Annotated in this window: 111 protein-coding genes and 3 tRNA genes (2 of these 114 cut by a window edge); 65 read left to right on the forward strand and 49 right to left on the reverse strand. The window is 69.7% G+C overall.

The features are described from left to right. Window positions 1-510 carry the 3' portion of a prephenate dehydrogenase gene (locus E1288_RS00290; RefSeq protein ID WP_132479106.1) on the forward strand. Its footprint begins 456 nt before the window's first position, so only the last 510 of its 966 coding nucleotides appear in the window; the start codon falls outside the window, past its left edge; the stop codon is at window positions 508-510. A 444-nt stretch (window positions 511-954) separates the two neighbouring features. Here E1288_RS00290 and E1288_RS00300 read toward each other — a convergent pair whose 3' ends face one another. Further along, the gene (locus E1288_RS00300; RefSeq protein ID WP_132479110.1) at window positions 955-1,149 is read right to left on the reverse strand and encodes an antitoxin; all 195 of its coding nucleotides are present in this window, start codon (window positions 1,147-1,149) and stop codon (window positions 955-957) included. A 264-nt stretch (window positions 1,150-1,413) separates the two neighbouring features. On the opposite strand from E1288_RS00300, the gene E1288_RS00305 reads away from it, so the two are divergent. From E1288_RS00305 to E1288_RS00315, 3 genes are all read left to right on the forward strand, one after another. Continuing rightward, entirely contained in the window at window positions 1,414-2,106 is a 693-nt protein-coding gene (locus tag E1288_RS00305) for a TetR/AcrR family transcriptional regulator (protein ID WP_132479112.1), read from the forward strand. Between the two features lie 34 nt (window positions 2,107-2,140). Beyond that, a complete protein-coding gene (locus E1288_RS00310; RefSeq protein WP_132479114.1) occupies window positions 2,141-3,322 on the forward strand; it encodes a cytochrome P450 in 1,182 nt (393 codons plus the stop codon). Window positions 3,323-3,404: 82 nt separating this feature from the next. Continuing rightward, window positions 3,405-3,875, forward strand: coding sequence for a YbaK/EbsC family protein (locus tag E1288_RS00315; protein WP_132479116.1), 471 nt, complete (start codon window positions 3,405-3,407; stop codon window positions 3,873-3,875). Window positions 3,876-3,919: 44 nt separating this feature from the next. On the opposite strand, the gene E1288_RS00320 is transcribed toward E1288_RS00315, so the two are convergent. Continuing rightward, a complete protein-coding gene (locus E1288_RS00320; RefSeq protein WP_132479118.1) occupies window positions 3,920-4,705 on the reverse strand; it encodes an SDR family NAD(P)-dependent oxidoreductase in 786 nt (261 codons plus the stop codon). Between the two features lie 45 nt (window positions 4,706-4,750). Then, window positions 4,751-5,764 carry a GlxA family transcriptional regulator gene (locus tag E1288_RS00325; protein ID WP_132479120.1) on the reverse strand — a complete coding sequence of 338 codons (1,014 nt, stop codon included), beginning with the start codon at window positions 5,762-5,764 and terminating at the stop codon, window positions 4,751-4,753. A gap of 43 nt (window positions 5,765-5,807) precedes the next feature. Here E1288_RS00325 and E1288_RS00330 point away from each other — a divergent pair, with 43 nt between their 5' ends. Beyond that, window positions 5,808-7,073, forward strand: coding sequence for an MFS transporter (locus tag E1288_RS00330; protein WP_132479122.1), 1,266 nt, complete (start codon window positions 5,808-5,810; stop codon window positions 7,071-7,073). On the opposite strand, the gene E1288_RS00335 is transcribed toward E1288_RS00330, so the two are convergent. Beyond that, window positions 7,042-7,656 (reverse strand): SRPBCC family protein, encoded by a 615-nt coding sequence (locus E1288_RS00335; protein WP_132479124.1) that lies wholly within the window; start codon window positions 7,654-7,656, stop codon window positions 7,042-7,044. The genes E1288_RS00330 and E1288_RS00335 overlap by 32 nt on opposite strands. A 127-nt stretch (window positions 7,657-7,783) precedes the next feature. Between E1288_RS00335 and E1288_RS00340 the strand changes: the two genes are divergently transcribed. Continuing rightward, window positions 7,784-8,872 (forward strand): hypothetical protein, encoded by a 1,089-nt coding sequence (locus tag E1288_RS00340; protein WP_132479126.1) that lies wholly within the window; start codon window positions 7,784-7,786, stop codon window positions 8,870-8,872. A 14-nt stretch (window positions 8,873-8,886) separates the two neighbouring features. On the opposite strand, the gene fxsT is transcribed toward E1288_RS00340, so the two are convergent. Continuing rightward, a complete protein-coding gene (gene fxsT / locus E1288_RS00345) occupies window positions 8,887-11,682 on the reverse strand; it encodes an FxSxx-COOH system tetratricopeptide repeat protein (RefSeq protein ID WP_328592431.1) in 2,796 nt (931 codons plus the stop codon). Window positions 11,683-11,751: 69 nt separating this feature from the next. Between fxsT and E1288_RS00350 the strand changes: the two genes are divergently transcribed. Next, entirely contained in the window at window positions 11,752-12,366 is a 615-nt protein-coding gene (locus E1288_RS00350) for a DUF1707 SHOCT-like domain-containing protein (protein WP_132479129.1), read from the forward strand. A 251-nt stretch (window positions 12,367-12,617) separates the two neighbouring features. On the opposite strand, the gene E1288_RS00355 is transcribed toward E1288_RS00350, so the two are convergent. From E1288_RS00355 to E1288_RS00370, 4 genes are all read right to left on the reverse strand, one after another. Continuing rightward, window positions 12,618-13,742, reverse strand: a complete 1,125-nt coding sequence (locus E1288_RS00355; RefSeq protein ID WP_132479131.1) for a hypothetical protein — start codon at window positions 13,740-13,742, stop codon at window positions 12,618-12,620. Window positions 13,743-13,817: 75 nt separating this feature from the next. Beyond that, window positions 13,818-14,219 carry a hypothetical protein gene (locus E1288_RS00360; protein ID WP_132479132.1) on the reverse strand — a complete coding sequence of 134 codons (402 nt, stop codon included), beginning with the start codon at window positions 14,217-14,219 and terminating at the stop codon, window positions 13,818-13,820. Between the two features lie 84 nt (window positions 14,220-14,303). After that, window positions 14,304-14,651, reverse strand: coding sequence for a thioredoxin (gene trxA, locus E1288_RS00365; protein WP_132479134.1), 348 nt, complete (start codon window positions 14,649-14,651; stop codon window positions 14,304-14,306). Beyond that, a complete protein-coding gene (locus E1288_RS00370) occupies window positions 14,651-15,067 on the reverse strand; it encodes a MerR family transcriptional regulator (protein WP_132479135.1) in 417 nt (138 codons plus the stop codon). The genes trxA and E1288_RS00370 overlap by 1 nt, the downstream gene beginning before the upstream one ends. 383 nt (window positions 15,068-15,450) lie before the next feature. Between E1288_RS00370 and E1288_RS00380 the strand changes: the two genes are divergently transcribed. The 5 genes from E1288_RS00380 to E1288_RS00400 all read left to right on the forward strand — a co-directional run bounded on the left by E1288_RS00380 (window position 15,451) and on the right by E1288_RS00400 (window position 19,263). Then, window positions 15,451-15,819: an ArsR/SmtB family transcription factor gene (locus E1288_RS00380; RefSeq protein WP_132479137.1), complete on the forward strand. Its 369-nt coding sequence runs from the start codon at window positions 15,451-15,453 to the stop codon at window positions 15,817-15,819. After that, window positions 15,816-16,298: an SRPBCC family protein gene (locus tag E1288_RS00385; protein ID WP_132479138.1), complete on the forward strand. Its 483-nt coding sequence runs from the start codon at window positions 15,816-15,818 to the stop codon at window positions 16,296-16,298. The genes E1288_RS00380 and E1288_RS00385 overlap by 4 nt, the downstream gene beginning before the upstream one ends. Window position 16,299: 1 nt before the next feature. After that, entirely contained in the window at window positions 16,300-16,890 is a 591-nt protein-coding gene (locus tag E1288_RS00390) for a TIGR03086 family metal-binding protein (RefSeq protein WP_132479140.1), read from the forward strand. A 106-nt stretch (window positions 16,891-16,996) separates the two neighbouring features. Beyond that, a complete protein-coding gene (locus E1288_RS00395; RefSeq protein WP_132479141.1) occupies window positions 16,997-18,508 on the forward strand; it encodes an MFS transporter in 1,512 nt (503 codons plus the stop codon). Between the two features lie 473 nt (window positions 18,509-18,981). Beyond that, complete coding sequence (locus tag E1288_RS00400) at window positions 18,982-19,263, forward strand: hypothetical protein (RefSeq protein ID WP_132479143.1); 282 nt, start codon at window positions 18,982-18,984, stop codon at window positions 19,261-19,263. A 438-nt stretch (window positions 19,264-19,701) separates the two neighbouring features. On the opposite strand, the gene E1288_RS00405 is transcribed toward E1288_RS00400, so the two are convergent. Further along, the gene (locus tag E1288_RS00405) at window positions 19,702-19,908 is read right to left on the reverse strand and encodes a MerR family DNA-binding transcriptional regulator (RefSeq protein WP_207954096.1); all 207 of its coding nucleotides are present in this window, start codon (window positions 19,906-19,908) and stop codon (window positions 19,702-19,704) included. A 98-nt stretch (window positions 19,909-20,006) separates the two neighbouring features. Between E1288_RS00405 and E1288_RS00410 the strand changes: the two genes are divergently transcribed. Further along, window positions 20,007-20,198 carry a hypothetical protein gene (locus E1288_RS00410; protein ID WP_132479145.1) on the forward strand — a complete coding sequence of 64 codons (192 nt, stop codon included), beginning with the start codon at window positions 20,007-20,009 and terminating at the stop codon, window positions 20,196-20,198. A 317-nt stretch (window positions 20,199-20,515) separates the two neighbouring features. Continuing rightward, a complete protein-coding gene (locus tag E1288_RS00415) occupies window positions 20,516-21,028 on the forward strand; it encodes a hypothetical protein (protein WP_207954097.1) in 513 nt (170 codons plus the stop codon). A 63-nt stretch (window positions 21,029-21,091) separates the two neighbouring features. On the opposite strand, the gene E1288_RS00420 is transcribed toward E1288_RS00415, so the two are convergent. Together E1288_RS00420 and E1288_RS00425 are read right to left on the reverse strand one after the other, a co-directional pair. Continuing rightward, complete coding sequence (locus tag E1288_RS00420; RefSeq protein WP_132479146.1) at window positions 21,092-21,853, reverse strand: glycosyltransferase family protein; 762 nt, start codon at window positions 21,851-21,853, stop codon at window positions 21,092-21,094. 3 nt (window positions 21,854-21,856) lie between these two features. Continuing rightward, a complete protein-coding gene (locus tag E1288_RS00425) occupies window positions 21,857-22,669 on the reverse strand; it encodes a GntR family transcriptional regulator (RefSeq protein ID WP_132479148.1) in 813 nt (270 codons plus the stop codon). A 126-nt stretch (window positions 22,670-22,795) separates the two neighbouring features. Here E1288_RS00425 and E1288_RS00430 point away from each other — a divergent pair, with 126 nt between their 5' ends. The 12 genes from E1288_RS00430 (at window position 22,796) to E1288_RS00485 (ending at window position 31,188) form a co-directional block, all read left to right on the forward strand. Beyond that, window positions 22,796-23,158, forward strand: coding sequence for a hypothetical protein (locus E1288_RS00430; protein WP_132479149.1), 363 nt, complete (start codon window positions 22,796-22,798; stop codon window positions 23,156-23,158). A gap of 751 nt (window positions 23,159-23,909) precedes the next feature. Beyond that, entirely contained in the window at window positions 23,910-24,101 is a 192-nt protein-coding gene (locus E1288_RS00435) for a hypothetical protein (protein WP_132479151.1), read from the forward strand. Window positions 24,102-24,147: 46 nt separating this feature from the next. Beyond that, entirely contained in the window at window positions 24,148-24,402 is a 255-nt protein-coding gene (locus E1288_RS00440) for a hypothetical protein (protein WP_132479152.1), read from the forward strand. Beyond that, the gene (locus E1288_RS00445; RefSeq protein WP_132479154.1) at window positions 24,402-24,581 is read left to right on the forward strand and encodes a hypothetical protein; all 180 of its coding nucleotides are present in this window, start codon (window positions 24,402-24,404) and stop codon (window positions 24,579-24,581) included. The genes E1288_RS00440 and E1288_RS00445 overlap by 1 nt, the downstream gene beginning before the upstream one ends. An 86-nt stretch (window positions 24,582-24,667) precedes the next feature. Beyond that, the gene (locus E1288_RS00450) at window positions 24,668-26,164 is read left to right on the forward strand and encodes an FtsK/SpoIIIE domain-containing protein (RefSeq protein ID WP_132479155.1); all 1,497 of its coding nucleotides are present in this window, start codon (window positions 24,668-24,670) and stop codon (window positions 26,162-26,164) included. An 80-nt stretch (window positions 26,165-26,244) separates the two neighbouring features. Beyond that, the gene (locus E1288_RS00455; RefSeq protein ID WP_132479157.1) at window positions 26,245-26,817 is read left to right on the forward strand and encodes a GGDEF domain-containing protein; all 573 of its coding nucleotides are present in this window, start codon (window positions 26,245-26,247) and stop codon (window positions 26,815-26,817) included. 21 nt (window positions 26,818-26,838) lie between these two features. Continuing rightward, entirely contained in the window at window positions 26,839-27,090 is a 252-nt protein-coding gene (locus tag E1288_RS00460; RefSeq protein WP_132479158.1) for a hypothetical protein, read from the forward strand. Next, on the forward strand, window positions 27,090-27,278 hold the full coding sequence (locus tag E1288_RS00465) for a hypothetical protein (protein WP_132479160.1): 189 nt from the start codon (window positions 27,090-27,092) through the stop codon (window positions 27,276-27,278). The genes E1288_RS00460 and E1288_RS00465 overlap by 1 nt, the downstream gene beginning before the upstream one ends. A 12-nt stretch (window positions 27,279-27,290) precedes the next feature. Further along, window positions 27,291-28,217, forward strand: a complete 927-nt coding sequence (locus tag E1288_RS00470; RefSeq protein ID WP_132479162.1) for a hypothetical protein — start codon at window positions 27,291-27,293, stop codon at window positions 28,215-28,217. A 153-nt stretch (window positions 28,218-28,370) separates the two neighbouring features. Beyond that, the gene (locus E1288_RS00475; RefSeq protein ID WP_235883239.1) at window positions 28,371-29,816 is read left to right on the forward strand and encodes a replication initiator; all 1,446 of its coding nucleotides are present in this window, start codon (window positions 28,371-28,373) and stop codon (window positions 29,814-29,816) included. 2 nt (window positions 29,817-29,818) lie between these two features. Further along, the gene (locus tag E1288_RS00480; protein WP_132479165.1) at window positions 29,819-29,998 is read left to right on the forward strand and encodes a helix-turn-helix transcriptional regulator; all 180 of its coding nucleotides are present in this window, start codon (window positions 29,819-29,821) and stop codon (window positions 29,996-29,998) included. Next, on the forward strand, window positions 29,998-31,188 hold the full coding sequence (locus tag E1288_RS00485; RefSeq protein WP_132479167.1) for a tyrosine-type recombinase/integrase: 1,191 nt from the start codon (window positions 29,998-30,000) through the stop codon (window positions 31,186-31,188). Before E1288_RS00480 ends, E1288_RS00485 begins: the two co-directional genes overlap by 1 nt. 124 nt (window positions 31,189-31,312) lie before the next feature. Here E1288_RS00485 and E1288_RS00490 read toward each other — a convergent pair. From E1288_RS00490 to E1288_RS00505, 4 genes are all read right to left on the reverse strand, one after another. Then, window positions 31,313-31,385 (reverse strand) — tRNA-Arg (locus tag E1288_RS00490). A gap of 42 nt (window positions 31,386-31,427) precedes the next feature. After that, a tRNA-Ser gene (locus E1288_RS00495) sits at window positions 31,428-31,517 on the reverse strand. Window positions 31,518-31,597: 80 nt separating this feature from the next. Further along, a complete protein-coding gene (locus E1288_RS00500; RefSeq protein WP_132479168.1) occupies window positions 31,598-33,592 on the reverse strand; it encodes an acetoacetate--CoA ligase in 1,995 nt (664 codons plus the stop codon). Window positions 33,593-33,683: 91 nt separating this feature from the next. After that, window positions 33,684-34,385, reverse strand: a complete 702-nt coding sequence (locus tag E1288_RS00505) for a dienelactone hydrolase family protein (RefSeq protein WP_132479170.1) — start codon at window positions 34,383-34,385, stop codon at window positions 33,684-33,686. 263 nt (window positions 34,386-34,648) lie between these two features. Here E1288_RS00505 and hisC point away from each other — a divergent pair, with 263 nt between their 5' ends. Further along, on the forward strand, window positions 34,649-35,710 hold the full coding sequence (hisC, locus tag E1288_RS00510; protein ID WP_132479171.1) for a histidinol-phosphate transaminase: 1,062 nt from the start codon (window positions 34,649-34,651) through the stop codon (window positions 35,708-35,710). Between the two features lie 231 nt (window positions 35,711-35,941). Here hisC and E1288_RS00515 read toward each other — a convergent pair whose 3' ends face one another. The 3 genes from E1288_RS00515 to E1288_RS00525 all read right to left on the reverse strand — a co-directional run bounded on the left by E1288_RS00515 (window position 35,942) and on the right by E1288_RS00525 (window position 38,136). Beyond that, window positions 35,942-36,424, reverse strand: a complete 483-nt coding sequence (locus E1288_RS00515; protein WP_132479173.1) for a hypothetical protein — start codon at window positions 36,422-36,424, stop codon at window positions 35,942-35,944. Between the two features lie 50 nt (window positions 36,425-36,474). Further along, entirely contained in the window at window positions 36,475-37,269 is a 795-nt protein-coding gene (locus E1288_RS00520) for a L,D-transpeptidase (protein WP_207954098.1), read from the reverse strand. A 330-nt stretch (window positions 37,270-37,599) separates the two neighbouring features. Further along, on the reverse strand, window positions 37,600-38,136 hold the full coding sequence (locus tag E1288_RS00525) for a DUF4352 domain-containing protein (RefSeq protein ID WP_165967918.1): 537 nt from the start codon (window positions 38,134-38,136) through the stop codon (window positions 37,600-37,602). A 568-nt stretch (window positions 38,137-38,704) separates the two neighbouring features. Here E1288_RS00525 and E1288_RS00530 point away from each other — a divergent pair. Beyond that, the gene (locus tag E1288_RS00530) at window positions 38,705-38,890 is read left to right on the forward strand and encodes a DUF397 domain-containing protein (RefSeq protein ID WP_207954099.1); all 186 of its coding nucleotides are present in this window, start codon (window positions 38,705-38,707) and stop codon (window positions 38,888-38,890) included. An 80-nt stretch (window positions 38,891-38,970) separates the two neighbouring features. Here the strand turns inward: E1288_RS00530 and E1288_RS00535 are convergent, their stop codons facing one another. The 3 genes from E1288_RS00535 to E1288_RS00545 are packed head-to-tail and all read right to left on the reverse strand — an operon-like array spanning window position 38,971 to window position 41,196. Beyond that, window positions 38,971-39,741 carry an ABC transporter permease gene (locus E1288_RS00535; RefSeq protein ID WP_132479177.1) on the reverse strand — a complete coding sequence of 257 codons (771 nt, stop codon included), beginning with the start codon at window positions 39,739-39,741 and terminating at the stop codon, window positions 38,971-38,973. Further along, window positions 39,738-40,721 carry an ABC transporter ATP-binding protein gene (locus E1288_RS00540; protein ID WP_132479179.1) on the reverse strand — a complete coding sequence of 328 codons (984 nt, stop codon included), beginning with the start codon at window positions 40,719-40,721 and terminating at the stop codon, window positions 39,738-39,740. The genes E1288_RS00535 and E1288_RS00540 overlap by 4 nt, the downstream gene beginning before the upstream one ends. Continuing rightward, entirely contained in the window at window positions 40,705-41,196 is a 492-nt protein-coding gene (locus E1288_RS00545; RefSeq protein ID WP_235883240.1) for a MarR family winged helix-turn-helix transcriptional regulator, read from the reverse strand. Before E1288_RS00545 ends, E1288_RS00540 begins: the two co-directional genes overlap by 17 nt. Window positions 41,197-41,286: 90 nt before the next feature. Here E1288_RS00545 and E1288_RS00550 point away from each other — a divergent pair, with 90 nt between their 5' ends. From E1288_RS00550 to E1288_RS00560, 3 genes are all read left to right on the forward strand, one after another. After that, entirely contained in the window at window positions 41,287-41,754 is a 468-nt protein-coding gene (locus E1288_RS00550; RefSeq protein ID WP_132479529.1) for a MarR family winged helix-turn-helix transcriptional regulator, read from the forward strand. Between the two features lie 49 nt (window positions 41,755-41,803). Then, window positions 41,804-41,888: transfer RNA gene (locus tag E1288_RS00555), tRNA-Ser, on the forward strand. Between the two features lie 146 nt (window positions 41,889-42,034). Beyond that, complete coding sequence (locus tag E1288_RS00560) at window positions 42,035-42,361, forward strand: hypothetical protein (RefSeq protein ID WP_132479180.1); 327 nt, start codon at window positions 42,035-42,037, stop codon at window positions 42,359-42,361. Between the two features lie 24 nt (window positions 42,362-42,385). On the opposite strand, the gene E1288_RS00565 is transcribed toward E1288_RS00560, so the two are convergent. Continuing rightward, the gene (locus E1288_RS00565) at window positions 42,386-42,730 is read right to left on the reverse strand and encodes a hypothetical protein (protein ID WP_132479182.1); all 345 of its coding nucleotides are present in this window, start codon (window positions 42,728-42,730) and stop codon (window positions 42,386-42,388) included. Window positions 42,731-42,942: 212 nt separating this feature from the next. On the opposite strand from E1288_RS00565, the gene E1288_RS00570 reads away from it, so the two are divergent. Together E1288_RS00570 and E1288_RS00575 are read left to right on the forward strand one after the other, a co-directional pair. After that, window positions 42,943-43,827, forward strand: coding sequence for a dihydrodipicolinate synthase family protein (locus E1288_RS00570; protein ID WP_132479184.1), 885 nt, complete (start codon window positions 42,943-42,945; stop codon window positions 43,825-43,827). A 123-nt stretch (window positions 43,828-43,950) separates the two neighbouring features. Further along, complete coding sequence (locus E1288_RS00575) at window positions 43,951-44,487, forward strand: DUF4352 domain-containing protein (protein ID WP_132479185.1); 537 nt, start codon at window positions 43,951-43,953, stop codon at window positions 44,485-44,487. Window positions 44,488-44,548: 61 nt separating this feature from the next. On the opposite strand, the gene E1288_RS00580 is transcribed toward E1288_RS00575, so the two are convergent. The 4 genes from E1288_RS00580 to E1288_RS00595 form a co-directional block, all read right to left on the reverse strand. Then, window positions 44,549-45,082 (reverse strand): NADPH-dependent FMN reductase, encoded by a 534-nt coding sequence (locus E1288_RS00580; RefSeq protein ID WP_235883241.1) that lies wholly within the window; start codon window positions 45,080-45,082, stop codon window positions 44,549-44,551. Window positions 45,083-45,412: 330 nt separating this feature from the next. Next, the gene (locus E1288_RS00585; protein WP_132479188.1) at window positions 45,413-46,486 is read right to left on the reverse strand and encodes an alpha/beta hydrolase family protein; all 1,074 of its coding nucleotides are present in this window, start codon (window positions 46,484-46,486) and stop codon (window positions 45,413-45,415) included. A 63-nt stretch (window positions 46,487-46,549) separates the two neighbouring features. Further along, a complete protein-coding gene (locus E1288_RS00590) occupies window positions 46,550-47,710 on the reverse strand; it encodes an endonuclease/exonuclease/phosphatase family protein (protein WP_408012722.1) in 1,161 nt (386 codons plus the stop codon). 183 nt (window positions 47,711-47,893) lie between these two features. Then, window positions 47,894-49,405 (reverse strand): M28 family metallopeptidase, encoded by a 1,512-nt coding sequence (locus E1288_RS00595; RefSeq protein WP_132479191.1) that lies wholly within the window; start codon window positions 49,403-49,405, stop codon window positions 47,894-47,896. Window positions 49,406-49,591: 186 nt separating this feature from the next. On the opposite strand from E1288_RS00595, the gene E1288_RS00600 reads away from it, so the two are divergent. Continuing rightward, window positions 49,592-50,569: an NAD(P)H-quinone oxidoreductase gene (locus tag E1288_RS00600; RefSeq protein WP_132479193.1), complete on the forward strand. Its 978-nt coding sequence runs from the start codon at window positions 49,592-49,594 to the stop codon at window positions 50,567-50,569. Window positions 50,570-50,770: 201 nt separating this feature from the next. Here E1288_RS00600 and E1288_RS00605 read toward each other — a convergent pair whose 3' ends face one another. Continuing rightward, on the reverse strand, window positions 50,771-51,970 hold the full coding sequence (locus E1288_RS00605; protein WP_132479195.1) for a cysteine desulfurase-like protein: 1,200 nt from the start codon (window positions 51,968-51,970) through the stop codon (window positions 50,771-50,773). Window positions 51,971-52,331: 361 nt separating this feature from the next. On the opposite strand from E1288_RS00605, the gene E1288_RS00610 reads away from it, so the two are divergent. From E1288_RS00610 to E1288_RS00630, 5 genes are all read left to right on the forward strand, one after another. Continuing rightward, a complete protein-coding gene (locus E1288_RS00610) occupies window positions 52,332-52,862 on the forward strand; it encodes a bacterial proteasome activator family protein (RefSeq protein WP_132479196.1) in 531 nt (176 codons plus the stop codon). Between the two features lie 100 nt (window positions 52,863-52,962). Beyond that, window positions 52,963-53,823 (forward strand): galactan export ABC transporter permease subunit Wzm/RfbD, encoded by an 861-nt coding sequence (gene wzm, locus E1288_RS00615; protein ID WP_132479198.1) that lies wholly within the window; start codon window positions 52,963-52,965, stop codon window positions 53,821-53,823. 17 nt (window positions 53,824-53,840) lie between these two features. Continuing rightward, window positions 53,841-54,659 (forward strand): galactan export ABC transporter ATP-binding subunit Wzt/RfbE, encoded by an 819-nt coding sequence (gene wzt / locus E1288_RS00620; RefSeq protein ID WP_132479199.1) that lies wholly within the window; start codon window positions 53,841-53,843, stop codon window positions 54,657-54,659. Continuing rightward, a complete protein-coding gene (glfT1, locus tag E1288_RS00625; protein ID WP_132479201.1) occupies window positions 54,656-55,570 on the forward strand; it encodes a galactofuranosyltransferase GlfT1 in 915 nt (304 codons plus the stop codon). The genes wzt and glfT1 overlap by 4 nt, the downstream gene beginning before the upstream one ends. A gap of 170 nt (window positions 55,571-55,740) precedes the next feature. Then, on the forward strand, window positions 55,741-59,043 hold the full coding sequence (locus tag E1288_RS00630) for an arabinosyltransferase domain-containing protein (RefSeq protein ID WP_132479203.1): 3,303 nt from the start codon (window positions 55,741-55,743) through the stop codon (window positions 59,041-59,043). Window positions 59,044-59,149: 106 nt separating this feature from the next. On the opposite strand, the gene E1288_RS00635 is transcribed toward E1288_RS00630, so the two are convergent. Continuing rightward, complete coding sequence (locus tag E1288_RS00635; RefSeq protein WP_132479204.1) at window positions 59,150-59,683, reverse strand: LppP/LprE family lipoprotein; 534 nt, start codon at window positions 59,681-59,683, stop codon at window positions 59,150-59,152. A 261-nt stretch (window positions 59,684-59,944) separates the two neighbouring features. Between E1288_RS00635 and E1288_RS00640 the strand changes: the two genes are divergently transcribed. Further along, window positions 59,945-60,205: a hypothetical protein gene (locus E1288_RS00640; RefSeq protein WP_132479206.1), complete on the forward strand. Its 261-nt coding sequence runs from the start codon at window positions 59,945-59,947 to the stop codon at window positions 60,203-60,205. Between the two features lie 184 nt (window positions 60,206-60,389). Here E1288_RS00640 and E1288_RS00645 read toward each other — a convergent pair whose 3' ends face one another. After that, on the reverse strand, window positions 60,390-60,827 hold the full coding sequence (locus E1288_RS00645; RefSeq protein WP_132479208.1) for a GtrA family protein: 438 nt from the start codon (window positions 60,825-60,827) through the stop codon (window positions 60,390-60,392). 184 nt (window positions 60,828-61,011) lie between these two features. On the opposite strand from E1288_RS00645, the gene E1288_RS00650 reads away from it, so the two are divergent. The 5 genes from E1288_RS00650 to E1288_RS00670 all read left to right on the forward strand — a co-directional run bounded on the left by E1288_RS00650 (window position 61,012) and on the right by E1288_RS00670 (window position 67,216). Then, window positions 61,012-62,376 (forward strand): FAD-binding oxidoreductase, encoded by a 1,365-nt coding sequence (locus E1288_RS00650; RefSeq protein WP_132479209.1) that lies wholly within the window; start codon window positions 61,012-61,014, stop codon window positions 62,374-62,376. Beyond that, a complete protein-coding gene (locus E1288_RS00655) occupies window positions 62,376-63,737 on the forward strand; it encodes an FAD-binding oxidoreductase (protein ID WP_132479211.1) in 1,362 nt (453 codons plus the stop codon). The genes E1288_RS00650 and E1288_RS00655 overlap by 1 nt, the downstream gene beginning before the upstream one ends. After that, entirely contained in the window at window positions 63,734-64,495 is a 762-nt protein-coding gene (locus E1288_RS00660; protein WP_132479212.1) for a decaprenylphospho-beta-D-erythro-pentofuranosid-2-ulose 2-reductase, read from the forward strand. Before E1288_RS00655 ends, E1288_RS00660 begins: the two co-directional genes overlap by 4 nt. A gap of 271 nt (window positions 64,496-64,766) precedes the next feature. Beyond that, complete coding sequence (locus E1288_RS00665; RefSeq protein WP_132479214.1) at window positions 64,767-65,597, forward strand: hypothetical protein; 831 nt, start codon at window positions 64,767-64,769, stop codon at window positions 65,595-65,597. Window positions 65,598-65,914: 317 nt separating this feature from the next. After that, entirely contained in the window at window positions 65,915-67,216 is a 1,302-nt protein-coding gene (locus tag E1288_RS00670) for a hypothetical protein (protein ID WP_207954101.1), read from the forward strand. A gap of 199 nt (window positions 67,217-67,415) precedes the next feature. On the opposite strand, the gene E1288_RS00675 is transcribed toward E1288_RS00670, so the two are convergent. Continuing rightward, on the reverse strand, window positions 67,416-68,891 hold the full coding sequence (locus tag E1288_RS00675; protein WP_235883242.1) for a hypothetical protein: 1,476 nt from the start codon (window positions 68,889-68,891) through the stop codon (window positions 67,416-67,418). A gap of 187 nt (window positions 68,892-69,078) precedes the next feature. On the opposite strand from E1288_RS00675, the gene E1288_RS00680 reads away from it, so the two are divergent. From E1288_RS00680 to E1288_RS00695, 4 genes are all read left to right on the forward strand, one after another. Next, window positions 69,079-72,252, forward strand: a complete 3,174-nt coding sequence (locus tag E1288_RS00680) for an arabinosyltransferase domain-containing protein (protein ID WP_132479215.1) — start codon at window positions 69,079-69,081, stop codon at window positions 72,250-72,252. Window positions 72,253-72,676: 424 nt separating this feature from the next. Further along, the gene (locus E1288_RS00685; RefSeq protein ID WP_132479217.1) at window positions 72,677-73,690 is read left to right on the forward strand and encodes a glycosyltransferase family 2 protein; all 1,014 of its coding nucleotides are present in this window, start codon (window positions 72,677-72,679) and stop codon (window positions 73,688-73,690) included. Then, window positions 73,677-74,084, forward strand: a complete 408-nt coding sequence (locus E1288_RS00690) for a GtrA family protein (RefSeq protein ID WP_132479219.1) — start codon at window positions 73,677-73,679, stop codon at window positions 74,082-74,084. Before E1288_RS00685 ends, E1288_RS00690 begins: the two co-directional genes overlap by 14 nt. Next, window positions 74,081-75,349, forward strand: a complete 1,269-nt coding sequence (locus E1288_RS00695) for an NAD(P)/FAD-dependent oxidoreductase (RefSeq protein ID WP_132479221.1) — start codon at window positions 74,081-74,083, stop codon at window positions 75,347-75,349. Before E1288_RS00690 ends, E1288_RS00695 begins: the two co-directional genes overlap by 4 nt. A gap of 138 nt (window positions 75,350-75,487) precedes the next feature. Here the strand turns inward: E1288_RS00695 and E1288_RS00700 are convergent, their stop codons facing one another. The 6 genes from E1288_RS00700 to glf all read right to left on the reverse strand — a co-directional run bounded on the left by E1288_RS00700 (window position 75,488) and on the right by glf (window position 82,826). After that, window positions 75,488-77,074, reverse strand: a complete 1,587-nt coding sequence (locus E1288_RS00700; protein ID WP_132479223.1) for an alkaline phosphatase D family protein — start codon at window positions 77,072-77,074, stop codon at window positions 75,488-75,490. 83 nt (window positions 77,075-77,157) lie between these two features. After that, complete coding sequence (locus E1288_RS00705; protein ID WP_235883244.1) at window positions 77,158-77,706, reverse strand: Uma2 family endonuclease; 549 nt, start codon at window positions 77,704-77,706, stop codon at window positions 77,158-77,160. Between the two features lie 152 nt (window positions 77,707-77,858). Continuing rightward, window positions 77,859-79,085 carry a decaprenyl-phosphate phosphoribosyltransferase gene (locus E1288_RS00710; RefSeq protein WP_408012730.1) on the reverse strand — a complete coding sequence of 409 codons (1,227 nt, stop codon included), beginning with the start codon at window positions 79,083-79,085 and terminating at the stop codon, window positions 77,859-77,861. Further along, complete coding sequence (locus tag E1288_RS00715; protein ID WP_397527406.1) at window positions 79,078-79,650, reverse strand: phosphatase PAP2 family protein; 573 nt, start codon at window positions 79,648-79,650, stop codon at window positions 79,078-79,080. Before E1288_RS00715 ends, E1288_RS00710 begins: the two co-directional genes overlap by 8 nt. Before the next feature lie 22 nt (window positions 79,651-79,672). After that, on the reverse strand, window positions 79,673-81,634 hold the full coding sequence (locus E1288_RS00720) for a glycosyltransferase (protein ID WP_132479227.1): 1,962 nt from the start codon (window positions 81,632-81,634) through the stop codon (window positions 79,673-79,675). A gap of 1 nt (window position 81,635) precedes the next feature. Next, complete coding sequence (gene glf, locus E1288_RS00725; protein ID WP_132479229.1) at window positions 81,636-82,826, reverse strand: UDP-galactopyranose mutase; 1,191 nt, start codon at window positions 82,824-82,826, stop codon at window positions 81,636-81,638. Window positions 82,827-83,110: 284 nt separating this feature from the next. Here glf and E1288_RS00730 point away from each other — a divergent pair, with 284 nt between their 5' ends. Both E1288_RS00730 and E1288_RS00735 read left to right on the forward strand, forming a co-directional pair. Continuing rightward, entirely contained in the window at window positions 83,111-84,352 is a 1,242-nt protein-coding gene (locus tag E1288_RS00730) for a glycosyltransferase 87 family protein (protein WP_207954102.1), read from the forward strand. Window positions 84,353-84,574: 222 nt separating this feature from the next. Next, a complete protein-coding gene (locus tag E1288_RS00735; protein ID WP_132479231.1) occupies window positions 84,575-85,618 on the forward strand; it encodes a peptidoglycan recognition protein family protein in 1,044 nt (347 codons plus the stop codon). 10 nt (window positions 85,619-85,628) lie between these two features. Here E1288_RS00735 and E1288_RS00740 read toward each other — a convergent pair whose 3' ends face one another. Beyond that, window positions 85,629-86,279, reverse strand: coding sequence for a TetR/AcrR family transcriptional regulator (locus tag E1288_RS00740; RefSeq protein ID WP_132479233.1), 651 nt, complete (start codon window positions 86,277-86,279; stop codon window positions 85,629-85,631). A gap of 101 nt (window positions 86,280-86,380) precedes the next feature. On the opposite strand from E1288_RS00740, the gene E1288_RS00745 reads away from it, so the two are divergent. Together E1288_RS00745 and E1288_RS00750 are read left to right on the forward strand one after the other, a co-directional pair. Next, window positions 86,381-87,568, forward strand: a complete 1,188-nt coding sequence (locus E1288_RS00745) for a cytochrome P450 (protein WP_132479235.1) — start codon at window positions 86,381-86,383, stop codon at window positions 87,566-87,568. Between the two features lie 13 nt (window positions 87,569-87,581). Beyond that, a complete protein-coding gene (locus E1288_RS00750; protein WP_132479237.1) occupies window positions 87,582-87,773 on the forward strand; it encodes a ferredoxin in 192 nt (63 codons plus the stop codon). Between the two features lie 27 nt (window positions 87,774-87,800). Here the strand turns inward: E1288_RS00750 and E1288_RS00755 are convergent, their stop codons facing one another. Further along, window positions 87,801-88,616 (reverse strand): HAD family hydrolase, encoded by an 816-nt coding sequence (locus E1288_RS00755; protein WP_132479239.1) that lies wholly within the window; start codon window positions 88,614-88,616, stop codon window positions 87,801-87,803. Window positions 88,617-88,742: 126 nt separating this feature from the next. Between E1288_RS00755 and E1288_RS00760 the strand changes: the two genes are divergently transcribed. Next, complete coding sequence (locus E1288_RS00760; RefSeq protein ID WP_132479241.1) at window positions 88,743-89,615, forward strand: LLM class flavin-dependent oxidoreductase; 873 nt, start codon at window positions 88,743-88,745, stop codon at window positions 89,613-89,615. A gap of 103 nt (window positions 89,616-89,718) precedes the next feature. On the opposite strand, the gene E1288_RS00765 is transcribed toward E1288_RS00760, so the two are convergent. Beyond that, window positions 89,719-90,309, reverse strand: coding sequence for a helix-turn-helix domain-containing protein (locus E1288_RS00765; RefSeq protein ID WP_132479243.1), 591 nt, complete (start codon window positions 90,307-90,309; stop codon window positions 89,719-89,721). A 96-nt stretch (window positions 90,310-90,405) separates the two neighbouring features. On the opposite strand from E1288_RS00765, the gene E1288_RS00770 reads away from it, so the two are divergent. Continuing rightward, window positions 90,406-91,041 (forward strand): endonuclease, encoded by a 636-nt coding sequence (locus tag E1288_RS00770; protein ID WP_132479245.1) that lies wholly within the window; start codon window positions 90,406-90,408, stop codon window positions 91,039-91,041. A 100-nt stretch (window positions 91,042-91,141) separates the two neighbouring features. Here the strand turns inward: E1288_RS00770 and serS are convergent, their stop codons facing one another. The 3 genes from serS to E1288_RS00785 all read right to left on the reverse strand — a co-directional run bounded on the left by serS (window position 91,142) and on the right by E1288_RS00785 (window position 94,482). Then, entirely contained in the window at window positions 91,142-92,404 is a 1,263-nt protein-coding gene (gene serS, locus E1288_RS00775) for a serine--tRNA ligase (RefSeq protein ID WP_132479247.1), read from the reverse strand. Window positions 92,405-92,631: 227 nt separating this feature from the next. Then, complete coding sequence (locus E1288_RS00780; protein WP_132479249.1) at window positions 92,632-93,801, reverse strand: glutathionylspermidine synthase family protein; 1,170 nt, start codon at window positions 93,799-93,801, stop codon at window positions 92,632-92,634. Between the two features lie 3 nt (window positions 93,802-93,804). Further along, entirely contained in the window at window positions 93,805-94,482 is a 678-nt protein-coding gene (locus E1288_RS00785) for a hypothetical protein (protein ID WP_235883245.1), read from the reverse strand. A 138-nt stretch (window positions 94,483-94,620) separates the two neighbouring features. Between E1288_RS00785 and E1288_RS00790 the strand changes: the two genes are divergently transcribed. Then, window positions 94,621-95,622, forward strand: a complete 1,002-nt coding sequence (locus tag E1288_RS00790) for a septum formation family protein (RefSeq protein ID WP_132479253.1) — start codon at window positions 94,621-94,623, stop codon at window positions 95,620-95,622. 25 nt (window positions 95,623-95,647) lie between these two features. Then, window positions 95,648-95,998: a metallopeptidase family protein gene (locus E1288_RS00795; protein ID WP_132479255.1), complete on the forward strand. Its 351-nt coding sequence runs from the start codon at window positions 95,648-95,650 to the stop codon at window positions 95,996-95,998. Window positions 95,999-96,094: 96 nt separating this feature from the next. Here E1288_RS00795 and E1288_RS00800 read toward each other — a convergent pair whose 3' ends face one another. Both E1288_RS00800 and pheA read right to left on the reverse strand, forming a co-directional pair. Then, window positions 96,095-96,742 carry a histidine phosphatase family protein gene (locus E1288_RS00800; protein ID WP_132479257.1) on the reverse strand — a complete coding sequence of 216 codons (648 nt, stop codon included), beginning with the start codon at window positions 96,740-96,742 and terminating at the stop codon, window positions 96,095-96,097. Beyond that, window positions 96,739-97,662 carry a prephenate dehydratase gene (gene pheA, locus E1288_RS00805; RefSeq protein WP_132479259.1) on the reverse strand — a complete coding sequence of 308 codons (924 nt, stop codon included), beginning with the start codon at window positions 97,660-97,662 and terminating at the stop codon, window positions 96,739-96,741. Before pheA ends, E1288_RS00800 begins: the two co-directional genes overlap by 4 nt. A gap of 217 nt (window positions 97,663-97,879) precedes the next feature. Here pheA and E1288_RS00810 point away from each other — a divergent pair, with 217 nt between their 5' ends. The 5 genes from E1288_RS00810 (at window position 97,880) to E1288_RS00830 (ending at window position 102,137) form a co-directional block, all read left to right on the forward strand. Beyond that, window positions 97,880-98,491 carry a macro domain-containing protein gene (locus E1288_RS00810; protein WP_132479261.1) on the forward strand — a complete coding sequence of 204 codons (612 nt, stop codon included), beginning with the start codon at window positions 97,880-97,882 and terminating at the stop codon, window positions 98,489-98,491. Between the two features lie 104 nt (window positions 98,492-98,595). After that, on the forward strand, window positions 98,596-99,108 hold the full coding sequence (locus E1288_RS00815; RefSeq protein WP_132479263.1) for a DoxX family protein: 513 nt from the start codon (window positions 98,596-98,598) through the stop codon (window positions 99,106-99,108). A 70-nt stretch (window positions 99,109-99,178) separates the two neighbouring features. Beyond that, entirely contained in the window at window positions 99,179-99,820 is a 642-nt protein-coding gene (locus E1288_RS00820; protein WP_165967919.1) for a response regulator, read from the forward strand. Between the two features lie 50 nt (window positions 99,821-99,870). Then, window positions 99,871-100,629: an AraC family transcriptional regulator gene (locus tag E1288_RS46670; RefSeq protein WP_165967920.1), complete on the forward strand. Its 759-nt coding sequence runs from the start codon at window positions 99,871-99,873 to the stop codon at window positions 100,627-100,629. A gap of 86 nt (window positions 100,630-100,715) precedes the next feature. Then, window positions 100,716-102,137, forward strand: a complete 1,422-nt coding sequence (locus tag E1288_RS00830) for an L-lactate permease (RefSeq protein WP_132479269.1) — start codon at window positions 100,716-100,718, stop codon at window positions 102,135-102,137. A gap of 158 nt (window positions 102,138-102,295) precedes the next feature. Here E1288_RS00830 and E1288_RS00835 read toward each other — a convergent pair whose 3' ends face one another. The 4 genes from E1288_RS00835 to E1288_RS00850 all read right to left on the reverse strand — a co-directional run bounded on the left by E1288_RS00835 (window position 102,296) and on the right by E1288_RS00850 (window position 110,058). Next, window positions 102,296-103,453, reverse strand: coding sequence for a GAF domain-containing sensor histidine kinase (locus tag E1288_RS00835; RefSeq protein ID WP_132479271.1), 1,158 nt, complete (start codon window positions 103,451-103,453; stop codon window positions 102,296-102,298). Window positions 103,454-103,986: 533 nt separating this feature from the next. Next, window positions 103,987-107,427 carry a thiol reductant ABC exporter subunit CydD gene (gene cydD, locus E1288_RS00840; RefSeq protein WP_132479273.1) on the reverse strand — a complete coding sequence of 1,147 codons (3,441 nt, stop codon included), beginning with the start codon at window positions 107,425-107,427 and terminating at the stop codon, window positions 103,987-103,989. A gap of 96 nt (window positions 107,428-107,523) precedes the next feature. After that, window positions 107,524-108,537 carry a cytochrome d ubiquinol oxidase subunit II gene (cydB, locus tag E1288_RS00845; RefSeq protein WP_132479275.1) on the reverse strand — a complete coding sequence of 338 codons (1,014 nt, stop codon included), beginning with the start codon at window positions 108,535-108,537 and terminating at the stop codon, window positions 107,524-107,526. A gap of 15 nt (window positions 108,538-108,552) precedes the next feature. Further along, complete coding sequence (locus E1288_RS00850; protein ID WP_132479277.1) at window positions 108,553-110,058, reverse strand: cytochrome ubiquinol oxidase subunit I; 1,506 nt, start codon at window positions 110,056-110,058, stop codon at window positions 108,553-108,555. A gap of 219 nt (window positions 110,059-110,277) precedes the next feature. On the opposite strand from E1288_RS00850, the gene E1288_RS00855 reads away from it, so the two are divergent. The 3 genes in view from E1288_RS00855 to E1288_RS00865 are tightly spaced (at most 3 nt apart) and all read left to right on the forward strand, a layout consistent with a single transcriptional unit that may run on beyond the window. After that, window positions 110,278-110,817, forward strand: a complete 540-nt coding sequence (locus E1288_RS00855) for an RNA polymerase sigma factor (RefSeq protein ID WP_132479279.1) — start codon at window positions 110,278-110,280, stop codon at window positions 110,815-110,817. Further along, window positions 110,814-111,617: a hypothetical protein gene (locus tag E1288_RS00860; protein WP_132479281.1), complete on the forward strand. Its 804-nt coding sequence runs from the start codon at window positions 110,814-110,816 to the stop codon at window positions 111,615-111,617. The genes E1288_RS00855 and E1288_RS00860 overlap by 4 nt, the downstream gene beginning before the upstream one ends. Before the next feature lie 3 nt (window positions 111,618-111,620). Next, window positions 111,621-112,248, forward strand: partial view of an ABC transporter ATP-binding protein gene (locus tag E1288_RS00865; RefSeq protein ID WP_132479283.1) — the 5' portion only. It continues 98 nt past the right edge of the window; 628 of the gene's 726 nt are visible here — the first part of the coding sequence; it begins with the start codon at window positions 111,621-111,623; its stop codon lies off the right edge, out of view.

The raw sequence follows: 112,248 nt of genomic DNA on the forward strand, positions 1-112,248 counted from the left end.
CGCGAGGCTGCCCGGCTCGCGCTCGACTGCGGCGCGCAGGTGGTGCCGACGTCGGCGGCCTCGCACGACTTCGCGGTCGCGCGCATCTCGCACCTGCCGCACGTGTTCGCGGCGGTGCTCGCGGCGGTCGGAGCCGACGGCGGACCGCTGGCGCTGTCGCTGGCGGCCGGCTCGTTCCGCGACGGCACCCGGGTCGCGGGCAGCGAGCCGGAGCTGGTGCGGGCGATGACGGAAGGCAACCGGATCGCACTGCTCGACGCCGTGGACGACGCCCTCGGCAGGCTCGGCGCGGCCCGCGGCTCCCTCGCCTCCACCGGAGGCCTGAAGTCCACAGTGGACGCAGGTTACGATGCGCGCCGAACGCTCGACGAACTCGCGATCAACGAGCGAGTACGAGCAACGGTCCAACTCAACGGCACGGCCCTGGAGCGCCTGCGAGAGCTCGGCGAGCGCGGCAGCCGAGTCGTGGCCCTCACGGAGACAGCCGCCGAGGTAGAGATCCCGGTGTGACGCCTCGAAGCCGCGCCCCGATCGTCGCGCTCCCGGCGTCGTGCGTCCGCAATTTCAATGGAAATCAGAGCTCTGATTTCCATTGAAATTGCGGCACTCATCCACAGCATCCGGCGTGTCGTGGCCCGACATACCGACGGGTGTGGACAACCACCCGACGGTTTCAATTGAAACTGTCGATCGACTTCGGGCCGTTCGCCCGGGTGCCGGCGGATCTTCTGGGTCGAGTGGCGCGTTCTCCCGAGGGCCGGCCGCACCGGCCAGGAGCAACCCCGGGGTCCGGGCCGATCTCCTGGGGGGTCCGGGCCGATCTCCTGAGGCCGGACACGAAGAGAGGCCGCCCTGTGCGTTGGGCGGCCTCTCCATGATCCGCTCCGACCACTGCGAGCGGGATGGCCCTCACCTCTTCCCACTCTGCAGCTTGGGTCGGGCGGCGATGTTCCGTTAGCGCTGTTCGCCGGGGCCCTGGTCGTCGCCGCCGAGGAACTCCTTGCCCTTCTCGACGGCGTTGTCGATCTGGTCCTCGTGACCGAACTTCTCCTTCGCCGCTTCGGCCGCCTTGTCCAAGCCCTGCTCGATCTTGTCGCCGTGTTCCTTGCCGAGATCTTGCAGGCGGTCCTTGAACTCTCCGAATCCCATGGTGCTCCCTTCGGGGCGGCCGGAAAAGCCCTTTCGGCTGCGTGCTGCCCGCCGAACCTAAGCCCACCGGGGCTCCGGCGCGCGCCGGAGCTCGCCCGGCGGAGGCGCTGGTTGGTGCTTCCGGGTGATGCGTCAAGACCGCGCCAAAGCAGGCCCGGAAGCCATTGCCCGATCTTCCCCGCGAGGTCTATCGTGACCCCATGACCGGTTGACCAGATTTCAAATCTGGTCAACAGATCGAGCCTCGAAGGCAGGAGACGCCCCATGACGCAGCCCACCGAACGTGCCGACCGCATCCTCGACGCGGCCGGGGAACTGATGATTCGGCTGGGCTACCGGAAGGTGACCATCGAGGACATCGCCAGGCAGGCAGGCATTGGCAAGGGCACCGTCTACCTGCACTGGCGCACCAAGGAGCAGCTGTTCGAGTCGCTGTTCCTGCGCGAATCCGCGGACCTGACGGCCGAGCTCATCGACCGCGTGCGCCGCGATCCCGAAGAGGTCCGGCCGCACCGGTTCATGCAGACCTCGTTCCTGGCCACCCAGCGCAGACCGCTGATGCGGGCGCTGGCGACCGGGGACGTGGAACTGCTCGGCAACCTCAAGCGGAGCGATGCGCAGAGCCGCGGCCAGGAGTTCACCGACCGCTACGTCGAGCTGATCACCAAGTACGGCCTGGTCCGCGACGACGTGCCGCACCTCGTCTTCTCGCTGTACGCCACGGTCACCGGGTTCTTCCTGCTGGACAACATCAACCCGGACCTGGCGGCACTGGACGACCAGGCCAAGGCGGAGGCGCTGGCGCAGACCGTCCACCGCGCCTTCGAACCCGACGACGCACCCGACCGCTCCTCGCTGACCGCGGCGGCGGCGGAGATCAGCGCGCTCTTCGACGAGATCAACGCGAACTACCGGAAGTGGATCTACACCTCCGGGATAACCAGCGAGCGCGCCTGACCGGCGGCGCTCGTCCATCAGGAAGGGGCAACACATGACGACCCTCGCCGACACCTGGGGGATCAACGAAGCGCAGTTCTGGCTGCGCGGCGTCCGACCGGAGCAGCCGGTCGAACATGATTCGGCGGCCGGGATCTGGAACGTCTACGGATACCCCGAAATCCTGCAAGCCCTCAGCGACCCCGCCACCTTCTCGTCCGACACCCGGCGGCTGGTGCCCGAGCTGGCCGGGAACGACGAGGGCAACCTCGTCCAGATGGACCCGCCGGAGCACCACAAGCTCCGCAAGCTGGTCAGCCACGCCTTCACGCCCAAGGTCGTCGCCGACCTGGAGCCGCGGATCGCCGCGCTGACCAACGAGCTCCTCGACGCCGTGTCAGACCGGACCGAGCTGGTCCGGGACCTGGCCTACCCGCTGCCGGTCATCGTGATCGCGGAGCTGCTGGGCGTGCCGAGCAGCGACCGGGGCCTGTTCAAGAAGTGGGTCGACGCGATGTTCGCCAGCTCCAACAAGTTCTCCCTCAAGGAGCGTTCGAAGGAGCAGGAGGAGTCCATGGCGAAGGCCATGGAGCAGGTCCAGGAGCTGTCCGAGTACCTGCTCGGACACGTGCAGGAGCGGCGGCGCACGCCCCGCGAAGACCTGCTGGGCAAGCTCGTCGCGGCCGAGGTGGACGGCGTGCAGCTCACCGACACCGAGGTGGTCAACTTCGGGATGGTGCTGCTGATCGCCGGGCACATCACCACGACGATGCTGCTGGGCAACACCGTGCTGTGCCTGGACGCGCACCCCGACCAGCTCGCGGCGGTGCGGGCGGACCGGTCGCTGGTGCCCTCCGCGATCGAGGAGTCGTTGCGCTACTTCAGCCCGTTCGCGGCGGTCTCCCGGGCGACCAACCGGGAGGTCGAGCTCGGCGGCACGGTGATCCCGGCCGACCAGCTGCTGCTGCTGTGGATCGCGGCCGCCAACCGCGACCCCCGGCAGTTCACCGACCCGGACGCCTTCGACGTCCGCCGGGACCCGAACCCGCAGATCGGTTTCGGCCGCGGCATCCACTTCTGCCTGGGCGCGCCGCTGGCCCGCCTGGAGGGCCGGGTCGCGCTGAACATCATGCTCGACCGGTTCCCGAACCTGCGCACCGATCCGGTCGGGGGCCCGGAATTCCTGCCCAGCCCCAACATGACCGGCGTCAGCAAGCTCCCGCTGCTGCTGGGCTGACGGAGGTCCGGGCCCGCGCGTCGGCACCCGTCCGGGCAAAACGACTTGTTCCGGCCGGGCGGACTGGGGAATTCTGCGCGGCATGAGCAATGCCACCGACACCTTCACCGGCTGCCTGCGCGATCTCGGCGTCGCGGGTTCCGTCGTCGAGTTCGAAGCGGAGCTGCCGACCGCGGCGGCGGCCGCGGAGCGGCTGGGCTGCGAGCTCGGCGCGATCGCGAACAGCCTGATCTTCACCGCCGACGACGAGCCGCTGCTGATCATCGCCAGCGGCGCGCACCGGGTGGACACCAAGCACGTCGCGCGGCTGCTCGGGGTGCGCAAGATCCGCCGCGCGACCCCGGAGTTCGTGCTGGAGGTGACCGGGCAGCCGGTCGGCGGCGTCGGCCCGGTCGGGCACCCGCGGCCGATCCGGACCGTGGTGGACCGGATGCTGGCCGGCTTCCCGGAGGTGTGGGCGGGGGCGGGCGCGAAACACGCGATGTTCCCGACGTCGTTCGATGAGCTGGTGCGGATCACCGACGGCCTGGCCGCCGAGGTCGAGAAGGCCTGAGAGTTGCCGATCGGGGCCCCGCGACGCAAGGCGAGCCCGGCGGATCAGACGTTGGGCTCGAAGCGGCCGTCGATCGCCGTCCAGCCGCCCTCCACCAGCTGGAGGCTGCCCGTGACGTACGACGCGGCGTCCGAGGCCAGGTACACCACGGCTCCGGCGATCTCGTCGGCGTTGGCCCACCGCTTCAGCGCGGTCTTCTCCGCGTACGCGCCGTACCAGGTCTGGTCGGACTTGATCTGCTCGGTCAGCGGCGTCTCGAACGGGCCGGGCGCGATCGCGTTGACCCGCACGCCCTTCGGCCCCAGCTCCGCGGCCAGCGCGCGGGAGAGCTGCACGACGCCCGCCTTGGTCGCGGCGTAGATGCCCTGGCCCGGTTCGACCACCTCGGCGCGGAAGCTGGCGAAGGTGATGATGCTGCCGCGGCCGCGCTCCGCCATCCGCGCGCCGAAGTCCCGCACCAGCCGGTAGGTGCCCTTCAAGTTGACGTCCACGACGCGGTCGAACTCCTCGTCGACGGTGTCGAGCAGGCGCTTGCGGACGTTGATGCCGGGCGTCACGACGAGCACGTCGGCGTCCGCCTCGGCCTCCGCGAGCCGCTGGATCTGCGCGCCGTCGCGCACGTCGAGCTCGCGCCGGCTCGCCTCGTGACCGAGGCTCTTGATCGCCTCCACGGTCCCCTCGGCGCCATCCGGATCCACGTCCGCGACGATCACCTGCGCGCCGAACTCGGCCAGCGCCACCGCGCTGGACCGGCCGAGGCCGCTGCCACCGCCGACGACGACCGCCTTGCGCCCGTCGAGCCGGAAGAGGTTGGCGAGCCGATTCGTCATGGTGTTCCTCCCGCGAGGTGGACCGGTGGTCTGACCATCAGATCCTCAACCAGGCGGGAGGACGGCGGCAAGGGTTCCCCGGAAGGTGCCGCGGTAGGCGCTGGGTGACACGCCGAGCGTCGCCTGCAGGTGCTGCCGGAGCGAGGCCGCGGTGCCGAAGCCCGCGTCCGCCGCGATCCGGTCGACGGACAGATCGGTCTCCTCCAGCAGCTGCCGGGCGCGCTCGATGCGCTGCTGGGTGAGCCACTGCAGCGGCGAGACCCCGACCTCGTCGCGGAAGCGGCGGGTGAACGTCCGCACGCTCATCGACTCCCGCGCGGCCAGCTCGCGCAACGTCAGCGGAAGGTCCAGGTGTTCCAGCGCCCACGCCCGGGCCTGCGCGGTCGAGGCGGACTGCGGTTCGGGCATCGGCCGCCGGATGTACTGGGCCTGGCCGCCGTCGCGGTGCGGCGGCACCACGGTCGTCCGCGCCACCTCATTGGCGACCGCCGCGCCGTGGTCGCACCGGATCATGTGCAGGCACAGGTCGATCCCGGACGCCTCGCCCGCCGAGGTCAGCACGTCGCCGTCGTCGGTGTAGAGGACGTCGGGATCCAGCCGGACCGCCGGGTAGAGCCGCCGGAACTGGTCGCAGGACCGCCAGTGCGTCGTCGCCCGGCGACCGTCGAGCAGCCCGGCCGCGGCCAGCACGAACACCCCGGTGCAGATCGATGCGATGCGGGTACCCGGCCGGATCAGCGCGAACGCCGCGGCGAGCTCCGCGCCGAGCCGGCCTTCGGTCTCGGTCTCGTCGAGCTCGTGCGTCGCCGGGACGATCACGGTGTCCGCCTCGGCCAGCGCTTCGGGGCCGTGCGCGACGTGGATCGGGAAGTCCGCGTCGGTGCGCACCATCCCGGGGACGAGTGCGCAGGTCACGACCTCGTACAGGGGTTCTCCGGCGGGCGAGAGGGCCCGCCCGAACAGTTGGTGCACCAGGCCCAGCTCCATCGGCATCACGCCGTGGCGGACCAGCACCGCTACGCGACCGGTCATGGCCCGATTCTTGCACATGTTGGCCATCAGGCCACTCGTTTCGCGGCGGGCGGCGGCGCAGGGTCGGGGCATGACGATCGAAACAGCCACCCGGACGGGCATCCACCGCGCGTGGTGGGTCGCCGCGGTGACCGCGCTGGTGGTCATCGGCGCGGGCGCCTGCGCCACCACCGCCGGTCTGCTCATCACCCCGCTGCACCACGAATTCGGCTGGTCGCGCGCCGCCATCGGCGTCGCGGTCTCGGTGAACATGGCGCTCTACGGGCTGACCGCGCCGTTCTCCGCGGCGTTGATGGACCGCTTCGGCATCCGCCGGGTGGCCGTCGCCGCGCTGCTGCTGATCGCCGCCGGCGCCGGGCTGACCACGGTCGTTTCCGATTCCTGGCAGCTGGTCGTGGGATGGGGGCTGCTCGTCGGCGTCGGGTGCGGTGCGCTGGCGATGGCGTTCGCCGCGACCGTGACGCACCGCTGGTTCGTGGCCCGGCGCGGCCTGGTGACCGGCCTGCTGACCGCGGCCAGCGTCTTCGGTCAGTTCGCGTTCCTGCCGGTGATGTCCTGGGTCATCGACCACTTCGCGTGGCGCTCGGCGACCGTGGGCCTCGCGCTGATCGCGCTGGCCACGGCACCGCTGGCGTGGTCGGTGCTGCGCGACCACCCCGCCGATCTCGGCCTGCGCCCCTACGGCGCAACGGTTTTCGAGGCGCAGCCGGAGCCGGAGCCGGGCGCGGCCCGGCGCGCGGTGCGACTGCTGTTCGACGCGGCGCGGACCGGCCCGTTCTGGTTGCTGGCTGGCACTTTCGCGATCTGCGGGGCGTCCACCAACGGGATCATGTGGACCCACTTCGCCCCTGCCGCGCACGACCACGGCATGCCGTCCACGATGGCGGCCTCGCTGCTCGCGGTCATCGGCGTGGTGAACGTGGCCGGCACGATCGGTTCCGGCTGGCTCACCGACCGGTTCAGCCCGCAACTGCTCCTGGCCGCCTACTACGTGCTGCGCGGCCTCTCCCTGCTGGCGCTGCCCGCGCTGTTCGGGCCGACCGTGCAGCCGGCCATGATCGGCTTCGCCGTTCTGTTCGGGCTGCTCGACGTCGCCACCGTTCCGCCGACGATCGCCCTGTGCCGCCAGGTCTTCGGGGCGGGCGGAGCGATCGTCTTCGGCTGGGTGAGCGCTGCGCACCAGGTGGGCGCCGGGCTGATCGCCTACTTCGGCGCCGTGGCGCGGGACCTGCTCGGTTCCTACGACGCGGTCTGGATCGGGGCCGCCGCGCTGTGCGCCGCGGCCGCGCTGATGGCGGTCGCGATCAGGCGGTCGTCTGGTCCAGATCGGGCGTGAACCGGGCGCTCGCCGCGGCCACTCCGTCGGCGATCTGGTCGCCGTCGGCCGTGCCGGAATCCGCGGTCGCGGCGGCCCACGCCTTGATGACCTGCCGGGAGAACTCCTGCACCGCAGCGGAGTTCTCCCACCCCGGCACGTGCTCGCCCCGGAGGTACCGGTCCAGGCCGAGCAGGTCGACGTCCCAACCCGGGCCGACGAACAGTGCGCCCGCGCCGCTGCTGATCGGCTCCATCGGGACCGAATGCATCATCTCGAGCCCGGTGCCGTCGTCGGTCTCGGCGAGCCGCAGCTCCAGAACACTGTCGCCGAACGTGATCTTCACCAGGCGCGGCGCCGCGCAGCGCAGGATCTGGCCGCCGGCGTTTCCCTCGAACTGGTAGCGGCCGCCTTCCCGGAGTTCGCCGGTGATCGGCAGGAACCAGCGCCGCAACCGGTCCGGTTCGGTGAGGGCGCGCCAGAGTTCCTCGATCGGGGCGGCGTAGTTGCGGCGCAGCAGCACGCTGACCTGCGCGCCACCGACGACCGAGTGCTGGCTGACCACGCGCTGCACGGAGGTGACCTGCCTGGTGATGTCGAACATGTGGTGCCTCCCAGTCCGGACTCCCGCGGGCCATCATCCGGCCTCGAACCGCGGTCCGCTCGCTCCCGACTCGACCGGGTCGCCCGTCCCCCCACACCGGCAGGCGGGTGCCGCTTAGGATGTGATCATGAGTGCTCAGGAGGCGGAATTACGCCTTTTCACGGGCGATGCGAGCGCGTCGGAGCTTGGCGTGTCGGCGAAAGTCCGCTACGAGCACGCCGAAGAGCACGGCTTCCCGAACGAAGAAGACGCCTTCCGCCAGGCGGGCACGGCCGCCTACCGCGCCGCTCCCCTGCTGCGACTCATCGGCGCACGCGGATCGCGCAAGCTGATCACGGGCCGAGTGCGCATCGCGGTGCGGCCGGACGCGCCGCCGTCGGTCACGATCCTGGTGACGGCGCTGTGGTCGGAGCGCGACCGCTGGACGCAGGTGCAGGACGTGCGGTCGCAGCTGGACGACGCGTTGGGCGCTTCGCTGGCCGAGCCTGCGCATCCGGTGCACGGCGACGCGCAGGACGTGGCCGCCATCCTCGCCAAGGCGGTGGCCGAGTCCTCGCACAACGAGGTCACGAAGGTCCGCGCGCTGCGCTACGAGCTGGAACGACGCCTCGCCGACCAGCTGGCCAACCGCAAGCAGGAGCCGATGCGGCGGCTGCTGGCGGAGGTCATCGAGCTGTCGATCGCGTTCAACCGCGCCCGGGACGAGGCGCGCGCGGCGATCCGCGACGACCTCTGGCGACGCGACGAATCGGCGCACCGGCACGGCGAGACCACCGAGCCACCGGGCCCGGAAACCCCGGTCCCGGACCGGATGCACTACAACGCGATCCGGCACTGCCGTTCGATGAGCAGCCTGCTGGAGGAGGAAACCGCGCGCCTGCACTCGTTGCAGGACAGCATGTCGACGATCTCGGTAGCGCAGGACGCCGAAGCGCAGCAGAACTTCAACCTGTTCGCAGCCGCGGCGGCCGCGGGGCTGGGGCTACCGGCGCTGATCCTGTCGTTCTACGGAGCCCAGACGTACCTGCCGCTCACGTCGTTCGACCGCGCGGCGCGGGCGCTGCTCCCGGTCGGCCTGACTGCGCTGGTGGCGGTGATGATCGTGCTCCGCCAGATGCCGTGGCGGGCGCGATTCCGTCATTACGCAGGAGGTTTCACGCTCGTCGTGTCCGTCCTCGCCGTGCTGTGGGTGGCGGGAGCGGTTGCTCCCCGCTGATCGCTGGACGGTGCTCAACGCCGCTTCGCAGGCCGAGACTTGGCTTGCAGAATGGGTCTCAGGTGTTCCACGGTCTGACGCATTTGGTACGAATTCTCGCCGAAATTTCGCCGGTATCCTGCCATTACGGTATCGGCCACGCGGCGAGCCCGAGCAACCTTGCCCACCCGATAAAGTGCGATTGCCAGCCATGAGTAAGTCCGCATCACATCTGGATGATCAAAACCAAAGATCGCCCGTTGCCGCTCATGCACGTCAGCCAACAACGGCCGGGCCTGCGGACTTCGATTCGCTCTGATCAAGGCCACGCCCAAGTTAGCTTCAGCAAGCAACGCGTCAGGATGGCTCTCACCCAACACTCGGCGATACCTCTGCCACGCCTCCCGCCACAACCGGCAAGCCTCTTCGAAGTCACCAAGCTCCTCACACACATACGCAGAGTTAGCCATCAAATCCAAGACGTCCGGGTGTTCTTCACCGAGCATCTCTCGGCTCTTCTCCCAAGCTTCTTCACACAGTTCACGAGCACGCAAGACCTCGCCAGTACTGGCCAGGGCCCTCGCTAAGCTGTTCATCGCCCGCAGGACATACGGATGATCATCACCCAATACATGCCGGTACTTGCCCCATGCCGTCTCGTGCAGCTCACGCGCGCGTAGTTCCTCATCACTACTGTTCAAAACGTTTGCCAAGTTCGTCATCGCGTACAGTGTTTCCGGGTGATCTTCGCCCAGAAGATACCGTCGCTTCTCCCACACGGCCTCTTGCGCTTCGCAGGCCAATGCGTATTGGCCCAGTTTGCCAAGGATCACAGCGAGGTCGTTCCAGGAGCGCAGCGTTCCGACGTGGTTGTCGCCAAAATTCTCCTGCCACCTGGGCAAGGTGTCCTCGATCAGTGCATGGGCCTCGTGGTACTCCCCTAGCTGGAAATGACTGTGGGCGACCTCATTCGCAGCCGTCAGTGTGTGGACGTCATCCGGGCCGATGCGGTCACGCCACCGCTCATAGAGGCGGCGCACGAACGGCATGGCCGACGTGACGTCCCCACGCCGCAACAGGTACAACGCGGCATCGCAAGCAAGAGAGCGCAACCGTTCGTTCTCGGTGGTCGCCGGGTCCACCTCGACCAGGTGCGGCAGCAACCGCGCCCATTCCGGCCACGCAGCCGGATCTTCCGTGCTTCCCGGAACGACCCCGGCGAGCAGGGCTTCCGCGCTGGTGTGCAACGCATTCCGCCGGTCGACGGACAGCTGGTCGCGGATGACCGACCGCACCAGGCGGTGGAGGCGGATGGTCGCGTTGCCGACGCGGGCCAGCCCGATGCGGCCAATCCGTGCGACCAGCTTGCCGAACGCGAGCGGATCCCCGGCGACCTTCGCCAGCTCGTCCGGCAACGCCTCGGGTTTGCTCAGCCAACCGGTCGGAATCGGCTCCGGCGCGAACATCGCGCACACCTGTAGCAACGCGACCGCAGCGGGCTCGTCCGCCGCCAGCCGCTCCATCGACACTCGCACCGCAGCCGCCAGCGAGGTCGGGTAGGAACTCGGCGGCTTCTCGTTGAGCACGTCGTTCGTGCGGCTCTCCAGCAGCCGGAGGTACTCCGGCACTGACAGGCCGGTTTCCGCCAGCGTGCCGCCTGCCTGCGCCAACGCGAGCGGCAGGTCGCCGAGCTCGTCAGCGAGCCGGTCGGCTTCGGCGTCCGCGAGGGCGGGTTGGCGGGAGCGCAGCAACGCGATCGACTCCTGCCGCTGGAACTCCTGCACCTCGGTGCGCGTCCCGATCTCGTTCCAGGCCGGGTTCCGCGAGGTGATCAGCACGTGCCCGGCGGCCCCGGAAAGCCAGGGCCGCACGGCGTCCGGGTCCTCGGCGTTGTCGAAGACGAGCAACCAGCGGGAGTTCTCCCGGAAGTACTTGCGGACCGCGAGTTCCGCCGCGGTGTGGTCGGTGTTCGTGCCGACCAGGCCCGCCGCGACGGCCAGCGCCGCGAACTGCTCGCTGATCAGGCCGGTCCGCTCGGAGTCGATCCACCACACCAGGTCGTACCCGGCGGCGAAGCCGTGCGCGTACTCGATCGCCAGCTGCGTCTTGCCGACGCCGCCGATCCCGTGCAGGACCTGCGTGTTCTTGCAGGAGAGCAACCGCTCCCGCAGCGGCACCAGCACGCCGTCCCGGCCGGTGAAGTCCGAGTTCCGCCCGGGCACGTTCCACACCGCCGGCGGGCTTCCCGGAACCCGCGGCCTGGACCCGGCCTCCTGACCGCGGGCCTGCGCGCTGGGCGGGAACTCCGGCCGCCCGTCCGGGCGCTTCGGGCCGCGAGCCGCGTCCAGCAACGCCTTGCGGGCCTGGTCCTCGTCCAGCCCGAAGAGCTTCTGCGCGATCAGCGGGCGCAGCAGCTGCGGCGGCTCGCACTCCTCCACCACCAGCGGCAACAGCCTGGGGCGCTGCTGCTCGTCGTGCACGAAGGCGCTGGCCCACTCGTCGGTCGTGTAGCGCTGCGGTTCGAAGTAAGCGGGCGAGAACAGGGCCACGACTCGTTCGGCGCCGTCGAGCGCGGCGGCCATCTTCGTGACGAAGTTGTCCCCCGCGGCCCAGTCCCAGGTGTCGAGCTCGACGGTGTAGCCGGCGTCGTGCAGGTGCCAGGCCACCCATTCCGCCCACGCCCGGTCCCGGCCCGCGTGGCTGATGAAGAAGTCCACCCCAGGTAACCCCCAGCTGCCCGGTCGAAAACTGCGAAACGCGCCGGAACGAGATGCCGAACCAGCAGGGTACCGCGCCGTGATCGCCGGACGCCCCGGAGCAGCGATGTCCACATTGGACTCGCACGTCAAAATGTCCGGTATTCGGACGTGGCGGAACCGCCCGAGCTCTAGACTGCTGGCATGAGCAGCACAGACGGGGGCGACGACCGATCCCTCCGCGCTTCGGACGACGAACGCGCCGAGACCGCGCAGCAACTCACCGAGGCGGTGGGGGCCGGACGACTGACCCTGGCCGAGTTCACCGACCGCGTCGACGCCGCCTACCAGGCCGTCACGCGGGGCGAGCTCGCCGAGCTGGTGACGGATCTACCCGCCGCGCCGTCGAACCTGCCCGCCGAACCCGCCGACGAGACCAAGCGCCGGTGGAAGATCGCGATCATGGGCGGCTCCGACTACAAGGGCCGCTGGCAGGTGCCCCGCAAGTCCGGCTACTTCGCGCTGATGGGCGGCTCCACGATCGACCTGCGCGAGGCGACGCTGCCCGGTCAGGAGATCGAGATCGTGCTCGTGTCGATCATGGGCGGCAGCGACGTGATCGTGCCGCGCGGGGTGCGCGTGGTGGTCGACTCAACGGACTTCATGGGCGGCAACACGGTCAAGGTCGACGAGGACGCGGAGATGCCGAACGCCCCGGTCATCCGCATCCGCACCTACTCGTTCATGGGCGGCAACGACATCAAGCACCCCAAGCCCAAGAAGAACTGGCTGGCCCACTTGCGTCGCGATCCACAGTAGACACCGGGTCGGACCTGGCCAAGCGGTCGTTTCAGGAAGCCTTCGGAGCCCCATGCCGAAGGCCCCGAGTGCCTGGTACCGGTGGCGATTTCGCGCGAAATCACCACCCTGCCCTCGTGCGGAGTGGCGATTTCGCGCGAAATCGGCAGCCCCCACGTCCCACTCGTGCCCGCACATGAAGAGGTTCCCACCAGGTCGAACCGCCCCTCGGGGTCGTCGCCCACCCGAACTCGCAAGTTCCCGGCGAAGGATTAGCGCAGATCGCGTTCTGGGGATCCGAGAGCGGGGCGCAGCATGTCGAGTAGCGCTGCGGAGGTCTCCTGGGGCGACTGGCCCGTGGTGTCGAGGACCATCCGGGGTTCCCCGGAACTTCGCAGCCGCTCCGCCTCCGCCGCCGCTCGGACCGCCACCCGGTTCTGCACTTCCGGCGGCACGCCCCGGAGTTCGTCGCCCGCGAGCAGCGCCGACTCGCCATCGGCCCGACGTCGGATGCGGTCTTCCAGCGCAGCGGCGTCGGCGTCCAACCGGACGACGGTGACGAGTTCCTCCGCCAAGGCGCCCATGAGGTCCGCGCCCGGCTCGCGGGTCACGAGGATCAGCGACTGCGCCCCGGCCTGCCGGTAGCCGCGCCACAGCGCCGCGAGATTGGCCGCCTGGAGAACGGGATCCGGCCCGGGGTGGACGAATCCGAGCTGGTCGAGGTCGATGTACGCGGTCGGCGCGCCGCTCTCCCAGAGGTCGCGCAGCACGCTCCACGCGGCGGTCGACTTGCCCACCGCGGTCGCGCCCGTCACGACGACCACCGGCATCGGCGGCAACCCGTCGCCCGCGGAGGCCAGCGGCTGCACCGGACCGGGCCGGACGACGCAATGCCCCATCAGGGCATCGACGGTGTCGTCGGGGCGATGGCCGGTCGTGTCCAGCGGGGTGCCGATCGCCGCGCGGTCGATCCGGTCGACCACCTCGAACAGCTCCCCCAGCATGTCCGCCGGCGAGCCGCGCCCGAGGAACCGGCTGCGCAGTTCCTCCCGGTCGCAATGCAGCCGCACGAGCGCGAGATCGATGTGGGCCGCCTCGGCGCTACCGGCGAAGAACGGTTCTACGCCCAGCTCCGGATCCACGACGCCGGACACGATCACCTGCTGCACGCCGCGCTGCCGCAACACTGCGATCACCCGCAGCAGGTTGGCGGCCTTGATCTCATGGCTCGCCGCGCCCCCGCCGGGTGGTGGCCCGATCAGGCCGAGCTGATCGATGTCGACGTACGCGACGCTGCCGCCCTGCCCGGAGATGCGCGTGAACAGCCCCCAGCCGGACGTCGACTTCCCCGCTCCAGGCGCACCTGTCACCCAGAGCACCGGAATCTTGCTCCCCATACCAAGTGAGCTTAGGAACCCCGGTCAACTGAAATTCCCCGAACGAAGCCAGGAACCACGAGGCGCGGAACGAGATCACCCGCCGATCGCGACGCCGACGACGAACAGGACCAGCATCCCCGCGGCGGTGCCGAAGACCAGGAGCCGCTGCTTCGCGCTCCATTCGCCCACCGGTGCGCCGTCGACCGCCTGAGCAGCCCTGTCCCGCCGCCCCTGGGCCAGGCTCCGCGGCACCAGGACGACCAGCGGCACGGCCAGCACCGCGGTCAGGACCGGCCAGCCGACCATCGCGACCAGCCAGAACCGCATGCCGTTGGCGAAACCACTCGCGTCGCTGTCCGGGGCGGCGACGACCAGGACCGCGGCCAGCGACAGCAGCGGGGCGAGGATCGCGGCGAGGCCGCACCCCACCACGACTTCCCGGCGCTGCACCTCGGTGACGTATCCATCGGGCGTCGGTTCGGACTCCGCCTGCATGGGCCAACCCTCCGTCCGGCTCGTGCCTCCTTTGCAGTAGACGCACAAGCGCGGACGAGGTTGTTTCCGAAGCTCCGGACTCGCTCAGCGGAGCAGGGCCGCGTCCAGTTCCGCCAGCAGTTGCGCCTTCGGCCGGGCGCCGACGACCGCGTGCACGGGCCGGCCGTCGCGGAAGAGCATCAGCGTCGGCAGGGACATGACCTGGTATTCCCTTGCGACGAGCGGGTTCTCGTCGGTGTTGACCTTGCGGATGGTCAGCGAGTCGGCGCGTTCGCGCGCGATCTCGTCGAGGACCGGCGCGATCATGTGGCAGGGCGGGCACCACTTCGCCCAGAAGTCCACCAGGACGGGCTTGTCGTGCCGGAGGACGTCCCGTTCGAAGGTTTCGTCCGTGACCGCGGAAACCGCGCCGGGAAGGCTGGTGGCCGGCATCAGTGCTCCTCTGATTCGTTCGCTCCATCGGCGTTCCGGTCGGCGACGCCGCACGTCCCGGGGTGCCTCGCCAGCGCCGTGCCGAGCTTGCGGAGCAGGCTCGTCCGCACCGCGTTGAGCTGTTCGAGGCAGGCATCGACCTCCGCAAGCTTCCGCTGGTAGACGTCGATCGAATCGGCGCACGAGTCCCCCGTCTCGTTGCCCGCGCGCAGGCATTCGACGAACGGCCTGGTGTCGTCGAGGCTGAACCCGACGGCTTGCAGCGCCCGGATCTCGTTGACGAGCCGGGCGTCGTCCTCGCCGTACTCCCGGTAGCCGTTCGCCGAGCGCCGCGCTTCGAGCAGGCCCTGCGCCTCGTAGAACCGCAGCGCACGCGTCGTCGTTCCAACACGTCTGGCCAGCTCACCGATCCGCATGGGATCGAAGTTAAACCTTCCCCTCAGCGTCAAGGCAACGCTCCGATCCCGCGTCCCCGGCCTTCCGGCCGCGCCGAGCGGCCGGAAAGCAAGAATCCCCCGGCAAGAGGGGGTTTCTGCTGTCTCGACCAGCCACGCGCCCGACCCGAACCAGGCGCGCCCGTCAGCGGTAGTCGTTCTCGTTGAGCGGGATCACCCACGCGCGGCGCTCGCAGATCTTGCCGTCGCGCATGCGGAACACCTCGGCCATCGACATGCGCACCTCCCCACCCGCAGTGCGCTTCGCCGTGCCGTTGAAAGGAACGAGCTTCCTCAACCGCCCGGTTGACAACGGCGAGAAGGTGGCCTAGCTTGATATTCAACCGATTAGTTGAGGAAGACTGGTGAACGAGAGCACGGAGCGGCTCAACCGGGCGTTCGCGGCACTGGCCGACCCGACCCGGCGCGAACTGGTGGCCCGGCTGGCCGGCGCGGACGCGACCGTGGGCGAGCTGGCCGAGCCTTACGACATGAGCCTCCAGGCGATCTCCAAGCACGTGAAGGTGCTCGAGGAGGCCGGCCTGGTGACCCGCAGCAAGGACGCCCAACGCCGACCGGTCCACCTGGATGCGGAGGTGTTCGACCTGATGTCGAAGTGGATCGAGCGCTATCGCAGGGAGGCCGAGGAGCGCTACCAGCGCCTCGACGCCCTGCTGGGCCGGATGGCCGACGAAGAGAACCAGAAACCGAATCGCACGGAGGACGCATCATGACCAAGCACGAGACCCAGATCCTGGCGGACGAGAAGGTTCCGACGATCGAGATCCTCCGGGAGTTCGACGCGGCGCCCGAGCAGGTGTACCGCGCCCACGTCGATCCCGAGCTCTACGCGCAATGGATCGGTCCGCGTTCGCTGACCACGAGGATCATCCGGTGGGACGCTCGCACCGGCGGCTCGTGGGCCTTCGCCAACGATCGCGGCGGCGAGGAGGTCGCCTCCTTCTACGGCAGCTTCCACGAGGTGCGGCCGAACGAGCGGATCGTGTGGACCTTCACCTACGAAGGCCTGCCCGACGGGGTCGCGCTGGAGACGCTGACCTTCGAGGAACTCGAGGGCGGGCGCACGCGGCTGCGGACGCTGAGCGTGGTGCAGGACTTCGAGACCCGCGACGGCATCCTGTCCAGCGGCATGGACGTCGGGGTCAACGAGGGCTACGACAAGCTCGACGAGCTGCTCGCGAAGAACGCCTGAGATGACGACCGCACCCCGAGGCCCGGCCCAGCAGCACGCGTACGACGCCGGCCGGTTCACCGAGCTGGTCGAGTCCGCCTCGGCCGCCGACTGGGCGCGGCCCAGCCCGGTCGCGGAGTGGACGGCCCTCGACATCGTGAAGCACCTGGTCGAGTGGTCCCGCGGCTTCCTGGCGGGAGCCGGGATCGAGCTCCCGCCCCTGGACGTCGAGGCCGACCCGGTCGCCGCCTGGAAGCAGCACGTCGCCGACATCCAGGCGATCCTCAACGATCCCGCCGGGCGGGTGCTCAGCAACCCGCACATCGGCGACGAACCGGTGGACGAGGCGATCGACCGGTTCTACACCGCAGACGTCTGGATGCACACCTGGGATCTCGCCAAGGCTCTCGGTCGCGAGCCCGCCCTGGGCCAGGAGCGTTGCCGCGTCGCGCTGGCGGCCATGAAGCCCGTGGAGCAGATGCTGCGCGACAGCGGGCAGTTCGGGGCCGCTGTGCCCATCGCCGACGGGGCCTCCGCGCAGGACGAGCTGATGGCCTTCATCGGCCGCGATCCGGCCTGGCCGTCCACCGGTCGAACCGTCGCGAACGACTAGCTCGCTCCCGTTGACATATACCCCCTAGAGGTATATAAATCCTCCCGGCATGAATACCCCCTCGGGGTATGCAGCGGTGACTGCGGTCGCCCGGGAGGAGACGGACATGGGACTGTTCGCGATTCGCGACTACCGGCGGCTGTTCAGCGCTCAAGTCATCGCGCTGTTCGGCACCGGCCTGGCCACCGTCGCGCTGGGCCTGCTCGCGTACGAGCTCGCAGGCCCGCGGGCCGGCGCGGTTCTCGCCACCGCGCTGACGATCAAGATGGTCGCGTACGTGGTCGTCGCACCTCTAGCGGCCGCGTACGTCGACCGGCTGCCCAGGCGTTGGTTCCTCACGCTCCTCGACGTGGTGCGCGCTCTGGTGGTGATCGCGCTGCCGTTCGTCACCGAGGTGTGGCACATCTACGTCCTGATCGGGGTCCTCCAGACCGCGTCAGCGGCGTTCACGCCGACGTTCCAGGCGGTCATCCCCGACATCGTGACCGAGGAGGCCGACTACACCCGCGCGCTGTCCGCATCGCAGGTGGCCTCCACCATGGAGAGCCTGCTGAGCCCTGTGCTCGCGGCGGTGGCGCTCACCTTCATGTCGTTCAACCTGCTGTTCCTCGGCACCTCCGCCGGGTTCGCCGTGTCCGCGCTGCTGGTCCTGTCCACGCGCATCCCCAACGCGCGCCCCAGCTCGCACGCGAACGCCTGGGACCGGGCCGTGGCGGGGATCCGCACCTTCGCGGCCACCCCGAGCCTGCGCGGCGTCATGGCGCTGAACCTCGTGGTCGCCGCCGCCGGCTCCATCGTGGTCGTCAACACCGTGAACTACGTCCGCGACGTCCTCGGCGGAACCCAATCCGACGTGGCCTGGATGCTCGCCGCGTCCGGAACGGGGACGCTGCTGGTAGCCCTCGTCCTCCCGCGCGTCCTGGACCGGGTGGCGGACCGGTTCGTGATGCTGATCGGTGCCGCGGTGCTGGTGCTCGCGGTCGGCGCGGCGGTCACGACATCCGCGGCGAGCGTCGCCGCAGCACTGCCGACCGGGGTGATCTGGGTGGCGATCGGCGGCGGGATGGCGCTGATCATCACGCCGACCGGGCGGGTGCTCCGCCGGGCGGTCGATCCCACCGGAATTCCCGAGGTCTTCGCCGCCCAGTTCTCGCTGTCCCACCTGGCCTGGCTGGTGACCTACCCCATCGCCGGATGGGTCGCCACGCAAGCGGGCTTCACGATCACCTGGACCGTGCTGGCGGGCCTGGCGGTAATCGGAGCCATCACGGCACTGGCGGCCTGGCCGCGCAACGAGAAGGCCGAAGCCGAAGAGCGTGCGGCAGTGGCGGTCACGCAGCACGGCGAGACAGTTGAAGCCGAAGGGCGTGCGGCAGTGGGTGTGCCGCGCGACGAGACAGTTGAGACCGGAGGACGTACGGCAGTGGGTGTGCCGCGCGACGAGACAGTTGAGACCGGAGGACGTACGGCAGTGGCGGTCCAGCCGCGCATCCGGAAGGCCGAGGCCCAAGCCCACGTCGCGGTGGCGGTCGCGACCGAGGTCGCCACCCGGGAAGCCGCAGAAGCCGCGGAGGGCACGCTCGCGGCATCCCAGTGCGCCTGCGTCCGCACCATCTGAGGCCGCCGGCCAACACCGCGTAGAACTCCGTTGAGGACGAGCACTTCTCGCCCACCGGTCAGCCGGGAGCGAGAAGTGCTCGTCCATCGGTTTGCGCACAACACGAGTGATCGGGCTGCCGAACCGAACGGCATTCATCCCGCCCGGGCGCACATCGATGAACGACTGAGAGAGGCATCACACCACGCGCGCCGAAAAGACCCGAGACAGCAAGAAGCCCCCTGCAAGAGGGGGCTCCTAGCTGTCTCGACCAGACGTGCGCCCGAAGGGATTCGAACCCCTAACCTTCTGATCCCGTTTCCAAGGTCGTCAACGCTTTGCGTTGTTTGCCAACACCTTTGGTTACCAGCACAAACACAGCTTGCTGCTTTCACCTTGCCTGCCAACGTTTACCGTGGTTTGCGGTTGATTCTTGGCAATTGATTGGCAACCTCTGCCCCACTCCCGCCCCCGCAACGGTACCTTGAATCCTCGTGGAGATCGGTGATCTTGCGGCATGGTTCGCTGTGGCGGTGTCGGCGTCGGCAATGACTGTGGCCGTCTGGCAGGCGCGCATAAGCAGGCGTCAGGCTCGGTCAACCAGCGAGCAAGCCGCGGCGGCACTTAACCAGGCAGTTGAAGCCAAGCGCCAGGCGGACATCAGTGAACAGCTTCTCGAGGTCACCAGGGCACAGCTCTCGGTCATGAGGGATCAGGTGGAGCTAGGAGAGATCGACACGATGCTCAAGCTGCGGGAGCGGAACGAGAACTCCTAAGATCCGTACCCGCTCCGCATTTCCGGGCCACAAGCAGGCACCCCGTTCGGCGGGCGACCGCTCGGCATCCCGCTGGAGTGGCAAGGCGACCAGCTCGGCGACGTGCCCAGCACCGTATCTCAATGGCTCGCCCAGCCGACCAGATGCAGTCGGGACATTTGCGGTCTAAACGCTCTACTTCTGCGGTTCCTGCGGGGCCGCCTGCCTTCCGCTCGCGCCCGGACGACGCCGCCGCCCCTTCCGCTCGCGCCCGGCCGCCGGCCGCCGGAGCGGACCGAAGGGAGCATCCGGCGGTCCGGCTTGGCCGGGCTCGCATACAGCGGGTCTGCGGCCTCGGCCGGGCTCGCATACAGTAGGCAGGCGGCCCCGCAGGGGCCGCCCTTGATGAAGTAGAGAAAGTTTAGACACACGTGGACTGAGGCCACAGGTCGTGCCGAGCTAGTCACGCTCCTGACGACGCGCCTTGGCAAGTTCGCGCATCTCGGCAACGACATCCTCATACCGCCACCGGTATTGACCACCAGGCGTCACTAGGGCGGGCGTAATCAAGCCCTCCTTGGCGTAGTGCGAGATCGTTCGCCGCGCCAGGCCTAGCTTCTTGGCCAGCTCGGTACTCGAAATCAGCGGCGACGCATCCTCGGTCACCAGCTCATCGTCAATGCCCCGAACGGTTGCCGCTGCCTTGCTTGCCTCGATATGCAGGTCTTACCCTGATTGCCTACTTTGCCTTGTTGGAGGTGGGCATGGCATCCGATATGCGGCTTGCAGTGCTGGCGCGTTCGACTCAGTGGGAACTTGACGAGGCGGCGTTCGAGCTGGGTGGAGGCCGGTATACGCGAGAGCAGCGCCACGAGCTTGCCGACCGGCTGACCGCTCTTGCTTCAGAGCTCCGCGCCGATGCGGACGAGCCGCTGATCATCGATGCGACGGATTGAGCATGACGGATAGCGAAGCGTGGAGGTTCGCTGTCGGCGGGTGGACGTACCTCTGGCCACGCGGTCGGCTAGTTCAGGTCTTCGATTCCGTGGCTTATGCCCGGCGACTCGCTGGCCAGACCGTCGACGCTCGGCCGTTCAAGGCAGAGTTCGTTCCAGGCGGCGGTTTCGAGTCCATCGAGGCCTTCGAGGACTGGTGCCGCAAGGACCGGTACCGCCGATAGAGAACCGGCGCTGCCTGGCTTCGATCAACCCGAGCCGATCCTTTGGAGTTTGAGCGAGCAGACCCGGCGCCGTCCGGTGCAGAATGCCGGTTGATGGCAGACACAGACGATCTCGGCCAACGCGGCGGTCATGCCGATGGTCACCACCATGCGTTGGACCATCCAGCGGAGCGCCACCGATGGCCTGATGGCGTGGACGCGGCCACCGTCGATGCCGCTAGCAAGGTGACCGAAGCGCTGGAAACTGTCGAGCGGGCACGCGGCCACCTCTACGATTGGCACCAGCTGATCGGCTCAGCCAACGATAAGCTCAACGCGGCCGTGCAGGCCCTACGCAGCACCGGTCACCCCGAGCTCGCCGGCGCCATCGAACGCGACCTTGTAGGCCGAAACGTGCTTCCCGGACGCTGGACGTTCCAAGCAATCGAGGAGTTTGACGAGGGCTATTACGAAGCCTTTCGCAGTCACGAGAACCAGGTTCGCCATGCGTTGCTCGGCGGTCGACGGCATGTGTACGAGGCTGCGATGAAGGAGGCCGCGCGTAGCGTTGACGAGTCCGGCGCACCCTTGCCGTGGCATGCGGCAACGCCAGAGTCAGGAACCTGACCCATAACGATCGGCGCTGCCTGGTTGTAGCCAAGCAGCGCCGTCGTCTTACATCGCCTTCAGCTAGTTCATCTCGGTGTTGCTCGCTGTCCAGCGCCATCCGAGTTCGTGGAGTGCGTCGGCGCGGGAGAGGATCGCTGCGTTCCTCAAGTGGCCCTCGTCGGGCCGGTAGTCGGCAGGCTGAGCCGTGGTCGCTCCGGGCCACTTGCGGTAGTGCAGTCCGGGATCGGGCAGCATCATGCCGGGCGCGACGGCTTCGACTGCCAGCATCAGCGCTACGTCTTCGTCGGCGAACAGTGCCGGCCACCCGCCAAGAGCGCGGACCAACGCGGTATAGGTGCACATCGTCGTACCGACAACCTGAAGGTGACCGGCTGCCTGGCCTTCGTAGAGCACACCGGGTGGTAGCGGTCCCGGCTCCGGGTCGCATGGGCCAGGCAGTAGCGAGCCGTCCGGCATGAGATCGAGAGTCGGGGACACGCACCAGCCGAATTCCGGGGAACCCGTCAGTGCTTTGACGTCCTGGGCGAGTGCCCCCGCAGGAAGGATGTCGTCGGCGTCGAGCGTGCGCATGAGTTCGCCCTCGGCGCGATTCAGACCGATCGTGCGTGCCATCGAGGCCCGGCCGTGCTGACTGGCGCCGGGCGAGATGCGCGGGTCTTTGGGTAGGAGATCGTCAAGGAGGCCGGTTTGGCCGTCCTCCTGAACAATCCACTGCCAGTCCCACCCGTCCGGAAGTTCCTGCGAGGCAAGGGATTCATAGGTGTCGAACAGGTGTTGATGCTTGCCGCGTACCACAGCCGTCACGATCGAGATCTTGTGCATGCGTCACCACCTGTCCAGGCGCTCGACGTAGCACACCTCGGTCCGATCGGCGGGGTAGACAGCTTCGGAGAGCTCGACTACTCGCCCCTCGATGTCGATGGACTTCGAGCGGCCGTGAAGCAGCGGAACGCCTTCGTCCATCCCCCATTGCTGGCGTTCAATGGTCGTCGGGGCGACAGCCCAAAGAGTCGTTTCGAAGCGGTCCAGTTCAATACCGACGGTGTACAGCTGGTGCTGGTGTCCGCCGGGCCAGGGCTCGTTCTTCTCGTCGAGAAGCGCAGGGTTCGACTCGATCAGAGCACGCGGGATGTAGCTGACAGACCATGACGTGTAGGTGCCGCTGCGCTTGTCGACCATCGAGTACTCACGCCTGATCAGGGACGATCCGACGTCGATGCCGAACTCAAGCGCAAGTTCCTCGGCTGCCTCGATCTCGGTGTACTTGGCCGAGAACGTCACGCTGTCGACGCTTTCGCCTGTCGTCATCTCAAGAGCACCGTTCGCTGCCCGCACTTCTTCGGGCTCGCGAACAAGGTTCTTCATCGCTTGACCCATTTCGGCCGGCAACTTGATGCGCTTGGGCTGCTGCCGCACTTGAGATTGCCGCCCTCGGCCCCCGGCCGTGATGAGCCCTTCTTCGCGCAGGACGCCAAACGCCGCGTTCGCGGTCGCCCTTGCGACGTCCCATTCGTCCATGATGGCGCTGAGGCTCGGCAGGCTGTCGCCAGGCTTGAGCTCGCCCGCCTGGATGGCGGCTCGCAGGTGGTCGGCTATCCGGTCGCGCATGGGGACAAAACCGCTGGTCTGACTGGTCATGGAGACATCCTCCCACATAGATTTCCAGTTTTCTAGACATCTAGCTTGACTCAGCCAGGTGACCGTGCATATGATCAGCAACGTAAGCAGATTGCTAGACAACTGGAAATCTAGACGGAGACGAACATGGCGCTGATGAACATCCCGGTGAACATGCAGGGTTACAAGCTGATGATCACGGAGGCCCCGGCGATGAAGATGAAGGAGAACGAGAAGACGGGCGAGATGGAGCCCGTGACGGATCGCAAGACCGGGGCGCAGCAGTTCGTGGTGTCGTTGTTCGCGAAGAAGCGGCCGCAGCCGGGGGAGTTCGCGGGGAAGGGCGAGGAGATCAAGGTGACCCTGACCGTCGACCCCGGCGAGGGCTTCGAGGAGGGCACCTACGTTCAGCTGGTGGATGCGACGACGAGCCCGTGGCAGAACGAGAAGAACGGCCGGTACTCGTCGGGGATCTCGTTCAAGGCCGACGGCCTGACCCCCCTCGGCTGACATGCTGCAACAGCACATGCCGTGGTGGCCTGATCCACTGCCCGATGATTGCCCTGATCACTGGGGGCCGGACTGCGAGATCTGCGAGGGCGACGGCTGGGTGTTCAGTTCCGCCGTCGAGTTCGCCCCCAATCCATACGAAAGCGATTCTGACTAAATTCGCTTGAGCCATTCGGCTAGTTGTTCTTTGAGAATTACATAGTGGGCCGAGCTATGCCTTCTTTCGGCGCGAATTCGCGTCGGGGAGGCCATATTGACCCCCGGCTTGTGCCGCACATTGATGCGCCGGGGGTCTTTATGACCTTCAGGATGAAAAGGGAAGGTGGCGATGGTGATCGAACGCGAGGCGAATCCTGGCGAGTTGTGTACGTGCGGCCGCGATGCGGTGACGGTGTACAGCTTCTCCGGTCGCGGCGAGATGGGCTGGTGTGGTTTGAGTTCGGCGTTGCCGCCGGTTGTGCCGTGCCGGTTCTGCGGTTCGGACGAGGCTCACCGGACCGCGTGGGGTGATCTGGAGAAGTGTCCTCGGTACCAGCTGGTTCCGGCTGGGGAAATGGAGAAGTGATGTCGCTGAAGTACTGCCCGGCCTGTGATTGCGACAAATGGCTTTACTCGCACTCGCGGGACGCGCACTGCAGGAAGTTCGCGAAGAAGTTCGTGGTCAGGCTCGGGAGCTGATGATGTTCGGATCTTGCGGTTGTGGTTTTCACGGTTCGGGATGCATCGCAGTGATGGGGGAAGGTGGGATTAAGTGAGGATCAACGCGAACACGGGTGCTGCGGAGTTCGGCGGCCGGTCCAGCAAGCGCCGGAAGCGGTGGTCGCAGCCCGGTTCGGCCAGGCCCCAGGGCGAGACGCCGGGCGTGGTCAACCTGAACTTCGGCCAGGTGGAGACGCGCGTGGTGATCCAGGGCGACATCCACGGGGACCTGAACTTCTCGTAGCCCGAAAGCGGGCACGAAACGACTACCGAGAAAGGGGAATTGGTTCGTGAATGCGAATTTGCCGGTCGGGATGCAGCGGAACACGCCTGCGGTGGCCCGGTTGAAGAAGCTCGGGGAGACGCTCGACCAGTTGTACAAGGAATTGATCCGGGTCGAGTTCTTGGAAGATGACATCATGCAGAAGAAGGATTTCGAGGAGGCCGTGGATTTGGCTGAGGCGGCTTGTTCTGCGGTGTTCGGGGTTCGGGATGCGGTCGCCAAGAGGGGCGGCCCGAATGTGGCGAAGGGATACCAGAAGTAATGGCCAAGGGCGATGAGGTACACGCGACGGTCCGGCGCATCGACGCGACGATGCTGACGCTGGTGAAGATCATGAAGAAGTTCGGTGTCCCGAAGGGGATGGGGACCTCGCTGAACAAGATGCGGGGTTCGGTGGGCGACTTGGTCGCGAAGTTGGAGATGACCCAGCGCCGGAACTGATACCGGCTCGACTCGGCACGGGGGCGTTGATCTCTGCGGAGAATCAGCGCCCCCTTTTCTTCTGCTCGTAGAAAGGTAAGGCGGCAATGCGGGACACGCGAGTGGACACGGAAAGGACCCCGGTTCGGGCGGCGGCACGGTTCGTCGCGCGGCATCCGCGTTCGGTGGGCTCGGCGGTGGTGCTGGACGTCGCGGTGCTGTGGGTGGGGTATCAGACCGTGCTCATGGCGGCCGGGATTGCCGTGGTGGCCGGCGCTTCCTGGCGGCTGCTGGACCGGCCGACCTTCGATCGGTTCGCCGGTCGGCTGCTGCGGGCGTGGTGGAGACGGTGGTGGTCCTACCGGCGGCAGTGGCTTCGGATCATGACCGCCTGCAACCTGACCACCATCGATCACAAGGGAAACACCCTGACACCGCGTGTGACCTGGGTGAAGAGCACGTTCGCCTGGGACACGGTGACCGTTCGGATGGCCAAGGGCCAGGAACCGGAGGACTTCGAGAAAGTGATCAATCGGCTAGCGAATTCGTTCAAGACTCGGGCGGCCAACGTGCGGCAGCTCAAGCCCGGAAAGGTCGCGCTGGACTTCCAGCGGCGGGAACCGTTCGATGACATGTTCGTGCCCCTGCCGCCGCTGGCGGAGTCGGTCGAGGCGGTGAATCTGCGGCGGCTGGTGATCGGCCGGGACGAATACGGCAGGGATTTCACCGTTGACCTGCTGGGCCGGGACCTGCACATCCTTCTGGGTGGAGCGACCGGGGCGGGGAAGGGCTCGTTCATGTGGGCGCTTCTGCGCGCTCTGGCCCCGTTGATCCGGGACGGCTTGGTGCGGCTGTGGGTGATCGACCCCAAGGGCGGCATGGAGTTCGGCATCGGCGAGGAGATGTTCCACGAGTTCGCCGAAAGCGACAAGGCGGGGCAGAAGCTGATCAGGAAGTACACCAGCGTTCTCGACGCCCGGAAGCTGGAGCTCGGGCGCCAGGGCGTGCGGACGTTCACGCCGTCGCTAGAAACGCCGCTGGAGTTGCTGATCTGCGATGAACTCGCCGCGATGACCGCCTACGCGGACAAGGCGATCCGGGCTCCCTTCGAGCTGGATCTGAGCAAGGCGCTCACCCAGTACCGGGCGGTGGGTGGCCGGACCGTTGGCGCGTCGCAGGAGCCGACCAAGGACGTCATCCCGATGCGGGGGTTGTTCCCGACGAAGATCGCGTTGCGGCTGGATTCCGCGTCGTATGTGGACATGTGCCTCGGTGAGGGCATGCGCGATATGGGCGCGTTCGCCGACAAGATCCCCGAGTACCTCGCGGGCGTCGCCTACGTGAAGAAAGACGGCCGCCGGGAACCCCTGCGAGTCCGTGCCGCCTACACCACCGACGACGACATCACCGAGCTCGTGCGGTTCTGCACCGACCGGGGCGCAACAGTCACCCCGATCCGCCGCGAAGCCGACGACGAACACGTCGGGCAGACCGAAGAGGACATCTACAGCACCGACTTCGAAAAGCTCGAAGTCGACGACGAGACCGACGAGGTCGACGAGACCGACTACTACGAAGGCGACGAGGACGAAGAGATCGCCTGACCAATCCCCCTGTTCATGCGGCCCGCCCGGCACCGGCGAAGTGACCCGGGCGGGCCTACCCCTGCAGAGAGGCAGGACCCATGTTGGCAAATTTCGCGTTGGGTGTCACCAGCGCTACCACCGTGGCCGCCGGAACGTGTGCCTACCGGCTGTTCCGGCAGACCCGCACCGACCCGCTGACCGGGCTGGGCAACCGGGCCGCGCTGGTGGCCGCGTTCAACCGCGCTCGCCGGTTCAGCCGGGGCCAGCTCGCTGTAGCGCTGGGCGACATGAACGGCTTCAAAGCGTTCAACGACACCCACGGCCACCGCTTCGGAGACCGGGTGCTGATCGAGGTCGGCGCGGTGCTGAAGCACATGGCGTTCCGCGGTGAGGTCCCGGTCCGGCTGCACGGCGACGAGTTCGCGGTCCTCATCCCGTGGGTGGTCAGCGCCGACGACGCCGAACGCCGCACCCGGGAATTCCAGGCGGCCGTGTCCACCATCGACGAGATCGACGGACAGCCGGTGGAGGTGTCCATGGCGCTCGGAGTGATGACCGCCCCAGCCGACACCGCCCAGCTCTCCGCGCTCCTGGGCTCGGCGGATGACCGCATGTACGGCGACAAGCACACCACCAAACACCACACCGACCGCGTCGGCGTGGTGGCCTGACCATCCAGAGAGGACAGGGCAATGGGACTGGGCAAGGACTACTTCTACGACTGCTTGGGACCCGAGTTGTTCGAGATCAACCCCCGGCGACGCGGGGTGGAGATCACGATCACCGAGATTTCCCAGGGCGGTCAGAAGCGCTCGGTGATGCTCACCAGCACGGCTTTCCGGCGACTGATCGCCGAGGGATACGACATCTTGCAGGAAGTCGACGCGCTGCGAGACGAAGCGATGAAGCTGCGGGGATCCGCGCTCAAGAAGGGGAATCAGTGATGCAGAACATTCATGTGGAGCTCACGGGCAAGGGCGTGGTGACGCTCCTTTTCACCGTGGCACTCGTGCTCGGGGTCTTGGCGCTGGTGTGGCTGCTGGCCTCTCCGGCGTGGGCGATCGGGATCGGTGCCGGCCTCGTGCTGCTCGTGCGGGGCGTGTTCTGGCTGTTCAAGCCCCACAGCGAGTAGAAGAGGTGAACGATGGGCCTGCTGCGTCGCAAGCACAAGCAGGACGCCCCGGGTAAGACGGGGAAGACACGGCGGGTCCGCAAGCTCGGGCACCGGATCTCCGAAGCGCGGGAACTACGGGGCCTGGTGCGAGACCCCGACCTACGGGCCGTCGAGATGGAGCGCCAGACCCGGCGCACGCTGATCGGTCTGTGGTTCTTCCTCTCGCTGGGTCTGGTGTTCACCACCGCCGGTGTCCAAAAGTTCCTGGCCGGTGATGCACCCCGGACGGATCCGCTGTGGTGGGCCGCCTGGACGGTGGAACCGATGTTCGCGGGCCTGTTGATCACGGTCCTGAACTTCGAGGCCATCGTGTTGTCCTACGGCCGCGAGCCGGAGCACGAATGGTGGTACCGGCTGAAGAAAGTGCTGCTGGCGTCGACCCTGGCCATGAACGTCATCCCGCAGATCACGCCGCTACTGCGGTTGCAGTGGGAGAAGTTCAACCTGGGCTCGGCGGCGGTGCACGTGATCATCCCCGTCATCGTCTACGGCATCGCCGAGATCATCCCCGTCATCCAGGCCAAACGACGCGAGATCATGCTCCTGATCTACGACACCGCCGACCAGGCCCCGGCCGACGACGACGGCCCGGAACCCGAGCCGGAAAGGCCGGCCGAACCAGCCCCGGCACCGACTCCGGTAGCGGTCCCCGAGCCAGCTCCCGAACCGGCTCCGAGTCCAGCTCCGAGTCCGGCTTCGGTGATGCCTGCGATCCGGCGAGCTCCACGGCTCCCGGCACCGATCGTCCACACGCTCCAGGACGCCCGTTCCCGGGCCCTGGCGGAAGGGCGGGAGTTCACCGCCGCCGACGTGCAGCGGGTCGCGAAACTGCCCGCTGAGATCGCCGAACAGGTCGCGGCCGATTTCGCCACCCACAACGGACACGCCTTCGCCTGAAAACCGTTGCGGGACAACTGAATACCGATACAGCACAACCACGCTCGGCGGGCATGACCACGCGGGGCGATAGGGCCTGGTGGTCATGCCCGCCGGGCTCCATCCCCCGGAGGTCACCACATGGTGCTGCCCGCTCTTCCGAATGTCGACCGCATGAAGCGGCGCATCCAATCCCCCGACTACCGCGACTGGCGGCGCAAGGTCGAAGACGTCTACGGCTGCCTGCACCCGGTCCGCCTGTCCGGGCTGTGGCAGATCACCGACAAGACCACCGGCCAGGTCCTCACCCGCTCCGATGGCCGTCCGGCCGAGACCAGCGGGCACATCCTGTCCCCGTGCGGCAACCGCCGCGAATCGGTCTGCCCGGCCTGCTCCGACCGCTACGCCGCCGACGCCTTCCAGCTCATGCGCGCGGGCCTGTCCGGTGGCTCCAAGGGCGTGCCTGTGACGGTGTCCGACAAGCCGCGTCTGTTCGTCACCCTCACGGCCCCGAGCTTCGGGCCGGTGCACAACCGCCGCCCCAACAACGGCAAGGCCCTGCCGTGCCGCTGCGGCCGCTACCACCACGAACACGACCCCCTGATCGGACAGCCCGTCGACCCCAGCACCTACGACTACACCGGGCACGTCCTGTGGCAGGCCCACTCCGGGAAGCTGTGGAACCGCTTCACTCAGAAGCTTCGTCGGTACCTCGCCCGCGCGGCCGGGCTCACCGACCGGAACTTCAAGGACCACGCCCGGCTGAGCTACGCCAAGGTCGCCGAGTTCCAGCGACGGGGGATCATCCACTTCCACGCCGTGATCCGCCTCGACGGCCCAGACGGCGCGGTCGACACCACCCCGGCATGGGGCACCGTTGAGCTCCTGGCCGACGCCGTGCGGGCCGCTCACGCCGACACCACGGTCGACTCGCCGGAGCTCGATGACGGCCAGGTGCTCACCTTCGCGTGGGGTGATCAGGTCGACGTCCGCCCGATCCGCCCGGCCGACGCGCGCCGGTTCGAAGACGAGCACGGCACGATCAGTGATGACCGGATCTCTTCCTACGTGGCGAAGTACGCCACCAAGGGCACTGGGAAGTCCGAAGCCGCTGACCGGCCGATCCGCTCCCGCACGCAGATCGAGTACCTGCGCACGACCGAGCACCACAAACAGATCATGCGCACCGCGTGGGACCTCGGCGCCCCGGTGGCCTGCCCGGACTGCCACCCCGACGGCGAGCACCAGGCCGGCGGATGCGCCTGCGCCACGATCGACCACTGCGCCCGCTGCGACAACGGCGGCTTGATCCCCGGGCCGTTCGATGAGCTCAACCTCCGGCGCTGGACCCACATGCTCGCCTTCCGGGGGCACTTCCTCTCGAAGTCGCGGGCCTACTCGACCACGTTCAAGCAGCTCCGCGAGGACCGGCAGATCTGGCGCTTTGAGCAGAACCTCGCCGAACTCGGTGTCGACGCCGATTCCGTGGCCGTGGTCAACCACTGGGACATGACCAGCGTCGGCCACCGCACCGCCGAGGAACGCGAGCTCGCCGCCGCCATCGCCGAACGCACCCGCCAAGCACGCAAGCAGAAGTACGCCAACGAAAGGACGGATTGACCATGAGCAAGCTGTGGGGAATCGACGACGTCTCCAACTATCTCGGTGTCCCGGTCGGCACCCTGTACCAGTGGCGCTCTCGGGGCTACGGCCCGGTCGGCCGAAAGATCGGCAAGTACGTCCGGTTCAAGCCTGACGACGTCGAGCGCTGGTTCGACGCTCAGACTGAGGGGGTGGCCTGATGGCAGGTCGGCTCCCGCTGCCGCTGGGTGGCATGGGTGAGATCTCGGTGAAGAAGGTCGGCAAGTCGTGGGCGGCTCGCGCCTGGTACCGGCGTGAGGACGGCACGTACGCCGATGTTCGCCGCCGGGGCAGGACCAAGGAACTGGCCAGGCAGGCGGTCCGGGACGCGGTCAAGAACCTGGCTCCGACGGTGTCCGCTGGTGCGGAAGTGACGGCGATGTCGTTGTTTGACGACGTCGCGCAGCTGTGGCTGAGCCAGTTCCGGACCGATGCCGAGGACGGGATCTTCTCGTTGGCGTCGTTGGACACCTACAGCGACGCCTACCGCAATCACGTCAAGCCCGCGCTGGGTCGCCTGCGGCTGTTCGAGGTGAAGACGTCGGTGGTCAACAAGCTGTGCCAGGCGAAGCTGAAGGCGCATAGCGTGAGTCTCGCCAAGCACGTCAAGGCCGTGGTCAGCCACATCATGATCTTCGCTATCAACGCGGAGGCGGTGGAGACGAACCCGGTCAAGGGGATCGCTCCGCTGACCGAGCGGCGAGCGAAGACCAAGCGCAAGAAGCCGCGGTCTCTGACCCGGGAGAACGTGCTCGATCTGCTCGCGAAGCTGGACACCGACGAGGAGGCCCAGCGCCGGGACCTGCCTGACCTGGTGCGGTTCTTCATCGCCACCGGTGAGCGGTCCGGGGAAGCGCTCGGAGCCCGATGGGAGGATTTCGATCCCAAGGGCAAGAAGCTCCGCATGAGCGGCAACATCTTCCAGGCTCGCGGCAAGGGGACGGTCCGCAACGATGGCAAGTCCGAGACCGCGAAGCGTGACATCCCGTTGGCAGACTGGTGCGTGCAGATGCTCACGGAACGCCGCGCTGGGCTTGGCGCCGTCGCCCCGGACAGGCCGATCTTCACCAACACGAAGGGCGGCTACCTCAACGCCGCCAACGTGATCAACCGGACCTGGGTGCCGTTCCGCACGCGAGCCGGATACGAGTGGGTGACCTTCCACACACTCCGCAAGACGTTCGCCACCCTACTCGAAGAGGCCGGGCTGACCGCGCGTCAGGTGGCGGACCTGCTGGGGCACTCGCACGTGTCGATGACGCAGGACACCTACTTCGGCCGGGGGCAGGAGTCCCGCGCCGGAGCCGAGGCCCTGGCATTCCTGGACGACCCCGAGGAGCCCGCCTCGTAGTCGAGGAAAGTTGGCAATTTATCGGCAACCTGGCCCCCGGGCGGCACGCGGCGGCCCAGCCATTCGACCCCTGAAAAACAAGAAACCCCCAGTTCAGGGGGTTTCTTGCTGTCTCGACCAGACGTGCGCCCGAAGGGATTCGAACCCCTAACCTTCTGATCCGTAGTCAGATGCTCTATCCGTTGAGCTACGGGCGCGTCTTCAGTTTTGTGATCTCCACCTGACGGTGGAGGCCACAGCGGAGGCTCCGGGATTTGAACCCGGGAGGGGGCGTAACCCCCAACCGCATTAGCAGTGCGGCGCCATAGACCAGACTAGGCGAAGCCTCCCGGTAACCCTCGCGGCCACCGGAGAAAAGATTACACACCCCTCCGAACGGCCGAAACAGGGGGGTCGGTTTTTCCGTCCGTCACCCGTTCAGGTCGGCACTGAGCTGCACGAACGGGTCCAGGGACGCCGGGTTCTGCAGGGCGTCGCGGCTGACCGCCCGCTCCGGCGGCGTGCCGGCGAGGATCTTCTTCACCGGAACCTCCAGCTTCTTGCCGTTGAGGGTGCGCGGCACCTCGTCGACGACGATGAACCGGTTCGGCACGTGTCGCGGCGAGAGCTCCGCGCGCAGCGCCGCCTTGAGCCGCGGCTTGACCTCGCCCAGCTCGGCGCGCTCGGCCAGCACCAGGAAGCACAGCAGCTCCCCCTCGGCCTCCCCTACACCCGAGGTGTCGATCACCAGCGAGTCGACGATCTCCTCGAAGCCCTCCACCACCCGGTAGAACTCCGCGGTGCCCATCCGGACGCCGCCGCGGTTGAGGGTCGAGTCGCTGCGGCCGTAGATCACGAAGGTGCCGCGGTCGGTGAGCCGCACCCAGTCGCCGTGCCGCCACACCCCTGGGAACACGTCGAAGTACGCCTCGCGCAGCCGGGAGCCATCCGGGTCGTTCCAGAAGAACACCGGCATCGTCGGCATCGGCTTGGTCAGCACCAGCTCGCCGACCTCGTCGTGCAGCTCCCGGCCGTGCTCGTCGTAGGAGGCGACCGCCGCGCCGAGCAGCGCGCAGGAGATCTCGCCCAGCCACACCGGCACATCCGGCGCGGCGCCCACGAACGCGGTGCACAGGTCGGTGCCGCCGGAGACGCTGGCGATCTGCACGTCCTCGCCGACCGCGTCGGCCACCCAGCGGAAGCCGTCGGTGGTCAGCGGCGCCCCGGTCGAGCCGACCGTGCGCAGCGCGGACAGGTCGAAGGCGTCCCCCGGGCGCAGGCCGCGCTTCAGGCAGCTCTGGATGAACGGCGCCGACGTGCCGAAGTAGTCCACCCGGTGCCGGGCCGCCAGTTCCCACAGCGCCGACAGCGACGGGTAGCCCGGGCTGCCGTCGTACAGCACCAGGGTCGCGCCGTTCAGCAGGCCGCCGACCAGGAAGTTCCACATCATCCAGCCGGTCGTGGTAAACCAGAAGAACCGGTCGCCCGGGCCGAGGTCGCAGTGCAGGCCGATGGCCTTGAGGTGCTCCAGCACCATGCCGCCGTGGCCGTGCACGATGCCCTTCGGCAGGCCGGTGGTGCCCGAGGAGTACAGCACCCACAGCGGGTGGTCGAACGGCACCGGGTCGAACTCCAGCGGCGCGCCGCGGTGCCGCGCGAGCAGGTCGTCCCAGCCGATGGCGCCTGGTAGTCCGGCCGCCTCGCCGAGGTAGTCGACCAGCACCGTGTCGACCAGTCCCGGCATCGCCTCGCGCAGTCGATCCACAGTGGATCGAATATCGAAAGTCCTTCCGCCGTAGCAATATCCGTCGACCCCGATCAGCACCTTGGGCTCGATCTGCACGAAGCGGTCCGCGATCGCCCGCGCGCCGAAGTCCGGCGAGCACGACGACCAGGTCGCGCCGAGGCTCGCCGCGGCGAGGAAGGCCACCAGCGTCTCGGGGCAGTTCGGCGCCAACGCCACGACGCGGTCGCCGGCCTGCACGCCCAGCTCCGCGAGGCCCGCCCGCGCGGCGGCCACCCGTGCCCTCAGCTCGCCGTAGGTGATCTCCTCGCCGCGGCCGTCCTCGCGGGCGAAGATCACCGCCAGGTCGTCGTCCGCCTTGCCCGCGCCGTCGCGGAGAGCGTGCTCGGCGTAGTTCAGGGTGGCGCCGGGGAACCACTGCGCGCCGGGCATGACCTCGGCGACCAGGACCTGCTCGGCGCGGTCGTGGAAGCGGACGTCGAAGAACTCCGCCACCGCCGACCAGAAGGCGGTCAGATCCGACACCGACCACTGCCACAGCGCCCGGTAGTCGGCCAGGTCGATGCCGCGTTCGGTGTGCAACCACTCGCGGAACGCGGTCATCCGGCTCGCGGCCACGCGTTCCGGGCTGGGCCGCCACAACAGCTCGGGAACCTGCTCGGGATCGGTGCTCGGTGCCATGGCCTTTCATAACCCACCGAGGCCGGGTTCAGCCAGCCGTCGACGCCGCTGAGCTGCCGGTTCGCACCGGCAGCCCCAGGCGTCACCAGCGTCACCGCAGGTGGAGGTCCAGCCAGTTGCGGGCCCGGCGCCACGCCTCCGCCGCCGCTTCCGCGTCGCGGTCGAAGCGGTGCCCGGCGCCCTCGTAGCGGACCACGTCGCTCACCGCCGGCGCGGCATCGGTGACCTCGCGGAGCTTCTCGACCTCGCCGGCCTCGATCTCGTCGTTGTCGCCGTACAGGCCCAGCCACGGACAGGAAAGCTCGCCGGCGATCTCCACCAGCGGCGGCAGCCCGGCCGACAGCGGTTCGAGGATGCCGTGCCCGCCAACGCTCACCGCAGCACCCACGGTGCGGCTGGCCGCCACCACCAGCGCCGCCGAACCGCCGATGTCGAACCCGATGACGCCCTGCCGGTCGGCCGGCACGCCGCGGTCGGAGAGCCAGAGGAACGACGCGTCGGTGTCGGCCAAGATCGTGTCACCGGAGAGGCGTTGCACCTGGTCAAGCACGTGTTCGTCCGGGTGGTGGTCGTGGAACTCGTCGGTGCCGTCGCGGTGGTAGAGGTGCGGCACGACGGTGAGCCAGCCTTCCTCGGCGAGGGCGCTGCTCAACCGGCGCACCCGCTCCGTGACACCACGGGCCTCGTGCAGGACGACGAGCCCGCCGCGTACCACGGTGTCCGGTTCAGCGATGGTGAGCCGGAGTTGCGTGCCGTCGGTGAGCGCAAGCGTCTCGGTCCGGGTTTGGGTCATGCCGTGCAGGTAATCACGCCGAAGTGAACATGAGTCAACGACTTCAACCGGTCGGACGAGTGAATTCAACGGATGGTCACCAATATGAGGCACCCGATTGGGCCATCCGCAGCACACCCCCATCCGTGAACCTCGTCACGCGCACAACTTGCACAGTCCCCAGCGCTCATCGGCCACTCCCGCTGCACAAAATGACCCGTGCCGCCAAATCCTCGCTCAGGAGCGTTAACGTCCAGGTGACCGACCTGAGCTAGGAGTCGTAAATGACCGTGCGCACTCGTGCCGACCTCGACAAGTTGCCCGCTTATGTCGCGGGTCGCACCATCCCCGGCTCGATCAAGCTCGCCAGCAACGAGGTTTCCGAGGGCCCGCTGCCCAGCGCGGTGGCGGCGATCAACCAGGCCGCCGGCGAGGTGCACCGCTACCCGGACATGGGCGTCGGGCTGCTGACCGAAGCGCTGGCCGCGCGGTTCGACGTGGATCCGGAGCGGATCGCCGTCGGCTGCGGTTCCGTCGCGCTGTGCGAGCAGCTGGTGCAGGCCACCTGCACCGCCGAGGACGAGGTCATCTTCCCGTGGCGGTCGTTCGAGGCCTACCCGATCATCACGCACGTCGTGGGCGCCAAGCAGGTGCGGGTGCCGCTGACCGCCGGGCACGCGCTGGACCTGGAGGCGATGCTCGCCGCGATCACCCCGGCCACCCGGCTGATGTTCGTGTGCACGCCGAACAACCCGACCGGCACGCTGCTGCGGCGGGCCGAGCTGGAGGCGTTCCTGGACCGGGTGCCATCGGACGTGCTGGTGGTGCTCGACGAGGCGTACTTCGAGTTCGTCAGCGACCCGGACGGCCCGGACGGCGTCGAGATCGCGAAGCAGCGCGAGAACGTCGCGTCGATGCGGACCTTCTCCAAGGCCTACGGCCTCGCCGGGCTGCGCGTCGGCTACACCGTCGCGCCGCCGGAGGTCGCGGCCGCGCTGCGGAAGGTGTCCATCCCGTTCAGCGTCAACGCGCTCGCCCAGGTCGCGGCGATCGCTTCGCTGGAGGCGCAGGACGAGCTGCGGAAGCGGTGCGCGAACGTGATCGCCGAGCGGGAGAGGGTGCACCGCGAGCTGGTGGCCATCGGTTACGAGGTGCCCGAAACGCAGGCGAACTTCGTGTGGCTGCCGCTGGGCGAGCGCACCACCGAGTTCAACGAGCACTGCCTGGAGAACCGGGTCGTGGTCCGCGCCTTCGTCGGGGAGGGTGCGCGGGTCACCATCGGTCAGCCGGAGGAGAACGACGCGTTCCTGGCCGCGGCCCGCTCGTTCGGCCGGATCGGCGGCTGACCGGAACTTCCCGGTACGGCTGGAAGAACAGCGGTGGTGCCCGACGAAGAGAGGGGGAGTACTTCGTCGGGCACCACCACCGGGGGTGTGATCGTTTGAGCCGAAACGACCACGTGGAGTGCGTAGTGATCTACGCAGCACCGGAATCTAGTGCTGATCAACCGGAACGGGCCAGCCGACGACTTAGGCATGTACCCATTCGAGTGAAATAAACCAATCGGTCGGATGATCTCAGCCCGTAACGGCGTGGTGCCCGCGGACGGCGACGGGGGTCGGTGCGGTCGGCAGGGGCTTGGCCGTCGGCACCCTCTCGATCGGCCGCGGGGTCGACCCGCCGGGGTCGCAGCCGAGTCCGCCACCGGGGCCACCGGGGTTGCGGACGCCAGGAGAGCCGTTCCCGCCGGGCCCGCCGGGAACGCCCGGCGGGCAGGGCTCAGGGGTGGGGGTGTGCGGCTTCGGCTGCTCGGGGACGGTCGGGTGGTCCACGATCGGCGCGTTGACGCAGTCGTTGGCCTGCGGCGACAGGATCGGCACCACGGCGCCGAGCACCGCGATGTTGTTGCCGCACAGCTGGATCGGCAGCACGCTCAGGTTGTTGTCGTTGCCGATGTTGATGCCGTCGTTGTCGGCGCTGTCCGCGAAGGCCGGCGCGGTGCCGGCCAGGATCCCGGTGCCGGCGGCGAAAATCCCGGCGAGGCAAGCCGTCTTGCGCATACTTCGCACTTCCTTTTCTGTCGTACTTCGGGGGATTCCACCCGCGGCGATCACCGCAGGTGGACGATGGTGCCCAACGGCAGGGTCATGAGCAGCCGAAGCGCGTCGTCGGGGACCCGGACGCATCCATCGCTGCCGGCCTGGCCGAACACCGAGGGGTCGGGCCAGCCGTGCAGCGCGACGGTTCCGGGGCCACCGCCGTAGGTGCTGAAGGTTTCCGAGTGGGTGCCGAGCGGCAGGATGATCGGGCTGAACCGGGTCACCGTCTCCTCGATCGCCGCCATGATGAAGGTCCGGCCGCGCGGCGTCTGGGTGTTCGGCGCGCCGACGCCGACGATCCACTCCCCGACCGGCGCGCCGTCCTTGCGGACCACGAGCCGCCGCGCGTCGATGTCGACGTCCACGACGTAGGGCGACCGCGCCCGCTCGACCTCGCCGCCGGTGCGCACCCAGCCGACCGAACCGTTGGGCCGAGACGGGAGCAGGACCTGCAGCCACGGCCCGCGTTCCGCGATCACCGGCACCCAGGTGGGGTTTTCCAGCTGCGTCGCGGGGAGCTTGGCGAACACGGGACCGCCGGGCGCGGTGTGCACGGCGACGTCCTGCTTGACGCGCAGCACGACGCCCTCGGTTTCCGCGTTCGGCGCGGGATCCTGCGGCGCCTTGGGGAAATCGGCGAAGGTCGTCGCGGCCGCCTCCATGCCGAGGTCGGCCCGCGCCATCGCGGTGGCCGGCTCGATCGGCGACGCGCCGGAGCAACCGGCGAGGCCGAGGCAGAGCGCGCCGAGCGTGGCCGCCGTGGCGACGCGTGCGCGGCGTCTGGTACTTGTTGTGCGCAGCCTCATGATCAGCTCCTGGCCCGTTGGCGTACCTGTTGTCGGCAGCGTCCGGCGATGGCCGGGAAGCCTGCGGCAGCAACCTGATCCGAGAGATCAAGTGCCGCCGGGACGCTAACGTGAGCACCGGGAGCGCCGACGCGGGCTGACAGGTGTCCGATCACCGGCGCGCATAGCCTGATCAGTACAAACGGGCCAGCGCGATCATCAGGTGCGGAGCGTTACTGAAACCAGATCGCACGATCGTGTCCGGTTTTTACCTCTACTGAGCGACAAAAAGGCCGGGTTGTCCGCGTCGAGGGGCGACTCGGACAACCCGGCCCAGGGGGCCTCGCGGCGTCACTTCCAGGTGGCGAGCATGCCCAGCGGCTTGCTGTCGACGTCGGTCGGCGAGTACTCGACCTTCAGGCCGGTGGCGTCTGCCGGCACGTCGTAGATGATCTGGCCGGTCTCGGCCTTGCCCTTGTCGGTGAGCAGCTTGATGAACGAACCGGAGATCTCCATCGAGGCGATGGCCGGCTCGTACCGGTTGCCGTTGGCGTCGACGAGGACGAACTCGTCCTCGCTGACGTTGCCCGCGACGCCCTTGGCCAGTTCCGCCGACGCGTCGATGACGACGTACTTGCCCTTCTCCGGCTCGAAGTCCGCCTTGCCGGTGAAGTCGGTCGGCGCACCGATGGTCAGCTTCAGCTGGGTGCCCTTGTCGGTGGAAACCGTGGCCGCCTGCCCGAAGGAAACGCTCTGCGGACCAGTGGATTCGGACTCGCCGCCGCTCTCGGTGCTGCTGCTCGACGAGGAGGACTTGGTGTCCCCTCCGTCGGACGTGCTCGGCTTCGAACCGATACCGCAACCGGACAGGGTGATCAACAGCGCCACGGATAACGGCGCAATCAGCCTCTTCAATTTTCCTCGCTAGCACGAAAAGTACTTCAGGCCTACTCCAACGCGCGGAACCTTCCCACAAGCACCCAGACGGAACAATCGGAATGACAAATGTCCTATAGGACACTTGGGCTGAACTCCGGATCCGTTGCCCGGAGCGCCCCGAAAGCACCGCCATGACCAGGGTCTACGCCGCCGAGTCCGGCCACCACGGGCCGGGCGATATCGATCCCCGTATCTGAACTGTGGCCTACCTCATGCGACTGTCGTGAGTGCGCAACCAAGCCAGAACCCGCTTTACCACTCACGACCACACCTGGGGCGCGGTCGAAGGCATCGAGCCGGATTCGGATGGCTGCAGGACGCACCGCTCCACGACATCGGCCACGGCGCTCCCGACGACCCGCCAGCCGTCTATCCGGAGTACGCCGGTGGCGGTTCGCGGGTGGAGAATGTGAGCGACGTTAAACAATTTCGCGGACATGTTCGCCGAGATCGCTGGATCGGCGCTCAGCGCCGAGAAGCCGGCCGAACTGATCCGCGCACAGGCGAAGGCATGGGGATGAACAACCTGAAGTGGCGCAAGAGCAGGGGAAGCGGCACGAACAACTGCGTCGAGTTGGCCATCGGCGAGTCAGCGACGCACATCCGCGACACCAAGGACCGCGACGGCGGCACGCTGCGCGTGCACCAGCACGCCTGGGCCGGGTTCCTCGGCGACGTCAAGGCCGGCCGCTTCGACCGGTGATGGGTGGAGTGAACGGCCTGTTCACCTCGCCTATCGAGGCAAACAGGCCGTTCACTCCACACCGCCCCCACCCGCAGCCGTCAGTCCAGGGCTCGGCGGAGGAAGAACTTGATGCCGAGGGCCCCGAAGAGCGCCGTGGCGATCAGCAGAGCCAGGACGCAGACCCACAGCGGCATGTGCGGCACCTCCGGGAGGAGGGCTCCTCGCATGCCTTCGCTGACGTAGGTAAGCGGGTTGATCGCGCACAGGACCTGGAACCAGCGCAGGTGTTCCAGCTGCGCCCACGGGAACTGCGTCGCCCCGGTGAACATCAGCGGCGCCAGGATCACCGCGAACATGATGTTGATGCGCCGCGGCGGCACCGCCGCGCCGACCGTCAGGCCGACCGCCGCGCCGGCGAGCGAGCCCAGCACCATGCACAGCAGCGCGAACGCCAGGCCGGCCAGGTTCCAGCCGATCTCGCCCAGCATCACCATGCCGATCGGCACCATCAGCACCGCCGCGAACAGCCCGCGCAGCGCGCCGAAGAGCATCTTCTCCACCGCCACCCAGCTGATCGGCAGCGGCGCGAGCAGCCGGTCCTCGATCTCCCGGGAGAACGAGAAGTCCAGCACCAGCGGGAAGGACGTGTTCTGCAGCGACACCAGGAACGCGTTGAGCGCGATCATGCCCGGCAGCAGGATCTGCGCGTAGCCGGGCTGGGCGTAGCCGAGCTCGCTGAGCACCTTGCCGAAGATGAACAGCAGCGCCACCGGCTGCACCAGCACCTGCGCCAGGAAGCTCGGCAGCTCCCGACCGGTCACGAAGACGTCGCGGCCCAGGACCGCCGTGAACGCGCGAACCGGACTCATCGCAGCTCCCTCCCGGTCAGATCGATGAACACGTCCTCCAGCGTCGCCGAACCCAGCGACAGGTCGCTGACCGAAACCCGCTGCTCGTGCAGGGTTTGCGCGACCGGCCCGAGCAGCGCCGCGGGCTCCTCGCCCACGTAGAGCCGCAGCCGCAGCTCCGCCGCCCCGTCCGCGGCGGTGCCGGCGCCGACCTGCTCGACCCGCTGCACTCCATCCACATTGGACAGCAGCTCGGCGACCCCGGCCGGATCGTGGCCGTCGGACCGCAGCGTGGCGTCCACCGTGCCGCTGCCGGGGAGTGACTTGATCAGCGCCTCCGGGGTGTCCAGCGTCAGCAGCTTGCCGTGGTCGACCACGCCGACCCGGTCCGACAGCTTCTCCGCCTCGTCCATGTCGTGCGTGGTGAGCACCACCGTCACGCCCTCGGCGCGCAGGTCGTTGATCCGGTCGTGGACGAACAGCCGGGCCTGCGGGTCGAGTCCGGTGGACGGCTCGTCCAGGAACAGCACCTCCGGCTTGTGGATCAGCGCGCGGGCGATCATCAGCCGCTGCGCCTGCCCGCCGGAGAGGTCGTCGACGCGGGCCTTCGCCTTCTCCGCCAAGCCCATCCGGTCGAGCAGCTCGTCGGCGAGCCGCTTCCGCTCACCGCGGGAGACCCCGTGGTACGCGGCGTGCCAGATGAGGTTCTGCCGGGCGTTGAGCGACCGGTCCAGGTTCACCCGCTGCGGCACGACCGCGACCTTGCTGCGGGCCGCGACCGGGTCGGCCGCCACGTCGACGCCCGCGACGCGCGCCGTCCCGCTGGTCAGCAGCACCCTGGTGGTCAGGATGCCGACGGTGGTCGTCTTGCCCGCGCCGTTCGGGCCCAGCAGCCCGAAGATCTCGCCCGCCTCCACCTCGAAGCTGAGCCCGTCCACCGCATTGCCCTTGGCCTTCGGATACCGCTTGACCAGGTCGGTCACTTCAACCGCTGTGGTCACATCCGCCTTCTTCCTCGCTCAGTTCGCCGAGGATCGCGAGCAGGTACTTCCGGACCACCGCCGCTTCCGCCGGGTCGGTCCTCGGCTCGATCCGCCGGAACTCCGCGCTGACGCCCCGCCACGCGGCATCCAGCGCCGCCCGCCCCGCCGGCGTGATGCGCAGCCGGACCACGCGCCGGTCGGCCGTGTCTCGCCGCCGGGTCAGCAGCCCGTCGGACTCCAGGGCGTCGATGACCGGCGTCAGCGTCGCCGGTCGCACCCAGCAGCGCTGGGCGACCTCGCGATGCGTCGGTTCGTCCTGCTCGTCGATCGTGGTCAGCGCCATCAGCGCCGTCTTGCTCAGGTCGGTGCTCTGGGCCACGGCTCGCTCCCAGTGGTGCGCCAGCCGCCGGCCGGCCAGGCCCACCAGCCGGGTCAGCGGCATGCGCTGCGGATCTTGTTCCAGGAAGCCGGGCACGGATTCGATCGTACTCACGCCGAATGGTTCGGAAGCAAATTGTTTTTTCTCGACCCGAATCACCTCCGCCGACCACGAACCTCCCGGTAGCCTTGCCGCGTGACCGAGATGACCGAGCAGCGCACCAAGTGGCTGGACGACTGCGAGATGGCATCCTGGCGGTCCTACATCGTCGGCAGCGCGCTGCTGGACTACCGCCTCAACCGCGAGCTGCAGCTCACGCACGGGCTCTCGATCGCGGACTACGAGATCCTGGTCTGCCTGTCCGAACAGCCCGACCTGCGAATGCGGATGAGCGAGCTGGCCATGGAGGTCGCGCACTCCAAGAGCCGGATCTCGCACCAGATCCGCCGCCTGGAAGCGGCCGAGCTGGTGCGCCGCGACGAATGCCCCAACGACGGCCGCGGTGTGCTCGCGGTGCTCACCGACAAGGGCATGACGAAACTGCGCGAAGCGGCACCAGCGCACGTCGAGGGCGTCCGGGAGCACATGATCGACCTGCTGGAGCCCCACGAGCTGAAGGTCCTGGCGGGGGTTTTCCAGCGTCTGACGGCACACCTGAGAACCCTCGACTGACCCGGACCGGCTGTAGGAAGATCACGTCCGGTTGGCTACGCTGCGGCGTGGAAGCGTGGCAGAGCGGCCGAATGCACTCGCCTTGAAAGCGAGCGTCGCGAGAGCGACCGGGGGTTCGAATCCCCCCGCTTCCGCTCCTCTGACCAGCACGAACAGAGCCCGGTGAGGATCTCTCTGCCGGGCTCTGTTCGTGCTGGTCTCATTCTTGGTCTCAACCGTCGGCCATGGGACTTGCCGGATGACTGACAGCGGGCGGCTGCTGCGGGCATCATCCTCGGCCATGGAGGTCCAAGAGTTCGACGACAGGCGCGTGTGCCGCGACAATGATCGTCCCACCTACATGGTCGAGCTGTGGTCGTGGGAAGTGCGGGACGACGCTTCCCGCCGCGGCCTGGTGTGCGATACCCGCGTGCTGATCGGGTGTGACGCGCTGGAGGCGCTGTCGTGGTGCCGCGAAAACCAGCCGAACCCCGGTTGCTTCGTGCTCTACGCCGGCACCTGGACGAACACCGGCCACCTGGAACGGCTGCGGCTCACGGGCCGGGCCCCGCAGTCGACGACGGGAGATCCGCGAAGCGGTGCCGTCAGCTACCTCGCCGCCGAGTGAGCGAGAGCCGCCTTGGACCGGCTGCTAGGAGCGGTGGGCGAGTTTTCGGGCGTCGGCCAATGTCGAGCTGCTGTACGAGCCCGCGGCGAGGCGGTGTTGGAGGCTGCGCAGCCAGGCTTCCGCCGTCTGACGGCTGCCGCCCGCGCTGGATGTCGCTATCAACGCGGGGAAGGCGACGCAGAAGCAGGCCTGTTGCCAGAACTGGATCGTCTCCGGCGCTAGCTGCGCGAACAGTCCTCCGATCGTCACCGCGAACCAGGCTGCTCCGGCCAGCAGCGCCGCGGCCATCCCGATCCACAGCCAGCGGCGGGCTTTGAGGTAAGCGCGGGCGGCTTCTCCCAGGGCCGCCTCGGCGTTGTTGATCGACATCCGGCGAGTCTGGCACGCCGGATGCCCGCGTGTACCCGGATCGCACGGATGCGCCCCAGAAGTCCTTTGTGGACTATCCGGCCGGTTCGGTGCGACGACGTGTGGGCCCCAAAGTGGCATCTCAGATGAGTTGTTGAATGGCTCTTTGGAGAGGCCACTTCTTGCGGCAGGCTGGGGATCGGTCGTCCGCACGCCGAAAGGAAACGTCCGCCATGTTCACCGGCCTGAGCGCCTTCCCACTCACCCCCACCAGCGAAGACGGCATCGACGAACGCGGCTTCGCGAACCTCGTCGCCCGGCTTTCCGCGGCGGGCGTCGACTCGATCGGCGCGCTCGGCTCGACCGGCGGCTACGCCTACCTCACTCGCGAGGAGCGCGCCCGCGCCGCGCGGATCGCCGTCGACGCCGCTGGTGGCGTGCCCGTCATGGTCGGCATCGGCGCGCTGCGCACCTCCCAGGTCCGCGCGCACGCCGAGGACGCCCAGAACGCCGGAGCGTCCGCGGTGCTGCTCGCGCCGGCGTCCTACCAGCCGCTCAACGACGACGAGGTCTTCGGACTCTTCGAGGACGTCAGCCGCGAGCTGAGCGTTCCGCTGTGCGTGTACGACAACCCCGGCACCACGCACTTCACGTTCAGCGACGAGCTGCACGGGCGCATCGCCGCGCTGCCGAACGTCGCCGCGGTGAAGATCCCGGGCATCCCCGCCGACCAGGCGCGCGAGCGGATCGCCACGCTCCGCGGCAAGCTCCCCCGGGACGTCGCCGTCGGCGTCAGCGGCGACCAGTTCGCCGCCGGCGGCCTGAACGGGGGCGCCGACCTGTGGTTCAGCGTCCTCGGCGGGCTGCTGCCCGAGCACTGCCTCGCCATCACCCGCGCCGCGGCCGACGGCGACAGCGGCAAGGCCACCGCGCTGTCCGACCAACTGAGTCCTTTGTGGACCTTGTTCCGGCAGTACGGCAGCATTCGCGTGGTCTCCGCCGCAGCGGAACACCTCGGCCTCATCACCGGCCCGAACCTGCCCCGGCCGCTGCGCGGGCTCGACCCGGCCGCCCGGAAAGAGGTCGCCGCGGTGCTCGATCAGATCCTCGCCGAATAGCGCGAACGGGCATCTCCGGTTCAGTTCAAATGAATTCCGGATCAGTTAGTTGATCTTGTTGTTGCGGGTGCCCGCGACTGGCACCATGCCAACGTTCGCATTCGTTCGAACTGATGAGGAAAAGTGCAGAAACTGATCGCCCCGCTTTCCGCTTTGCTGCTGATGGGCCTGGTCGGCTGCGGAAGCGGGGAGGCCCCCGACGCGGCGGCGCCCGCGGAAGGCACCCTCGAGGCGGCCGCAGAGCCCCAGCAACCCGCGGAACAACTGCCATCGGAGGCCGCTTTCGGGGAAAAGGCCGGCGCGACCAACGACGGCAGCCAATTCGCGATCACCGCTAGCGCGCCGAAGGACTTCACCGAATTCTCGGAAGCGCCGGTGGAAGGCAAGTACGTCGTCGTCGACGTCCAGTCGGAACTCCTCGGCGGCGACGGCGGGGCTGTGGCGGCGACGTCGTTCATGCTGGCCGACGCCTCCGGCACCGAGTACCCCAACGCCGCGCCCAACGGCACCGACATGGCCGGGATGCTGTTCGCGACGCTGCTGTCCAAGGGCGACACCGGAAGCGGCAAGGTCGTGTTCGACGTCCCCGCCGACGCAACCGGATTCGTGCTGAAGTACCAGCCGATCGGGGCGACCGAGGCCATCGCCACCTGGCGCTGACGCACCAGCGGCGATCGGAGCGGGCGTCGGTTTTAGTCCCGGGACCGACGCCCGCTTTCGGTCACCCCACCACGTGCTTCGCGATCGTGCGGAGCACATCCCGCAGCCCCTCGCGGACCTGCGGATCCTCGATCGTCTCGTCGGACCCGACGGCGCCGCGCGGAACGGTCAGGCGGACGCAGGCCGCATCGATGATGTCGGTGCTCAGGTAGCCCAGGACCGTCCTGAGCGTCTCGGACGCGCCGTTCCCGCGCCCCTCCGGAGCGACGTTGACCCAGGCCACCGGCTTCTCGTGCATCTCCGAGCCGCCGACGGTCCAGTCGAGCAGGTTCTTGAAGCTGCCGGGCAGCGTGCCCGCGTATTCCGGCGTGCAGAACAGCAACGCGTCCGCCGAAGCGATCCGGCCGCGCAGATCAGCGGCAGGTGCGGGCAGCGAATCGGTGTCCTGGTCGGGGTTGAACGCCGGAAGCTCGGCCAGCCCCTCGTAGAGCGCGACCGTCACGCCGTCCGGCGCGGCCTCCAGCGCGGTGCGCAGCGCAGCGGTGTTCGTCGAACCGCTCCGCGTGCTGCCCGTGACCAGCAAGATCTCGACCACTGCCCCACCTCTCCCGGCCCGGCATTCGCCGTGCAACATCCCGATTTTGCCTAAAATCGGGAGCCTTCGACGGGCCCCGGTGCTCCTCCCGGCTTTCCCTGCAGGGGCGTTCCAGAACGGCGGGCAAGACGTGACCGCCTGGAACGCGGAGCGCCGGTTTCGCGCGAAACCGGCGCTCCACGTGAGGGCGGGGCGCCGGTTTCGCGCGAAAACGTCACCGGCGCCGGGCACCCGGCGACCTGGGCAGGGAGCCTTCGGCGCGCGTCGAGGACTCCGTGGAGGCCTCCCGATTTTGCCTAAAATTGGGAAGGTCCTCTGGAACCCGGGCCGTCACGGGTTCTCGAAGCGGACTTCCGGGTAGCGCGGGGACGGGCCGTCCAGCAGGTGCTGCGGCCGGCCCCGCAGGTGCAGGTCCACGAACGCGGCGACGTAGTCCCTGGTGATCCGGGCCGTGCGATCGCCGGTCATCGGCTCGTCTCCCACGTCGATCCCCATCTGCTCCGCCAGGATCGAGTAGTCCGTGAACGACGAATGTGCTGTGCCCGCAACGGAAAGCCAGCGCTTCCAGCCCGTCAGGTGCGGCCAGCTGGCGTCCCAGGTTTCGTCCGCGCCCGGCCGACCGTGCTTGTCCGCGCCCAGCATCAGGAACGGGCGGTCGAGGTCCTCGGTCAACTCCGGCCGGAAGGTCCCGTCCATGTTGACCCCGGCGCGGATCCGCGGGTCTTCCCGCACCGCGTGCGCCGCGGCCGCGCCGCCCAGGGAATGGCCGGCCATCGCGATGCGGTCCGCGTCGATCAGGCCCGATCCGGTCAGCTCGTCGATCACGAACGAGACGTCGATCGCACGGTTCCGCGCGATGGTCGGCCCGTCCGGTTTCGTTTCGCAGATGAGGCATTCGGTGATCCGGCCATCCGGGAACGTGATCGCGCTCGCCTCGTAGGTGTGGTCCACGGCCGCGACGGCGTAGCCGCGGCTGGCGAGGTCCTCGGCCAGCCCGGTCAGCGACGAGCGCGAGAAGCTGTGTCCGGGCGAGAGCACCACCAGCGGCAATTTCCGGTCCAGCGGCTCCGCATCCGCCACCGCATGGGTGCGGGTCGTGCTCAGGATCTCCTCGGGAACCCCGGTCACCCGCAGGCCCGCCAGGATCAGGCGCGACTCCTCGGGCGTGACGTACTCGGCGCGCGGCCCGTCGCGGTCCTCGGTCGGGTAGAACAGCGACACCATCAGCTCGCGGTTCTCCTGCGGCACCCACGGATCGGGGCGGTCGTGGTCGACCAGGTGCAGCGTGGTCTTGCCGACCGCGAGCGGGCCGGTCGGTTCGGGGAGTGCGAGGCGCGCGGGCTCGGCCACCGCCGCCGGGGCCAGCAGGACGCCTGCCGCTACCGCGGCTATCAGAGTTTTCATGCCGCCAAGCGTCGAACGGCGGCCATGCCGGGCGAATCCGGTGATTCCCTGATTCGCCCCCGATCAGCCCAGCAGGTCGGCCCAGACGAGGTGGTGGTCCGAGGCGTCGTTGAGGCGGGCGAGCTCGTCGTTCGACGCCGGCCAGAAGACCCCGGCGCGCAACGGGATCAGCGTCGCCGACGGCAGGACGTAGTCCACCCGGAGGTTGCCGGGCGCCTTGTCGTTGAAGTCGCCGGTGTCGAAGTACGGGTTGCCGCGCTGATCCGCGTTCGCCCCGCCCTGGGTCAGGCTCGCCTCGACCGCTCCGGCGCTGCCCGGCAGCGGGTCGATGACGCGCGGGGCGCGCAGGATCTGGCGGGCGCCGTTGCTGTCGCCGTCGACCGGATCGGAGTTCTGGTCGCCCGCGATGACGAACCGGGCGCCGGGCGCGAGACCGCCGGCGGCGCCAGCGTCGTCGTAGATGTAGCCGCCCCGGCCCGGGCTGACGTAGTCCGCCCAGAAGCGGATCTCGTCGTGGTTGCGCAGGGCGTTGCGCTTCTCCGGACCGTCGAACGCCGGCGGCGTCGGGTGCGAGGTCAGGAAGTGCACGGTCCGCCCGCCGACCTCGATCGGCAGGTCCCAGTGCGACTTCGACGACAGCCGCAGGGCCGCCAGCTCCTCCGGCGAGTACCAGTCGCCGGGCTGCGGCGTCGCCGGGTCGTCGGGCAGCTGCGCGCCCGGCATGTCCACCCACCGGAACTGCTGGAACGTACGGGCCTCGCCGATCGGGTACTTCGACAGCACCACCATGCCGTACTGGCCGGGGAACGCGCCGAAGCCGTGGGCGTCGCCCGGGCCGCCGACGGTGCCGTCCTCGTCCAGGTCCATGCCGGTCTGCACGCCCGTGTTCACCGGGGCGGTGTAGGCGTACGGGTAGTCGATCGGGTCGGCGCCGCCCTGGCCGTGCGCCAGGTAGTTGGCGCGGAAGGCGTCGACCGCCGCGCCGCCCTCGACGTAGTCGAACTCGTTGAGCAGCAGCACGTCCGGGCGGGCCCGCTGCACCACTTCTGCCACCTCGCGGGCCTGCGGATCGTCCGGTGTGGACAGATCCGCGAGCAGCTCGCCCTCGGCGGCGCGGTTGAGGGAGGCGTTGAACGTCGCGAAGCGCACCGGCTGCGCCGCGTCGGCGGCGGGCGCCACCAGAGCTGCGGCGACCGCGGTGACCGCAAGAACGGCACGTTTCACGACATCCCCTTCGATCGGACTACGACAACCACCCCACCCGGTGAGTTCTTCCGCAATTTCAATGGAAATCGGACCTCTGATTTCCATTGAAATTGCGGACCACCGGGAAGCGGCGGGGCACTTCCGGGCCGGCTAGTGGCCGGAAGGGCCCCGCGCGCTGTTCGAACCTTTCCCAGGTGTCGATCAGGCCAGGTTGTGGTGACCGGCCTTGGTCAGCACCGGGGCGTCGTGCTGCGCCATCATCGTGACCTGCGCGGCACGCAGCTGCGCGCGCTGGGCACGGCTCTGCATCCCGTTCACCGCCTCGGTGCTCTTCGAGTAGCCGTCGATCACCGCGGCCAGCGCCTTGGCGTTCCGCTCCAGCGCGATCCGGTCCACATTGGACAGGTTATCGCCCGGCGCGTGGTAGTTCGGGTCGAAGGCGACGCCCGCGGTGCCGCCCCACTTCGCCGCCTGCTCCTCGGTCTTGAGCTCCTCGACGCCGGTGTTCAGGCCGCCCGCCGGGATCCCCACCGCGATGAACTCGCCGTAGTCGGAACGCCCGTCGAACTCGTCGCCCTCCACCTCGACGCCCTGCTTGGCCATCGCGGCGGCGAAGTCCTGCTCGATCTGCGCCGAGCCCTGCGGGCCCGTCGGGCCACCGGTGGAGCCGTCGCCGTCGTAGACGAAGTAGCCGGCGTTCGGCGAACCGATCATGTCGAAGTTCAGGTACAGCGCGATGTCGAGCTGCTGCTCGAAGCTCAGGCCCTGCACGTACTGCGTCGACCCGACCAGGCCGGATTCCTCCGCGCCCCAGAACGCGAACCGCACGGCGTTGTTGACCTTCGGGCTGCCGCCCAGCTTCAGCGCCGCCTCCAGCAGGCCCGCGCTGCCGGTGCCGTTGTCGTTGATGCCCGGGCCCTCGGGAACGCTGTCCAGGTGCGCGCCGGCCATCACGACGTTGTCGGTGCGACCGGTACGGGTCTGCGCCACGATGTTGCGGGTGGTGACGGTCTCCAGGCGAGCCTGGACGTCCAGCTTCACCTCGGCGCCGGCCTGCCCGGCGAGCGCCTCGCCGACCTCCTTGGTGACGCCGGCGGCCGGGATCTTCGAGATGTCCGGGTCGCCGAGCGTGCCGTTGAGCGCACCGTCCACGTTGTTGTAGATGATCGCGCCCGCCGCCCCGCGCTCGCCGGCGAACTTCGCCTTCTCACCGAAAGTGCACGCGCCGCGCTGGATCAGCACGACCTTGCCGGTGACGTCCTGCCCGTCGTAGTCGCTGGCGGAGCAGCCTGGTGTGTCGTCGACCGGGGCGACGGCCAGCGGCGCGGTGATGCCGCCCTGCGGGGTGGCCGGCGAGTACTCGAGCGCGTCACCCTCGACCGGCTGACCGGCCACCGCAAGGCTGAACGAGTCCAGGAAGTACGCCTGGTAGGTGAACTCCGGCGTGGTGACGTCAAAACCCGCGCCGCGGAGCTTGCCCGCCACGTAGTCGACGCTGGCCTCGTAGCCGGGCTGGCCGGACGCGCGGTTTCCGCCGTTCTGGTCGGCGATCCGCTGGAACGCGATCAGGTGACGGTTCACGGCGTTGGCGTTGATGGTCGAGCCGAGGTCGGCCGGCGCCGCGCTGGCCGGGGTGACGGTCAGCAACGCGGCGGCGCACGTCGCGGCCAAGGCCGCCGCCGAGCGCTTGGGTGTGATGGTTCGCGAACTCATCATGCTCCCCGCTTCGGGTGGACTTTGTGCTGGCTAGCCTTGAGAGGATCACTCAACGAAGTCAAGACCGCTCAGGGAAGCGTTAAGAAGCAGGGACTATTTCCCATTTTTACCGAGTTGTCCGGTCGACTTCGGACTCCCGCACCACGCGCTGCGAACCCTCCGTCGCTGACTACCGTCCAGGGCATGTACGCGATTTCGATCCGCGAGCCGGGCGAACCGGACGTGCTGGAATGGACCGAACACCCCGACCCGCGGCCAGGTCCGGGTGAAGTGCTCATCGACGTCGTCGCGAGCGCGGTCAACCGCGCCGACCTGAGCCAGCGGCAGGGCAACTACCCGCCGCCGAAGGGCGCCAGCACCATCCTCGGGCTGGAATGCTCCGGAACCATCGCCGAAATCGGCGAAGGCGTCACCGGATGGCAGGTGGGCGACGAGGTTTGCGCACTGCTCGCCGGCGGCGGCTACGCCGAACGGGTCGTGGTGCCCGCCGCGCAGGTGCTGCCCAAGCCCGCCGGCGTGGACCTCGTCGAGGCCGCCGGATTGCCCGAGGTCAACTGCACCGTGTGGTCGAACGTGGTGCTGGAGGCCGGGCTCCGGAGCGGACAGCTGCTGCTCGTGCACGGCGGCGCCGGCGGCATCGGCACCAGCGCGATCCAGATCGCCAAGGCGATCGGCGCGCGCGTGGCGGCGACCGCCGGATCGGCCGCGAGCCGGCAGCTGTGCGCCGATCTGGGCGCGGACCCGGTCATCGACTACCGCAACGAGGACTTCGTCGCGATCGTCAAGGAGCTCGGCGGCGCGGACGTCATCCTGGACAACATGGGAGCGTCCTACTTGGACCGCAACCTGTCCGCGCTGGCGCCCGACGGGCACCTGGCCGTTATCGGCATGCAGGGCGGCCGAAAGGCCGAGCTGGACCTGGGGAAGATGCTGGTCAAGCGGCTGCACCTGTCGGTGCTCGGGCTCCGCGGGCGGCCGGTGGACGGGCCGCAGGGCAAGGCGGCGATCGTCGCCGACGTGCGGGAGCGGCTGTGGCCGCTGGTCGAGGCCGGCGAGGTGCGGACGCTGGTGCACGAGCGAGTGCCGCTGCCGGAGGCGGCGCGAGCGCACGCGATGCTGGAGGCGGGCGACGTCCGCGGCAAGATCCTCCTCGTCCGCTGACGGTCCGACGACAGTTTCAATTGAAACTGCACTCCCAGGACTGGCGAACTGCGGCTCGTGAGTGGCTGTTCCGGCAAGAACCGGAAGGACCACTCACGAGCGGCATGCTGTGGACAACTCGGCCTGGGCTGTGGACAACTCCCGCAATTTCAATGGAAATCGGACCTTCGATTTCCATTGAAATTGCGGTGGCGCCCCGGCTCAGCCGAGTTCGCCGACGGCCCGGACCAGCTGGTCCACCTCGGAGGCGTTCGTGTAGTGCGCCAGGCCCACCCGGACCGCGCCGCCGACCTCGCCGACGCCCAGCACCGCGAACACCCCGTGCGTGCCCGGATCCGCGAACGCGCAGACCCCACGCTCCGCGAGGTGCTCCACCGCGTCCTCCGCCTTGACCCCGTTCACCGTGAACGCCATCGACGGCACCCGGCGCATCGCGTCGCCGATCACCATCACGTGCCGCATCTTCCGCAGCCCGTTGGTCAGGTTCGCCAGCAGGCCCGCCTGGTACGACTTCACCGAACCCAGCGACGTCAGCAGGCGCTCCCGACGCGGCCCGACCGCCGAATCGTCCAGCTCCGCCAGGTAGTCCACCGAGGCCACCAGCCCGGCCAGCAGCGGATGGGCGTGCGGGCCGAGCTCCAGCCGCTCCGGGCCGCGCGCGCCGGGCTCCAGCGCCACCGACGGCAACTGGTCGAGCATCGCCGGGTTCTTGAACACCAGCGCGCCGACCGGCGGCCCGCCCCACGCCGAGGCGTTCACCGCCACCACGTCCGCGCCCATCGCGGTGATGTCCAGCGGCACGAACGGCGCCGCCGCGGACGCGTCGACCACCACCAGCGCGCCCTGCTCGGCCGCGGCGTCCGCGGCCTGCCGCACGTCCGGCCGGGTGCCGACCGCACCCGACGCAGCCGTGATCGCGACGACCTTCGTGCGCGGGGTGACCAGTTCCTGGTACTGCCAGGTGGGCAGTTCGCAGGTCTCGATGTCGACCTCGGCCCACCGGACCGTGGTGCCGGAGCGCTGCGCAGCGCGCTGCCACGGCGCGACGTTGGCCGGGTGGTCCAGCCGGGAGACGACGACGTCATCGCCGATCATCCAGCCGTCGCCGAGCGCATCGGCGAGCCGCTGCAGCAGAACGGCGGAGTTCGGCCCGAGCACCACCCCGGCGGGGTTGGCACCGATCAGGTCCGCAAAAGCGCGACGGGCGGCCTCCACGATCGCCTCGGCGCGCTGCGATGCGGGGAAGATCCCGCCCGGACCGGATACCGGGGCCCGCAGCGCGGTGGACGCCGCGGTCGCCACTTGTTCAGGAACCTGCATGCCCGCCGGGGCGTCCAGGTGCACCCACCCGTCGCCCAGCGCGGGGAAGAGCCCGCGAACAGCCGCGACGTCGAACGCCATGGGGAACACGTTACGTACGGGGCGCGGCGTTCTCGCTGCCGGGTGGCAGATATCGCATCACTCGCGCAAAGACGGTTTCCAGGCTCACCCTGAGTAGCGGTGCGGGTGGCGGAACCTCAGACGCCGCCTGGCTGTGGGAGCCCCGACTTACGTATGACCAATACGCGGCATCGGGGACTGGCCTCGCCCAGTAGCCCAGAAGGGCGGGCACAGTCTGAGAACCCGCGGCGGTGCAAGCTGCGAGGGTGGGCTAAGCAGCTGCGCCGCTTCAAAGACAAAAGCAATCTCAAGGGCTGCGCCAGTGGGCACGCAGCGCTGCCCCGGAATTTCGAATCTTGTAGCGACCCGCCAGGATGGAGACATGACCCACGATCCGAGTGAGGGCCGGCCGCAGGTGTTCGTCGTCGGCGAGGACGGCAAGCCGGTCGGGGCCGCCCTGAGCCCCGACGAACAGCCGGAGCGCGGCGAGGACATCAACGACCTGGTCGAACAGCCCGCCAAGGTGATGCGCATCGGCACCATGATCAAGCAGCTGCTGGAGGAGGTCCGGGCGGCACCGCTGGACGAGGCCAGCCGCACCCGCCTCAAGGAGATCCACCAGTCGTCGATCCGCGAGCTGGAGCAGGGCCTCGCCCCGGAGCTCATCGAGGAGCTGGAGCGCCTGTCGCTGCCGTTCGCCCAGGAGTCGACGCCGTCCGAGTCGGAGCTGCGGATCGCCCAGGCCCAGCTGGTCGGCTGGCTGGAGGGCCTGTTCCACGGCCTGCAGACGGCGCTGTTCGCGCAGCAGATGGCCGCCCGCGCCCAGCTGGAGCAGATGCGCCGCGGCCTGCCGGCGGGCAGCACCGGCGACGTCGAACCCGGCCACCAGCGAGGCACCGGCCAGTACCTGTGACGCTCCGTGGAGGCTGCGCGCCCGACTCCAGGCGGGCGCTACGCCTTCGAGTGATGCCCACGCCGGAGGGGCACACCCGAGGTCGGTACTCTGACGCACTGTGCAGTCCACGAGCACGGTAGACAGCCCCCCCGCGCCCCCCGAAACGTCGTCGCGGACTTGGCGCAAGGCGTTCAAGGACATCAACGACGGGCTCCAACAGCGACAGCTGTGGGCGCACCTCGGATGGCAGGACATCAAGCAGCGCTACCGGCGCTCGGTCATCGGCCCGCTATGGATCACCATCGGCATGGGCATGACCGCGACGGCGCTCGGCCTGCTCTACTCCCAGCTGTTCAGCCAGGAAATCCGGACGTTCCTGCCGTACCTGACGGTCGGCTTCATCGTCTGGAACTTCATCCTCGGCTGCCTGACCGAGGGCACCGAGGTCTTCATCGCCAACGAAGGCCTGATGAAGCAGCTGCCCTCGCCGATCAGCGTGCACGTCCTGCGCCTCGTCTGGCGGCAGTCGCTGCTGTTCGCGCACAACATGATCGTCTACCTGGTGGTGCTGGCGGTCTTCCAGATGCCGATCAGCTGGACGGTGATCGCGGCCATCCCGGCCTTCATGCTGCTGATGCTCAACGGCGGCTGGGTCGCGCTGGTGTTCGGCATCATCGCGACCCGGTTCCGGGACATCCCGCCGGTCATCAACAGCCTCTCCACGCTGCTGTTCTTCATGACCCCGATCGTCTGGAACGCCGACATCCTGAAGTCGAAGGCACCGGAACTTGGCTGGCGCGCGAACCTCGCGGACCTGAACCCGCTATACCACTACATCGAAATCATCCGCGACCCGCTGATCGGGCAGGATCAGTTGCTGTACCACTGGATCGTGGTCCTCGCCTGCACGATCGTGGGATGGGCGCTCGCATTGGTCGTCCTGCGCAACTACCGCGCGCGCATCACCTACTGGGTCTGATCGGGAGCTGAGGAACTGTGGTCAGCATCGACGTCTGGAACGCAGCGGTCGACTTCCCGATCTTCGACGCGAAGTCCCGCTCGCTGAAGAAGGCCGTGCTCGGCAAGGCCGGCGGCAAGATCGGCACCGACAGCCGGGTCCCGATCATCGAGGCGCTGCACGACATCAACCTGTCGCTGCGGCACGGCGACCGCGTCGCCCTGGTGGGCCACAACGGCGCGGGCAAGTCGACGCTGCTGCGCCTGCTCAGCGGCATCTACGAGCCCACCCGGGGCAGCGCGCGGGTGGTCGGCAAGGTCGCGCCCGTGTTCGACCTCGGCGTCGGCATGGACCCGGAGATCTCCGGGTACGAGAACATCATCATCCGCGGCCTCTTCCTCGGCATGAACCGCAAGGAGATGGAGAAGCGGATCGACGAGATCGCCGAGTTCACCGAGCTCGGTGACTACCTGGCGATGCCGCTGCGCACCTACTCCACCGGCATGCGCGTGCGGCTCGCGCTGGGCGTCGTGACCTCCATCGACCCCGAGATCCTGATCCTGGACGAGGGCATCGGCGCCGTCGACGCCGAGTTCCTGGAGAAGGCGCGGGACCGGCTCAACGACCTCGTGAAGCGATCGGGCATCCTGGTCTTCGCCTCGCACTCCGACGAGTTCCTGATCGAGCTGTGCAGCACCGCGATCTGGATGGACAAGGGCGGAATGCGGGAGCAGGGGTCGCTGCGCGAAGTGCTGACGCACTACAAGGGCTACGACCCCTTCGAGCACCTCAGCGAGGAAACCCTGGCCCGGATCGGCGAATCCGCGGCCACGATCGGGAGCAAAGAAGGCTCATGAGCACCGACTCCGCACAGCAGCTGCCCGCCGGATCCGTAGTCGCGGTGATCGTCACCAGGCACCGTCGCGAGCTGCTGGCCGAGTCCCTGAAAGTGATCGCGAGCCAGACCAGACTCCCGGACCACCTGGTGGTGGTCGACAACGGACCGGATCAGCCCGCGCAGGACGTGGTGGCGGACTGCCCGATCCCGTCGACCTACCTGGTCTCGCAGCGCAACCTCGGCGGTGCCGGCGGCTTCGCGCTCGGCATGCTGCACGCGCTGTCGCTCGGCGCGGAGTGGGTGTGGCTGGGCGACGACGACGGCCGGCCCGCCGACGAGCACGCGCTCTCGACGCTGCTGGACGTCGCGAAGAAGCGGCGGCTCGCCGCGGTGTCACCCGTGGTGGTGAACATCGACACCCCGGACAAGCTGGCGTTCCCGCTGCGCCGCGGCCTGACCTGGAAGCGCCGGGTCAGCGAGCTCGGCGGCGACGACTTCCTGCCGGGCATCGCGTCGCTGTTCAACGGCGCGCTGTTTCGGGCCTCGACGCTGGACGTGGTGGGCGTGCCGGACTACCGGCTGTTCTTCCGCGGCGACGAGGTGGAGGTGCACCGCAGGGTGGTCCGCTCCGGGCTGCCGTTCGGCACCACGCTGAAGACCCGGTTCCTGCACCCGGACGGCTCGGCGGAGTTCAAGCCGATGCTGGGCGGCCGGTTCCACGCCCAGGACCCGTCGGACGCGGCGAAGCGCTACTACACGTACCGCAACCGCGGCTACCTCCTGTCGCAGCCGGGGATGCGGAAGATCGGCGCGCTGGAGGTGCTCCGCTTCGGCCTGTACTTCGTCGGCCAGAAGCGCGACCCGAAGGCGTTCAAGGAGTGGCTGCGCCTGCTCCGCCAGGGCCGGCAGGAGAAGTTCTACCGCCGCTGACCCGTGTCGGTTCCGATCGGGACCGACACGGTCACCGAACGGTCACGGGACGCTGAGACTGGCCTGAGAGCTACCTGAGACCGCAGCTCACGGCACCGGCCCGAGTGGTGATTTGCACACCGGCCGAATGCCGCGAAGGGGCTCGGACCAGCGGCTACTATCCTCCACCCGTGCTCAGTGGCCAGGAAGAAAGCCGCCGAACGGACGATGCTTCGGCGCAATCCGAGACCGAACGCCGGCAACCCTCCGCCAAGCGGCTGAAGCTGTTCGCGTCGATCTTCGGGCTGCTCGGCACGGTGCTCGCACTGGCGGTGCCGTTCCTCCCCGTCGACTACAACATCACGACGCTGAAGTGGCCGACGGCGGAAGGCACCAAGTCGGTGTCGGCGCCGCTGGTGAGCTACTCGCCGGTGTGGCTGAACGCCGAGGTGCCGTGCGCCGCCGTGCGCAGCCTGGACGCCCGCACCAACGGTCCGGCCACGGTGCTGAGCACGAACCCGCCGACGTCGGACTACGGCAAGCTGACCGGCCTGACGCTGCAGGTCGACAACGGTCACCTGACGATGCTGACCAAGGGCCAGCAGGTGGGCACGGTGCCGCTGCCCGCGGGCGACTGCTCGTTCTCGCTGCACTCCGACGCGTACGGCACCACCGCCGGCGTCGGCGACGAGTCGCTGGCGAACCTGCGCGGCGACCAGCGCCCGCAGATGACCGGCATCTACTCCGGGCTCAACGACGGCATCGACGACGTGCGCGGCCTGTCCTTCGAGGCCCGCGTGGACAACCGCTACGAGAGCCAGGCGACCACGATCAAGGGCGTCGCGATGGCGCTCGCGGTGCTGGCGTTCATCGGCTCCGTGATCTGCCTGCGGCGGCTGGACGTGCGCGCCGGCCGGCGCCCGCCGAAGTGGGCCCCCGCCGGTTGGTGGAAGCCGACGTTCCGCGACGCCTCGGTGATCGGCGCGCTGGTCGTCTGGTGGGTCATCGGCGCGATGACCTCGGACGACGGCTACATCCTGACCATCGCGCGGGCACGCGAGAGCTTCGGCTACGTCAGCAACTACTTCCGCTGGTTCGGCGTCCCCGAGGCGCCGTTCGGCTGGTTCTACGAGCTGTACTCGCTGTGGGTGCAGGTCTCGACGGCGACGCCGTGGGTGCGGCTGCCCGCGCTGCTGATGGGCATCGTCAGCTGGTTGCTGATCAGCCGCGAGGTGCTGCCGCGGCTCGGCCAGCAGGTGCGGCGCAGCAACGCCGCAGGCTGGGCCGCCGCCGCGGTGTTCCTGGCGTTCTGGCTGCCCTACAACAACGGCCTGCGGCCCGAGCCGGTCGTGGTGCTGTTCTCGCTGCTGGCGCTGTGCTCGGTCGAGCGCGCCGTGGCGACCGGCCGGCTGATGCCCGCCGCGCTGGGCTTGGTCGTCGCGGCCCTGTCGGTCGGGGCGAACCCGCACGGCATGGTGTCCGTGCTGCCGTTCGTGGCGGCGCTGAAGCCGCTGTTCCGGCTGGTCCGCAAGCGGGCCCAGGAGTTCGGCTGGTTGCCGGTGCTGGCTCCGATCGCGGCCTCCGGGTTCGTGATCCTGACGCTGGTGTTCTCCGACCAGACCTGGCAGTCGGTCATGGACGCCACGAAGCTGCGCACCGAACTCGGCCCGAGCCAGAGCTGGTACGAGGAGCTCAGCCGCTACAACCTGCTGTTCAGCCAGACTCCGGACGGCTCTCTGACCCGCCGGTTCCCGGTGCTGCTGGTGATGCTCTGCCTGGCCACCTGCGCCGTGGTGCTGCTGCGGCGCGGCCGCATCCGGGGCGCGGCGCTCGGCCCTAGCCGGCGACTCCTCGCGGTCACCGCGCTGTCCTTCGTGGTGCTGGTCCTGACCCCCACCAAGTGGTCCCACCACTTCGGCATCTTCGCCGCCTTCGGCGGTGCCCTGGCGGCGCTGACCGCGCTGGCCACCAGCAGCACCGTGCTGCGCTCCCGGCGCAACCGGGCGGGCTTCCTCGCGATGCTCATGGTGATCCTGGCGTTCACGGCCACCGGCCCGAACGCCTGGTGGTACGTCTCGGGCTGGGGCGTTCCGTGGTTCAACATGCCGCCGGAGATCAGCGACTACAAGCTGAGCACGATCTTCCTCGTCGTCGCCGGGATCGCGCTGATCGTGGCGTTCATCGAGCACCTGCGCATCGACGAGAACAACCCGAAGGTCGTCGACGAGCGCTTCGGGCGCGAGGAGAAGCGCAGCCGCGCTCTGCGGCTGGGCACCGCGCCGCTGTCGATCCTGTGCGCGCTGCTGGTGCTGTTCGAGCTCGCCAACTTCGGCAAGGTCATCCAGAAGCAGTGGGGCAGCTACAGCCTCGGCTCGGACAACATCAAGCAGATCGTCGGCTCCAGCTGCGGCCTGTCCGACTACGTCTACGTGGAGACCAACCCGCAGTCCGGCATGCTGCGGGTGTCCGGCGAGCAGCCGGGCACCGCGGCGCCGTCCGAGGACCAGGACATCGGCATCCCGCCGAAGCGGCTGGAGGGCAAGGAGGACGCCGACCAGTACATGCGGGCCAAGATGGTCGGCTTCAACCGGCCCGGCCTGCCGCCCGGCGACGGCTCCGACATGCAGGAAACCGACTGGAAGCCGCCGCACCAGTTCGGCAACGACAACGCGCCGGTGTGGGGCAGCTACGACGCGGCCGGCCTCGGCACCGGCGAGCTGCGCACCCAGTGGTACGACCTGCCGGAACGGGCGAAGACCGGCCAGGTGCCGGTGGTGCTCTCGCTGGCGGGCGCGGAGCTGGGCGCGAACTCGGTGGCGCTGGAGTTCGGCCACGACACCGACGCCGGTTTCCTGATCACCGAGCGCAAGTACGTGGTGCAGCAGCCCGGCCCGGCGTGGCGGGACTTCCGGTTCACCGTCGGCGGCAAGTCCGATGGCGCCACCAAGATGCGCGTGGTGGCCACCGACAACTCGCTGGGCCCGAACGGCTGGGTCGCGGTGAGCGCGCCGCGGGCGCCGCAGCTGGTGAACATGACCGACTTCGTCCGGGACCAGCCGACGTTCGTGGAGTGGACGGCCGCGCTGGTGCACCCGTGCCTGCAGCTGCCGGGCGTGCACAACGGCATCGCCGAGATCCCGAAGTTCCGGGTGGCGGCCGGGGCCGAGGTGCGCGACATCGGGCAGGGCTGGTCGTCGCCGGACGCGGGCGGGCCGTTCGGCTGGCTCAACGTGTCGACCAGCATGCGCGAGCTGCCGACGTACCTGAAGAACAACATCCACCGGGACTGGGGCTCGCTGTACGCAGTCGACCCGTACGAGCCGGACGCGCTGCCCGCGCAGGCGGCGATGGACGTGCACCAGGAAACCCATTGGGGCACCTGGACGCCGGGCCCGCTGTCGAAGACGGTCCACCTGCCGGGCGACGTCCCGAGCAGCGACGACCGCAACGACGTGAAGGCCTTCGAGCCCCCGGAGGAAGAACCCGAGCAGTGAGGGCTTCCCGTGCGGAGGTCCTTGGAGCGAAGCACCAGCCTTCGGCCGCGCGCCGAAGCTGGTGCTTTCCGGTTCCGGGGTGAACCGACCGGCTCAGCCCGGGTGATCAGTAATCACCGGGGTAGTTCGGTTCGAAGCCGACCGGCGGCTGGGCGTCGAGCTGCCCGTTCTGCACCGTGATCGTGTGCTGCGTCGGCGTGCCGCTCGGGCAGCAGCCCGGATCGCCGGCGGCGTACACCGGGAACTCCACCCGCACCGCCTTGCCGTCCTGAGACAGGATTTTCACCAGGCCGACGTCCACCCGGTGCACCAACTGCTGCCCGTCGAAGAAGAAGACCGCCTGGCAGCGACCGTTGGCGCTGCCCGTGCAGGTCGCGTGGATCGCCCGGATCGGCCCGCTGAGCCGGCCTTCCGGCGGATCCGGGGTGAGCCCCTGCCCCTCGATCAGCGCCAGCGCCGCGGCGAGGTCGAAGGGGTCGGGCACCGGGGCGGGCTGCGCTGTCGTCCGGGGCGACGACGCGGTCGGTGCGGGCTGCTCGGCCGGTGCGGGCTGCTCGGCCGGAGCCGACGGCGGCGCACCGCACCCGACGAGCAGAGCGGCGAGCAGGGGCAACGCCCCGACGAGATGACGACGACGCATCAGAAGAACCTCCACGTTCGCAGGCGAACGACCGCCCACGCCTATCCCGTTCGACGCAGGCACCGGAAATCGGTTCCGCCAGGCCGAAGCGGGTACGCCGTGAGCGAAAAGCGCCGGTGGGACCGGGTTCTCCGGTCCGCTCAGGGTGAAACCGGGTGTTCGGGCACGGGGATTCGTGGTCAGCTGAGGCGTGGAAGCCCTCGCGCTGCGGGGAAACTCCGCCTCGGCGGGTCGTCGGGGCGGCTGCGATTGGGAGATCCGATGCCCGAGACACGCCCAGGACTCGTGCTGCACCTCGCCGGAGCCAGCCAGCCGCTGCACATCGCGCTCGACCCGGCCGAGGCCGACGAGCTCCGCGACGTGCTCGCCGACTCGATGGCCAACGGCAGCACGAAGTCGCTCATCACCGCCGACGGCGGCCGCTTCGCGGTGAACTTCGCGCACGTGGCCACGGCGCACTTCGAAGCGACCCGCTCCGACGCCTACGGCGCGCCGGCCCGCGGCACCGGCTTCCGCAACTGACACCGCCGCTGGGCTCTGGCTGCTCGCTCCGCAGTTTCCAATGGAAACTGCGGAACATCGGCGTGTCGCACCCCGACACGCTGGCGCCTGTGGACAACTCCCGCAATTTCAATGGAAATCGAACCTCTGATTTCCATTGAAATTGCGGACCACCGGGAAACCGGGGCCGTGCCGTGACGTGACGTCAGTCGCGGAAGACGACCCACTTGAGCATCACGAAGTTGATCAGGGTGCCCAGACCCTGCGCGACGATCCAGCACACCGCATAGCGGAGCTGGTCGTTGAAGTCGGGCAGCGTTTGGTACAGCAGCTCGTTGGTGCCCACGTTGACGAAGAAGGTCACGGTGTAGACGACCGCGAACCCGACCGCCTTCGCCTTGGCGTTGCCCGTGCTCGCGCCGCTGAACGTGAACTTCCGGTTGATCAGGTAGGAAGCCGTGGTGCCGAGGATGAACGACACGGCCTTGGAAGCCCAGTTCGGCAAGCCCAGCGAAAGCAGGAGCGCGTAGACCCCGGCATCGATGATGGCGCAGAAACCGCCGATGGCCACGAAGCGGAAGAGCTGGTTGAAGACGCCTAGGCGCTTCTGTTCGGTCTGGGCTGCGGGTTCGGCCACGGCCACTGGTTCACCTCGGGATCCGACGACAGGGCATTCGGTACCTGGGGCACCCGGCTGGACGCCGAAGACGTGGGAGATCGAACTCCGCGAACGTCCCAGAAGAGTGTAGCGATGACGCATCGCACACCGCCGGGGACCGGATGTACCCGCCCGTATCGGCCGCTCCAGCGCGGATAGACTCGGCTGGGTGGGATCGGTAAAGGACGAGCTTCAGACGCTGACCGGCTGGGGGCGCACCGCGCCCACCAGGGCGCACGTCGTCAGCACCCCGGACGTCGAGGCGATCGCCAAGGCGGTCCGCGAGGCCGGTGAGCGCGGCGTCATCGCGCGCGGCCTGGGCCGCAGCTACGGCGACCCGTCGCAGAACGCGGGCGGCACCGTCATCGACATGACCGCCCTCGACCGGGTGCACCAGATCGACGTCGACAACGCGACCGTCGTCGTCGACGCGGGCGTGTCGTTGGACACGCTGATGCGCCAGCTGCTGCCGCACGGCCTGTGGATCCCGGTGCTGCCGGGCACCCGCCAGGTCACCATCGGCGGCGCCATCGGCTCGGACATCCACGGCAAGAACCACCACTCGCAGGGCTCGTTCGGCAGTCACGTGCTGTCGCTGGACCTGCTCACCGCCGACGGCGAGGTCCGCACGCTGACCCCGGACGGCGAGGGCGCCGAGCTGTTCTGGGCCACGGTCGGCGGCATGGGCCTGACCGGCATCATCACCAGGGCGACGATCAAGCTCAAGCGCGTCGAGACCGCGTACTTCCTGGTCGACAACGTGCAGACGAAGAACCTCGACGAGCTGATCGAGCACTTCACCGACGGCTCGGACGACAACTACGTCTACTCGGTCGCCTGGTTCGACTCGCTGGCCCGCGGCGACAAGCTGGGCCGCGCGCTGCTGACCCGCGGCAACTCGGCCCGGATCGAGGACCTGCCGAAGAAGCTGCGCAAGGATCCGCTGAAGTTCAACGCGCCGCAGCTGATGACCGCCCCGCCGATCTTCCCCAACGGCCTGGTCAACAAGTTCACCATCACCGCGTTCAACGAGGTCTGGTACCGCAAGGCACCGACGAAGTTCGGCCTCGTGCAGAACATCACCCAGTTCTTCCACCCGCTGGACCTCGTCGGCGAGTGGAACCGGGTGTACGGCTCGAACGGCTTCCTGCAGTACCAGTTCATGGTGCCCTTCGGGCAGGAGGCGATGTTCCGCCGCTCGATCGACAAGATCAGCTCGTCCGGCCACGTGTCGTTCCTGAACGTGCTCAAGACCTTCGGCGAGGGCAACCAGGCGCCGATGTCGTTCCCGCGCAAGGGCTGGACGCTGACCGTCGACATCCCGATCACGCCGGGCCTGGACCGGTTGTGCCGGGAGCTCGACGAGATGGTGCTGAACGCGGGCGGCCGGTTGTACCTGGCCAAGGAGTCCCGCACGTCGGCCGAGATGATCGAGCAGATGTACCCGCGGATCGAGGAGTGGCGGAAGATCCGCGCCTCGGTCGACCCGGAGGGCATCTTCCGCTCCGACCTCTCCCGGAGGCTCAGTCTCTGATGACCGCGTTCGAAACCAAGGAACTCTTCGGCTGGGGCCGCACCGCGCCGACTCAGGCGCGCGTGCTGAGCACCACCGACGTCGGGAAGATCGCCGAGGCGGTGCGCACGGCCGATGAGCGCGGCGTCCTCGCCCGCGGCCTGGGCCGCAGCTACGGCGACGTCGCGCAGAACGCCGGCGGCGTGGTCGTCGACATGACCCGGCTGAACCGGATCCACGACATCGACCCGGACACCGCGATCGTGGACGTGGACGCCGGCGTCAGCCTGGACCAGCTGATGAGGGCGGCGCTGCCGCACGGCCTGTGGGTCCCGGTGCTGCCGGGCACCCGGCAGGTGACCATCGGCGGCGCGATCGCCAACGACATCCACGGCAAGAACCACCACAGCGCGGGCAGCTTCGGCAACCACGTGCTGTCGATGGACCTGATCACCGCGGACGGACAGGTCCGGACGGTGACGCCGGACGGCGACGAGTCGGACCTGTTCTGGGCGACCGTGGCGGGCATCGGCCTCACCGGCATCATCATCCGGGCCAAGATCAAGATGACCCGGACCGAGACCGCGTACTTCGTGGCCGACCTCGAGCGCACCGACAACCTCGACGAGACGTTGGAGCTGGTCAGCAACGGTTCCGAGGACAGGTACACGTACTCCTCGGGCTGGTTCGACGCCATCTCCACCGGCCCCAAGCTGGGCCGCGCCGCGTTCAGCCGCGGCTCGCTGGCCAAGCTGGACGAGCTGCCGCCGAAGCTGCGCGCGGACCCGCTGAAGTTCGACGCGCCCAAGCTGGCGACGCTGCCCGACGTATTCCCCAACGGGCTGGCCAACAAGCTGACCTTCAGCGCGCTCGGCGAGGCGTGGTTCCGCAAGTCGCCCAAGCGCAAGCTCGGCGTGGTGGAGAACCTGACCGCCTTCTACCACCCGCTGGACATGTTCGGCGAGTGGAACCGGGCCTACGGCTCCAAGGGCTTCCTCCAGTACCAGTTCAGCACGCCGCTGAACGCGCACGAGGACCTGCGCCGGATCCTGCTGCGGATCGCGCACTCCGGGCACTACTCGTTCCTCAACGTCTTCAAGCAGATGGGCGAGGGCAACCGGGCGCCGCTGTCGTTCCCGCACCCCGGCTGGATGGTCTGCGTCGACTTCCCGATCAAGCCGGGCCTCTCCCGGCTGTGCTCCGATCTCGACGAGATGGTGCTCGGCATCGGCGGCCGGCTCTACACCGCGAAGGACTCGCGGACCACGGCGGAGACGTTCCACCAGATGTATCCGCGAGTCGACGAGTTCCGCAAGATTCGCCAATCCGTTGACCCCGAAGGCATTTTCGCTTCAGACATGAGCCGGAGGCTTGAGCTGTGATCGACGCCGTTGGAAACCCCCAGTCCCTGCTCGTCCTCGGCGGGACCTCCGACATCGCCTTGGCGACGGCGCAGAAGTACGCCGACCAGCGCCCGTTGCGCATCATCCTCGCGGACCGCCCGGAGGAGCAGGAGCGCTTGGACGCGGCCGCCGAGCGGCTGCGCAAGACCGGCAGCACGGTGTCGATCCTGACGTTCGACGCCCGCAAGCCGGAGACGCACGCCGAGGTCATCGACAAGGCCTTCGCCGACGGAGACGTCGACGTCACGCTGATCGCCTTCGGCATCCAGGGCGACAACGAGAAGGGCTGGACCGACGTCGAGGCGGCCCGTGCGGTGGCCGACATCAACTACCTGGCCCCGGTGTCGCTGGGCGTGCTGCTGGCCGAGAAGCTGCGCAAGCAGGGCCACGGCAACGTCGCGGTGATGTCCTCCCCCGCCGGTGAGCGCGCGCGGCGGTCGAACTTCGTCTACGGCTCCTCGAAGGCCGGCCTGGACGTGTTCTTCTCCGGCCTGGGCTACGCGCTGGAGGAGCACGGCGTCAAGGTGACCGTCGTGCGGCCGAACTTCACCCACACCAAGCTCACCGAGGGCATGAAGGCCGCGCCGATGGCGAACACCCCGGAAAGCGTCGCCGAGGTGATCGTGAACGGCGTTCGCAAGGGCAGCCCGCTGGTGTACGCCCCCGCGCAGTTCCGGTTCGTGATGTCGATCCTGCGGCACGTGCCGCGCGCCATCTTCCGCCGCCTGCCGATCTGATCGGTTTTCCGCGGGGCCGCCGGGGCAACGCCTCGGCGGCCCTTCGACGTTGCGGGAGCGTTGGGCGGCACGGGGATTCGGCTTCCGCAGTGGGCCGTCCGCGTGAAACCGCAGCATTCGGGGGAAGGGATACCCCTGCGATTCCGAGGGTTATCCCGCGCGTTCCCCGTTCTGCACGAAAACAGGGCGGTCGTCGTGAAGAATCGGGAAGCAGCACGGGTGCGCACCACGATGGCACCGCCAACCCGATTCCGCGCCGCGCGAGGGCCAGATGTCCGCCGAACAACCGAAACGCTCCCGCGAGATCAAGCCCGATCACGTGATCCTGGCGTTCCGCGTGATCGCGCACCTGGTCTTCCCGTGGCTCGCCGCCAGGTTCGTGTACAAACCGCGCGTCGGACGGCAACGGCGGGACCGGGTGCTGGATCGGCTGGCGTTCTGGCGGTCGGCGGTCGGCCTGCTCGCGGTGCTGGCGGCGACCAACGCCTACCTCTCGCCGTTCATGGTCTTGGGCGACAACTACGCCAAGGCGTTGCGCACCGCGGCATTCGCCATGCTGGCCGCGCCGCTGCCGTTCCTGGTACTGCTCGCCGTGACCCGATCCGGGTACCGCTACGAACTCCTCCCGGGCGGTCGGCGCATGTTGGGTCGAGGGGCGCTCGCACTGGCAGCGTTCGCGCTGCCGCTGGCCTTGCTCTTCGCCACCGACGGCGGCAGCTACGAGGTCACCACGCTGGCAGGGCTGCTCGTCGCGTTGATCGTGGTGGCCGTGATCGGCTGGTACGCGGCCTTCTGCCTCTGCACGCTTTACTGGGCCGCTCGCACCAGCTTCTGGATCAGCGAGATCCACCCGCTGCTAGCACCGGTCGCCTCGTCGTTCTTCGTGCTGCTGATCACCGGGCAGGAGATCATCAGCCTCGACACCAAGGGCGTGCCCGCTCCGCTGTGGCTCGGACTGAACCTCTGCGGGGTGGCCTCGACGTTGGTGCTCGCCGTCTTCGAGTACCGGCACGCCTGGTTGACCGGTTACCGGTTCCGCGGTGGACCGCGGCCGGTGGCCGCGCCAGCGCACCGGGATGGAACGGAGCCGACCGGGCGGTAACGATAGGCGCAGAAATTTCGCTCCGGAGGCAACGTTTCGAGGCGCTCCGGCGATCATCGATGTGACGGCGCTGTTAAGGCGTTCCGTCCGATATGTGACTTCCCGACGCGCTTCGCGCAGAGGAAGCGCGGATGCCCGGCGAAGTGGGGTTCATCGGGTGCCCGTGTCCGTGGGTCCTCCACCTGCCCATAACGTCTGGAGGACCCACGGAACGCACCGATTCTGCCCGTCGGTCCGTTCGGGGGAAAACCGCGAATCCGGGCAACCTGCGGGGGTCTTTCGGCGATCACCGGATGACCTGACCGAAAGGGTTGCGAGTGAACGTCAAACGACTCGTGGCGGCCGTGGCCGCCACCGCAGCGATCACCGGGCTGGCCACCGCCGCACCGGCGGTCGCGCAGACCGAACCGACGACCTCGGCGCCGAGCACGTCCGCCGAGGTCCCGAGCGAGCCGACCACGTCGGCGCCCGTCGAACCGACCACGTCGGCACCTGGCGAGCCGACGACTTCCGCGCCGTCCGAGCCGACGACATCGGCTCGTGCTGAGCCGACGACATCGGCGCCGGGCGAAGCCGATCCGGGCGAGGGCGCGATCCAGCAGCGCTACGAATCGATGTCCGCCGAGGAGAAGGCGCAGGTCGGCGCGCCCGCCGGGCACGAGGTCGTCGAGGACGAGGGCCTGCGCTGGCAGGACTTCGAGAACGCCCGCTTCTACTGGACTCCCGACACCGACGTGACGGTCGTGCGCGGGATGATCTACCTGGGGTTCCTGGAGCGCGGCGGGCACGACGCGCTGGGCGTGCCGATCACCGACGAGCTGGCCAGCAGCGGCGGCGGCCGGTACAGCGACTTCCTGACCCGCGACGGCGTGATCCACTCGGCCATCTACTGGTCGACGCGCACCGGCGGGCACCTGGTCGTGGGCCCGATCCTGGAGCACTTCCGCGAGCTCGGCGAGGACGCCCGCTTCGGCTACCCGGCGACCGACACGCGGCTCACGCCGGACGGTTTCGGCGCCTACAACCACTTCCTGACGCCGAACGCCCAGCACGAGGACGCGTCGATCTACTGGACGCAGCCGTCCGGGCCGAACGCGGTGCAGGGCGCGATCCGGGAGAAGTGGGCGGCCACCGGCTGGGAACGCGGCCCGCTGGGCTTCCCGGTCACCGACGAACTGTCCACACCGGACGGTGTGGGGCGCTACAACCGGTTCAACGGCGACGGCAGCTTCCCGGCCGGGATCGTGTGGAGCCCGCAGACCGGCGCGCACTCGGTGCAGGGCGTGATCGCGCAGCGCTACATCGAGCTGAGCGGCCCGGCGGGCGTGCTCGGCTACCCGACCACCGATGAGCTCGGCACGCCCGACGGGCGGGGCCGCTTCAACCACTTCACCGGCACCGGCGGGGCGTCGATCTACTGGACGCCGCAGACCGGCGCGCACGAGGTGTACGGCGGCATCCGCGCCCGCTGGTCGCAGCTCGGCTGGGAGCGCTCCTACCTGGGCTATCCGGTGACGGGCGAGCACGACGTCCCGCAGGGCCGGGCGAGCGAGTTCGAGCACGGCTCCATCGAGTGGCACCGCGAAGGCGGCCAGGTGGTCGACGTCCCGAAGGGCTGAGCAGGGGCGGGCAACCGGAGATCGGCGGGGCGATTTCCGGTTGCCCGCGTGCGTGGCGTCGAATTCATGGCGGACTTCGAGACCGCCATTTCGACGTGCCGTGCGGGTGGCGATTTCGCGCGAAATCGCCACTTCTCAGGCGTGGCGAACGGCGATTTCGCGCGAAATCGCCGTTCTGGCGCGGACGACGTGACCGGCGTCAGCGGGGTTCGAGGACCAGGTGGGCGTGTTCCGCCCAGGTCGAGCCGATGTCCCAGCGCGGGTCCGGTCCCGGGCCGGGTTCGCGGCGGAGGACCACGTCGATCGGGCGAGGTTCGGTCGGGGTGAAGTGGCGGTAGTTGAACTCCAGCAGCGCGCGGACGAACGGCGTCGCGTCGGCCAGCCGCTGCTCGATCTGGGGCGCCAGGTAGCCGCGGTCGGAGAAGGTGTCGACGATCGCGCAGTCGCAGAAGTACGCGAGGGCGCCGATCTCGCCCGGGCTGGTGACCGTGCGGTCGCCGACGAGGCGTCCGAGGTCGGTGCCGATCCGCTCGTACTCGGCCGCCGTCGCCCAGTTCGTCATGATCGCCGCCTCGCGCCACGGCAGGCCGTGCTGAGCGGCGAACCAGACCTGCGCCACGAGCACCGCGCACCCGGCCAACCCCGCCAACGACCACCGGGCCGCGACCGCGCCGATGCCTCCGGCCAGCAACAACGACAGCCCGATCAGGCTCGGCGCGTAGTACCAGTGGTACGGCGGAACGCCCATGAGCGTGTAGACGTAGTAGTGCGCGATCGCGCCGAGCCCGATCAGCGCCCACGGCCACAGCGGCACGGCGCGGCGGAACGCCCTCAGCACGCACGCGATCGGCAAGCACACCAGGCCGAGCACGGCCGGGATCAGCGAAACCACCACGGCCGTCGGGAAAACCCCGTGGTAGAGCTCCAGGCCGTTGCTGAAGTCCCAGTCGCCCCAGGACTTCTGCAGCTGCTTGATCACCAGCGTGTCCGGCACGGCCGAGCCGAAGTACAGCCAGCTGAACGCGAACCACGGCACCACGATCGCCGCGGCCGCCGATAACCAGCGCCACCAGCCGCGCCACAGGCCCGGCCGGCCGATCAGCACCACCAGGACGAACACGCCGAGGTCCAGCCGCGTCAGGGCGAGCAGCCCGGCGGCGACGCCGAACAGCACCGGCCGGCGTTGCACCGCCGCCAGCAGCAGCACGCCGAGCAGCGCCGAGGCGAGCGTCATCTCCAGGCCCACCGTCGAGAGCACCAGCGGGTTCGCCGCCACCAGCAGCGCCCCCACAGCGCCCGTCCAACCAGGGAAACCGCTGGTCCGCGCCGCGCTGCGGAGCGACACCGCGAGCAGGACGTTGGCCAGCACGAACACCACGCCCAGCGCCACGACCGGCTGCCGCACCACCGCCGTGACCGCGGCGAGCACCAGCACGTTCAGCGGCGCGGTCGCGGAGTTCGAGACTTCGGCGCCGATCAGCCCCCAGTGGCCGTGGAACGCCAGGTTCCGGGCATAGCTCAACGTGATGTAGCTGTCGTCGATGAGTGCGCTGTGGACGACCCAGAACAGCGCGCCGGCCACGACGCCGACCACCAGCGGCATCCAGAACGAGCCCGCGGACCGAGTCCGCTCCCGCTGCTCCTCCGCGACCGCAACTTCCGCAACGCCCACCATGTGCCCGCTCCTGTCTGTCCGACACGTGCACGCCGGAGCGGTGCGGCGGGTTGCCCGCCGCGGGCAACCTGCGCGGCGCCCCGATCGTCAATCGGCTGGACGAATTCGGCGCGCCGCCGCCGTGCGTCGCGCGCAGCGTTGGCCAGGATTGAGCAGGCGAGGAAAAGTCCGATCTGCGAGGAGCGCGGTGAAGTACTTGAGCAGTCCGGCACAGCTCGATCCGCCGGCCGAGCCGCAGACCGACGGAACCGGTGCCGACCGCCCGCGGCGATCCCGCGCAGGCCTGTGGGTGGCGCACCTCCTGGCGTGCTGCATCGGCATCGTCGGGCTCGGTTGCGCGCTCGCGCTGCCGTTCGCGCCCGTCTGGGTGGATCGCACCGAGGTGAGCTGGCCGGCCGCCGAGGCCCGGTCCACCACGGCGTTCTTCGCGCCCTACCGGCCCGCGTCGTTCGACGCGTCCGTGCCGTGCCCGGTGCTGCGCGCCGCGCTCGACCGGCCGGCGCGGACGACCGTGCTGACCACCCTGCCGCCGGGCAGCGACCGCGAAGGCCTGGTCCTGACCACCCGCGACGGCAGGCCGGAGCTCGTCCTCGACCAGCACCAGGTCCCGCTGCCGCCCGGCACCTGCGAACTGTCGATCCACGCGGACTCGACGCGATCCGTGGTGACCGCGGGCGGCCGCCCGCCGATCGTGCTGCCCGGCATGGCGGCGCCGGAGATCTTCACCTTCGCCACCGACCTCGAACCCGAGGAGCTCGCCGGGATCTCGGTCACCGCGCGCACCTTCTCCTGGTTCGACACCTCGCCGACCGACATCAAGAGCACCTTGATCACGACCACGCTGGTGCTCGCGCTCGTGTCGCTGGTCCTGCTGTTCGTCCACGCCCCGCCCGCCCTCGGCGCGATCCGCGTGTCGCCGCTGCTCCTGCCGGTCGACGCGCTCGTCGCGGCGGTGCTGGCGGGCTGGCTGGTGATCGGGCCGCTCACGGACGACGACGGCTTCGCGATGATGACCGTCCGCAACTACGACGACGCCGGCGACATCGGCAACTACTACCGCTGGTTCAACGCCTCCGAAACGCCGTTCACGCTGGTCCAGCACCTGATGCGGTGGGTGTCGGAGGAGAGCCTCGCACCCGCCTGGCTGCGCGTGCCCAGCGCGATCGCCGGGCTGCTGACCTGGCTCGTCGTCAGCCGCGGCATCGTCCTGCCGGTGTGCCGGGGCACGCGGCGCCTGCCGTTGCACCTGCTCACCGCGGTGTTCTTCCTGGCCTGCTGGCTGCCGTTCGGGCTGGGCATCCGGCCGGAGCCGTTCGTCGCGCTGGGCACGTCCGCGCTGGTCGCGGCACTGCTGAAGATGGGCCGGACACGCGCGCCGCACTTCTGGCTGGGCGTCGCCGCGCTGATCGCCGGGCTGACGATGTCCGTCACGCCGACCGCCGTGAGCGCGCTGCTCACCGTGCTCGTGTTCACGCCGCGCATCTGGCGGGTGCTGGCGCAGCGCGGTGCCCTGCCGCGGTGGGTCAGCCTGCCCACGCGCGTCGTGCTGCTCGGCTGCGTGGGCTCGGTCGGCCTGGTGGCGATGTTCGCCGACTCGACGCTCAACGGCGTCCGGAGCGCGACCGCGATCCACGACGAGTTCGGGCCGAGCCTCGGCTGGTACCAGGAGATCGACCGGTACGCGAACCTGCTGGGCACCAACATCTGGGGCACCGCCACCAAACGGCTGGTCGTGTTCCTCGTGGTGGCCGCCGTGCTGATCGCGGCGGCGTGCGCGATGCGCCAGGTGCACCGCTGGACCGAGCTGCCCGACCTGCCGATGGTGCTCGGCTCCGTCGTCGCGGTCCTGGTCGCGCTGTGGTTGACGCCGTCGAAGTGGACCCACCACTTCGGGGCGCTCGCCGGGGTCGGCTCGGCGCTGCTCGCGGTGACCGTCGTGCTGCTGGGGCGGGTCGGCCGGATAGAGCGGGCCAGGCGCGAGGCGCGGCTGGTCGGCGTGTTCGGCGGGATCGCCGCGTCGGTGGCCGCGGCCCTGGCGTTCATGGGCCCGAACGTGTGGCCGATGCAGTCCGACCTGGCGATGCCGTGGTCCGACACGCCGGTCCGACCCGGCCTGCCGCTGGACAGCCCGGCGCTCTGGCTCGCCACCGGCGTGGCGGTCGGCGTGCTCGCCTTCTGCTTCGTCCGGATCCGCGCGATGCTGTCGCGACCCGCCCCCCGCGGTCTCATGTGGACGGTCATGCCGATGTCGGTGCTCGGGGCGGCCGCGCTGGCGTCGGTGGCGGTGCTGCTCGGATCGTTCATCGCCGCGCCGCAGACGATGGGCGACCGCTTCTCCATCGCGCGGATGAACTCGCAGAGCATCCGGGGCAGCGGCTGCGGGCTGGAGAACGAGATCGAGGCGCTGCCGATCGCCGCGCGGCTCGCGCCGATCGCCGGAGCCGCCGAGCTCGACGGCTTCACGTCGGCCGGTGGGCCGCCGCAAGAGCCCGACCTGCGCGAAGTGCACCCCGGCGAGCCGCTGCTGGCGAAGCGGCCCGACGACCCGAAGACCCCCGAGGGCGAGGTTGCGACGACGACGGCGAGCCAGTTCGCCTGGACCAGCACGGCGGGCGGGCCGCAGACGACCGGCTCGCTGACCTCGGCCTGGTTCGGCCTGCCCCGGCTCACCGGCGACCAGACGCTGTCCGTGTGGGTATCCGGCCGGCCCGAGCAGGGCAACTCGCTGGCCCTGGAGTTCGGCACCGCGGCGGGTCCGGTGGCGACGCGCGAGCTGCGCGATCCGCCGCCGACGGAGCTGGCGTTCGACGACCCGCGCCACGGCAGGCCGATCGACTGGCGGAACTTCCGCGGCTGGCGGCTGCTCACCGTCGAGCCCGGGCAGATCCCGGCCGGGGTCGACCGGGTCCGGGTGCACGCCGCGGACCGCACCACCGACCAGCAGGGCTGGCTGACGGTCAGCGGCCCGGCGGTGCGGGACGTGGTGCCACTGCGGCAGGCGCTCGCGGAGCGGGAACCGGTGCTGATCGACTGGCCGATGAGCTTCGTGTTCCCCTGCCTGTCCGACTACCCGCGGGTGTCGCACGGCGTCACCGGCACCCCGCGGATGCTGATCACGCCGCCCCTCGGCGAGGGCTCGATGGCGTTCGGACCCGACATCGGCGGTGTGTTCGCCGGGGTTCCGATGCTCTCCCAGCGCTACGAGCTGCCCAGCCGCCTGCGCGACGCCCCCGGCAACACCTGGGGCCACGTCCTATACGCGCGCTACCCGATCGAACGCGACGCGTACGCGACGACGCAGCACCGCGAACGCATCGGCGGCGCCGCAGGAGACCCGGCATACCCCTTCGAAGAGCACTGACCCACGAGTCACCGTTTCCGCTGTTCAGGACCCGTGCGTACGTTGTGCTGCCAGAGCGACACAAAGTGCGCACGGCCCCGGAGCCGTCGATCACGATCACTCCAACGGCATCGACACCGCCCGATCGGGCGCATCGTTTCGGCGCGTCGGGCGGGGTCGGGGCCGTTACCCTGGCGGCGGTTTTCGCACCGTGATCGGCGCAGGAGCAGCGGGGGGTAGCGGTGGCGATCTCGATCTGCTCGTCTATCCGGCCGGCTGGCGGCAATTCCACCGAAGCGCCCGCGACCGGGCCGTCCGAGGCCGGAAGAACCCCCGACTACGCCGAACGTGACCACCTGATCGGGGTGGATTACCCGTTGCCGGGCAACGCCCCCGGCGCGCGGGGCGTTCCTGTTCCACGGTGGGGTTGGCGAGGGGAGTGACCATGGCCGACACGATGCACCAGCAGGTCCGGGTTCCGGTCCCGCAACAGCGGCGGAGAGCCACCGGCGAGGGCGCGCCGCCGCTGATCTCGTACGTGCTGCCGGTCTACAACGAGGTCGCGGGCATCAAGCGGTTCCACGACGGGCTCACCGCGGCCACCGCCACCCGGGCCGAGTTCGACTACGAGTTCGTCTACGTCAACGACGGCTCCTCGGACGGCTCGCTGGGCGTCCTGAAGGACATCGCCAAGAACGACCCTCGGGTGCGGGTGGTGGACTTCGCCCGCAACTTCGGCCACCAGATCGCCATCACCGCCGGGCTGGACCACGCGGGCGGCGACGCGGTGATCGTGATGGACACCGACCTGCAGGACCCGCCGCAGGTCAGCCTGGAGCTGATCGACGCGTGGCTGGACGGCGCGGAGATCGTGTCCGCCCGGCGGCGCACCCGCCGCGACACGCCGTTCAAGCGCGCCACCGCGCACACCTACTACCGGGTGCTGCGGCGCTGCGCCGAGGTGGACATCCCGGTCGACACCGGCGACTTCCGGCTGCTCGACCGGCGGGCCGCCGAGGAGCTGCGGGGCTTCCGGGAGCGCAGCCGGTTCATCCGCGGCATGGTCGCGTCGATGGGCTTCGAGCAGCAGGAGGTGCTGTTCGACCGCGACGAGCGGGTGGCGGGCGAGACCAAGTACCCGATGCGCAAGATGCTGCGGCTGGCGGCCGACGGGGTCACCAGCTTCTCCACGGTGCCGCTCAAGCTGATCACCCGTATCGGCTTCATCACCCTGGTCCTGGCGATGCTCGGCATCGTCTACGCGGTGGCGCTGCGGCTGTTCTTCCCCGCGATCACCGTCTCCGGGTGGACCATGCTGATGGTCGCGATGCTGTTCCTCGGCGGGCTGCAGATGGTGTCGCTGGGCGTCATCGGCAGCTACGTCGGCCGGATCTACCACGAGGTGCAGCAGCGCCCCCTCTACATCGTGCGGAACGTGATATCGCATGACGAAGACTGAGCACGTCGAGGCCCGCGACCGGCTGATCAGCCGGTCGCTGCTGCTGTACGCGGTGATCGGCGCGAGCGGCGTGCTGCTGGACTACCTGCTGTTCCTGCTGCTGTTCAACGCGGCCGGGCTGCACGAGCAGCTCGCGAACGCGATCAGCACGACGGCCGGGATCACCAACAACTTCGTGCTCAACACGCTGTTCAACTTCCGCAAGCGGGACCGGATCGCGGTGCGGTTCCTGCGGTTCTACGCCGTCGGCGTCGCCGGGATCGCCCTGACGTTCGTGCTGCTCCAGGTGTTCTCCGGCTGGCTGGGCATCGACCCGAACCTGGTCAAGGCCGGTTCGCTGCCGGTGGTGCTGATCTTCCAGTACACGATCAACAAGAAGTGGAGCTTCGGATGAGAGTGGGCATCGTCGGGGCGGGCGCGACCGGGCTGACCGCGGCGTTCGACGTGGTGAAGGCCGGGCACGACGTGACGGTGCTGGAAGCGTCGGCGGAGCTGGGCGGGCTGGCAGCGTCGATCGAGGTCGGCGGGACGCCGCTGGAACGCTTCTACCACCACAGCTTCCGTACCGACCGGGCGATGATCGAGCTCGTCGAGGAGCTCGGGCTCGGGCACCTGCTGCGCTTCCACCGGCCCAGCACCGGCGTGTACGTCGACGGGGAGCTGCACGACTTCGGCACGCCGCAGGAGATGCTGCGGTTCCCGAAGTTCTCGCTGCTGGACCGGTTCCGCTTCGGGGCGTCCTCGGCGGCGCTGAAGTTCGTCCGGAACGGACAGCGGTTCAACTCGGTGCGGGCGCTGGACTGGATGCGCCGCTGGGCCGGGCCGCGGGTCACCGAGAAGATCTGGGAACCGCTGCTGACCGGCAAGTTCGGCGGCCACGCGGAGCAGATCTCGATGGCCTGGCTGTGGGCCCGGATCCACTACCGCACCTTCGAACTCGGTTACGTGCACGGCGGTTTCGAGCGGGTGTACCGGGCGCTGCTGGACGCGGTGACCGAGCGCGGCGGGAAGGTCGAGTTCGGCAAGCCGGTCGAGACGATCCGCCAGCCCGGCGCGACGGTGCTGGTGGGCGCCCGGGACGGCAGCAGCTACGAGTTCGACCGGCTGATCGTGACGGTGCCGCAGCCGGTGTTCGCGAAGGCGGCGGGCATCGACGCCGACAACGTGCTGTGGCAGAACCAGTACCTCGGCGCGACCTGCTTCATCCTGGAGTGCGACCGCAGCGTCATCCCGCACTACTGGCTGAACATCAACGACACCGCGTTCCCGTTCCTGGCGGTCGTCGAGCACACGAACATGGTCGACCGCAGCGAGTACGGCGGCCGGCACGTCGTGTACGTCGGCAACTACGTGCCGCGCGACGACTGGCGGTTCACCACCGACCCCGCCGAGCTGCTGGAGCGCTACATCCCGTGGCTGCGCAAGCTGAACCCGGACTTCGACCGCTCCTGGATCCTGGACTGGCACTTCTCCAAGGCGGGCTTCGCCCAGCCGATCGTGACGCCGCAGTACCGCGCCCTGATCCCGGGCCACCGAACGACGATGCCGGGAGTGACCCTGGCGACGATGTCCCAGATCTACCCCCAAGACCGAGGCCAGTCCTACGCCATCGCAATGGCCCACGAAGTAACCCGCCACCTCGGCCTCAACCACGGCTGACCCGCAATCTCGCGTCACCCGGGTGGCGTCCGCCGGTGCGGCGCAAGCGTTCTGGGTCTCGAAAGCGACGACCGACGAGACCGACGCGGCTGACGAAGGGTGGCGCGCAGCTCGGTGGAGCTGCGCGCCACCTCCGGATCAGGCCTTGTTGAGGCCCGGCTTGCCGTCTTCGACCACGAACGACGCCAGGGTTTCCACCGGAGCGCCCGGCTTCGAGACGTACGGGACCACTCGGTAGTCCGCCCGCAGCTCGCCCGCCGTGAACTTCGTCCGGATGTAGCCCCGCTGGTTGTTGTACAGGCGGACGTGCGGGTTCTCCGCCAGGTAGCCCTTCTCCTTGTTCGTCAGGTTCGGCGAGCCGTCGCCGCCGCTGGTGATCGACGTGGTCGTCAGCTCCGTGCCGACGATCTTGTCGCCGTCGTGGATGTCGTTGGCCCAGTTGGTGTGCACGTCACCGGTGAGCACCACCGGGTTCCGGGTCTTCGCCTGCTCCCAGCCCTTGATGACGCGGGTCCGCGAACCGACGTAGCCGTCCCAGGCGTCCGGGTTGTAGGCCTTGTCCGAGCCGTTGAGGTAATCGATCTCGGCGAACATGACCTGCTGGCCGAGCACGTCCCACTTGGCGTTGGAGCGGCGCAGGCCGTGCAGCAGCCAGCGCTCCTGCTCCGCGCCGGTGAGGCTGCGCTTCGGGTCCAGCCGGGCCGGGTCCTGGGTCGGGAACTTGTCGCCGCCGACCTGGTCGTCGCGGTACTGCCGGGTGTCGAGCATGTGGAACGTCGCCAACCGTCCCCATTGGACGCGGCGGTGCAGCCGGAGGTCGATGCCGTGCGGGATCTGCGCGCGGCGCAGCGGCATGTTCTCGTAGTAGGCCTGGAAGGCGGCCTTGCGGCGCTCCAGGAAGTTCGGCTGCGGGGTCTCCGGCTTCTCGTAGACCTCGTCGGCCCAGTTGTTGTCCACCTCGTGGTCGTCCCACACCACGACCCACGGGGCCACCGCGTGCGCCTGCTGCAGGTCCGGGTCGGCCTTGTACTGGGCGTGCCGCTGGCGGTAGTTGGCCAGCGTCTCGGTCTCCGGCCCGGCGTGGTCGCGCGGGTTGCCGCCCGGCGCGACGTAGACGCCGGCCTTGTACTCGTACTGGTAGTCGCCGAGGTGCAGCACCAGGTCGGGGTGCTCCTCGGCGAGGTGCCGGTAGGCGGTGAAGTAGCCGTGCTCGTACTGCGAGCAGGACGCGAACGCCATCGACAGGCTGGTCAGCGCGCCCGGCAGCGGCGCGGTGCGGGTGCGGCCGGTCGGCGAGAGCGAGCCCTCGGCGCGGAAGCGATAGAAGTACTCGCGGTCCGGGCGCAGCCCGAAGAGCTCGACGTGCACGCTGTGCCCCAGCTCCGGCGCGGCCTGCGCCTCGCCGCGCTGCACGACGCGCTTGAAGAGCTCGTCCTCGGCGACCTCCCACTGCACCGGGAAGGTCCGGTTCGGCATGCCGCCCATGCCGTCCTCGGCCAGTGGGTTCACCGCCAGGCGGGTCCACAGCACGACGCCGTCGGGCGCGGGATCGCCGGACGCGACACCGAGCGCGAAGACCTCGCCCCGCCGGGCGACGCCGGCACCCGGCTGCGCGACCGCCGGCAACGCGGCCACAGTGGACAGTGCGGCGGCACCCGCCAAAGTGCCGCCGAGCAACACGCTGCGCCGCGAGACGCCGGTGGGTTCAGACAAGACGACCTCCATCGTTCGGGAAACGCCCCAACTCTCACCCCGAACGATGAAGGCACCCTGCCCACCGGGTGATCAGCAAATGAACAACCAGCACCTCACCGCGGCAACAACGCGGCGGGATCGACGGTCAGCTGAGACGGCGACTCCAGGTACATGGTCGTCGCACTTTCGGTGACCAGGAGATAACGCTCGTCCTTGAGCTCGTACGCGGCCAGGCTGATCGGCTTTTCGAGATCGACGATCCAATAGTTGGGAATCCCCGCCTCCGCGTACTCGGCGAACTTGAGGACTCGGTCGATCCTCCCCGAACCTGGCGAAACCACCTCGACCGCCAGCACCACGTCCGAAGCCTGATACCGCGCGGGATTCTCCTTGGCCAATGCGGTCGGGACGACGACGAGATCAGGAACTCGCACAGTGGCCAAGTGCTCGAACAGCACGACTTCGACCTCAGCCAACGCAACGAAGGACTTGGGCAGCTGTGCTCGCAACTGGTAGCCGAGTTCCATCAGTGCCAACTGGTGGAAGGACACCGGCCGAGGAGTCACGTGGAGGATCCCTTCAACGAGTTCAACGCGATGGCTGTTGTCCTCGGGAAGAGCGGCCCAATCTTCCAGGGACAGTAGGTGGTCCGGCCGCGTCACAGCGCTCATCGCGCACTCCTCCTCAGGCCAGGTACCGGTTACTTGGCTATTGTGCCCCACTCACCCAACAGTGTCCCCGGTCAGCGCGTTGGACCGAAATGCAGCGGCGCCCCCGGCCTGGTTCGGTCGGGGGCGCCGCTGTATTGGTCCTCTTACAGGTAGAACGCCAGGAAGAGGCAGCCGGCGAGGATCACGCCGAGGACCATCAGGACCTTGTCCTTCAGGACCACTTCCTCCGGCTCCCCGGCCACGCCCTTGTCGATGTCCACCGCGTACCGCAGGATCGCGATCACCATCGGGATGATCGAGATCAGGCCCCAGCGGGACGACTCGTCCTCCTGGATGGCGTACGCCCACAGGGCGTAGCACATGATCGTGATCGCCGCCGCGATCGCCCACACGAACCGCAGGTACGACGGCGAGTAGGCCTTCAGCGACTTGCGGATCTTCGCGCCGGTCTCCGCCGCCAGCTTCACCTCGGCGTAGCGCTTGCCCGCCACCATGAACAGCGAGCCGAACGCGACGATCAGGTAGAACCACTGCGTGATGACCAGGTTCGCGGCGGCACCACCGGCGATGGCGCGCAGCAGGAAGCCGGACGCCACGATGCACAGGTCGATCACCGGCTGGTGCTTCAGGCCGAAGCAGTAGCCCAGCTGCACGGCGATGTAGACCGCCATCACCGCGAGTAGCTGCATGCTGGTCACGGCCGAGATCAGCAGCGAGCCGCCGAGCAGCAGCACGCACACCGCGTACGCGATCGGCACCGGGATCAGGCCGGCGGCGATCGGACGGTTCCGCTTGGTCGGGTGCTGCCGGTCCGCCTCGACGTCGATCGCGTCGTTGACGAAGTAGATGCCGGACGCGGCCATCGAGAACACGATGAACGCGACGACCGAGTGCCACAGCACGCCCGGGTTGAGGATCTCGCCCGCACCGAACGGCACGGCCAGCACCAGGACGTTCTTCACCCACTGCTTGGGGCGCAGTTCCTTGATCAGGCCGGTGACCAGGCCCGCCGTGGTGCCCGCCTTCGCGGTCACCTTCGCGTGGTAGGCGTCCGAGGACTTGTCCTTGACGTCGTCGGACTTGACCGGAGCGGCCTCCAGCACCTCGTCGCCGAACTCGGCGCCGATCGTGCCGTCCGCGTCCGCCTCGACCTCGGCCAGCTTGGCCTTCGCGGCCTTGTCGGCACCGGACTCGTCCGCGTCGGACTTGTCGTCATCGGACTTGTCCGCACCGGACTCGTCGGTGCCGGGCTTCTCGGTGCCGGCCAGCACCGCGTCGCCGACGGCGGCACCGTTGCTGCCTTCCGCCTCGGCCTCGGTCGAGGCATCGGGCTTCCCGGTGTCGACCTCGGTTTCGTTCTTGTCAGCCACGGTTCCTCCGCCGTCTCATGAATCGCCGCACGCCCCACGCCACGGCACCGCCGAGCGCCGAACCGGCGACCACATCGCTCGGATAATGAACCCCCAGGACAAGCCGGCTGACCATCATCGGCGGCACCAGCACCGGGGTCAGCTTCTTGCCCGTCATCCCGCCGTAGAGCACCGCGGCGGCCGTCGTGGACGTCGCGTGCGAGGACGGGAAGCTCAGCTTGCTCGGCGTGCCCACGAGCACCTGCACCTCGGGGTCGGCGGGCCGGCGGCGCCGCACCACCCGCTTCACCGCGATCGACGCCGCGTGCGCGGCGGCGACCCCGGCGGCGGCGGTCAGCCACTCGCCGCGGCGCTTGCGGTCCACCAGCGCGCCGACCGCGCCGATGGCCAGCCAGCCGCCGGCGTGCTCGCCGAACAGCGACATCGCCCGCGCGGTCTTCACCACCGCCGGCTTCGCCAGCGCGCCCTGCACCTTGCGCAGCGCGACGGTCTCGGGGGTGACCGCCGCCGCCGATGCCTCTTCAGCGAGTTCTTCGGGGGCGGTCGCCGTCGTCAGCTCTGCCACATCGTCTCCGGGTGAGTCGGGGTCACTTCTTGTCGAAGACCTGTTTCCAGGACTCCGCACTGGTCAGCTCCGGCAGCGCGGCGCGGTAGGCCGACCGCAGCCGGCCCCACTCCTGCGCCAGCCGCTTGTAGTTCGCCAGCGCGCGCAGGCCGAGCCGACGGAACTCCTCCGGGTCGCGGCGCCGGAACGCCACGCCGCTGCCGTCGGCGTTCGACACGGTCGCGCTGTCCAGGTTGCCCAGCAGGAACCACCGTGCGGCGGCAGCGGGCACGTTCAGCTGGGGCCTGTCGGAGGCCGTCTTCGTCGGCTCCTTCAGGTTGTGCAGCAGCGCCTTGGACGCGCGGGCCGCGATCACCGCCGGGTTCACCGGCGGCTTGAGCAGGCCCTCGGCCATGATCGGGTCCGCCGACGGCGGCGGGAACTCGCGGGCCGACGGCAGCGTCTTGGCGTCGTCGTAGTCCTTGCGCAGCTCGCGGACCTCCGGCAGCGCCGTGCGCAGCGTCTCGAACAGCCCGTCCGGGCCGGCCATGAAGTCCTCGATCGCCTTCTGCTGGACCGCGACCGTGGAGTACTCCATCGACAGCAGGTGCCGGAGCGTGAGCTTCAGGCCCTGCTTGACGATGTTGGACTTGACTTCCTCCGGGCTGTGCAGCGCGGCCAGGATCAGCCTGTTGCGGGTGTGGAAGTACGCGGTCCAGTCCGTGGCGTCGTTCTTGTCGGTCCACGGCATGTGCCAGATCGCCGCGCCCGGCAGCGTCACCGTCGGGAACCCGTGCCCGCCCGCGCGCAGGGAGTACTCGGAGTCGTCGTGCTTGATGAACAGCGGCAGCGGCAGCCCGGTGCGCTCGATGACCTCGCGCGGAAACAGGCACATCCACCAGCCGTTGTAGGTGGAGTGGATGCGCTGGTGCAGCTTGGCCGTCTTGCGCAGCGTCTTCTTGGCGAAGTCGTGGTCGGTGACCGCGCCCGGCGCGGCCCGCCAGATGCCCTGCGCGAGGTCGACGACCTCGCCCATGGTGTGCAGCCGCGAGCGGGCCTGCAGGTTGAGCATCTGCCCGCCGACGATCACCGGGTTCGACGCCGCGCGCGCGAACGCGTTCGCGCGGAGCACGCCGTCGGGCTCCAGCGCGATGTCGTCGTCGATGACCATGACCTGCTCGGCGTCCGAGTTGTGCACGCCCTCGTACATGACGCGGGTGAAGCCGCCGGAGCCGCCGAGGTTGTCCTGCTCGATGACGTGCAGCTTGTCGCCGATCCGGCGGGCGGCCTCGTCGAAGCCCTCGGTGTCGCGGATCTTCTGCGGGCCCTGGTCGGCGACCACGACGCGCTCAACGACCGCCATCACGTCCGGGTCCTCGCCCAGCGTCTGCAGGGCGAGCACGCAGTCGGCGGGCCGGATCGTGGTGGTGCCGATCAGCACCTTCTGCTTGGGCAGCGGCACGTCGGTGGTCCACGCCGCCTCGTCGATCTCCAGCGAGGCGTCGTTGGTGAACAGGTCGAACCAGATCCAGCCGCCGTCCTCGAACGGCGTCAGCGCCACCCGGAACTCCAGCGAGGTCCAGTCCGGGCTGTCGACCGGGCTGCCCTGCAGGTGGACGCTGTCGCCGTTGGCCTTCGAGCGGTAGACGTCGAGCCGACCGGCCCCCTTGACCTTCAGCCGCAGCACGACCTCGTCGACCTTGGTCCAACGCTTCCAGTAGCTGGCCGGGAAGGCGTTGAAGTAGGAGGCCAGGGAGATCTTGCTGTTCGCGGGCACCACCAGGCGGCGGCGCGACACGACGGTCGCGGAGCTGTTCAGCGCCGTGGGCTCGTCGATGTACAGCGGGCGCACGTCCAGCGGGTCTTCGCCGCGCGGGAACACGACGCGCTGCAGCACCTGCTCGGGCGCCACGTCGGCGGTCCCGGTGCGCATCGATGTCACGTCGCTGAGCTTGCTCTCGCCCGCGGCGGCGGCACGGTCCTCTCGAGGGGTCCGGTCGGTCACGTCAGTCCTCCAGCGAGCCGTCCAGCGAGCGCCCCTCGGTGAAGTACGGGGCGATCTTGTTGTCGAACATGCTCAGCGCCGAACCGATGGCCATGTGCATGTCCAGGTACTTGTAGGTCCCGAGCCGCCCGCCGAAGACGACCTTGCGCTCCTTGGCCTCCTTCTTGGCCAGCTCGCGGTAGGCCTCCAGCTTCTGCCGGTCCTCCGGGGTGTTGATCGGGTAGTACGGTTCGTCACCGCTCTCCGCGGCCCGCGAGTACTCGCGGACGACGACCGTCTTGTCCTTCGGGTAGTAGTCGCGCTCCGGGTGGAAGTGCCGGAACTCGTGGATCCGGGTGTACGGGACTTCCTGGTCGGCGTAGTTCATCACCGACGTGCCCTGGAAGTCCCCGGTCGGCACGACCTCGGTCTCGAAGTCCAGGGTGCGCCAGCCCAGCTCACCCTCGACGTAGTCGAAGTAGCGGTCCAGCGGGCCGGTGAAGACGACCGGCACGTCGGCGGGCAGCTCGGCGCGCACGTCGAAGAAGTCGGTGCTCAGCCGGACCTCGATGTTGTCGTGGTCGGCCATCTTCTGCAGCCAGGCCGTGTAGCCGTCGACCGGCAGGCCCTCGAAGCTGTCGTTGAAGTACCGGTTGTTGAAGTTGTAGCGGACCGGCAGGCGGCTGATGACGGCCGCGGGCAGTTCCTTGGGGTCGGTCTGCCACTGCTTGGCCGTGTACCCGCGCACGAACGCCTCGTACAGCGGGCGGCCGATCAGCGAGATGGCCTTCTCCTCCAGGTTCTGCGCGTCCGCCGTGTCGATCTCGGACGCCTGCTCGGCGACCAGCGCCTTGGCCTCGTCCGGGGTGAACGAGCGGCCGAAGAACTGGCCCAACAGGCCCAAGTTCATCGGGAACGAGTAAATCTGCCCCTGGTACTTGGTGAACACCCGGTGCTGATAGTCCGTGAACTCGGTGAACTGGTTCACGTAGTCCCACACGCGTTTGTTCGAGGTGTGGAAGAGGTGTGCGCCGTAGCGGTGCACCTCGATACCCGTTTCGGGCTCCGCCTCCGAGTAGGCGTTGCCGCCGATGTGGTCACGTCGGTCCAGCACCAGCACCCGCTTGTCCAGCTGGGTGGCGGCGCGCTCTGCGATCGTGAGGCCGAAGAATCCGGAACCAACAACGATCAGGTCATAGCCTGCGAAGCTCACAGCCGTCGAGGGTAGCGGGGACGAACCACCGGCCCGAAACCGCGTTGACGTTCCAGGCTACGCATGGCTACGGGGCGTGTCGATATCGCGTCAGCGGGGCGCATTTTCGCCTTTGATCAGGCATTTTTCGCAACAGCGGGTGATTCCGGCAGTACCGTTCGCAGCTATTCTCGAATGTTATTACTCGTCAGGCGACCCGACCGGCGTGTCGTGCCTTCGATAACATCGCGCCCGGCGCGACGCGAGTGCGCCGCGCCGCATTCCAGGGGCGGTGAGCATCGGTTTTGGCACGCGCACGTGATGGGCGGGTACTGCTGGTCGCGGCGGTGATCGTCGAGGTCCTCGCGATCTGGTTCGTGCACTGGATCGACACCCGCGGCTACATGGACACCGAGATCTACCGGCTCGGTGCCCGCGCGTGGCTGAACGGTCTCCAGGTGTACGGCGCCGACCTGACGCCGGAGACGCCGGACTACGGCACGTTGCCGTTCATCTACCCGCCGTTCGCAGCGCTGCTGTTCATCCCGCTGACCTGGCTGTCGGTGGACGGCGCGGTGGTGCTGGTGGCGGTGCTGTCGCACATCGCGATCCTCGTCACCGCCTACTCGCTGGCCCGCTCGTCCAGCTACCTCGCGCCGCGCGCCGGGCAGGTCGCGGTGGCCACGGCGGTGCTGATGCCGTGGTTCACGCTGATCGAGCCGTCCCGCGAGACGATCAACTACGGGCAGATCAACCTGGTGCTGATGGCGCTGGTCGCGGCCGACTGCCTGCTGCCGCGCACCCGGTGGCCGCGCGGGCTGCTGGTGGGCATCGCGGCGGCGATCAAGCTCACGCCGCTGGGCTTCCTGCTGCTTTTCCTGCTGCGCCGGGACTACCGGGCGATGGCCGTGACCACTGCCACCTTCGCCGCCACCGTGCTGATCGGGTGGATCGCCGCGCCGAAGGACTCGGCCGACTGGTGGCTGGACAGGATGCTGTCCACGGGGGACTCGTTCGGCACCGTCTACGCCGGCAACCTCACGCTGCGGAGCCTGCTGGCGAAGCAGTCGCTGACCGGGTTCGAGCTGAACTCGCTGTGGCTGCTCGGTTCGGTGCTGCTGCTCGTGCTGGCGGTGCTCGGCATGCGGTACGCGCTGCGGATGGACAACGTGCCGCTGGCGCTGGTGCTCAACGCCGTGCTGGTGCTTCTGGTTTCGCCGATCTCCTGGTCCCACCACTGGGTCTGGGCCGGGCCGGCGTTGGCGCTGCTGTTCGCGATGTCGCTGCGGCACCGCTGGCACGGCTTGCTGCTCACAGTCGGGTTTTGCGCGCTGACGGTGCTCGTCGGTCCGCAGTGGTACCTGCCGAACACCGAGGACCGCGAGCTGGACTGGACGTTCTCGCAGCAGATCGTCGGCAACGCCTACACGCTGATCGGCATCGGTTTCCTGATCGCCGCCGCGGTCGCCCACCTCCGCTCCCGGTCGGCCCCGGGCGCCCCGCAACTTCCATTGAAATCGAAGATCCGATTTCCATTGAAACCATAGAAGTTGTCCACACCCTCCGGCGTGTCGTGTCCCGACACGCCGGAGTCCCGCAATTTCAATGGAAATCGAAGATCTGATTTCCATTGAAATTGCGGAATTTGTCCACATCGGACGGCGGAGCGACGTCACTCGTCCAGAGCAGTTGGGGCGGCGGCTGATCGGCGCCCACCGCATACTCGCCTCGCACAGCCCCGATCACCGCGCGGAAGCGAGGTATCGCCCATGCGTCTCCGGTTGAGCGTTCCGATCGCACTGCTGCTCGCCTCCACCGCACTGCCCGCCACGGCGGAGCCCCCCGAGACCACCAGCACCCGAATCGCATTGCGCGACACGCCGCTGACCCGCGACGCGACGCGGGAGGTGCACGCCGACCGCGCTTTCGACCTGGTCGGACTGACCTGGCGCGGTCCGGCGCCGGAGCGCATCGAGGTGCGCACCCGGACCGGTTCCCACTGGACCCCGTGGACGGCGCTGGAGCCGATCGACTCGGCTCCCGACCGCGGCACCCTGCAGGGCAGCGAACCGCTGTGGACCGGCCGCGCCGACACCGCGCAGGTGCGGGCCCGCCGGGGCGGCGTCGACGTGACCGGTGATCTGGAGCTCGTCGCGATCGACCCGGGCACGGCACCGGCCGCGGCGCCTCGATCGAACGCTCCCGGCCAGCCGCCGGTCGTCGGCCGCGCGCAGTGGGGCGCCGACGAGGCCCAGATGACCTGGCCGCCGGAGCGCACCGAGACCAAGGCCGTCGTGGTGCACCACACCGCCGGGACCAACGACTACGGCTGCCGCGAGTCGGCCGCCATCGTGCGGGCGATCTACCGCTACCACGCCGTCGAGTTGAAGTGGGGCGACATCGGCTACCACGCGCTGGTCGACAAGTGCGGCACGATCTTCGAGGGCCGCGCGGGCGGGCTGCGCGACACCATCGTCGGCGGGCACGCGCGGGGCTTCAACCAAGGCACGTTCGGCGTGTCGATGATGGGCAACTACGACCGCGTCGTGCCGCCCCCCGAAACCGTCGAGTCGGTCGCGGCGATCAGCGCGTGGCGGCTGGGCACGGCCCGGGTGGCCGCGGACGGCCGCACCGAGCTGATCGCGGGGCCCGCGGGCAACTCGCACTTCCCGGCCGGCGCGGCGGTCCCGCTACCGACGGTCTTCGGCCACCGCGACGTCAGCAGGACGGCCTGCCCGGGTCAGCGCGGGTACGAGCGGCTCGACGAGATCCGCGCCCGCGCGACGGCCCTGCAACGCGACAACCGGCCCTGACACCCGGCGCTCACGCGCCGCTGCTCACCGACCCGATGCCCTGCATCGCGATGTCGAAGCCGCGCCTGACCGCGGCCTGAGCCGCGTCGAACGAACCGGTCTCCGCCAGGCTGGTCACCAGCGCGCCTTGGGCCGCGCCCACCAGGGCCCCGACGACGGCGGCGGCGCTGATCGGATCCAGCTCGTCCGGGTACGCCTGCCGCAGGGCTTCGGCCAGCCGGCTCTGCGCCGCCTGCACGTGCCGGAAATAGTGCGCCTGCAGGGCCGGAACGGTGGTGACCAGGCGGTTGCGGGTCACGGCCAGCTCCGGGTCCAGATCGAGGTTCGGCTCCGACTGCAGATCGGCGTAGCCGGTCGCGAACATCCGCAGTGTCTGCTCACCAACCCGCATGAGCACCTGACCAGGCGTTTCGTCCGGCTCGCGCTCGGCGATCAACCGGAGGGCGAGGTCCATGCGCGTCTCGAAGCCCGTGAAGAGCACGTCCTCCTTGCTGGGGAAGTAGTTGAAGAACGTCTTGGTGGACACCTCCGCGGCCGCGGCGATCTCGGCCACCGTGGTCGCGTCGTAGCCCTTGTCCCCGAACAGCCGGACCGCCGCGCGGACCAGCGCATCCCGCGTGCGCAGCTTCTTCCGCTCGCGCAATCCCACGCCATCCGCCATGGCCGGCATCTTACACTCCAGAGTTTTTTACATTGATTGTAGTTTTTCCTGAAAGGTGCTATTACATTGCCTGTAAATTTTTCTGACCGAGGGAGCACGGCATGACCGAGACCTTCCCAACCCCAGTCGACATGCCCATCGCGCGCAGCACCCCCTTCGACCCGCCGGAAGAGCTGCTGCGGCTGGGCGAAGAGCGGCAAGTCAGGCCGCTGGCGTTCCCGGACGGCCACGTCGGCTGGCTGGTGACCGGCCACGTCGCGGCCCGCGCCGTGCTCGCCGACCCGCGCTTCAGCGTTCGACCGGAACTCCGGCGCCTCCCGTTCCCCCACCCGGCCTCGGAGCAGCAGCCGATGCCGGGCGTGTTTCTGCGGATGGACCCGCCGCAGCACACCCGCTTCCGCAGGCTGCTCACCGGCCAGTTCACCGTGCGGCGGATGAAGCAGCTGGAGCCGCGGATCCAGCAGATCACCGACGCCTGCCTGGACGACATGGCCCGGACCGGCCCGCCGGTCGACCTCGTGCAGACCTTCGCCCTGCCGATCCCGTCACTCGTGATCTGCGAACTGCTCGGCGTCCCCTACGCAGACCGGGAGCGGTTCCAAACCGTCACGCGCACCCTCGTGTCGGTGGAGGTGAGCGACGAGGAGTACCACCAGGCCTGGCGCGATATCGCCGACTACCTCGGCGAACTCGTCCGGGCCAAGCAGGCCGATCCGACGGACGACCTGCTCGGCGGCCTCGCGGGCAGCACCGAGGTGACCGACGAAGAACTGACGGGCATCGCAACCTTGCTGCTGCTCGCCGGCCACGAGACGACCGCGAACATGCTGTCGCTCGGCACGTACGCCCTGCTGCGCCACCCGGATCAGCGCGCCGCGCTGACCGCCGACCCGTCGCGCGTCGACGGCGCGGTCGAGGAACTGCTGCGCCACCTCTCGATCATCGGGATGCTCACCCGGACCGCGTTGGAGGACGTCGAGCTCGAAGGTCAGCGCATCGAGGCGGGCGATTCGGTGGTGATCTCGGTGTCGGCCGCCAACCGGGCGCCGGAGCTGTTCGACGATCCGAACGCCTTGGACGTCGGCCGGGCCGCCGGTCGGCACCTCGCGTTCGGGCACGGCGTCCACCAGTGCCTCGGGCAGCAACTGGCCCGGATCGAGATGCGGATCGCGTACGCGTCGCTGTTCAAGCGGTTCCCGGCGCTACGGGCAGCGGTGCCACCGGAGGACGTTCCGGCCCGCGACGACATGTTGATCCACGGCCTGCACAGCCTGCCGGTCACCTGGTGAGGAGCCGAGCCTGATGCGAATCGAAATCGACCGGGACCGCTGCGTCGGGGCCGGAATGTGCGCCCTGGCCGCGCCGAGCGTGTTCGACCAGAACGAAGAGGACGGCCTGGTGCTGCTCGTCGATGCCGAGCCGCCGGAAGAGGCCCGCGAATCGGTGCGCACTGCCGCGGTCACTTGCCCGTCCGGGGCCGTCGCCGTGTCGTGAGTGGTGGTTCCGGTATGAACCGGAGCGTCACCACCAGCGGTCGAGGACGTGCGCCACGCCGTCTTCGGCGTTGGTGGCGGTGGTGACCTCGTCGGCCACCGCCAGGGCCTCCTTGTGGGCGTTGCGCATCGCCACGCCGTGGCCCGCCCACTCCAGCATCGGCACGTCGTTGGGCATGTCGCCGAAGGCGATCACGTCCTCCTGGGCCACGCCGAGCTTCCCGGCCACCGCCGCCAGCCCGGTCGCCTTGTCCACGCCCGGCGCCGACAGCTCGATCAGGCCCGCCGTGGTCGAGTAGGTCAGCTGCAGCTGCGAGCCCAGCACCTCGCCCGCCGCCGCGGCCATCTCCGCGCTGGTCATGTGCTTGTGCAGGACCAGCAGCTTCACCGCCGGCTTGCCGGTCAGCTCGTCGGTGCCGGCCACTCGGATGTCCGAATTCGGCCACGCCCGGCGGAAGTCCACCTCGGCGAGGAACTGCTCGTGCGGCCGGTCCCGCGCCCCGTCGGTGGTCCGCTCCACCGCGAAGGCGCAGCCCGGCAGCTCGTGCCGCAGCTCGCGGGCGACGTCGTGCAGCAGCATCGGGTCGATCACATGGCTTTGCAGCACCCGGTCGGCGGCCGCGTCGTAGAGCACCGCGCCGTTCGCGCACACCGTCACCCCGGACACGCCCAGGCCTTCGACCACCGTCGGCACCCAGCGCGGCGGACGCCCCGTGACCAGGACGAACGGCGTTCCCGACGCCACCACCCGCTGCACCGTCCGCGCGGTTCGCGGGCTCACCCGCTCCATCGGGTCGAGCAGGGTTCCGTCCACGTCGGATGCCACCAGGCCAGGTTTGCGCACGACGCCATCCTGCCTGGTCCCGGTCGCCGCCCGGGAGTCGAGGACCCGCCGCCGCGACCCGGGCCACGTTTCCGCATCACCTGATCGGGTCGATAAGGGCCGGGCGGTACCAGTACGGTCGACGGCGTGCGAGTTGGGATCGTGATTTTGCCCGAACACCGGTGGTGGGCCGCCGAGCCGCTGTGGCGGATGGCCGAGGAGTACGGCTTCGCCCACGCGTGGACCTACGACCACCTCGGTTGGCGGTCCCTTGTGGACAAGCCGTGGTTCGACGCGGTTCCGACGCTGACCGCGGCCGCCACGGTCACCTCGACGATCCGGCTGGGCACCCTGGTCGCGTCGCCGAACTTCCGGCACCCCGCGCACTTCGCGCGGGAGCTGACCGCGCTGGACGACATCGCCGACGGCCGCCTCACCCTGGGCATCGGCGCCGGTGGCGTCGGCTTCGACGCGCACGTGCTGGGCCGCCCGGAGCTGACCGCCGGGCAGCGCGTCGACCGGTTCACCGAGTTCGTCGAGCTGCTCGACCAGATCCTCACCCGCGACTGCACCGATCACTCCGGCGAGTACTACACGGCCGTCCAGGCCCACCGGGCGCCCGGCTGCGTGCAGCTGCCCCGGGTGCCGTTCGTGGTCGCCGCCAACGGGCCGCGGTCGATGCGGCTGGCGGCCCGGTACGGCCAGGGCTGGGTGACCACCGGACGGGAGGCCGACGACCCGGAGGCCTGGTGGCGGTCGGTCGGGGAGCTGTCGCTGCGGTTCGCCGAGGTGCTCGCCGAGCAGGGCCGGGACCCGGCGAAGGTCGACCGGTACCTGCAGGTGGACGCCGGTCCGGTCTACTCGATGTCCAGTGTGGACCACTTCCGGGACGTGGTCGGCCGGGCCACCGAACTCGGCTTCACCGACGTCATCACGCATTGGCCGCGGGCCGACGAGCCCTACGCGGGCAAGGAGTCCACCGTCGAGGAGATCGCCTCGGAGGTCCTCCCCGAGCTGTGACCTCCCCGTGACAACCCGAGCACGGACTCCGCACCGGCTAGGAGCGCTGCGGTTCAACCTTGGCGTCAGCTACGCCGAGGTCAAGGAGATCTGGCAGGAGTGATCAAGCCTCGCCGCGGGGCGACGTCTGCAGCGTCGCCCCGACCGCGAGGAACTCCGCGGGCTCGCCGCCGAGCGCCGAGAGCCGGTGCGGGACCCGGGAGCTGAAGCTGACGCTGTCGCCGGCCCGCAGGGTCGTCGTCCCCTGGTCGAACTCGACGTGCAGCCGCCCGCTGAGCACGTAGAGCCAGTCGTGGCCCTCGTGCCGGACCGGCCGCACTCCCTCGCTGGACGGCGAAATCCGGTAGCGGGCGGCGTAGAGCCCCGGGATCACCGCGCGCGGCGTCAGCACCTGCAGGGCCATGCCGTCGGTGTCGACCGTCGGCGCCTCATCGCCGCGCAACACCATCACGGCCGGCCCCGGCTTGTTGTCGGTGAACAGCTCGGACAGCCCGACGCCCAGCGCGGTCGCCAGCTGGGCCAGCACATCCAGGGACGGTGTCGCGTCGCCGCGCTCCACGTTCCCCAGCAGCGCCACGCCCAGGCCGGCCCGCTCCGCCAGGTCCGCCTGGTCCAGCCCGCGCGCCGCCCGCAACCGGCGGATCCGGTCGCCGAGACCGGCCAGGGCGCGGGCCTGTGAAGAGGTGTCCGACACGCCCCCACCATAAGTCGGGTACCGGGGGCTCGCCGTGATCGCAGGTGTGCCCCCGGCGGTCGCCGGGTAGGCCTTGCGCGGCAGGAGGTGGTGACGATGTCGGCGGAGAACGTCGTGCAACGCCTGCTGGACGAGGCGGGCACCACCTACGCCGCCCAGGCCGGGATCTCGCTGGCGAACAAGCCCGCCCCGCTGTACCGGCTGCTGGTGCTGGCGGTGCTGATGTCCACCCGGATCAAGGCCGAGCTGGCGGTGTCGGCCGCGCGGGAACTCGCGGAATTCGGGACGCCGCAGAAGATGTGCGACGCGACCTGGCAGCAACGCGTCGACGCGCTCGACCGCGGGCACTACGCACGGTACGACGAGAGCACCGCGACGGCGCTCGGCAAGGGCGCGCAGCTGCTGATCGACCGGTACCACGGGGATCTCCGGCGGATCCAGGCGAAAGCGGACGGAGACATCGACGTGCTGCAGGAGAAGCTCATCGAGCTGCCACGGCTCGGCCCGGTGGGTGCGGACATCTTCTGCCGCGAGGTGCAGCTGGTGTGGCCGGAACTCCGGCCGTTCTTCGACAAGAAGGCGCTGGCGGGTGCGGAGAAACTGGGCCTGCCGACCGATCCGGACGAGCTCGCGGAGCTCGTCGAAGGGCACGAACTCGCCCGCCTGGCGGCGGCCCTGGTGCGGGCCACGCTGGACCGCGGCCTCGCCGCGGAAATCACCAAGGCCGCATGACGCCGCTGGTCACCGGTTTCCGCAGTTTCAATTGAAACTGCGCACCAGACACGGGCAGGGCCGCAGTTTCAATTGAAACTGCGGCCCTGCCCGTGGTCGATCACTTGGGTTCGAGGACCTCTCGGCCGCCGAGGAACGGGCGCAGCGCCTCGGGCACTCGCACCGAACCGTCCGGCTGCTGGTGGTTCTCCAGGATCGCGACGATCCAGCGGGTCGTCGCCAGCGTGCCGTTGAGGGTGGCCGCGATCTGCGGACGGCCGTCCTCGTCGCGGTAGCGGGTGTTCAGCCGCCGCGCCTGGAACGTGGTGCAGTTCGACGTCGAGGTCAGCTCGCGGTACGTCTGCTGGCTCGGCACCCACGCCTCGCAGTCGAACTTGCGGGCCGCGCTGGCACCGAGATCCCCCGCCGCCGTGTCGATCACCCGGTAGGGCACCTCGATCTTGGCGAGCATCTCCTCTTCCCACGCCAGCAGCCGCTCGTGCTCATCGCGGGCCTCGTCCTCCCGGCAGTAGACGAACATCTCCAGCTTGTTGAACTGGTGCACGCGGATGATGCCGCGGGTGTCCCGGCCGTAGGACCCGGCCTCCCGGCGGAAGCACGTCGACCAGCCCGCGTAGCGCAGCGGCCCGGCGGAGAAGTCCACGATCTCGCCCGCGTGGTAGCCGGCCAGCGGGACCTCGGAGGTGCCGACCAGGTAGAGGTCGTCCTCCTCCAGCCGGTACACCTCGGTGGCGTGGGCGCCGAGGAACCCGGTGCCCTCCATGATCTCCGGGCGCACCAGCACCGGCGGCACGACCAGCGTGAACCCGGCGGCGGCGGCCTGCGCGGCGGCCATGTTCAGCAGCGCCAGCTCCAGCTGGGCGCCGATGCCGGTCAGGAAGTAGAACCGGGCGCCCGCGACCTTCGCGCCGCGCTCCATGTCGAAGGCGCCGATCGCGGTGCCCAGCTCGACGTGGTCCTTGATCTCGAAGTCGAACTCCCGCGGCACGCCGACGTGCTTGAGCACGGCGTAGTCGTCCTCGCCGCCCGGCGGCACATCGGGCTCGACGATGTTGGAGACGGCCCGCTGGGCCCGCAGCAGCTCCTCGTCGCCGGCCGACTGCTCAGCCTCGGCCTCCTTGACCTGGGCGGCGAGCTCCTTGGCGCGGGCGAGCAGGGCGTCGCGCTCCTCGCCCTTGGCCTTGCCGACCTGCTTGCCGAGCTGCTTCTGCTCCGCGCGCAGGTTGTCCGCCCGGGACACCGCGGACCTGCGACGCTCGTCGGCGGACAGCAGCGCATCCACCAGGGACGCGTCCTCTCCTCGCGCGCGCTGCGAAGCGCGCACCGCTTCCGGATCATCGCGTAGCGTCTTCAGGTCGATCACAGCTGGTCAGCGTAGTCCGCACCGTCGACCTACCGACCCGCAGGGTGCGCTCAACGCCGTCGCCTGCGCGCGGGCGCACGCGCCGCCCAATTTTAGGCAAAACCGGAAACCCGGCCCCGCGAGGCGCGGGCCGAGCGGAGCCCCGGTTTCAGGCAAGACCTGGAGACCGTTTTGTCCCGGTTTGGGCGGTTCCAATTTTAGGCAAAATCGGAAGCCCCCGGGTGGTGTCAGGCGGTGCCGGGGATGCGGTGCGGGACGAAGGCCGCGCCGTCGTCGGTGATCAGGCCCGCCGTCTCGCGGATGCCCAGGCCGGCCGAGGAGTCGCCGACCACCCAGGCGCCGAGGGCCGGGCGCATCCCGTCGAACTCCGGCAGCGGGTCGAACGCCTGGTAGACGTAGCCCTCCTCGCCGTACACGCCGCTCGTCTCGGTCTCCCAGCCCGGCGCGACGACCTGGATGTTGTTGCCCTCGCGGCCCAGGCGCGGCTTGCGCACGTACTCCGTCAGCAGCCCGGGCTGGTCCAGGAACGTCGGCAGCAGGTTCGGGTGCCCCGGGTGCATCTCCCACAGGATCGCCAGCAGCGCCTTGTTGGACAGCAGCATCTTCCACAGCGGTTCGACCCACTGCGTGGCCGGCAGCGTCTTGACGGCGTGCTTGCCGAAGTCGTCGTCGACCATCCACTCCCAGGGGTAGATCTTGACGATGGAGTTCATCGGCGCTTCTTCGAGGTCGACGAAGCGCTCCAGCAGGCTGTCCCAGCCGATCTCCTCGATGGGCAGGCCGACGGTGTCCAGCCCGGCCTCCGCGGCGGTCTCCTGCAGGTAGGCCGCGGTGATGTTGTCCTCACCGGTGACGTCGGCGGACGACCAGGTGAAGTGCGCCTCGTTGGTGGCCAGCTGCTCCTTGATCTCGCCCCAGCGCTCGACGAGCTTCTCGTGGATGGAGTTCCACTGGTCGTCGCCCTCGTGGCACTCGGTCAGCCAGTGCCACTGCACGACCGCCGCCTCCAGCAGCGACGTCGGGGTGTCGGCGTTGTACTCCAGCAGCTTCGCCGGGCCGGTGCCGTCGTAGCGCAGGTCGAACCGGCCGTACAGGTGCGGGTCGTGGCGCTTCCAGGACTCGGCGATGTGCGGCCAGACCCACTCCGGGATGCCGAAGTCCTTGTAGCGCTCGGTGGTGACGACGTGGTCGACGGCGTCCAGGCACATCGAGTGCAGCAGCTCGACGTCCGCCTCCAGCGAGAGCACCTCGTCGAGGCTGAACTCGTAGTGCACGCCCTCGTCCCAGTAGGGCCGGGCCGTGCCGTCGGCCGCGCGCGCGGGGGTGCCGAAGACGAGGCCGAGCTCCTCGACCTTGGCCTGCCAGTCCGGTCGTCGTGCCGTGGTCCTGCGCCGCACTCGTCAGCTCCCGCTACTGCCGCTCTTGTTGTTGATGCCGAACCCACCGCGCTGGATGGTCTTGCCCTTGCTGTCCTTGATCGTCGAGCCAGACGGCTTGGTGAACGACGACCCGGAAGCGGGCGAGCCGACCGGCGGGGCCGACACACCGGCAGGCGTGTAGGCGTACCGGTAGGAGCTGTGCTGCCCGCTGGGAATCGTGGTGCCGGGCAGGAAGATCGGCATGAAGAACATGCCGCCGCTGTGGTAGCCGCCGTGGGAGGACACGTAGTTCTCGTCGCAGAACTGGTCCTGGTCGCGGACGCCAGGCTGGCCCGACTGGTCCGTGGCGCAGTACTCCTGGGACGCGTTGGCCTCGTTGCTGATCTCCGACGCGGAGTACATCGCGGCCACCAGCGCCACGACGCCGACCGTCGCGCCGCCGCCGATCATGATGCGGCGCCGCTTCTTCGTCTTCGCCTCCGCTGCCGCTAGATCGGCGCGGTGCTGCTCCTCGCGGCGCTTCTCCGCGGCGATGCGGGCGCGCTGCTCCGCCAACGTCGGTTCGCGCGGCGTCGTGCTCTCGTCCTGGTACCGGATCCGGCCGCGCCCCGCCGCGTCGGGCGACACCGGTTGCTCCGGTTGCTCCGGGTTGTCCGGGGTGTTCCCCCCGCCCCACTGCTGCCGGTCGTCGTCTGCCACTGGCTTGCCATCTTCCGTCATAGCCCCACTCCCGAACGCAACATTACCTACCGTGGCGACGTGTCCGGCAACGAATCGGTTCCGAACATCTGCGATGGCGCCGCGCACGCCGCCACGCGGCGAGGCATCATGTGATCGATGGCAGCGCCCGATTCCCCTCCCAGACCAGGCCGGAACAAGCCCAACACCCGGCTCGTGATGATCTCGGCTGCCATCGGCGCCCTCCTGATCCTGGTGGTCAGCGCGGCGCTGAACTGGCCTACCGGCGGCGGACCCGGCGTCGGCGGGTCCGGCAGGATCGGCTCGGCACCGGCGCCAGAGGTGGTCTTCGAGGCCGCCGCGGGCGACTGCCTGAACTGGACCGAGCCCGACGCCGCCGACATCCGCAAGGTCACCTGCAACGAGCCCCACCTCTTCCAGGTCACCGGCAGCGCGGAGCTGGGCCAGGAGTTCGGCCCCGACGCCCCGTTCCCGGGGACCGAGCAGTGGCAGCAGCTCAAGCAGCAGCACTGCACCGAGGTGTCGAAGCAGTTCCTGTCGAACCGGTTCGACCCGCACGGCAGGTTCAACGTGGGCGCGTTCACCCCGAGTGAGGAGGGCTGGGGCAACGCCGACCGGACGCTGCACTGCGGGATCCAGCAGCCCGGGCCGTCCGGCAAGCTCTACCCGATCACCGGCAGCGCGGCGAACACGGACCAGTCCAACGTCTACCCGGTCGGCCGCTGCCTGGGCATCAACGGCACCGCCGTGTGGGACCCGGTGGACTGCGCCCGGCCGCACGCGGTGGAGATCACCGGCCTGGTCGACCTGGGCGAGCAGTTCCCCGGCGGCTACCCGGAGGAGAAGCCGCAGGACGACTTCCTGGTGACCAGGTGCGAGGAGCTGACCGGCCAGTACGCGGGCGGCCCGACCGTCGCCAAGGACAAGGGCCTGATCGTCTACTGGGACACGCTGGCGCCGGAGAGCTGGGAAGCCGGATCGCGGCAGGTCAACTGCAAGGTCAGCGCGCAGCTGCCGGACGGCAGCGGGCTCGCGCCGGTGACCGGCGGCGTCAAGGGGCAGGTGCAGGTCGGCAAGGAACCGGCGCCGAAGGACACCGCGCCGATTGAGCCGGGCGTGCCCGCGACCGAACCCCGCTGACGCCCGAGTGCGGTAGAACGGGGTCATGCCGGTGGAGATGACCCGCGTTCGGTTCGAGGAGCTCGTGGGCGACGCCCTCGACCTGCTGCCCGCGGAGTTCGCGGCGGCGATGAACAACGTCGTGGTGCTGGTGGAGGACGCCAACCCCGAGGACCCGTCGCTGCTCGGGCTGTACGAGGGCATCGCGCTGACGGAGCGGGACAGCACCTACAGCGGCGTGCTGCCGGACCGGATCACGATCTATCGCGAACCCCTGCTGGACATGTGCGCGGACGAGGAAGAAGTGGTCGACGAAGTGGCCGTGACGGTGGTGCACGAGATCGCGCACCACTTCGGCATCGACGACGAAAAGCTCCACGCCCTCGGCTGGGGCTGACCGTTCCGCCTGGTCAGATGCCGTGCGCATTTTGTGCTGCCATGGCGACACTAAACGCGCACGGCACCTGAGCAGCGGAAACGCTTCGTCCGTTGATCAGGGCGTGTCGAGGCCGTCCCAGGAGAGGCAGCGCCAGCCCGTCCGGGCGTCGGGGTCGGCTTCGAGGACGATCACGCCCGTGTTCGGCAGGTACCTCGCGTTGGCATGGGCGCCGTCGACGTTCGCCGCCAGGGCGCACGCCGCGAGCCTCAGCATCGCGCCGTGGCTGACCAGCGCCACCGCGCCGTCACCCGCTCCGTCGATGGCGCTGCGAGCCCCGTCGACGAACCGGGTCACCGCCTCGCGGCCGGTTTCCCCGCCGGGCATCGGCACGTCGAGCCGCCCGGCATGCCAGCTCTCGTAGACGTCGCCGAAGATCTGCAGCGCCTCCGGGTCGCCGCGGCCTTCCAGCTCGCCGACGTAGACCTCGTGCGTTCCGTCGACGACCTCGAGCGGCAGCCGGTGCCGCTGCGCCAAGGGCTGCGCCGTCTGCTGCGCGCGCACCGCGCGGCTCGCGTGCACCGAGACGATCTTCTCGTCGGCAAGCCGCTCGGCGAGCCGGGCCGCCTGCTGCTGGCCCAGCTCGGTCAGGCCGGGGCCCGGCGGCAGCGTGTCGAGCAGGTGCGCCACGTTGGCCGGGGTTTGCCCGTGGCGGGCGAGGATCAGGCGCAATCCGGTCGGCGCTTCCAGCAGCAACTCGGTCATGCCAACCGCCCCGCCCGGACGTCGTCGAGCCACTTCGCCGCGACTTCGAACGCCTGCTCCGAGGCCGACGGGCGGACGCCGGCCGGCGAGCGGTCCGCCTTCGGGTAGGACCCGAGGAACCAGACGGTGCTGCAGCGGCGGTGCAGCGCGGTCAGCGCGTCGCCGATCCGGGCGTCCGCGACGTGCCCGTCGAAGTCGAGGAAGAACCGGTACTCGCCGAACCGCTCGCGCAGCGGCCGGGACTCGATGCGGCTGAGGTTGATGCCGCGCAGCGACAGCTCGGCCAGCATGTCGGCCAGCGTGCCGACCTCGTCGCTGATCACCGCGCACACCGACGTGCGGTCCGCGCCGGTGGGCTCCGGCAGCGCGCCGGGGCGGCGGACCAGTAGGAAGCGGGTGACCGCGTCGCGCACGTCGGCGATGCCGCCTGCGAGCCGCACCAGCGACGGGTAGTGCTCGATGGCCACCGGCGCGGAGATCGCCGCGTCGAACTCGCCGGCCGCTGCCGCGGCCGCCCCTGCTGCGGTGGAACTGGCGGCGTGGACGCTGGCGCCCGGCAGGTTCTCGGCCAGCCAGCCGCGGACCTGCGCGAGCGCATGCGGGTGGCTCGCGACGGTGCCGATCTCGGACAGCGCGATGCCGGGCCGGGCCAGCAGGTCGAACTGCACCGGCAGCACGGCCTCTTGCACCGCGACCAGCGGATCGTCGGTGGTCAGCGCGTCCAGCGTGGCCGGCACCGAGCCTTCGACCGAGTTCTCCACCGGCACCCCGGCGGCCAGCACGTCGCCGGCGCGCACTGCGGCCAGCGCCAGCGGCACGGTCTCGAAGGGCACGAGTTCGGCGTCGAAACCACCGGTCAACTGCCGGGTGGCCTGTTCGGTGAAGGTGCCCGGCGGGCCGAGATACGCGATTTGTGGCACCCGCCCAGACTAAGAGGAGACGCCCCCGGCACGCGGGCAGGTTCCGATGGCGCAACCGCAGCCCCCGTAAGCCGGGCCCCGCGATCGTCCGAATGCGCGGCCGGATTGCGTCGGTCTTCCGAGTCCCGCGGCACCCGTGGCATCCGGCGGGCCGGGCGCGCGGCGAATCGGCGCCAGGTGTGACCTACCCGATGCCACCGCGCCGCGCATTCCTGCGATGCTGTGGGGCGTGACCGCAGATTCGGGGCGCTCAGCGGATGGAGCGAAGCCGGAGCTGCAGCTCGTCCTCTGCGCGCTGGACGAGCCGCTGGCCGCCGCCTGGCACGACATCGCCGACAGCCGAGCCGGCCTCTCCGTTCACCAGGGATCGGTCCTTGACCTGCAGGTCGACGCGGTGGTGAGCCCGGCGAACTCCTACGGCTGGATGCGCGGCGGCATCGACGCGGTGTACGCCCGCACCTTCCCCGAGGTGGAGGAGCAGGTCCGCAGCGCGGTGCTGGCCTACCACGGCGGCGAGCTGCCGGTCGGCGAGGCGTTGCTGGTGCCCACCGGCGCCCCGAACCCGATCTGGCTGATCAGCGCTCCCACCATGCGGGAACCCGGCGAGAGGCTGCCCGCCGACACGGTGCACCCGTACCTCGCGGCGCGGGCCGTGCTTCGGCTCTGGGCGAGCGGGGTCCTGGAGAACGGAACGCCGGTCCGGCACGTGGCCCGGTCCGTCGCGATGCCCGGCCTGGGCACCGGCGTCGGCGGGGTGTCGCCGGAGCTATGCGCGCGGCAGGTCGCCGCGGCGTGGGACGAGGTCTTCGCCCGCGTCGAGCAGCTCTGACGAGCCACTCCCGCGCGGTTCGCCCGGCGGTGCGGACGAGCAGGCGGACCCGGATCCGAGTGAGTACCGTCGGGCGCACCGGCCGACCACCCAGGAGGTCCCAGATGCTCATTCGCCGTTTGGCCCGGCCGATGCTGGCCGCGATCTTCATCTACGGCGGGATCGGCGCGTTGCGCGATGCGCCGAGCCACGCGAAGGCCGCCGCGCCGCTGTTGGAGAAGACGACGGCACCGCTCAAGGACTCGCTTCCCGAGCACTTCCCGACCGATCCGGAAACGCTGGTGCGCATCGACGGGGCGGTGAAGATCGGCGCCGGGACCCTGCTGGCGATCGGCAGGTTCCCCCGGCTGGCCGCGCTGCTGCTCGCCGGGAGCGTCGTGCCCACGACGCTGGCCGCACACGCGTTCTGGGAGATCGACGACCCGCAGGAACGCACCAACCAGCAGATCCACTTCCTCAAGAACGTCGGGCTGCTCGGCGGGCTGCTGATCACCGCGGTCGACACCGGCGGCAAGCCGTCCGTCGGCTACCGCGCGAAGCGCCGCGCGCGCAAGGTCTCCGCGCACACCCACCAGACCGTCGGCGCGATCAAGGGCGTGAAGAAGGTCAAGAAGTAGCCGCGAATTCCCGGTTTGTCAGGCAACCCTCAGCTCACCACTCGCCGAGCACGTACGTAGCGTGGGGTGTGTGCCAGTGAGGGTCCTGCTAGTCGATGATCATGAGGTGGTCCGGCGCGGACTTCGCGACCTGCTGGACACCGAGGACGACGTGGAGATCGTGGCGGAGGCCGGCGGCGTCGGCGAAGCCCTGGTGCGCGCGCAGGCGACCGGGCCGGACGTCGCGGTCATCGACATGCGGCTGCCCGACGGCGACGGCCTGGAGCTGTGCCGCAAGCTGCGCGCCCTGCCCGAGCCGCCGTACTGCCTCGTGCTCACCGCCTTCGACGACGAGAGCGCGCTGGTCGGCGCGATCAACGCCGGGGCGTCCGGCTACCTGCTGAAGCAGGTGCGCGGGCAGGACCTGGTCAACGCGGTGCGCGAGGTCGCGGCCGGGCGGTCGCTGCTGGACCCGGTCACCACCGGCCGGGTGCTGGACAGGCTGCGCAAGTCCACCAGCCCCGAACCGGACGAGCTCGCGGCGCTGACCGAGCGGGAGCGCAAGGTGCTGGAGCTGATCGGCGAGGGGCTGACGAACCGGCAGATCGCCGAGCGGCTGTTCCTGGCGGAGAAGACGGTGAAGAACTACGTGACCTCGGTGCTGGCGAAGCTCGGCATGGAGCGCCGCACCCAGGCCGCGGCCTGGGTCGCCCGACGCCAGGGCCAGAGCTGACCGCGGAAGGCGAGCACGCGCGGCTGTGGGCCGCGCCCGGCGGTTCGCAGGTGGAGCTGCTGGCCGCCCGCTTCGAGCGCTTCGCCTTCGACCGGCACAGCCACGAGCAACTCGCCGTCGGCGTCATCGAGCAGGGCGCGGAGGGGCTGCACATGGCCGGCGGCAAGGTGGTGATCCCGGCCGGGCAGCTGGTCGTCCTGAACCCGGGTCAGGTGCACACCGGCTTCGCCGCCGACGAATCCGGCTGGCGGTACCGGATGTTCTACTTCGACACGGCGATGGTCGCCGAACTGGCCCGCGAGCACCTCGGCACCGGTGACGTCTGGTTCCCCGACACCGCTGTGCGGGACGCCGCGCTGTTCGACCGGCTGCGCCGCGTTCACCGGGAACAGGAGCACGCCGACGACCCACTGACCGCGGAGTCCCTGCTGCTCGGCGGCCTGGGCGCGGTGTTGCACCGGCACGCCCGCACCGGGCGGGCGGCCTCCCCCGCGTCCGCCGGGCGTCGCGGCCCGGCGCTGGCCCGGCAGCTGCTGCACGACAGGTGGACCGAGCCCGTCACCGTGGCGGAGCTCAGCGCCGCCGCGGGCATGCCGCGGGCCTCGCTCATCACCGCCTTCCGCCGGGAGTACGGGCTGCCGCCGCACGCCTACCTGCTGCGGCTGCGCGCCAACCGCGCCCGCCGGCTGCTGCTGGCCGGGCAGCGGCCTGCGGAGGTCGCCGCCGCTACGGGCTTCGCCGATCAGGCCCACCTGACCCGCGTCTGCAAGCGGTACTTCGGGGTCACGCCCGGCGCGATCCGCCCCTGAACTTTCGTTCAAGACCGCCGCCGATCGCGCCGCGAGGCTGGGTCCGAGCCGGGTGCGGAGCGAAAGGCGGAACGATGGTGTGGGCGATGGCGGTGTCCCCGCTCGTCATGGTGCTGGGAATGATCACGGTGCTGCGCCGGCCGGCGCACTGGGCGGCGGTCGCGGGCGCCGTGCTGGCCGCGCTGCTGACCTGGTGGCTGCCGGACTTCGCGCTGCCGGACGACGCGCTGACCGACGGGGCCGGCGGGGCCGGCCTGCTGGTGCTCAACGCCGCCGCGGTCATGCTGCCCGGCGTCTACCTCAGCCAGGTGCTCACCCGCCGGGGCGTGCACCGATCGCTGCAGGAATGGGTGCGTGGGCTGCCGCTGCCCGGCCCCGCGAAGATCGCCCTCGTGGTGGCGGGCATCGCCCCCACGGTGGAAGCGCTCACCGGATTCGGGGTGTCCCTGCTGGTCACCGTGCCGGTACTGCTCGCCCTCGCGCCGCCCGCGACCGCGCTGCGGCAGGCCATGCTCGGCATGAACATCATGCCGTGGGGCACTCTCGGGCTCGCGACCGTCATCGGCGCCGCGCTCGCGGGCACGGATGCGGCAGTCCTGGGCACCGCCACCGCGGTCACCAGCTGCCTGGTCTTCCCGCTGGTCACCGCGTGGGCGGCGCTGCTGGCCCGCCCGCAGCGCCGGCTCCGCGCCGCCATCGCGGCGGTGCTCGCGGGCGGGTCGCTGTCGCTCGGTTTGCTGGGGCTCAACCTGGCGGGCGTGGTCCAGCCGGCGGGCGTGCTGGCCGGGCTGCTGACCACGGCGATCGGGCTGGTAGTGTGCGCGGTTCGCCGCACCGAGCCGGGCGGTCGGCTGCTGCCGCCGCGGGCGGTCCTGCAGGCCTACGGCCTCGTCCTCGGCGGCATCGCCCTCACCCGCGCGGCGACGGCGGCCGGAGTTCCTCCCCTTGAGCTGCACGCGGGCAACGCGAGCTTCGCGCTGCTGTCCTCGCCGTGCCTCCCGCTGCTGGCCGCCGCCCTGCTGCTGGACCGCGGCCGCCCGCACGCCCCGGATGCCCGCGCCGCGCTGGCTCGCGTCGGACGTCCGCTGCTGGCCCTGACCGGTTTCGTCGTGCTCGGCCGGCTGATGGCGGACAGCGGCATGATCGAGCAGCTGGGCGCGGCGGTCGCCACGGCGCCACCGCTGGTCATCGCGCTGGCCGCGCCCGCGCTCGGCATGCTCAGCGGCTTCCTCACCGGCTCCAACGTCGGCGGCAACGCGCTGATGATGCCGCTGCAGGAGCAGCTCGCCCCGAGCGGCCTGGACGTGTGGTTCGCGGCCCTGCAGAACAGCGCTGCGGGCCACGCTGTGTTCACCTCGTTGCCGATGATCATGCTGGTCCTGGCCGTGGCGAGCGACCGCGCGAAGGGTGCGGGCGTCGCGGAGCACGCCCTGCTGCGCTTCGGCCTGCGGGTGGCGGTCGCGGTGTACGCGGCCCTGGCAGTGACGGCGGTGGCCCTGGTCGCGTGACTGCTGCTCGCCTGACGGACCCCCGAAGCGGAGGCGCGCGATGACCGATCGCGTCGGGATCGGCGTCGGCGTCGGCGTCGGCGTCGGCGAGAAGCGAATCCGCACCGCCTGGTTCGGCGCGCTCCTCGCCGATTTCATGTCACCGCGGAGCTGACGCCTCAGGGGGCCGCCGTCAGCGGTACCTCCCAGGTGACCGTGGTGCCGCTGTCCGGCGAGGACGTGACCACGCAGCGGCCGCCCGCCGCGACCGCGCGCTCTTCGAGGTTGCGCAGGCCGCGCTTGCTCACGTCGCGGGGAATTCCGCAGCCGTCGTCCACCACCTGCAGCAACAGCCCCGATTCCGAGCGCCGCACCCGCACCAGCACGGTTTTCGCGCCGGCGTGCCGGACCACGTTGGACAGCGCTTCGCGGAGCGCGGCCCGGGCGTGGTCGGCCACCGGCACCGGCACGTCGCTGAGGTCGCCTTCGATCTCCAACCGCGGCGGCCAGCCCAGCAGTTCCCCGGCGATCTGCACCTCGGAACGCATCGAATCGTCGAGCGCGGGCGCGTGCGCCGGGTCCTCCGGGTCCGCCGAGCGCAGCGTGCGGGCGGTGGCGCGGACCTCGGCGATCGCCTGGTCGATCTGCTCCATCGTCTCGGACAGGCGGGCGGCGTCGGCGGTGTCGAGGCGGCCGGACAGCCGCCGCTCCAGGACCTCCAGCTGCACGCCGGTGGCGTAGAGCCGCTGGACGATCACGTCGTGCAGGTCGCGGGCGATGCGCTCCCGCTCCTGGTAGACGGCGATGCGCTGGCGCGCCGTGGAGCCCTCCGCGAGCACCAGCGCGAGCCCGGCCTGCGCGGCGAACGAGGTCAGCACGTCCACCGCGACCCGGGTGAAGGTGCTGGCGCCGCGCCGCCGGTACACGGCGAGCGCGCCGAGCCGCCGCTCGCGGGTGCCGAACGGCGCGACCGCGAACGGGCCGTAAACCCGCAGCGCAGCGGGGACGTAAGGGGCGGTGAGCGGATCGTCGATCAGGTCGTCGACGACGACCGGCACGCCGCTGCGGGCGACCCGCGCCGCGGCCGAACGCGACGAGAGGACGGTGCCGACCGGGTCGCCGAGCGGGCCGGTCGCGGTGGGCGCGCCGTAGGCGGCCTCGACGGTCAGGCGGCCGTCGTCGGCTCGCACGGTGACGACGCCGAGGTCGGCCTCCGCGAGTTCGGCGGCGCGGCGGACAACCAGTGGGAGGACGGCCTCCGGATCTTCGGCGGACAGCGCCAGCCGGGTGATCTCGGTGGACGCCGCCAGCATGCGCTTGGCGAGGGTGGAATCCATGTCATGCACGAGGCTATAGCTCCCGCGAGTGCGAAGGCGGGTCCGGACGACGCAGGTCACAGCCCATCCGCGGCCCAGCCCCGGCCGTCGCGGCGACCCCGCAGGCCCGGAGCCGTGAGCGCACCGGCTTGGTGCGGAGGCTGTTCGGGACGTTGCTCTGCGCGCTGGTTTCGCGCGAAAACGGCGTTTGCCACACCTGCCGGACGACGGTTTCGCGCGAAAACGGCGCTCGCCACGCCCGCCAGACGACGGTTTCGCGCGAAAACGGCGCTCGCCACGCCCGCCAGACGACGGTTTCGCGCGAAAACGGCGCTCGCCACGCCCGCCAGACGACGGTTTCGCGCGAAAACGGCGCTCGCCACACCTGCCAGACGACGGTTTCGCGCGAAAACGGCGCCCCGTGCCGCGCGACCGCCCCGCGGCTTCGACACGTCGAAGACGGAGGTCCGCCGCTACCGAGTCCCTGCGCCATCGCAGCCAGAACAGCCTCTGCAACGCCCAACGCGCTCACGGCTCCGAAGCTCGCGCGGCGGTCACGGGAGGGCGCCTTCGCGCTGGGCCTCGCGGACGACCGCGATCTCGCCGGCCTCGACGCGCAGGACGATGTCCGCGTGGTCGGTCTCCGACCAGCGGTGCGTCACGTGGATGACGGTGCGGTCGCGCAGCGCGTGGCGCAGGCGGGCGAGCAGCGCCTCCGCGGTCGGCACGTCCAGGTGCGCGGTCGGCTCGTCGAGCAGCACCAGCTCCGCGTCCGCGGCCAGCAGGGCCCGGGCCAGTGCGAGGCGCTGTGCCTCGCCGCCCGACATCGCCGTGCCGCCGCTGCCGACCATCACGTCCAGCCGCTCCTCCCAGCCCGGCAGCCCCGCCACCCGGAGCGCCTCGCCGAGCTCTCGGTCGTCCGCCTCCGGCGCGGCGAGCCGCAGGTTCTCCCGGATCGTCGTCGACACCAGCTGCGGCTCCTGCGGGCACCATGCGACCTTCCGCGGCACCTGCACGTCGCCCCGCTCGGCCTCCAGGAATCCCAGCAGCAGCGCCAAGATCGTGGACTTCCCGCCGCCGGACGGCCCGACCACCGCGACGTGCGCCCCGGCGGGCACCCGCAAGTCCGCGCCCCGCAAGGCGATTCCGCCCGAACCCGGCCACCGGACATCGACGCCGGTCAGCTCGACACCGGACCGTGCCGCCGGATCAGCGGCGCCTCGCCCCGAATCGGCAGGGGCATCACCACCGCCCGCCACCGGATCAGCGGAGACAGATCCGCTGCCCGAGCCGACCGCCAGCAGCGGCGCCAGACGCGCTTGCGCTGCGCGCAACGACTTCCACTGCTGCGCAGCGGGCGGCAGCAACGCGACGGCTTCAGCCGCGGCGAGCGGCACCAGCCCGAGCAGCGGAGCAAGCTCCGGCGCCAACCGGCCTTCGGCCACCGCCGCCGCCCCGAACCAAGCTCCGCCGAGCACCGCGATCCCGACGAGGAGCGTGTTCACGGCCGTCGCTGCGCCCGCGCCGAAGGCGGCTCGGCGGGCACGAGCAGCGAGGCGCTCGTCGGCGGCGGCCAGTACGGCGCGACGCTCCTGGTGCGCGCCGAAGGCGATCAGTTCCGCCGAGCCGTCGAGCAGCGCGAGGACGCGAGCCGCGACGCGCCGGCGCCCTTCCGCCACGGCAGCGGTCGCGCGGCGCTCCGCGGCGAGCGCAGCAAGCGGACTCGCGACGAAGGCGACGAGCAGCGCAGCTGCGAGCACCGCACCCGCTTCGGGGAGCACCAGCGTTTGGAGCACCACCGCAGCGACCACGACGACCGCCGCGACCAGCGGCGGGAGGATCACGCGCGGCTCCAGGTCGCGGACGGAGTCGACATCGTCGACGAGGCGCGCGACGCCCTCGCCGCGGCGGAGCCCGGCGGTGCGCACCGGCCCGAGTCGCACGAGGGCATCCCACAGCTGCCGCCGGAGGCGGCCGGAGAGCCGGAAGGCGGCGTCATGCGTGACGAGCCGCTCCGCGTAGCGGAGCACCGAGCGCGACAGCGCGAAGGTGCGCACGCCCACGACCGCGACGGAGAGCGTGAGGATCGGCGGCTGCTGCGAAGCGCGGGCGATCAGCCAGGCCGACGTCGCGGTCAGCGCGAGGCCGGAGAGCAGCGAGAGCGCGCCGAGGCCGACGCCGAGGAGCGTTCGCGGCGTGATCAGGTCGCGGATGCGACCGGTCGCCGCCGGCAGGTCGGGCGGGGCGGCCGGAAGGGCCGCGGTGGCCGCTTCGGGTTCGGCTTCGGCCGCCTCCGGGCGGTGGCTGGCGAGCACGACCGTCGCGCCCGCTTCGGCGGCGCGGCGGACTGCCTCGTTGACCTGGTGGGCCGTCGCTGCGTCCAGGTGCGCGGTCGGCTCGTCGAGCAGCAGGATCTTCGCGTCGCCGCGCAGCCTCAGCAGGGCGCGTGCCACCGCGACCCGTTGACGCTCCCCTGTGGACAGTTCGTCGATGCGGCGGTCGCGGAGGTGGGCGGCGGCCGCGGCGGCGAGCGCTTCGCCGACGTGCGCCGTCAGGTCGGGTTGGTCGGCGGTGGCGACGGTGAGCTCATCGGCGACGGTGCCGCCGGTGAACGTCGGGCGCTGCGGCACCCACGCGATGCGGCGACGCCACTCGGCCGGGTCCAGCTCGGCGATGTCCACGCCGTCGCAGGTGATCGTGCCGCTTTCCAGAGCGGCGAAGCCGAGCAGCACCGACATCGTCGTCGACTTGCCGCTGCCGCTCGGCCCGATCCCGTCGAAGCCCTCCAGCCGCACGATCTCGCCGGGCCGCGCCACGAAACTCAGGCCGTCCGGCGCGAACCCGTCCCGCCGCCGCACCCGCAACCCGGCCACCTGCACCTTCGCCGGCCCGTCGGAGCGAACGGACCGTTCACGCCGATAGGCGAGGTCAACGGTCCGTTCGCTCGAACCCAACCCACTCGACGCGAACGGGCCGCGCGAGGTGAACGGACCGTTCGCCTCGTCTAGCGATGCGGAGGTGGCGTTCGCCTCGCCGCGCGAAGCGCCGCCGCTCACGATCTCGTCGACCCGGCGGACGGCTTCGACGCCGTCTTCGCTGGCGTGGTGCGCCGCTCCGGCCGCGCGCAGCGGCAGGTAGCACTCCGGCGCGAGGATCAGCACCAACAGGCCCGTCGCCAGGTCGAGGTCGCCGGAGACCAGCCGCAGGCCGATGCCGACCGCCACCATCGCCACCGACAGCGACGACAACAGCTCCAGGACCAGCGCTGAGAGGAAGGCGATGCGCAGCGTCGCGATCGTGGTGCGGCGGTGCGAGTCGCTGACGCGGCGGACGACCTCGCCCTGCGCTCGCGCCCGCCCGAACGCCGTCAGCACCGGCAGCGCCCGGATCAGCTCCAGCAGTTGCCCGGACAGCCGCTGCACCGCATCGGCGGCGCGCGAGGTGCGCTGCTCGGTGTACTTGCCGACGAGCCACGCGAACAGCGGGATCAGCGGCACGGTGATCACGATGACCAGCGCGGAAACCCAGTCGGAGAACAGGATCCAGGCCCCCACCAGCGGCGGCACCACCGCCGCGGTCACCAGCGCGGGCAGGTACTTGGTGAAGTACGCGTCGAGCGCGTCGAGGCCCTTGGTGGCGAGCGCGGTCAGCTCGGCCGGGCCGCGCCGGTGGATCCACTCCGGGCCCCGCCGCAGCGCGGAATCCAGCAGCAGGCCGCGCAGCTCCTCCTTCGCGCCCGCCGCCGCCCGGGCGGACACCGACTCGGTCGCCCAGCCCAGCGCGGCCCGCGCCACCACCGCACCGGCGAGCACCACGAGGTGGTCGCCGATCTCCTCCGGCGAGGCGGCGCTGGTCACCACGGCCGCGAGCGCGCTGCCCAACGCCCAGGCCTGCACGATCAGCGCGGCCGCGTTGCCGACGGAGAGCAGCCCGGCCACGACGAGCGCGCGCCGGGCCGACCCCGAAAGCCGAGGCAGAGCTCCCAGCGGACCCATTACGAACTCCTAGTCGAATCGCCAGGTCACGGGCCGTGCGTACTTTCTGCCGCTATGGCAACACAAAGCACGCACGGGACCTGACCAGCGGAACCGTCAGGCACTGGGCACGTGCACCGGCGGGATGTGCTTGGTGCCGATGCGCTTGCGGAACACCCAGTACGTCCAGCCCTGGTAGATCAGCACCGCCGGGGTGCCGAAGGCCGCGACCCAGGTGATCACCGTCAGCGTGTACGGGCTGGACGCGGTGTCCGCGATGGACAACGACCACGCCGGGTCCAAAGTGGACGGAATCACGTTCGGCCACAGCGCGCCGAACAGGGTCACCACCACGCCGGCCAGCGCCACGCCCTGCAGCGCGAACGCCTGGCCGTCCCGCCACTGGTACAGCCGGGCCAGTCCGGCCAGCGCCGCGACCAGCGCGATCACCAGCGGCACCCAGGTCCAGGTCTCGCCCTCCCGGAGCTGCGCGATGAACACCAGCGCGATCACCGGCAGCAGCAGCGGCACCCCGGCCATCAGCGCGAACCGCCGCGCCCGCTCCCGGATCTCACCCTCGGTCTTGAGCGACAGGAACACCGCGCCGTGCAGCAGCGAGAACCCGCACACCGCGAGCGCGCCGATCACGTTCGGCAGCGTGAAGATCGTCCACCAGCCGCCGACCCGGTCGCCGTTGGCGTCCAGCGGCAGCCCGAAGACGCTCGCGGACAGCACCAGCCCCACGATCAGCGGAGAGATCCACGAGGCGAGCACGATCACCACGTCCCAGGTGCGCCGCCAGCGGGCGGTGTCCACCTTGCCGCGGTACTCGAACGCCACGCCCCGCCCGATCAGCGCCAGCAGCAGCACCAGCAGCGGCAGGTAGGCCGTGCTCAACAGGGACGCGTACCAGCCGGGGAAGGCAGCGAAGGTCGCGCCGATCGCGACGATCAACCAGACCTCGTTGCCGTCCCAGACCGGGCCGATCGTGTTGATCAGCACCCGCCGTTCCTCGTTGCGGCGGCCCAGCACCGGCAGCAGCATGCCGACGCCGAAGTCGAAGCCCTCCAGGAACAGGTAGCCCAGCCACAGCAGGGCGATCACGCAGAACCAGAAGGTGGGCAGATCCATCGCAGGTGCAGCCTCTCAGTACGCGAAGGACAGGGCTTCGTCGTCGGACTTCTCCTCGCCCTCCGGCGGTTTCGGCGGCATCACCCCGTCGAAGCCACCGCGCACGTAGCGGACGATCAGGAAGATCTCCACGATCGCGAGCACCCCGTACAGCGCAGTCAGGGCGATCACCGAGGTCAGCAACTCGCCGGGGGACACCCCCGAGGACACGGCCGACGCGGTGAACATCCACACGCCGTCGACGCCGGACGGATCGGGGTTGGGCACCACCACGAACGGCTGGCGGCCCATCTCGGTGAACACCCAGCCGGCGATGTTGCCGAGGAACGGCAGCGCGATGCTCAGCACCGCCAGCGGCGCCCACCACTTGCCCGGCGGGAACTTCCGCTTGCGGGTCAACCAGAGCACGAACACCGCGCCGAGCGCGGCCAGGCCGCCGAAGCCGATCATGAACCGGAAGCCCCAGTAGGTCACCGGCAGGTTCGGCGTGTAGTCGATCGGCTGCCCGGCGAACGAGCCCAGCCGCGGGTCGTCCGGGTAGTGCGTGCCGTACTTGGCCTGGTACTCCGGGATCAGCGCCTGCACGCCCTTGACCTCGCTGGAGAAGTCGCCTTCGGCGAGGTAGGACAGGATGTAGGGCACCGTGATGCTCTTGACGTTCTCGCAGTCGGGCCGGCTGACGTCGCCGATCGCGAAGATCGAGAAGCTTGCGGGTGCCTCGCTGTGGCACAGCGCCTCCGCGGACGCCATCTTCATGGGCTGCTGCTGGAACATCAGCTTGCCCTGGATGTCACCGGAGATCGCCAGCCCGGCGAAGGCGATCACCGCGACCCACGCGCCCAGCCGCAGCGAGCCGTGCCAGGCGCGGCGGTCCTCGTCGTCCGGGGCGGACTTGCGGTGGTGGCGGGCGATCTGCCAGGCGGCGATGCCGATCAGGAACGAGCCGGCGACCGCGAAGCAGCCGAACACGGTGTGCGGGAACGCGGCGAGCACGGTGTTGTTGGCCAGCACCTCCCAGATCGAGGTCAGCCGGGGCCGGCCGTCGACCATCTCGATGCCGACCGGGTGCTGCATCCACGAGTTGGCGGCCAGGATGAAGTACGCGGACAGCACGGTGGCCAGCGAGAACGCCCAGGCGCAGGCCAGGTGCACGCCCTTGGACAGCCGGTCCCAGCCGAAGATCCACAGGCCGAGGAAGGTCGACTCGACGAAGAACGCGAGCAGGCCCTCCATGGCCAGCGGCGCGCCGAAGACGTCGCCGACGAAGCGCGAGTAGGAGCTCCAGGCCATGCCGAACTGGAACTCCTGCACGATGCCGGTGACCACGCCCATGGCGAAGTTGATCAGCATCAACTTGCCCCAGAACTTGGTCATCTTCAGGTAGCGCTGCTTGCCGGTGCGGTACCAAGCGGTCTGCATGCCGGCGACCAGGATCGCCAGCCCGATGGTCAGCGGCACCATCAGGAAGTGGTAGACGGTAGTGATCCCGAACTGCCATCGGGCGATGTCGAGCAGATCCACGGCTCCACCCTGCCGCCCTGTACTGCGAATGCGCAGAGGCAAGGGCCCTATCTCGCCCGGTCGAGAGTCCTGTCCTGGACGGGACCTTGGTCCCGGTCACGCAGAGCAGCCGAAGTCACCGGATCGATTACTTGTACCAAGCGATCCGGCGACGCGAAAGACCTCTGCGTGAACACGCCGACCGAAAACCGTTCCGGCCGTCCGTGCGTCTAGAGGTGTGTGCGCGATCAAGACCGGGAAGACGAGCGGTTGCTCAGGCGGGTCGCTCGTGGCGACCGGGGCGCCTTCGACGAGCTCTACGGGCGCAACGCGGGCTGGCTGGCGGTCCGGCTGCGCCGCCGCTGCGGCGATCCCGAACTGGCCGCCGAGGTGCTGCAGGACTGCTTCCTGACGGCGTGGCGCTCGGCGGCCGGATTCGACCCGTCGCGCAGCGCCGCCGGCTGGCTGTGGACCATCGCGACGAGCCGGCTGATCGACGCGCACCGCCGCCACAACGTCCGCATCCAGCCCGTCGGGGAGCCGGTCGATTCGGCGATCACCGCGGAATCCGCGGAGGACGAGGTGCTGGCCCGGGCCTTCAGCCCCGAGCTGGCCGGCGCCCTGCACCGGCTCTCCCCCGAGCTCCGGGCGGTCCTGCAGGCCACCGTGCTCGACGGCCGGACCGTGCGGGAGACCTCCGAGCTGCTCGGAATTCCCGAGGGCACGGTCAAGACCCGCGCGCGCAAAGCCCGCCACATCCTGAAGGAGGCACTCGCATGACGCACGAGCACTTCCCCGCGTCCACCCTGCGTGCCTACGCCGCGGGTCTGCTGCCGGAGGCGGACGAGGTGGAGGATCACGCCCTCGACTGCGCCGCCTGCCGACGGCTGATCAACGACGCGGCGTCCGGCGATCCGGTGGTGGTGCAGGCGCAGGCCGGCCTCGTCACGCTCCCCCCGCAGTTCCCCCGGCCGAGCCGGTGGCGCCGGCTGTGGGTGCTGCTCAACGCCGCCCCCGCGGTGCGCGGCGCCTGGCTGTTCGCCGTGCTCGTCGCGCTGGCCTGCGCCATCGGGATGGACCTGCTCAGCATCGGAGAACCCGGCGGCTGGTGGTCGCAGCACGGGTCCGCGCTGCTGCTGATCGCGCCGATCCTGCCCGTCGCCGGGGTTGCGCTGTGCTTCGGCCGGCTGGGCGACCCGGCCTACGAGATCACCGCGGGCACCGCGCTGGGCGGGCTGCCGCTGGTCCTCTGGCGCACCCTGTCGATCCTGCTCACCACCGTGCCGGCGAGCGCGGTGATCGGCGCGATCACCGGTCGGACGTCGATCGTCGGCTGGCTGCTGCCGTGCCTGGCGCTGACCGGCCTGACCCTGGCGCTCGGTTCGCGGTTCCGGCTCGAACCGGTGGCGGCCGCGGTCGCCACCGCCTGGCTGGTGCTCGCCGGCGGCCCGCTGGTCGGCGACCAGGTACCGGTGCTGCTCGACCGGCCGCTGCCGCTGCTGTGGTCGTCGCTGATCGTGCTGTCCGCCGCAGTGCTCTACCTCCGCCGCACGAACTTCCAGCACACGTCGAGGAGCTGAACAGTGACCGCCATCGAGATCCAGGACCTGGCCGTGCGATTCGGCCGCCGCCGCGCGCTCGACGCGATCACCGCGGACTTCGGCACCGGCGTGCACGGCCTGCTCGGGCCCAACGGTGCCGGGAAGTCGACCTTGATCCGGGTGCTGGCCACGCTGACCGCGCCCTCCGGCGGCTCGGTCCGGCTGCTCGGCCACCCGCCGGCCGGCGCCGACCTGCGCCCGCTGCGGCGCGAAATCGGCTACCTACCACAGGAATTCGGCTGGTACCCGAGGTTCACCGCGCGCGAGTTCGTGGAGCACTTCGGGTGGTTGAAGGAGGTCCCGGCCGCGGAGCTGATGCCGGCCGTGGACCGGGCGCTGCGGCGCGTCGGGCTCGGCGACCGCGCCGACGAGAAGCTGAAGCGCCTCTCCGGCGGGATGCGGCGCCGCGTCGGCATCGCGCAGGCCATCGTCAACGATCCCGGGCTCCTGCTGCTCGACGAGCCGACCGCCGGGCTCGATCCCGAGCAGCAGGACGAATTCCGCGAGCTGCTGCGGGAGCTCGGGCGAGATCGGTGCGTCGTGCTCGCCACGCACCTCATGAGCGATGCGAAGGCGTGCGATCAGGTGCTGGTGCTGGACGCGGGACGGC

The organism is Saccharopolyspora elongata (assembly GCF_004348985.1).
In the GTDB taxonomy this organism is placed as follows: domain Bacteria; phylum Actinomycetota; class Actinomycetes; order Mycobacteriales; family Pseudonocardiaceae; genus Saccharopolyspora; species Saccharopolyspora elongata.

What these genes read in the sequence shown, in the direction of transcription:
- E1288_RS00300 (WP_132479110.1), bottom strand. Translation starts at nt 1,149, where the DNA reads ATGGGATTCGGAGAGTTCAAGGACCGCCTGCAAGATCTCGGCAAGGAA.
- E1288_RS00305 (WP_132479112.1), top strand. Translation starts at nt 1,414, where the DNA reads ATGACGCAGCCCACCGAACGTGCCGACCGCATCCTCGACGCGGCCGGG.
- E1288_RS00310 (WP_132479114.1), top strand. Translation starts at nt 2,141, where the DNA reads ATGACGACCCTCGCCGACACCTGGGGGATCAACGAAGCGCAGTTCTGG.
- E1288_RS00315 (WP_132479116.1), top strand. Translation starts at nt 3,405, where the DNA reads ATGAGCAATGCCACCGACACCTTCACCGGCTGCCTGCGCGATCTCGGC.
- E1288_RS00320 (WP_132479118.1), bottom strand. Translation starts at nt 4,705, where the DNA reads ATGACGAATCGGCTCGCCAACCTCTTCCGGCTCGACGGGCGCAAGGCG.
- E1288_RS00325 (WP_132479120.1), bottom strand. Translation starts at nt 5,764, where the DNA reads ATGGCCAACATGTGCAAGAATCGGGCCATGACCGGTCGCGTAGCGGTG.
- E1288_RS00330 (WP_132479122.1), top strand. Translation starts at nt 5,808, where the DNA reads ATGACGATCGAAACAGCCACCCGGACGGGCATCCACCGCGCGTGGTGG.
- E1288_RS00335 (WP_132479124.1), bottom strand. Translation starts at nt 7,656, where the DNA reads ATGTTCGACATCACCAGGCAGGTCACCTCCGTGCAGCGCGTGGTCAGC.
- E1288_RS00340 (WP_132479126.1), top strand. Translation starts at nt 7,784, where the DNA reads ATGAGTGCTCAGGAGGCGGAATTACGCCTTTTCACGGGCGATGCGAGC.
- E1288_RS00350 (WP_132479129.1), top strand. Translation starts at nt 11,752, where the DNA reads ATGAGCAGCACAGACGGGGGCGACGACCGATCCCTCCGCGCTTCGGAC.
- E1288_RS00355 (WP_132479131.1), bottom strand. Translation starts at nt 13,742, where the DNA reads ATGGGGAGCAAGATTCCGGTGCTCTGGGTGACAGGTGCGCCTGGAGCG.
- E1288_RS00360 (WP_132479132.1), bottom strand. Translation starts at nt 14,219, where the DNA reads ATGCAGGCGGAGTCCGAACCGACGCCCGATGGATACGTCACCGAGGTG.
- trxA (WP_132479134.1), bottom strand. Translation starts at nt 14,651, where the DNA reads ATGCCGGCCACCAGCCTTCCCGGCGCGGTTTCCGCGGTCACGGACGAA.
- E1288_RS00370 (WP_132479135.1), bottom strand. Translation starts at nt 15,067, where the DNA reads ATGCGGATCGGTGAGCTGGCCAGACGTGTTGGAACGACGACGCGTGCG.
- E1288_RS00385 (WP_132479138.1), top strand. Translation starts at nt 15,816, where the DNA reads ATGACCAAGCACGAGACCCAGATCCTGGCGGACGAGAAGGTTCCGACG.
- E1288_RS00390 (WP_132479140.1), top strand. Translation starts at nt 16,300, where the DNA reads ATGACGACCGCACCCCGAGGCCCGGCCCAGCAGCACGCGTACGACGCC.
- E1288_RS00395 (WP_132479141.1), top strand. Translation starts at nt 16,997, where the DNA reads ATGGGACTGTTCGCGATTCGCGACTACCGGCGGCTGTTCAGCGCTCAA.
- E1288_RS00410 (WP_132479145.1), top strand. Translation starts at nt 20,007, where the DNA reads ATGGCATCCGATATGCGGCTTGCAGTGCTGGCGCGTTCGACTCAGTGG.
- E1288_RS00415 (WP_207954097.1), top strand. Translation starts at nt 20,516, where the DNA reads ATGGCAGACACAGACGATCTCGGCCAACGCGGCGGTCATGCCGATGGT.
- E1288_RS00420 (WP_132479146.1), bottom strand. Translation starts at nt 21,853, where the DNA reads ATGCACAAGATCTCGATCGTGACGGCTGTGGTACGCGGCAAGCATCAA.
- E1288_RS00425 (WP_132479148.1), bottom strand. Translation starts at nt 22,669, where the DNA reads ATGACCAGTCAGACCAGCGGTTTTGTCCCCATGCGCGACCGGATAGCC.
- E1288_RS00430 (WP_132479149.1), top strand. Translation starts at nt 22,796, where the DNA reads ATGGCGCTGATGAACATCCCGGTGAACATGCAGGGTTACAAGCTGATG.
- E1288_RS00445 (WP_132479154.1), top strand. Translation starts at nt 24,402, where the DNA reads ATGGCCAAGGGCGATGAGGTACACGCGACGGTCCGGCGCATCGACGCG.
- E1288_RS00450 (WP_132479155.1), top strand. Translation starts at nt 24,668, where the DNA reads ATGCGGGACACGCGAGTGGACACGGAAAGGACCCCGGTTCGGGCGGCG.
- E1288_RS00455 (WP_132479157.1), top strand. Translation starts at nt 26,245, where the DNA reads ATGTTGGCAAATTTCGCGTTGGGTGTCACCAGCGCTACCACCGTGGCC.
- E1288_RS00460 (WP_132479158.1), top strand. Translation starts at nt 26,839, where the DNA reads ATGGGACTGGGCAAGGACTACTTCTACGACTGCTTGGGACCCGAGTTG.
- E1288_RS00465 (WP_132479160.1), top strand. Translation starts at nt 27,090, where the DNA reads ATGCAGAACATTCATGTGGAGCTCACGGGCAAGGGCGTGGTGACGCTC.
- E1288_RS00470 (WP_132479162.1), top strand. Translation starts at nt 27,291, where the DNA reads ATGGGCCTGCTGCGTCGCAAGCACAAGCAGGACGCCCCGGGTAAGACG.
- E1288_RS00475 (WP_235883239.1), top strand. Translation starts at nt 28,371, where the DNA reads ATGAAGCGGCGCATCCAATCCCCCGACTACCGCGACTGGCGGCGCAAG.
- E1288_RS00480 (WP_132479165.1), top strand. Translation starts at nt 29,819, where the DNA reads ATGAGCAAGCTGTGGGGAATCGACGACGTCTCCAACTATCTCGGTGTC.
- E1288_RS00485 (WP_132479167.1), top strand. Translation starts at nt 29,998, where the DNA reads ATGGCAGGTCGGCTCCCGCTGCCGCTGGGTGGCATGGGTGAGATCTCG.
- E1288_RS00500 (WP_132479168.1), bottom strand. Translation starts at nt 33,592, where the DNA reads ATGGCACCGAGCACCGATCCCGAGCAGGTTCCCGAGCTGTTGTGGCGG.
- E1288_RS00505 (WP_132479170.1), bottom strand. Translation starts at nt 34,385, where the DNA reads ATGACCCAAACCCGGACCGAGACGCTTGCGCTCACCGACGGCACGCAA.
- hisC (WP_132479171.1), top strand. Translation starts at nt 34,649, where the DNA reads ATGACCGTGCGCACTCGTGCCGACCTCGACAAGTTGCCCGCTTATGTC.
- E1288_RS00515 (WP_132479173.1), bottom strand. Translation starts at nt 36,424, where the DNA reads ATGCGCAAGACGGCTTGCCTCGCCGGGATTTTCGCCGCCGGCACCGGG.
- E1288_RS00520 (WP_207954098.1), bottom strand. Translation starts at nt 37,269, where the DNA reads ATGAGGCTGCGCACAACAAGTACCAGACGCCGCGCACGCGTCGCCACG.
- E1288_RS00530 (WP_207954099.1), top strand. Translation starts at nt 38,705, where the DNA reads ATGAACAACCTGAAGTGGCGCAAGAGCAGGGGAAGCGGCACGAACAAC.
- E1288_RS00535 (WP_132479177.1), bottom strand. Translation starts at nt 39,741, where the DNA reads ATGAGTCCGGTTCGCGCGTTCACGGCGGTCCTGGGCCGCGACGTCTTC.
- E1288_RS00550 (WP_132479529.1), top strand. Translation starts at nt 41,287, where the DNA reads ATGACCGAGCAGCGCACCAAGTGGCTGGACGACTGCGAGATGGCATCC.
- E1288_RS00560 (WP_132479180.1), top strand. Translation starts at nt 42,035, where the DNA reads ATGGAGGTCCAAGAGTTCGACGACAGGCGCGTGTGCCGCGACAATGAT.
- E1288_RS00565 (WP_132479182.1), bottom strand. Translation starts at nt 42,730, where the DNA reads ATGTCGATCAACAACGCCGAGGCGGCCCTGGGAGAAGCCGCCCGCGCT.
- E1288_RS00570 (WP_132479184.1), top strand. Translation starts at nt 42,943, where the DNA reads ATGTTCACCGGCCTGAGCGCCTTCCCACTCACCCCCACCAGCGAAGAC.
- E1288_RS00585 (WP_132479188.1), bottom strand. Translation starts at nt 46,486, where the DNA reads ATGAAAACTCTGATAGCCGCGGTAGCGGCAGGCGTCCTGCTGGCCCCG.
- E1288_RS00595 (WP_132479191.1), bottom strand. Translation starts at nt 49,405, where the DNA reads ATGAGTTCGCGAACCATCACACCCAAGCGCTCGGCGGCGGCCTTGGCC.
- E1288_RS00600 (WP_132479193.1), top strand. Translation starts at nt 49,592, where the DNA reads ATGTACGCGATTTCGATCCGCGAGCCGGGCGAACCGGACGTGCTGGAA.
- E1288_RS00605 (WP_132479195.1), bottom strand. Translation starts at nt 51,970, where the DNA reads ATGGCGTTCGACGTCGCGGCTGTTCGCGGGCTCTTCCCCGCGCTGGGC.
- E1288_RS00610 (WP_132479196.1), top strand. Translation starts at nt 52,332, where the DNA reads ATGACCCACGATCCGAGTGAGGGCCGGCCGCAGGTGTTCGTCGTCGGC.
- glfT1 (WP_132479201.1), top strand. Translation starts at nt 54,656, where the DNA reads ATGAGCACCGACTCCGCACAGCAGCTGCCCGCCGGATCCGTAGTCGCG.
- E1288_RS00635 (WP_132479204.1), bottom strand. Translation starts at nt 59,683, where the DNA reads ATGCGTCGTCGTCATCTCGTCGGGGCGTTGCCCCTGCTCGCCGCTCTG.
- E1288_RS00640 (WP_132479206.1), top strand. Translation starts at nt 59,945, where the DNA reads ATGCCCGAGACACGCCCAGGACTCGTGCTGCACCTCGCCGGAGCCAGC.
- E1288_RS00655 (WP_132479211.1), top strand. Translation starts at nt 62,376, where the DNA reads ATGACCGCGTTCGAAACCAAGGAACTCTTCGGCTGGGGCCGCACCGCG.
- E1288_RS00665 (WP_132479214.1), top strand. Translation starts at nt 64,767, where the DNA reads ATGTCCGCCGAACAACCGAAACGCTCCCGCGAGATCAAGCCCGATCAC.
- E1288_RS00675 (WP_235883242.1), bottom strand. Translation starts at nt 68,891, where the DNA reads ATGGTGGGCGTTGCGGAAGTTGCGGTCGCGGAGGAGCAGCGGGAGCGG.
- E1288_RS00685 (WP_132479217.1), top strand. Translation starts at nt 72,677, where the DNA reads ATGGCCGACACGATGCACCAGCAGGTCCGGGTTCCGGTCCCGCAACAG.
- E1288_RS00690 (WP_132479219.1), top strand. Translation starts at nt 73,677, where the DNA reads ATGACGAAGACTGAGCACGTCGAGGCCCGCGACCGGCTGATCAGCCGG.
- E1288_RS00695 (WP_132479221.1), top strand. Translation starts at nt 74,081, where the DNA reads ATGAGAGTGGGCATCGTCGGGGCGGGCGCGACCGGGCTGACCGCGGCG.
- E1288_RS00700 (WP_132479223.1), bottom strand. Translation starts at nt 77,074, where the DNA reads ATGGAGGTCGTCTTGTCTGAACCCACCGGCGTCTCGCGGCGCAGCGTG.
- E1288_RS00735 (WP_132479231.1), top strand. Translation starts at nt 84,575, where the DNA reads ATGCGTCTCCGGTTGAGCGTTCCGATCGCACTGCTGCTCGCCTCCACC.
- E1288_RS00740 (WP_132479233.1), bottom strand. Translation starts at nt 86,279, where the DNA reads ATGGCGGATGGCGTGGGATTGCGCGAGCGGAAGAAGCTGCGCACGCGG.
- E1288_RS00745 (WP_132479235.1), top strand. Translation starts at nt 86,381, where the DNA reads ATGACCGAGACCTTCCCAACCCCAGTCGACATGCCCATCGCGCGCAGC.
- E1288_RS00750 (WP_132479237.1), top strand. Translation starts at nt 87,582, where the DNA reads ATGCGAATCGAAATCGACCGGGACCGCTGCGTCGGGGCCGGAATGTGC.
- E1288_RS00770 (WP_132479245.1), top strand. Translation starts at nt 90,406, where the DNA reads ATGTCGGCGGAGAACGTCGTGCAACGCCTGCTGGACGAGGCGGGCACC.
- E1288_RS00790 (WP_132479253.1), top strand. Translation starts at nt 94,621, where the DNA reads ATGGCAGCGCCCGATTCCCCTCCCAGACCAGGCCGGAACAAGCCCAAC.
- E1288_RS00795 (WP_132479255.1), top strand. Translation starts at nt 95,648, where the DNA reads ATGCCGGTGGAGATGACCCGCGTTCGGTTCGAGGAGCTCGTGGGCGAC.
- E1288_RS00800 (WP_132479257.1), bottom strand. Translation starts at nt 96,742, where the DNA reads ATGACCGAGTTGCTGCTGGAAGCGCCGACCGGATTGCGCCTGATCCTC.
- E1288_RS00810 (WP_132479261.1), top strand. Translation starts at nt 97,880, where the DNA reads ATGCTGTGGGGCGTGACCGCAGATTCGGGGCGCTCAGCGGATGGAGCG.
- E1288_RS00815 (WP_132479263.1), top strand. Translation starts at nt 98,596, where the DNA reads ATGCTCATTCGCCGTTTGGCCCGGCCGATGCTGGCCGCGATCTTCATC.
- E1288_RS00830 (WP_132479269.1), top strand. Translation starts at nt 100,716, where the DNA reads ATGGCGGTGTCCCCGCTCGTCATGGTGCTGGGAATGATCACGGTGCTG.
- E1288_RS00835 (WP_132479271.1), bottom strand. Translation starts at nt 103,453, where the DNA reads ATGGATTCCACCCTCGCCAAGCGCATGCTGGCGGCGTCCACCGAGATC.
- cydD (WP_132479273.1), bottom strand. Translation starts at nt 107,427, where the DNA reads ATGGGTCCGCTGGGAGCTCTGCCTCGGCTTTCGGGGTCGGCCCGGCGC.
- cydB (WP_132479275.1), bottom strand. Translation starts at nt 108,537, where the DNA reads ATGGATCTGCCCACCTTCTGGTTCTGCGTGATCGCCCTGCTGTGGCTG.
- E1288_RS00860 (WP_132479281.1), top strand. Translation starts at nt 110,814, where the DNA reads ATGACGCACGAGCACTTCCCCGCGTCCACCCTGCGTGCCTACGCCGCG.